The organism is Streptomyces sp. NPDC034111, assembly GCF_055575375.1.
Window position 1 is genome coordinate 57,672 of sequence record NZ_JBVIST010000015.1, and the last position, 115,343, is coordinate 173,014.

Genomic DNA, 115,343 nt, shown 5'->3' on the forward strand with positions numbered 1-115,343 from the left:
CCGTCGTCTACGGCCACACGCCCACCCCGCGTGCCGGCTGGCTCAACAACACCATCTGCCTGGACACCGGCTGTGTCTTCGGCGGTGCGATGACCGCGCTGCGCTGGCCGGAGCGCGAGCTGGTGGACGTACCGGCGGAGCAGGTCTGGTACGAGCCCGCGAAGCCGCTCGCCACGGAAGCGCCCGGCGGGGCGGACGGCCGTCCGCTCGACCTGAACGATGTGGCGGGGCGCAGGGTCGTGGAGACCCGTTACATGGGCCGGCTCGCGGTGCGGGAGGAGAACGCCGCGGCCGCATTGGAGGTGATGAGCCGCTTCGCGATCGACCCCCGGCTGCTGCCGTACCTCCCGCCGACGATGGCGCCCTGCGCGACCTCGACGGCGGAGGTGGCCGGCGGGGCAGCTGGTGAGGGCTACCTGGAGCACCCGGCCGAGGCGTTCGCCGGCTACCGGGCGGACGGGGTGCGGGAAGTGGTGTGCGAGGAGAAGCACATGGGGTCCCGTGCGGTGGTCCTGGTGTGCCGCGATGCGACGGTGGCCGCCGATCGCTTCGGTGTGCCCAAGGGGGTGTCGGGCGCTCTGTACACCCGCACCGGCCGGCCGTTCTTCGACGACCCGGAGACGACCGAGCGGGTCCTGCGGCGGGTCCGGGCCTGCGTTGAGGAGGCCGGACTCTGGGCGGAGCTGGAGACGGACTGGCTGCTGCTGGACGCGGAGTTGATGCCGTGGTCCCTCAAGGCGACGGGTCTGCTGCGCAAGCAGTACGCGGCCGTCGGCGCGGCGTCCGGAGCGGCCTTCCCCGGCGTGCTCGGCGCGCTGGAGGCGGCGGCCGCGCGGGGTGTCGAGGTGGCACCGCTGCTCGGCCGGCAGCGCGACCGGGCCGCGGACGCCGCGGCGTTCACGGCCGCGTACCGGCGCTACTGCTGGCGCGTCGGGGCAGCCGCGGCGGACCTGCCCGGCGGCCTGGGCGAGCTGGACGGTGTCCGGCTCGCGCCGTTCCAGATCCTCGCCGTGCAGGGGCGCAGCCTTGCCGGGCTGGCGCACACCGAGCAGCTGGCGCTGATCGACCGCATCATCGCGGCCGAGGAGGCGGTGGCATCCTGGGACGGTGCGCCGGCCGCCGGAGACGCCCCCGCGGGCGGAGGCACGCCGGGGTCGCCGGGGCTGCTCGCGGCGACCCGTCGGCTCCTCGTGGACACCGAGGACGAGGCCTCGGTGGCGGCCGGGATCCAGTGGTGGCTGGATCTGACCGCGGAGGGCGGCGAGGGCATGGTGGTCAAGCCGGTACAGGCGTTGATACGTCAGCCCGACGGGCGGCTGGTGCAGCCGGGCGTGAAGTGCCGTGGCCGCGAGTACCTGCGGATCATCTACGGCCCGGAGTACACCCGGCCGGAGAATCTGCGGCGGCTGCGCACACGCCATCTGGGCCATAAGCGCTCGCTGGCCCTGCGTGAGTACGCGCTCGGCCTGGAAGCGCTCGACCGGCTGGCGGGCGGCGAACCGCTGTGGCGGGTGCACGAGGCGGTCTTCGCGGTGCTGGCCTTGGAGTCGGAACCGGTGGACCCGCGGCTGTAGGCGCCCGATGCCTGACGGGAGGGAGGCTCACGCCCCCGATCGCCGCCCTCCCGTCAGGCCTTCCCTCCCACCAGCCCCTCCCTGCCGCCAGCCCTTCCCTCCCGCCTGGGCCGCAGCCCGGCCCGTCAGCAGCCGTCCCGGCGGATCGCCGTCCCGGGAGGGCAACGGGTGGCCAACAAGCCCCCGGAATGGACGGCTTGCGGCGAGGCTGGGTGACCGCCGCCGTGGCCGGGCAGCCGCGACGGTCGCGACCCTGACCCTGCACCCCAGGAGCTGCGCCCCAAGAGCCACTGCCCCCGGCCCCGGCCAGACGCTGGCCCTAGGTCCGCGCAGACGCTGCCCCCGGCCCCGCGCAGGCGCAGCCCCCATGCCCGGCCAGGCGCTGACCCCACGTCCGGACAGGCACGCACGCCCTCCTCCGGACAACCCGCTCCCGACCGAGATCGCCCGAGTACCTCCGCCGGGCCCCGGAAGCGGCCAAGATGGGGAGATGGGATTCCATGTCGACTCAGAGGCAGGGCGGCTGCGCCGGGTGATCCTGCATCGCCCCGATCTGGAGCTGAAGCGGCTCACGCCCTCGAACAAGGACACCTTGCTCTTCGACGACGTGCTGTGGGTGCGCCGGGCGCGGGCCGAGCACGACGGTTTTGCGGATGTACTGCGGGACCGGGGCGTGGACGTGCACCTCTTCGGGGATCTGCTGGCCGAGAGCCTGCACCTCCCCGAGGCGCGGGAGCTGGTGCTGGACCGGGTCTTCGACGAGAAGGAGTACGGGCCGCTGGCCACCGACCATCTGCGCGCCGCCTTCGACGAGCTGCCGGTGCCGGAGCTCGTGGAGGCGCTGGTCGGCGGCATGACCAAGCGCGAGTTCCTGGAGCACCATCCGGAGCCGACCTCGGTCCGCTTCCATGTGATGGACCTCGACGACTTCCTGCTGGATCCGCTGCCCAATCACCTCTTCACCCGCGACACCTCCGCCTGGATCTACGACGGGGTGTCGATCAACTCGATGCGCTGGCCGGCCCGGCAGCGCGAGACCGTGCACTACGAGGCGATCTACCGCTACCACCCGCTCTTCCGCGGTGAGGACTTCCACGTCTGGTCGGAGGGCCAGGCCGACTTCCCCTCGACGATCGAGGGCGGCGACCTCCTGGTGCTGGGCAGCGGCGCGGTGCTGATCGGGATGAGCGAGCGGACCACCCCCCAGGCCGTCGAGCTGCTGGCGCGCGGATTGTTCGCGGCGGGGTCCGCGCGCACGATCGTGGCGCTGGACATGCCCAAGCGGCGGGCGTTCATGCATCTGGACACCGTCATGACCATGATCGACGGGGACACCTTCACCCAGTACGAGGGCCTGGGCATGCTCCGCTCGTACACCATCGAGCCGGGCTCGGGCGATCATGACCTCAAGGTCACCGACCACCCGCCGGAGCATATGCACCGCGCCATAGCGGCCTCGCTGGGACTGTCCGACATCCGGGTACTGACCGCGACGCAGGACGTGCACTCCGCGGAGCGCGAGCAGTGGGACGACGGCTGCAATGTGCTGGCGGTCGAGCCGGGGGTGGTGGTGGCGTACGAGCGCAACGTCACCACGAACACCTTTCTGCGCAAGCGTGGCATCGAGGTGATCACGATCCCGGGCAGTGAGCTGGGACGGGGCCGGGGCGGGCCGCGCTGTATGAGCTGTCCGGTGGCGCGGGACGCGGTGCCGGGGGCAGCCTGAGGCGTGATGCCATGGAGCGCCCCGCGCGTGACGTAGCGAGCCGAGAGAGGGCCGGGACGTAGCGGGTGGAGGCGTCAGCGGGCGTAGCCGCGTCGGCTGGATGCGCAGGGATACGGGAGAAGGCGCATCCAGCGTATAGAGATACGGTTGCTCGTATACACTTCCATGGTGTGCGTCCGGGCGAACCCTGTCCTGCGTCCGTACGCACCCCGTCCCGACCGCCGCAAACCAGGAGCCGACCCATGGCGATAGACCTCAGGGGCCGCCACTTCCTCAAGGAGCTGGACTTCAGCGCCGAGGAATTCCGCCGACTGATCGACCTGGCGGCCGAGCTGAAAGCGGCCAAGCGGGCCGGTACCGAGGTCCCCCGCCTCCAGGGCCGGAACATCGCCCTGATCTTCGAGAAGACCTCGACCAGGACCCGCTGCTCCTTCGAGGTCGCGGCCGCCGACCAGGGTGCGTCGACCACCTACCTCGACCCGTCCGGCTCGCAGATCGGGCACAAGGAGTCGGTCAAGGACACCGCCCGGGTGCTCGGCCGGATGTTCGACGGCATCGAGTTCCGCGGCAGCCGGCAGTCCGACGTCGAGGAGCTGGCCGCGTACGCCGGGGTGCCGGTCTTCAACGGGCTCACCGACGACTGGCACCCGACCCAGATGCTCGCCGATGTGCTCACCATGGTCGAGCACGGCCAGGGGCGCTCCCTGGCGGAGACCGCCTTCGCCTACCTCGGCGACGCCCGCAACAACATGGGCAACTCCTATCTCGTCACCGGCGCGCTGCTCGGCATGGACGTACGGATCGTGGCGCCGAAGCAGCTGTGGCCCGAGGAGACGGTCATCGCCGAGGCGCAGCGGCTCGCCAAGGGCAGCGGCGCCCGGATCACGCTCACCGAGGACGTCACCGAGGGCGTGCGCGGTGCGGACTTCGTCGCCACCGACGTATGGGTCTCCATGGGCGAGCCCAAGGAGGTGTGGGACGAGCGGATCGCGCTGCTCGCGCCGTACGCGGTCACCATGGACGTCCTGCGCGCCACCGGCCGGCCGGACGTGAAGTTCCTGCACTGTCTGCCCGCGTACCACGACCTGGGTACGGCGGTCGGCCGGGAGATCCACGCCCGGCACGGGCTGTCGTCGCTGGAGGTCACCGACGAGGTCTTCGAGTCCGCGCACTCCGTCGTCTTCGACGAGGCGGAGAACCGGATGCACACGATCAAGGCGGTGCTGGTCGCGACGCTCGCCCGGTGAGCAGCCGGGGGCGGAGGGTGGCGGCGGCAGGGGCGCCGTAGGCAACATCACACACATTGACTGCATAGCCATCCGCCTCTACGGCCGATCATGCAGGTCAAGCGGCTACCATCGAGCCGTTTGCGGGGTTCGGGCCCACCGGTCCGGACCCCGTTCTGTGCGTGGCCCACCCCCGCCCGCGCATCGCACCACCAGAGAGAGAACCACCTCCATGCGTCCCTCAGGTCCGTCCGGACTGCGCATAAAGTCCCCCGATCTGCTCATCGCCGAATCCGGCGCGGACCTCGAAGGCAACGGCCTCAAGCGCAGCATGGGCCTCTTCCAGCTCGTGTGCTTCGGCGTCGGCGCCATCGTCGGCACCGGCATCTTCGTCGGTCTGTCCGACACCGTCGCCGAGGCCGGCCCTGCCGTCATCGTGTCCTTCGTCCTGGCGGCCGTCACCTGCGTCTTCACCGCCTTCTCCTTCGCGGAGCTGGGCGGCGCGATACCGGTCTCCGGCAGCTCCTACTCCTATGCCTACGCCACCCTCGGCGAGCGCACCGCCTTCCTCGTCGGCTGGTGCCTGCTGCTCGAATACGGCATCTCGATCTCGGCCGTCGCCGTCGGCTGGGGCCAGTACCTCAACGAACTGCTGGGCAGCCTGACCGGCTGGCAACTGCCGGCCGCGCTGTCCAATCCGCCCGGTGACGGCGGCGTCGTCAACATCCCGGCCGTCGTCGTGATGCTGCTCGCCGCCCTGCTCCTGGTCCGCGGTATCCGCGAGAGCGCCCGGGCCACCGCCGCGATGGCGGTGCTCAAGCTCGCGATCCTGGTGCTGTTCTGCGCGATCGGCTTCAGCGCCTTCCGGGCCGGCCATCTCTCGCCGTTCGCCCCCGAGAGCATCGCCGGGATCACCTCGGGCGCCTCGGTCGCCTTCTTCTCGTACATCGGCTTCGACGCGATCACCACGGCCGGTGAAGAGGTGAAGAACCCGCGGCGCAACATCCCCATCGCGATCATGGTCTGCATCGGTGTGGTCACCGTCCTGTACTGCCTGGTCGCCCTCGCCGCCATCGGCGCCCTCTCCTCCGACCAGGTCGCCGGCCAGCCGGCCGCACTGTCGCTGATCGTCAACCGCGTCACCGACTCGACGCTCGGCGGCGGGGTGATCGCCTTCGGCGCGGTCGTCGCCATCGCCTCGGTCGTCCTCGCGGTCATGTACGGCCAGACCCGCATCCTGATGTCGATGGCACGGGACGGCCTGGTCCCGCGGATCTTCGAGCGGATCTCGCCCCGTACGTCCACCCCGGTCGCCAACACCTGGATCGTCGCCGCCGTCTTCGCCGTCCCGGCCGCGGTGGTCCCGTTGGACGTGGTGATGAACCTGACCACCATCGGGACGCTGGCGGTCATGGCGGTGGTCAACCTCAGTGTCCTGGTGCTCCGCCGCACCCGCCCTGACCTGCCGCGCCGCTTCCGCGTACCGCTCTTCCCGGTCAGCCCGCTCCTCGGCATCGGCTTCTGCGGCTACCTGATGTACGGGACCGGCCTGGCGACCTGGCTGCAGTTCGCCGGCTTCCTGGTTGTCGGCGCGCTGGTGTACGCGGGCTACGGCCGGCGGCGCTCGCGCTTGGCTTGACCCCCACGTTGTTGGCTTTCCCGCCGTGTGGGTTTCTCGCCGTTGCGCCTGCGGCGGGCGGGTGGGTGGTGGGTGCGGTGACGGTCCTCCGCGGGTGGGTGTCCGGACTGCTTCGCTTTACGTCCGGACACCCACCCGCTCCGGCCCGTCCCCTCCCGTTGTGGGGATGACGGAAGGCCGGTGGGGGTGCACGTAAGTGATCACGTGCACCCCCATCGGCCTTTCCTTTTCCCTCAACGGGAGGGGACGGGCCGGAGGGGTCTTGTTTGTGGACGTAAAGCGAAGCAATCCACAAACAAGGCCCCGGAGGTCCGTCACCGCACCCAACAACCACCCAGCCCGCCGCAGGCGCAACGGCGAGACACCACCACGGCGGGACAGCCGAAAACGTGGGAAGGAAGCCCAAGCGCAGCGGAGCGGCTCGCCGCAGGCGCAACGGCGAGAAACCACCACGGCGGGACAGCCAAAAACGTACGCCGAAGCGTATAGCGCATGCGTGACGGTGGTCATGAAACGGTGATAACTTCGAAGGGCATCCGGAGAACATCCACCGGCCGACCCGCCAAAGGGGGCAGGCAGCCCGATGAGCCCGTTCACAGGATCCGCCCACCGCACAGACCCCTGGCAGCACATCCGCGTGACCAGGCAGGACGGGATCGCCACCGTCACCCTGGCGCGCCCCGAGAAGCTCAATGCGCTCACCTTCGAGGCCTATGCCGACCTCCGCGATCTGCTCGCCGAGCTGTCCAGGGAGCGCTCCGTGCGCGCCCTGGTGCTGGCCGGGGAGGGACGCGGATTCTGCTCCGGCGGCGATGTCGAGGAGATCATCGGCGCCACCCTGGGCATGGACACCACCCAGCTGCTGGACTTCAACCGGATGACCGGTCAGGTCGTACGGGCGCTGCGGGAGTGCCCCTTCCCGGTGATCGCGGCCGTGCACGGCGTCGCGGCCGGCGCCGGTGCGGTGCTGGCGCTGGCCGCCGACTTCCGGGTCGCCGACCCGTCCGCCAAGTTCGCCTTCCTCTTCACCCGGGTCGGACTCTCCGGCGGTGACATGGGCGCGGCCTATCTGCTGCCCCGCGTCATCGGGCTCGGCCATGCCACCCGGCTGCTGATGCTCGGCGACGCGGTACGCGCGCCGGAGGCCGAACGGCTCGGGCTGATCAGCGAACTGGCCGACGAGGGGCGGGCCGACGAGGCGGCCGCCTCGCTCGCCCGACGGCTCGCCGAGGGCCCCGCGCTGGCCCATGCCCAGACCAAGGCGCTGCTCACCGCCGAGCTCGACATGCCGCTCGCCGCCGCCGTCGAGATGGATGCCGCCACTCAGGCGCTGTTGATGAACAGCGCCGACTACGCGGAGTTCCACGCTGCCTTCACGGAGAAGCGGACCCCCAAGTGGCAGGGGAAGTAGCCATGCGGGTCGCCGTCATCGGCGGGGGGCCGGGCGGGCTCTACGCCGCGGCGCTCCTCAAACGCCTCGACCCCACCCGCGAGATCACCGTCTGGGAGCGCAACGCCCCCGATGACACCTTCGGCTTCGGCGTCGTGCTCTCCGACGAAACCCTGGGCGGCATCGAGCACGCCGACCCGGAGGTCTACCGCGCGCTCCAGCGTGAGTTCGTCCGCTGGGACGACATCGACATCGTGCACCGGGGCCGCACCCTCACCTCCGGCGGACACGGCTTCGCGGCGCTGGGGCGGCGCCGGCTGCTGGGCATACTCCACCAGCGCTGCCGCGACCTGGGCATCGCGCTGCGCTTCCGTACCGAGGCACCGCCCGCCGCCGAACTGGCCCGCTCCTACGACCTGGTGATCGCTGCCGACGGAGTGCACAGCGCCACCCGCACCGCGCACGCCGACGCCTTCGGGCCACGGCTGACCAGCCACCGCTGCCGCTACATCTGGCTCGCAGCCGACTTCGCCTTCGACGCCTTCCGCTTCGAGATCGCCGAGACCGAGCACGGCGTGGCCCAACTGCACGCCTACCCCTTCTCGCCGGACGCCAGCACCGTCATCGTCGAGATGCGCGAGGAGGTCTGGGCAGCCGCCGGCCTCGACCAGGCCGATGAACGCGAATCCGCCGAATGGTGCGCCAAGCACTTCACCGACGCCCTGCGCGGCCGGCCGCTGCGCTCCAACAACTCCAGCTGGACCGCCTTCCGTACCGTCGTCAACGACCGCTGGTCGCACGGCAATACCGTGCTGCTCGGCGATGCCGCGCACACCGCGCACTTCTCCATCGGCTCCGGCACCAAGCTCGCCGTCGAGGACGCCCTGGCGCTCGCCGCCTGCCTCCAGGAACAGCCCGACACCCCCGCCGCGCTGGCCGCGTACGAGGCGGAGCGCCGGCCGGTCGTCGCCTCCACGCAGCGCGCCGCCCGCGCCAGCCTCGTATGGTTCGAGGAGCTGGCGACCTACGTCGACCAGCCGCCCCGCCAGTTCGCCTTCAACCTGCTCACCCGCAGCCGCCGGGTCACCCACGACAATCTGCGGCTGCGCGATCCGGGATTCGTCGCGGCGGTCGAGGGCGAGGCGGGCACCCCCGACGCCACCCCGCCGATGTTCACGCCCTTCCGGCTGCGCGGCCTCACCCTGCGCAATCGCGTGGTCGTCTCACCCATGGACATGTACTCGGCGCGGGACGGCGTGCCCGGCGACTTCCATCTGGTGCATCTGGGCGCCCGGGCCCTGGGTGGGGCGGGACTGGTGATGACCGAGATGGTCTGCGTCAGCGAGCGGGGCCGGATCACACCGGGCTGCGCCGGGCTCTACACCCCCGAGCAGGCCACGGCCTGGCGGCGGATCACCGACTTCGTGCACGCCCAGGCACCCAGCACCGCGATCGGCATCCAGCTGGGCCACGCGGGCCGCAAGGGCTCCACCAAGCTGATGTGGGACGGCATCGACGAACCGCTCGACGCCGGCAACTGGCCGCTCGTCGCCGCATCCCCCCTTCCGTACAAGCCCCACAGTCAGCGCCCCCAGGAGCTGGCCACGGGCGAACTCACCCGGATCCGCGAGCAGTTCACCACCGCCGCCCGGCGCGCCGCCGACTGCGGCTTCGACCTGCTCGAACTGCACTGCGCGCACGGCTATCTGCTGTCCGGATTTCTCTCCCCGCTGACCAATCAACGTACCGACGCCTACGGAGGTTCCCTCGCCCGCCGTCTCCGCTTCCCGCTCGAAGTCTTCGACGCGGTGCGCGAGCAGTGGCCGGACGACCGGCCGATGACCGTCCGGATCTCCGCCACGGACTGGGCCGACGGCGGCACCACCGCCGAGGACGCGGTGGAGATCGCGGCGGCCTTCGCCGCGCACGGCGCCGACGCCATCGATGTCTCCACCGGACAGGTCGTCGCCGACGAGCGCCCCGACTTCGGACGCTCGTACCAGACGCCGTTCGCCGACCGGATCCGCAACACCCTCGGCGTGCCGGTCATCGCGGTCGGTGCCATCTCCTCCTGGGACGACGTCAACTCCCTGGTGCTGGCCGGACGCGCGGATCTGTGTGCGCTGGCCAGGCCGCATCTGTACGACCCGCACTGGACGCTGCACGCCGCGGCGGAGCAGGGGTACGCGGGGCCGGGCGCCCCCTGGCCGCTGCCCTACCAGGCGGGCAGCCGCACCCCGCCCACCGGGCGTACCGACGCACCGAAGCCCCGCCTTACGCTGCGGTGACGGGGAGGCACGGGCAGCGGGGCGGGGCCGTTCGGGGGCGGTGAGCCGCAAGCGGCTCCGCGCGGCACTGTCAGGGTGACGGCACGCTGGTGATCTCCGCGGCGATCACGGGTTTGCCGTGCTGTTCCACGGAGACCTCGACCTGCCGCCGGCCGTCGTCGTCCGGTCCCGTGGCGTGCGGTGCGGTCCGGGCCTGTACCCAGCAGGGGGCGTCCAGTTCGGCGTAGCGCTCGAAGCGGCACTCCATCGCGACCGGCAGCGTCAGGCCGGGCGTCGCGGCCTGCGCGGCCTGGCGGGCGGCCTCGATCATCAGCATGCCGGGGGCGTGGTCCACGGGGTGGTCGAAGAGCACCGGGTGGGAGGTGTCCACCCGCAGCTGCCAGAGGTCGGGCCGGCCGGTGGGGGAGAGCACCACATCGCGTTCGCGGTCCCGGGCGACCAGGCGTGGGGTGACCGGCTCGGGCAGCGGCAGCCGCCGCGCGTTGGCCAGGGTCAGATCGCTGTACTTGCCGCGCAGCCGGCGGTAGACCGCCGGGCTGTGACAGGAGTAGTCGAGCATCGCGGTCGCCAGGTGGGCGCCGTCGCACAGGATGCGGAACTGCTGGCGGGCGCTGGTCAGCCGCTTGCCGCGGCGGACCACGTCATGGTCGGTGATGTGCAGTTCCACATCGGCAGGTTCCGCGGCGGTGTACAGCGCCTGCGGCGAGAGGTCGTAGCGGACCCGCTGCCAGATGATGGGGTGGTCGAGCGGCACGCGGTGGGCGACATGGCTGAGTAATATCCCGGCCTGCCGCATGGTCTCGATCAGCAGCAGCGGGTCGTGCAGCCCGCCCACCGGTCCGTAGAAGCTGTGGGCGCGCGGCCACTGGGCGCTCACCACCCAGCTGTCCGCGCCGCCGCGCCGCCAGTTGGTCAGGAACACCTCGGACACGGCGGTGCGGTGGACGTACTCGCGCGGCACGGTCGTGGTCAAAGTGGACGGTCGGTTTCCGTCCGTGAACCGGCATTCGCCGTCGCGGCGTTGATCGCGTGAGGACGGCATGAGAGTGGCGCTGGCCATGGGTATCCCTTTCTGAAGTGCGGCTCTCAGCGACCTGACGGGCTGAGCCTCGCTACGGCGATCCTGCGGCACCAAGATACGGACCATGTGGTTTGTTTTCTAGTGCTAAGGGATCGTTCCTCCACCGACTGCGAGGGGCCGACGTCAGGCGGAGAGCTGTACCGCCCGGCCGTGCGGGTCGAGATGGCTCATCGCGCCGGGAGAGGCGAGCCCCGGCAGCGTGTGCTTCCACAGCGCCGTGACGCGCTCGGGGAGATCCGCGCGGTTGGTCGCGGCGCGCGAGAACAACTGCACGCCCATATAGGCGGCGACGAAGAATTCGGCCGCCCGGTCCGGAGCCACCCCCGGCAGTAACTCCCCGTTGTCCCGGGCCTCGGTGAACATCTGGGTGATGATGTCCGTCCAGGCCTGGTACGGCACCAACGGTTCCTCGCTGAAGGTCGTCTCGACCGCGATACGGGTGCCGGCCTGCAACAACGGGTCGCTGCGCAGGGCCAGCGCGACCTGGTGGGTGAAGTCGATGGCGTCCTGCAGCCGGGATTCGCTGACTTGCGGAAGGAACGGATCGGTTTGCTCCGTTATGACCGCCCGGGCCAGTGCGTCCTTGGACGTGAAGTGGAAGTACACCGCTCCCTTGGTGACCCCGGCGCGCTGGATGATCTCGGCCATCGTGGCGGCCTGGTATCCGCGGGTGCCGATGACATGGGCCGCGGCCTCCAGCACGGCGCGCCGGGTGCGCACTGCGCGTTCCTGCTTGACCACCGATCATCCTCCGTATGCTCTCTTGGAGTTGTTGCGCTGAGTGCGACCCGCCCGCCGTGGCCGCGCAGTCTATTTGCGCATCATAAAGAAGCCAACCATGCGGTATTGAATCTGCGTACCGCCGTGAGCCACTACGAGTGCCAGGAGCCGCCGCCCGATGTCGCCCACCGCCCCCACCCTGCCCGCCATGCAGCGCGAGGTCCGGCTCGCCGCCCGCGTCGAAGGGGAGCTGACCCCACGGCACTTCACCCTCGCCGAGGTCCCGGTGCCCGAGCCGGGGCCCGGGCAGGTCCTGGTGCGCACCCGGCTCATGGCGGTGACCGCGGCGATGCGGACGCAGATGACCGGCGTACCGCTGCCGATGCCCTCCTTCGTGCCCGGCGAGGCGCTGTGGGGCTCCGCGGTCGGTGAGGTCGTGACGGCGCCCGGCGGCGGCTTCACCCCCGGCGAGCTCGTCCACCACCCCTATGGCTGGCGGGAGTTCGCGGTGGCCGACGAGTCACGGGTACGCCGGCTCGCCCCGGATGCGCTGCCCACGCCCGCCGCCCATCTGTCACAGGGGGCGACCGCCTGGGGCGCGCTCCGCCGGGCGGCCGAAGTCCGGCCGGGGGACACGGTGTTCGTCACCGGAGCGGCGGGCGGGGTGGGAAGTCTGGCCGGGCAGCTCGCACGGCGGCTGGGGGCGGGCCGGGTCGTCGGCAGTACCGGTTCGGAGCGGAAGGCCGCCCGGCTGCGCGCCGAGCTGGGGTACGACGACACGATCGTGCGCGGCGCAGGCCCGATCGAACGGCAGCTGCGCCGGGCCGCCCCGGACGGTATCGATGTGCTGCTGGACACCGTGGGCGGCGAGCAGCTGGCCGCCGCCCTCACGGTGGCCCGTCCCGATGCGCGCTTCGCGCTGGTCGGCGCGCTCTCCAGCCAGCTGGGCGGGGACGGGGGCGCCACCGCCCCGGTCGAGCTGGACGCGGGGCTGGTCATCACGCGGCGGGTGGCGCTGCGCGGCTTCGGGCTCCACGCCCATCCCGATCTGCCGCAGGAGTGGACGAGGGAGTTCGGCCAGGGTCTGCGGGACGGCTCCCTGGTCTTCCCGCATGCCCTGCTGAAGGGGATCGAGCAGGCTCCTCGTGCGCTGTGCGAGCTCGTCCAGGGGTGCCACATCGGGGCTGTGCTGGTCGAGTTGTGAGCCGCACCCGCCCCTTCGGGGGCGTACGGGATTGACGAGCGGGGCGGGTCAGCCGGCCGCCGGCAGCTGCGCGGGCGTCGGCACACCGGCGGCGGGCAGCCGCGGAGGTGCGCCCGGCAGCAGCGACCACAGGCCGACCACCGCCTCCTTGTCCCACCACGTCCCGTCCTCGCCGCCCAGATGCAGCAGGCCCACCACGATCGAGGTCAACAGCTGGGCGGTACGCCGCGGTTCGGCGTCCGGCGCCTGCACGGCAGGGCCGCCGAGCTCGCCGGTCCCGCAGGTCACCGCCTTGTCCAGGAAGAGCGCATACCAGCGCTGCTCCAGGGCGTAGATCCCCAGGCCCGGTGCGGTCTCCGGCCGCAGCCGCAGTCCGGCGCGCAGCACCGCGTCCGACTCCACCCGGCTGAACAGCTCGACGGCGAAGTCCTGGACGGCGATGGTCAGCGGCTGCCGGGAGCGGGTGAAGGCGTCCTCGATCTCCTGGAGGGCGGCGAGCGCGGCGTCCCGCACCGCGAGGGTGAGGTCGTCCTTGGATGTGAAGTGGAAGTAGAGGGCTCCTTTGCTCAGGCGGGCCCGCCGGCTGATCTCGACCATGCCCGCGGCGGGAACCCCCTTCTCCAGGAAGGTCTCTGCGGCCGAGCGGATGAGTGCCTGGCGGCTCTGGATGGCGCGATGCTGGGTGGGCACGGTGTCCGTCCCGTCTCTAGTACGGCTGCGAGCTGATTGCAGTGTACAGAGAAAACCAACCATGCGGTTCGGTATTCTCCAGGGGAATGGCCGGAACTATCGTGCCCTGACGCAAAGCTGACGCTCGACCGCTCGTTCAGGCGTCCGGAGTCCCGATGCGGAGGCCGCTTCCCCAGTCTGACCCGGCGCGACAGCGTTGTCGACCCGTCAGGATGTGACAAAGGCACATTGACAAACAGCGCAGGCGGTTTTTAAATCTCCGAAGGCGGTAAACGGGACGTTCCCTTCCGTTGCAGCCGCCACGACGGTCGCGTACCGCCCTTGGACAGCGGTGCGCCATGGCGAGACCGGCTCTGCCTTCATCAGTCGTCGACCGCAGGCCGCCCCACCAGCCGAGCCAGCAACGTCACCCGAACCCCGCACCCCCATCGGAACCCGGAAAGGTCTCCAGCCATGCGCGTAGCAACGGAAGTCGGCGAACGTCCCGCAAGAGGTGCACGGGGCGCCGGAGGTGAGACGATCAGGGCCGCCGTGTTCGACCTCGACGGCACCCTCGCCAACACCCTCCCGGCGATCAGCAAACTGCTGGTCAAGGTCGCCTCGGAGCAGGGGTGTTCGGTGACCGCGCGGCAGGCGGCCGCCGCCATCGGCAAACCGCCCGGCCCCGCCTTCGGGCGGCTGCTGGGCAAGCCCGAGGACGACAGCCGGGTGCAGGCCGCCATCTCCCGCTACCGCGAGCTGTTCGCCTACGAAGTCCTGTGCCAGGGGCCGCAGCTGCTCTTCCCCGGGGTGACCGCGGGGCTGTCCGCGCTGCGTGCGCACGGTGTCGAGCTGGCCGTCGCCACGTCCAAGACCACCCGCAGCGCCGAGGCGCTGCTCGACGTCATGGGCATCCGTGACCTGGTCGGCCCGGTGATCGGCCAGGACATGGTCCAGCGCGGCAAACCGCATCCGGAGATGGTACTGCGGGCGGCCGGCCGGCTGGGCGTCGCGGCCTGGCAGAGCGCGTATGTGGGCGACACGGTGGGGGACATGAGGATGGCGGTCACCGCCCGCATGGAGCCGGTCGCGGTGACCTACGGCGTCGGGTCGTTCGGCGAGCTCGCCGGAGTCGCCGGCACCCGGATGTGCGGCTCCTTCAAGGACGTGGTCTCGGTGATCGCCGCTGCCAGGCCGCGGGCGGCGGGCGGCGCGTCGCAGCGCCCGGCCGTCACGGTGGGGGCCCAGCGCCGCCGTTGAGGGGGCGCAGGGGCCCTTCACGCCCCGGCCGTCGCCTCGCGCACGTAACGGGCGCCGGCGGCCCGCAGCGTGCCGTGCAGCCGGCCGAACACCTCTGCCGCGCGGCCACCCGGCCAGTCCTCCGGCAGGAGGGGAGAGGGCAGCCCGGGATCGGCGTACGGGAGGCGACGCCAGGCGTCCAGCGCCAGCAGGTAGTCGTGGTAGGCCGCCTCGGGCGGCACTGTGCGCCGGCGCGACCAGCGGCGCAGGACCGGCTCCTGCTCCGCCAGGAACGCGCGGTGCTGTGCGGCGATGGCGTCCAGGTCCCACCAGCGCGTCACCGCGTCCGCGGTCGGCGCGAAACCGGCGTGGGTACCGGTGAACAGATCGACGTACGGCGCGAGTTGGAGGCGCTCCAGGGTGTGCCGGGTCTCCTCGTAGAGCTGGGCGGGGGCGATCCACACACCGGGTGCCGCGGTGCCGAAGCCGAGCCGGGCGAGCCGCGAGCGCAGCAGATGGCGCTTGTGCCGCTCCTCCTCGGGGACGGAGAAGACGGCCAGCACCCAGCCGTCGGACAGCCGCGCGGCCGGCCGGCCGAAGATCCGCCGGTCGCCGTCCTCCAGCAGCTGGCGGGCCGCGTCGGACAGTCCGTACGCAGCCGCCCCGCCGGCCGTGCGCCCGGACACCAGCAGCCCGCGCCGCTTGAGCCGGGAGACCGCGGAGCGCACCGACGGCGGATCCACGCCGAGCGCCCCGAGCAGCCGGATCAGTGCGGCGACCGGAACCGGACCGGCCGCTTCACCCTCGGTGCCGGGTTCGCCGCGCCCGTAGGCGCCGTAGAACGTGACGATCAGGGACCGTGGGGTGCGCTGTGTTTGCTGGTCGGTCACCGGATCACTCTAGATCGGGCGCGCGCAGCCGGAAGCGCTGGAGCTTTCCGGTGGGGGTGCGCGGCAGAGCGGTGTGGAAGACGATCTCGCGAGGGCATTTGTAGGGCGCGATACGGGTCTTGGTGAAGGTGCGCAGCGCGGCGACGGTGTCCTCTCCTCGTGGCACGCCGGCGCGCAGCACGACATGGGCGACGACCACCTGCCCCCGGTCCTCGTCGGCGCGCCCGACCACCGCCGCCTCGACCACGTCGGGGTGCCGCAGCAGCGCGTCCTCCACCTCGGGTCCCGCGATGTTGTAGCCGGCGGAGATGATCATGTCGTCCGCGCGCGCCACATAGCGGAAGTAGCCGTCCACCTCGCGGACATAGGTGTCGCCGGTGATGTTCCAGCCGTCCTGTACGTACTGCGTCTGCCGGGTGTCCGCGAGGTAGCGGCACCCGGTCGGCCCGCGGACGGCGAGCAGGCCGGGCTCGCCGTCCGGCAGCGGCCTGCCGTCCGCGCCCACCACCCGGGCCTGGTAACCCGGCACCGGCAGGCCGGTCGTGCCCGGCCTGACCGCCTCGTCGGCGGCCGCGATGAAGATGTGCAGCAGTTCCGTGGCACCGATGCCGTTGATGATCCGCAGCCCGGTCGCCTCGTACCAGGACCGCCAGGTCGCGGCGGGCAGATTCTCACCGGCCGACACACAGCGACGCAGCGTGGAGACGTCGTACCCGGCGAGCTTGGGCAGCATCGCCCGGTACGCGGTCGGCGCGGTGAACAGCACCGAGATCCGGTGCCGGGCGATATCGCCGAGCAGCCGCTCCGGTCCGCCCCAGTCGGCGAGCAGCGCCGAGGCCCCGGCCCGCAACGGGAAGATGACCAGCCCGCCGAGGCCGAAGGTGAACCCCAGCGGAGGGCTGCCGGCGAACACATCGTCCGGGACCGGCCGCAGTACCTGCGCCGAGAAGGTGTCCGCGATGGCGAGCACATCGCGGTGGAAGTGCAGACAGCCCTTGGGGCGGCCGGTGGTACCCGAGGTGAAGGCGATCAGCGCGACATCGTCGGCGGCGGTCGGCACCGCGGTGTACGGGGCGCCGCCGGGCCGGGCGAGCTGTCGCAGATCGTCCTCGGCGTCCCCGCCGTACGTGGTGATCCGCAGCCCCGGCACCGCCGCCTCGGCGAGGTCCTCGACGGAGCGGACGTCGCACAGCGCGTACCGCACCTGGGCGAGCTCACAGATCGTGGCCAGCTCCTTGGGGCGCTGCGCGGCCAGTACGGTCACCGCGACCGCCCCCGCCTTCATCACGGCCAGCCAGCAGGCGGCGAGCCAGGGCGTGGTGGGGCCGCGCAGCAGGACGCGGTTGCCCGGCAGCACCCCCAGCCGGCCGGTGAGCGCATGGGCGATGGCGTCGACCTGCGCCCGCAGCTGCCCGTACGTCCACACCGGCCCGTCGGCGTCGCGCATCGCGGGCCGGTCCGGGCCCAGCCGCCCGATGGTTCCGTCCAGCAGCTCGGCGCCGCAGTTCAGACGGTCGGGATAGCCCAGGTCGGTGAGGTGCGGCCACTGCTCCGGGGGTGGCAGGCGGTCGCGCGCGAAGGTGTCGGTGTGGGCCGAGGACCGTAGCTCCATGGCGGGTGCGCCCCCTAGGGCGGCCGGGTGGCCGGCTCGGTTGGCTGCTCGTACGGCCGGCCGGGACCGGTCGACGACGGTCGAGGACTGCCGTTCGGATCCGTCGTCAGCGTAACGTGTTCGTGACGGCAGTCAACAGATCGCGATAGAGGAACCGCTACCAGGGAGCCGCCTCGTGACCGTATTCGCGCTGGGACCGGATGAGCGGGAATGGTGCGCCGAGCTGCGCGCCATGACGGCCGAACGGCTGAAGCCGCTGGCAGAGAAGGGCGAGCCGGGCCGGATCAACCGCCCGCTGGTCGCCGCGCTCGGTGAACTGGGCCTGCTGCGGCGCCTGTTCCCCGAGCGGGGCACGCTGCGCGCCCTGGAGCTGTGTCTACTGCGGGAATCGCTCGCCCAGGAGTGCACCGAGGCGGAGACCGCGCTGGCGCTCCAGGGCCTGGGCGCCTACCCGGTCGTCCAGGCGGGGACCGAGGCGCAGCGCGCCCGCTGGCTGCCCGAGGTCGCCGCCGGGCGGGCGGTGGCGGCCTTCGCGCTGAGCGAGCCGGGGGCGGGCTCGGACGCCGCCGCGCTGTCCCTGGCAGCCGAGCCGGACGGCCCGGACGGCTGGCGGCTGACCGGCGAGAAGTGCTGGATCTCCAACGCCCCGGAGGCCGACTTCGTCACCGTCTTCGCCCGCACCGGGGGAGCGGGCGCCCGCGGTGTCACCGCCTTCCTGGTGCCCGCCGGCCGGCCGGGCCTGACCGGTGAGCACCTGGACATGCTCAGTCCGCACCCCATCGGCACGCTGATCTTCGATGGCACGCCCGTGACCAGGGCGGATGTGCTGGGAGAGGTGGACGGCGGGTTCGCTGTGGCGATGACCACCCTGCATCTGTTCCGGCCGAGCGTGGGCGCCTTCGCGGTCGGGATGGCGCAGGCCGCGCTGGACGCGGCGCTGGCGCACGCGGGCGTGCGCACCGCGTTCGGCGGCCCGCTGCGGGAGCTCCAGTCCGTGGGACATCAGCTCGCCGAGATGGCCACCCGGGTCGAGGCCGCCCGCCTCCTGGTCTACGCGGCGGCCTCCGCGTACGACGCCGGCGCCCCGGACATCGCCAGGCGGTCGGCCATGGCCAAGCTGCTGGCGACCGAGACCGCCCAGTACGTCGTCGATACCGCCGTCCAGATCCACGGCGCCCGCGGGCTGCGCTGCGGCCACCTCCTGGAACACCTCTACCGGGAGGTCCGTGCACCGCGTATCTACGAGGGCGCCACGGAGGTGCAGCGCTCGATCATCGCCAAGGAGCTGTACCGCAACTGAACCTCACCGCCGGGGGCCTCGGCTCCGAAACCCCCGGCGCGGTACGGCCGTTGGTCCGCTCAGCTGTTGGCCTTCCAGACCTGGCCCAGCTTGCACCTGCCGGAGGTGGGACCGTCGCCGTTGGGGTACTTGATGAAGGTGCCGGTGATGGTGGCGGGCGAGGTCTGGCCGGCCGCCACCTGGACCGAGGAGATCTGCGCGGTGCCGACGTGGCCGCCGGACGCGTCGGTGAACTCGACGGTGCCGTTGTAGGTCGCGGTGCCCCGGGAGTTGCCGTTGGTCACGCTCAGCGTGGCGCGCAGGGTGCCGGCGGTGTTGTCGACCTGGCAGTCGGTGATGCGGATGTCCGACTCGGGCGGCGTGGTGGACCCGTCGGTCGGCGAACCGGTGGTGCCGCCGCTGCTGGTGGTGCTCCCGGAGCTGCTGTATCCGCCGCTGCTGCTGTAGCCGCCACTGCTGCTGGAGCTGTGGCTGGAACCGCAGCCTCCGCCGTGCGAATGGCGGGCGCCGGTCAGCGCGACGACCACCAGTGTGCACACGGTGACAGCACGGACATGGCGAAGCTTCATGGTGATTTCCCCCGGAATGAAGGGCCGCTCGTACGGCGGCGGCCGACAGCTCTTGACAAGCGCACGTCAGGCTAGCAAGCGGAGCCGCGGACGCCGAATTCCGGCCACCAGGCGGCCGACGGGCGAGTGTCAGTGGTGGATGTCAGGCTGAAATCACGCAGGGTCCGCGAAGGGAATCGCCATGATCACTACTGACTTCGTCCCCGGCTCGCCGTGCTGGCTCGATCTCGGTGCTCCCGACGTCGAGGTCGCGGCGGCCTTCTACCGCGCCGTGTTCGGCTGGCAGGCCGAACCGGAGGGCGACCAGGGCGCGGACGGATACACCCTCTTCCGGCTCGACGGGAAGGCGGTCGGCGCGGTCGGCCCGCTCCCCGAGGACGGCGCCCGCTCCGCCTGGACGATCTACTTCAACACCCCCGACGCGGAAGCCACGGCCAAGACGGTGGAGCAGGCCGGCGGCTCGGTCTGCTCGGCACCGGCCGAGGTCGGCGCGGGCGACGGCCGGTTCGCCCGGCTCGCGGATCCGCAGGGCGCCGAGTTCGCCGTCTGGCAGCCCGGGAGATACCCGGGTCTCGAGGCCGCGGACGGCGCGGGGAGCCTGGGCTGGACGGAGCTCTACACCACCGACGCGGCCGCCGCGCAGACCTTCTACCGGACCGTCTTCGGCTGGAACACCCAGGACATGCCGCTGCCCGGCGGGGGCGGCACCTACACCCTGCTGTGCCCCGCGAACTGCGGCGAGGAGCGGATGCACGGCGGCCTGATGGGTGTGCCCGCCGATCTGCTCGGCCCCGGCGGAAAGCCGTACTGGCACCCGGTGTTCGGCTCCAAGGACTGCGATGCCACGGTCGGCCTGGTGACGGGCAACGGCGGCACGCTGTCGATGGGCCCGGAAACCGCCGAGGGCGTCGGCCGGCTGGCGGTCTGCAACGACTCGTCGGGCGCGGAGTTCGTGGTGCTCACACCGCAGGGGACGCTGTGACCGCGCACCGCGGATGAGGAGGCGCAGCAGGTCGTTCCTTTCCCGGGTCGGCGTGTCCCACCCCCGCTTAGACTGACTGCTCCAAGTCTGAACAGGGGGCGGGATGAACACCGGTGTCAGCAGGTTGACCCTCGGTCTGGCAGGCGCGCCGGACACCGATGCGGAGGAACTGCACGTGCTCGGCGAGCAGTTGCGCCGTGCCCTGCTGGAACTCGACGTCGAGGACGTGCAGTTGGCCCGTCAGGACGCCGCGGTCCCCGAGGGTGCCAAACCCGGCGAGGCCATCGCCGCGGGAGCGCTCGTCGTCACCACCGTCCCGCTGCTCCTCCGCCAGGTGCTCCAGCTGGTCGACACCTGGCTGCGCAACCGCCCGGTCCGCAGCGTCACGGTGGAACTCGACGGTGACACCATCGAGTTGGGGAACGCCTCCCCGGAGGACCAGCGGCGCCTGATCGACGCATTCGTGAATGCGAGGTCCCGGCCGTCCGGAACACCGCAGTCCGGGGAGTGAGCCGGTGACCGGTTTCCACGCCGGCCGCAGGGACGCACTGCTGATCGCCACCGGCAAGTACGAGAGCCCGGCCCTGAAGCCGCTGCGCTCACCGCGCCAGGACTGCGAGGGCCTGGCCGCCGTCCTCAGCGCTCCGGACATCGGAGGCTTCCAGGTCCAGCAGCTCGTGGACGCCAGGTCGTACGAGGCCAAGCGGGCCCTGGAGCAGTTCTTCCGCAACCGCGGCCGGGAGGATCTGCTGCTGCTCCATCTGTCCTGCCACGGCATCAAGGACGACGAGGGCCATCTCTACTTCGCCGCGCAGGACACCGACAAGGACTTACCGGCCTCCACCGCGGTCCCGGCCGCCTTCCTGCACGACCAGATGGCCCGCTGCCGGGCCCGCACCATCGTCGTGCTGCTGGACTGCTGCTACAGCGGGGCGTTCCTGCCCGGCGCGAAGGGCGACGACTACGTCCAGGTGAAGGAGGAGCTGGCCGGCCACGGCCGGGCCATCCTCACCGCCACCAATCGCACGGAGTACGCCTGGGAGGGCGACCATCTGGAGGCCTCGGCGCCGCAGCCCTCCCGCTTCACCGGCGCCCTGATCGAGGGCCTGCGCAGCGGCGACGCGGACACCGACCGGGACGGCCGGATCACGGTCACCGAACTGTACGACTACGTCTACGAGTACCTGCACCGCAGCGGGGCCCGCCAGCGCCCCCGGATCTGGGCCGACCTGGAGTACCGGGTCACCATCGCCCGAGCCCCCGCCGGGACGCCCGCCGAACAGCCCGCCCCCGCTCCGACCGCCACCCCTGCCCCCGCCCCCGAGCCTCCGCCACCGTCGGCGCAGCACGCATCCTGGAACGCCGCCACCGCGGTCCAGGAGCAGACGGCGCCTCCGCAGCAAGGCCTCTTCGCCCGGCTCAAGGACGCCTTCAACGGTGTGGACTCCGGCCCCGGGCTGCCCACCGCCGCGCGCCGGCTCGCCCATCGCGGCCAGGACGCTCTGATCAGGATGGAGTTCCCGCTGGCCGAGACGGCGCTCGGCACGCTCAAGGACATCGAGGTCGATACCGCGGTGGTCTGCGACCAGTGCGAGGGCGGAGGCGCCGCCGTCGGCACACCGGTGTACCGGTGCCTCACCTGCAACGGCACCGCGACGAACGGCAGGGGAGCGGAGGGCGGCGCCGCCGTTCCGTGCACTTCCTGCAACGGGAGCGGGGTGCGCATCCCGTCACCGTGCCCCTCATGCGCGGGCGAGGGCCGGGTGCCCGTCCGCCGCACCCTCACCGTCCGGATTCCGGGAGGTGTCGATCACGGCACCCGCATCCAGTTCGTCGGCGAGAGCGAGGTGGGACCGGGCGGCGGCCCACCCGGGGACCTCTACCTCGAAGTCGTCGAACTCCCGCACCCGGAGCTGGAGCGCCGGGGCGACGACCTGCATCTCACCCGGCGCATCCCGCACTCGCTCGCGCGCAGCGGCGGCACGATCGAGGTGCCCACACTCGACGGCCCCACGTCCGTCCGGATCCCCCCAGGCCTGCTTTCGGGCCAGACGCTGCGCCTCGCCGAGTACGGCACGATGCATTTGCGCGGCGCCGGCCGCGGCGACCTGCTGCTCCGCCTCGAGGTCGCGGGGAACGGCCGATAGCCGGAGCGGGGACGGGAGGTGGTACGCGGGCGGGGTTCGGCACGTTCACTCGTTCGTGTGCACTCGTTCGATGCAGCCCTTGGGGGCTTGGCAGGGGAAGAACACTGCTGCCATGAGCAGCGATCGGCGACCGTCCCTGCCGGAAGCTCTCCGGCGTGAACTCAGGCTCGAGGTCGGCGGCATGTGTCCGTTCAGCCAGTGCCGGATGCCGACCCAGGAGGACTGCCACATCTGGGACCGGGCAAAGGGCGGCCCGGACGTGTTCGGCAACCTGCTGCGTGCCTGCGCCGCGCACCATCACATGCACACGCTGAACCAGATCCCGGACAAGGACCTGCGAGTGATCAAGGCCAGACTCGCTTGGTCCAATGATCGCTACACGGGCTCGGAATACCTGTGGCTGGAGGTCTTCGCCCACCTGGGTGGAACGCACTTCAACTTCCCGGCGGCCAACCGGAATTGCCTCCGTTTCCTGCGTGCGGACGGATACATCGAGCTGCTCTCCACGGAGGCGGGCGTCGACAGGTGGCACTTCACCCGCATCGGGCAGTTCTTCGCGCAGGCTTGGAGCGAGTCCGGAGCGCATCCGATCCGCATCTCGCGAGCTTCTGCGTAGCGGCACAGCCTGCGTCGACGGCCCGGGGCGGGCCCGCGGCGGCCCAGGGACTTCGCGACCCGGCCCGGCGGGCGTTGGGACCGAGCCGGTGCTCAGCGCGGGCATCCTGTGCTTCGCCCTGCTCGGTGTCTACGCGCTCTCGCAGAGCACTTTCGAGGTGGTGCCGGCCATCGCGGTGGCGGTCCTCGGTCTCTTCATGCGCCGCACCGGTTACCTCATCGCACCGCTCATCCTCGGCGCGGTACAAGGGTCCGCCTCCCGGAGCCGGTGTAGGCGGCGTCCGGGCCCGTCTCCCGCGCGGCCCCGGTTCCGCTGTCGTTCGGTCGTGCCTCTGCGAAGCCTCTTCGAGGCCGGGCCAGGCGCGGGTCATGGGGGGCGGGGCCGCTACTCAGCGCCGCCTGAGTAGCCGTACTCATGTGGATCCGGCCGGCCGACCTACGCTGCGAAGAACGAAGAGGCACCGAATCTTCTGGGGAAGACCATGAACGCTGGACGACTGAACGCAATAGCCCGGATGACCTTCGGCAACCCCGTCTCGCAGATCTATCTCGTGGTGGTCGCCGCCGCGACCGTCATCTGGGTGCTCGCCGAGAGCACCGACCCGTTCGGCGGGTTCTGGATGTTCATCGTCACCATGCCGACGATCTTGGTCTTCACGTTGGTCGAAGAGATCTTCCCGGGCCTGGACGACATGCCGTCGTGGTACCTCTACACCTCCGTGGCTGTCTCCGTACTCATCCAGTGCATGTTCATGGGCGCCGTTTTCTCCCTCGCCAGTACGGGCAAGTGGCTCCCGGCACGGCCCCAGGGAAACTGACCGCCTTGCTCCCGCGCCCGCTGTTCGGCGCCGCGCGTCCGGCCTTCGGCAACGCTCTGCCGCTGACGTACTCGGCGCAGGATGCCGCCGCACACACTCCTGACCCGCGTCTTCGCAAGTCAGATGGGGTGCGGCGGCATCGGTTGATCAGATGTCCCGGAAGATCTCGATCTGCGCCCCGATGGAGTTCAGTCGCTCGGCCAGGTCCTCGTAACCGCGGTTGATGACATAGACGTTGCGCAGGACGGACGTGCCCTCGGCGGCCATCATGGCGAGGAGGACGACGACCGCGGGGCGCAGGGCCGGCGGGCACATCATCTCCGCCGAGCGCCAGCGGGTCGTGCCGTCCACCAGGACCCGGTGCGGGTCGAGCAGTTTGACCTGGGCGCCCAGGCGGTTGAGGTCGGTCAGGTAGATGGCGCGGTTGTCGTAGACCCAGTCGTGGATGAGGGTCTGGCCCTGGGCGCTGGCCGCGATGGCCGCGAAGAAGGGGACGTTGTCGATGTTGAGGCCCGGGAAGGGCATGGGGTGGATCTTGTCCAGCGGGGCCTGGAGCTTGGAGGGGCGGACGGTCAGATCGATCAGCCGGGTGCGGCCGTTGTCGGCGGCGTACTCCGTGCTGCGCTCGTGGTCCAGGCCCATCTCCTCCAGGACGGCCAGCTCGATCTCCAGGAATTCCACCGGAACCCGACGGATCGTCAGCTCGGACTCGGTGACAACTGCCGCCGCCAGCAGGCTCATTGCCTCGACCGGGTCCTCGGACGGCGCGAAGTCCACATCGCGCTCGATGTGCGCCGTGCCGTGGACGGTGAGGGTGGTGGTGCCGATGCCGTCGACGCGTACGCCCAGCTCCTCCAGGAAGAAGCAGAGGTCCTGGACCATGTAGTTGGAGGAGGCGTTGCGGATGACGGTGATGCCGTCGTGCCGGGCGGCGGCCAGCAGCGCGTTCTCGGTGACGGTGTCGCCGCGCTCGGTCAGTACGATCGCGCGCTTGGGGGCGACGCTGCGGTCGACCTCGCCGATGTAGGTGCCGTCGGTGGCCGTGATCTCCAGCCCGAAGTGGCGCAGCGCCGTCATATGGGGGGTCACGGTCCGGGTGCCCAGGTCGCAACCGCCCGCGTACGGCAGCTTGAAGTGGTCCATGCGGTGCAGCAGCGGACCGAGGAACATGATGACGCTGCGGGTGCGGCGGGCCGCCTCGGTGTCCATCGCGTCGAGGTCGAGCTCCGCGGGCGGGATGATCTCCAGGTCGTTGCCGTCGTTGATCCAGCGGGTGCGTACGCCGATGCTGCCCAGCACTTCGAGGATGCGGTAGACCTCCTCGATGCGGGCCACCCGGCGCAGTGTGGTGCGCCCGGCGTTCAGCAGCGTGGCGCACAGCAGCGCGACACAGGCGTTCTTGCTCGTCTTCACATCGATGCTGCCCGACAGCCGGCGGCCGCCGACCACCCGCAGATGCATCGGCCCGGCATAGCCGAGCGACACGATTTCGCTGTCGAGTGCCTCGCCGATCCGGGCGATCATCTCAAGACTGATGTTCTGATTCCCGCGTTCGATGCGGTTGACCGCACTCTGGCTGGTGCCCAGTGCCTCGGCAAGTTGCGTCTGTGTCCAGCCACGGTGCTGTCGGGCGTCACGGATGAGTCGGCCGATGCGTACGAGGTAGTCGTCTGCCATGGGGTCGACCGTATCTCAGATATGAGATGGATACGCAATTGCCTGTAACTGGGTTGTTCTACTAATGTGCAAACAACTGAGAGGTGGTCACCAGACTCATGAAGAGTGCTCCGCGTTCCGCCTTAGCCCCAAAGGGCCGTCTGTGGGCGTTTGTTGTCGCCTTCCCCTTCATCGCCGCGACCGTGGCCATAGCCGTCCTCTATGTTTCGGTTTCCGCCCGATTGCCCGATTCGCTTGCCACCCATTTCGGTGCCGACGGCCGGCCCGACGGGTTCACCTCCTCGCACGGCTTCCTGACGGCCGCTCTCCTCGCACTGCTCGTCCTCGGCATCGTCTACGGCCTGCTCATGGGGCTGCGGAAGCCCTCGGCCGGCACGCCCTGGGTGATCGCCGGCGGCTACGCCACCGCCTTCGGACTCGGCTACCCCGTCTGTCTGATCCTGCTGGGCAACGCCGATGTCACCGACACCTCGGCCGTACGGCTGCCGCCGTGGGAGGCCGCCCCGGCGCTCATCGTCGCCCTCCTCGCCGGCGTACTGGGCCGCCTCCTGGCCGGGCCCGCGCCCGGCCCGCACCACCCGGAAACGGGCGAGGCACCCCGGCTCGACCTCCCGGCCGGTACCTCGGCGGGCTGGTCACGGACCATCAGCTCGCTGCCGCTGATGACGGCGGGCGTCCTGATGGCCGGCGCCGGGGGCGTCACCCTCCTCATCGGCGGGGCGACAGCCTTCGCCGTCTTCCTGCTCGCCGGCGGGGCCGCGGTCATCGCCGTCACATCGGTACGGGTGACCGTCGACCGCCGCGGTCTGACGCTCGCGCCCGCCCCGCTCTCCGCCTTCCGGATCCGGTTCCGGCGCATCCCCCTCGGCCGGGTGGCCGAGGCCACCAGCCGCCCGATCGCCGCCTTCGACGAACTCGGCGGCTGGGGCTACCGTGTTCAGGCCGACCGCAGCGGGCTCGTACTGCGCTCGGGCGAGGGCCTCGTGCTACGGCTCACCAGCGGCCGGGAGTTCTTGGTGACGGTCGACGACGCGGCGACCGCCGCCGCACTGCTCAATACGTACCTCGACCGCGAGCGTGCGCGGGAAGGAGGCTGAGATGCTCTTCCGGGTCGACCCCGGCTCGTCCGTCCCGCTCGGCGAGCAGATCGCGGCCTCGGTCCGCGGCGCCATCGCCGAGGGCACGGTCGGCACGGGGGAGCGCCTGCCGGCCGCCCGTGAACTCGCCGCGTCCCTCGGCGTGAACGTCCACACCGTGCTCCGCGGCTACCAGCGCCTCAAGGAGGAGGGGCTGATCGAACTCCGCCGCGGCCGCGGTGCGGTGGTCACCGGCGCGGCTTCGCCGGCCCGCGCCCGGCTGGGCGAGACCGCCGAACGCCTGATCGCGGAGGCCCGGCGCCTGGGGCTCTCGGACGAGGAGATCGTGACGGTCGTCCGGGTGGGCCTGGCCGGCCGCTGAGACGAGCCGCCGGGGGAGGCGCATGCGCCGGCGCGGTGACGGGGCCCGGGCGGGGAGGCGTACCGCGCCCGGGGCTCAACTCCCTGGTGCCCGTAGGCCGGGTACCTGCGGCGAGAGCAGCGCGGCGGCCGTGGCGAGGACGATCAGCGCCGGGCAGCCGGCCGGTGCGCGGCCCACGCCAAGGTGTGCCGCGACCGGTCCGGCGGCCGGCCGGCACGGAGAGGGTGCCGGCGCCGCGACGAGCCGTACGAATCGCCAGTCGCGCCAGAGGGAAAGACGGCGTCCCGGTGCGCAGAACCAGCGGTCAGCTGCGGATGGTTGCCATCCAGGCGACCGGGCCGCAGGTCGCCGTCCGCCTGGGCGAGGTGATCGACGGCTGGTTCCGTACGGACCGGGCCGTGATGCCCAAGGACGCGGTGTTCCCGTCCGGGAAGTCCGGCCAAGAGGTGGCGCGGCACAACACGGCGGACATGAAGTCCTCGCAGCGGGCCGCCACTTCGGCCGCGCTCGGATTCCTCCGGCAGGACCCGGACCGGGTGAAGGTGAGGCTGACGCTCGACGATGTGGGCGGGCCCAGCGCCGGCCTGATGTTCTCGCTCGGCATCGTCGACAAGGTCGCCGGCGACGGCAGCGGCGGTGACCTCACCGGCGGCCGCACCATCGCCGGCACCGGGACGATCGATGCCGACGGGCGGGTCGGCGCGGTCGGCGGGGCGGCGCTGAAGACCCAGGCGGCCAGCCGGGACGGGGCGAGAGTCTTCCTCGTACCGCAGGCGGAGTGCGCACAGGTGCAGCCCGCCCCGGACGGCCTGCGGCTGATCCCCGTCACCACCCTCAAGGGCGCGGTGCGGGCCCTGAGCGCGCCGGCCAAGGGCGGCCCGGTCCCCGGGTGTTGACCGGCCGGCCTCGTCGGCCGACTGTCGGCAACCCGGCTGCCCTGCCCCGGTCAGTCGTCCAGCACCGCCAGGTCCAGCCGCCGCAGCCGGGCGGGATCGGCCAGGATGTCGATCTCGACGATCTTTCCGCGCGCCACGGTGAAGCCCATGACGGCGAGTGCCTGCCCGCCCCGCATGGTGACCAGCCCCGGGGCGCCGTTGACCAGCGCGGGCCGGGCGAACGGGGCGAGCCGGGAGAAGGTCAGCGCCTGCTCCACGACCGCCCGCGCCCCGCGGACCAGCTTCGATACGCCACCGGACGCGGGTCCGGCGTCGGCCCGCAGCAGCACGTCCGGGTCGAGGACCGCCAGCAGCCCTTCGAAGTCGCCTGCGCGCGAGGCGGCCAGGAAGGCGTCGACGACCTCCCGCTGACGCGCCGGATCGGTGTCGGGCGTCGGCGCCGTTCCTTGCACGCGACGCCGCGCCCGGCTGGCGAGCTGCCGGGCGGCGGCCGGCGTACGGTCCACGAGGGGCGCGATCTCGTCGAACGGCATCGCGAACATGTCGTGCAGGACGAACGCCAACCGCTCGGCGGGGGAGAGGGTTTCCAGGACGACGAGCAGCGCCAGCCCGACCGAGTCGGCCAGCACCGCCGCGCCCTCCGGGTCGGCGGAGTCCTGGCGGCCCACGACCGGCTCGGGGACATGCACCTCAAGGGGTTCCTCGCGCCGTGCCTTGCGCCTCCGCAGCTGGTCCAGGCACACCCGCCCGACGACCGTGGTCAGCCAGCCGCCCAGATTCTCCACCTCGCGCGCATCCGACCGGCTCAGCCGCAGCCAGGCCTCCTGGACGGCGTCATCGGCCTCACTGAGCGAGCCGAGCATCCGGTAGGCCACCGACCGCAGATGGTTCCGGTTCTCCTCGAATCGTGCCGCCAGCCACTCGTGCTCGTTCATCGAATCTCATTCCTCGCCCGTCGAGAGTCCGTCATAGCAATGACGCGGGGCGTGGGGCGGATGTGACACGGCAGGGGAAGCCAAGGCCGCCGCACGGCCCGGCCGACGACGGCCCACGATTTCACCGCCGGGACCCGCACGCCCTCACTCCGACGCCCGCCCCGCGATCTGCTTCTCGAACCAGTGGTGGGCGTAAGACTCGTCGTTGAAGGCCGGCACCTCCCGGAAGCCGTAGGAGTGGTACAGGCCGATCGCGGCGCTGAGCGCCTTGTTGGTGTCCAGGCGTAGTACGTCGCAGCCGTGCCGGGCGGCCCGCGCCTCCAGTTCGGTCAGGAAACGACGGGCGAGGCCGAGGCCGCGGGCGTGCGGCGCGACCCACATACGTTTGATCTCGGCGGGGGCGCCGGGCGGCAGCTTCAGGCCGGCGCAGCCAAGGGGTTCGCCGTGCATCCGGGCGACCAGGAACAGACCGTGCGGCGGCCGGAGTTCGCCGGCGTCGGGCAGCAGGCTCCGCGCGGGGTCGAAGCCGGTGTCGAAGCGTTCCTGAAGCTCGGTGGAGTAGGACCGCAGGCAGTGCTGGGCGTCGGGGTGGTCCGGGTCGACGGCGTCCAGTGTGACCGTCGCGGCGGTCAGCAGCCGTTCGACCTCGGCCATGGCGGCGACCAGCCGGGCGCGCTGGGCGGGGTTGAGCGGGTCCAGGAGGGAACCGGCCAGCTCGTCGCTGCGCTCGTCGAGCAGCGTGCGCTCCGCGCGGCCCGCCTCGGTGAGCCGGACGGTGCGCACCCGTCTGTCCTGGGGCTGTGGCTCAACCGTCACCAGGCCGGCGTTCTCCAGGGAGCGCAGCAGACGACTGACGTACCCGGAGTCGAGCCCCAGACGCTCGCGCAGCCGCCGTACGTCCTGGCCCTCCGCGCCGATCTCCCAGAGCAGCCGGGCCTCGCCGATGGGCCGGTCGCGGCCCAGGTAGTGGTCGTGGAGCACGCCCACGCGTTCGGTGACGGTGCGGTTGAACCGCCGCACCTGCTTGATCTCCTCCGCCGCGGCCATTCTCTGACTTTAGTCAGAGAATGGCGGTGCGGCCAGAGGCGCGGGGAGACCAGCAAGGTGGTGGCGGGGGCCGCGGCCGACCTCGTAAGGGCCGCTGCGGGGTGTGGTCACGGGGCGGCCGGTGGTACACACAGCACCCCAGGAAGATCCGTTATCGGGCGTTGCGTATCCCGAGAATGTACGCCGCGGTAAGCGCAACGGCACGGTCTTCGTCATGTGACAGCTCTGCGAGGGCACATGACGCGGTGGTTCCTGGGATGTCCGCGAGCGCCTGTGTCAGCCGGCGGCGTGCAGACGCTTCAACGGTGCCGTGGGTGAGGCGATCAACGAGCCCGGTAGCGATCTGATCCGCCAACGCGGGACGACTCGCCAGCGCGCTCAGTGCATCGGCCGCATCGACGTCATTCGTCTCCTCGACGACCATATCGATGAGCGTCGGGACCGCGTCGGCCACTCCACGTGCCCCGAGCGCCAGAGCTGCATACCTGCGGACCACGATGTCGGGGTTCGCGAGGGCGTCCCGCAGCAGTGCGGTCGCCTCGCCGTTCGGAATCTCGGCGATGGACTGGACGGCACGTTTCCGCACCTCGGCCACTGGTGAGCCGAGGCCCTCCGCCAGCAGAGCCAATCCGCCCTCGCCCCATTGCGCCAAGGCCCATCGAAGGGCTCCGGCGACGTTCGGGTCCGTCTCGCTCAGCGCCGCCTCGACCAGTGCTTCCACCGGCACCGGAACCTCGTCGACCGAGGACAGGGCCGCGCGCTGGCGCGTCCCGGCGCTCTTTGACCCCAACGCCTGGAGGAGTGCAACGGTCTGGAGGACGTGCTCCCAGCCGGCGGGTTCCGCGGCATCGATCCGACGGAGTCGCGTGAGCAGCTCCGTCTCACGTGCAATGCGTTCTTGCGTCTGGCGGATGAGGTCGTCGACGAGCTCTGAGGGCGTGAAGCCGGGATCATCGAGCGCGCGCCCGACGTCACGCAGCGACAGCCCCAATGACCGCAGGCTCTCGATATGGAAGATCCGCCGGATGTCCTCGCTGGAGTACTCCCGGTAGCCCGCGTCGGTACGACCCGTTGGCCGCACCAGGCCGAGCGAGTCGTAATGCCTGAGCATGCGGGCGCTGACGCCGGAGCGTCGTGCCACATCACCGATCAACACTGGCCCTCACCCCTCCTGGCTGGTCCTGCCGAGGGCCACGACGCGCTTCGCCTCCTCGATCGCGAACTCGAATCCGGCATCCGGGTCGCGCAACAGCCGTTCGGTGGCGATCGCGTGCGCGCGCACACGAGGGTCGAGATCCGTCATCGCGGCGCGCAGGGTCGGCATGATCACCTCACCGAGCGCGATCAGCGCCCGGCTGAGGCTCAGCTGCGTCTCACGTTCGCCGCGTCCGAGCTGTGTCGACAATACTGCGGCCAACTCGGGCTCCTCGCCTTCGGGCACGAGCACGACCGCTGCCCGCCAAGCGCTCCGCGCCACCTCATCGTCGGCGTCGGACAGCAGCGCCCGTGTGATCGCCGGCCACGCCTGCCGATCCCCGATCTTGGACAGCGTGTGCAACGCCTGGCTTCGTGCCTGCGCACGCTCCGAGCGGACTTCACTGACAAGCTCCGGGACCGTCATTGATGCTGAGTGGCGGGTGAGTGCCCACGTCAGCATTTCGCGGACGTAGAACTCGGGCTCGCTCGCGCATCGCTCGATGAGCTTGTCGATGAACCGCGGGTCAGGGGTCGTGCCGACCGCCAGCGCCGCCCGCAGCCGCACTGACGAGCGACTGTCCTCCAGCCCCTGGACGGCTCGAAGCACATCCGTGTCCTGTTTCGGCATGGCCATCGGGACCACCTCCTTGGCCGCAGTGAAGACCTTGTCACTGTGTCAAGGTCAAGCGGGGGCACGGCGCGAGGTCACCAGGCGCCCAGGCACACTCTGTCCACCAAGTTCGGCGCCAGGGAGGTCAGATGAGACGTGCGTGACGTTGAGGCACGTTCCCGTTCCTGTTCCCGTTCCTGTTCCCGTTCCCGTTCGCGTTCACGTGTGCGCCGACATCACGCATCGTCAGGAATCGCGAGTGGTGGCGCAGGCACTCAGCGCGGCGCATATCCCCGCAGGAAGGCCCGTACGCCCGACTCGATGATCGCGCCCTCAGCCTCCTCCGACAGCGGCAGCGCTCCGTAGAAGCTCTGCTCGTTGACCTCGGCCGCCGTGAGCAGCAGCAAGTGGCGGGCCGCCCGCGCCGGTTCGTCCGTTGCGAGCAGCCCGTCGGCGGCCAGCTGCTCGAACCGCTCGGCCACCGCATCGGATGCCCGCTGCGGGCCGCTCTGCCGCCAGGCCGTGAGGAACTCCTCCGGGACATGGGCGCTTTCCACCCGCATCTGCCGGATGACCGCGAAGTGATCGGAGAACCGGTGCGACGGGGCGATCCAGGCCCGTACGAACGCGATGAGGTCCTGCTCCAGGTCGTCCGCGGTCACCTTGTGCAGCCGTCGGTCGATCGCGTCGAGGAGCGCCTCGACGACCGACTCCGAACCCTCGACCACCACGGCCCGGAAGAGCTGGCCCTTGCCGCCGGGGAAGTGGTTGTAGATGGTGCGGGTGGAGACCACGGCCTCCTTGGCGATCGAGTCGATGCTCGTCCGCGTATAGCCGTCGCGCCCGAAGACCTTGCGCGCGCCCTGCACGATGGCCGCCCGCTTCTCCGCCATGCCCTGCCTCATGGGTGACTTCCCTTTCTGCCGCTACCGCCCTGGTCAAGGTGCCCGCCCGAAGAAAAAGTACAACGAGCGTTGCAGTCACTGCCATGATCGTTGTACTTTACTCGAAGTGACGAACCGTCGTACGACCACCTCGACCGCCTCGACCACTGTTCCTTCCGCCTCCTTGGGCCGGCCGCTGCGCGCCTCTGTCATCGGGGTTGAGGAACCAGCGGACAGCCGTTGTCGCTGAGAGCGATCTTGATTCGGGTGAGCCTGGAGATCTTCTACGGCTGTTGCCGGCGTGAAGAGGACGCTGATCGGGGTGGAGCCACCTGGTCAGCCTCCCGGTGTCGGCCGGGTTGATCGTCACTACTCCGGTTCATGCCGGTTTGCCCGGTGATCGTAGGTCCTCGCCGGATTGATCTCTGGTTGACCTCAACCCTGACAGGGGCTGTGCACGAGCATCAGCCCAGAAAGGAAGATCTTGCCCACCAAGACTCTCCAGATTCCCACCCCGGACGGCCAGGCCGACGCCTTCGCCGCCTTCCCCGACCGTGGCGAGCGGCACCCGGGGGTGCTGATGTACGCGGACGCCTTCGGCATCCGGCCCGTGCTGCGGGAGATGGCCCGCGAACTGGCCGGGCACGGGTACTACGTGCTCGTCCCCAACTTCTTCTACCGGCACGGCCCGGCACCGCTGCTCGAACTTCCCGAGCACATCGGAGAGGAGGCCCGGCCCGCGGTCATCGCCCAGGTGATGCCCTTGATCGAGGCGCACACCACCGAACGCATCCTGCGCGACGCCGACGCCTACCTCAGCTTCCTCACCACCCAGCCCGAGGTCAGCGCCGGCCCGGTCGCGGTGACCGGCTACTGCATAGGCGGCCTCCTGGCGATGCACACCGCAGCGGCTCACCCCGGCCAGGTGGCCGCCGTCGCCGGATTCCACGGCCCCGTGGGCGCCGACGGGCCCGACAGGGACCGCCTCCTCTCCAAGCTCACCGCCCAGGTCCACCTCGGCCACGCCGAAACCGACATGACGCCCGAGGCCCTCGGCGAGCTCAACCAGGCCCTGGACGCCGCGGGTGTCGGCTACACCTCCGAGATCTACCCCGGCACCGTCCACGGTTTCACCATGTCCGACACCTACGCCTTCAGCCCCTCCGGAATGCAGCGCCACTGGGACCGCCTGCTCCCCCTCCTCGGCCGCACCCTGGCCACCGGCTGAGGCTCCGGCTCGGAAACCGGACCAGAGCGCGTCACGAAAGCGGGCTCGCCACATTCGGGTGGCGAGCCCGGTAGTGCGATCACCCGCACGACGATGAGAGCAGTCAGGAGGCGGTCAGGGCATGACCCCGGCGCGGCGATGTACTAGAGTTATCTCGACATCGAGATATCTGCCGAGAGGCGTACCGCTGCCGCGCCAGTAAGGCGTACCTAACTTAGGCTCACCTTAGCGGATGTGGCGAGAACCTGTGACGGCAGGATTGCGGTGGTACGCGCGAATTCATGCATGAAGGAGACTGTCGTGTCGGCGAACAGCTTCGACGCCCGCAGCACGCTGCAGGTGGGCGACGAGTCGTACGAGATCTTCCGGCTGGACAAGGTGGAGGGCTCGGCCCGCCTCCCGTACAGCCTGAAGGTGCTGCTGGAGAACCTGCTCCGCACCGAGGACGGTGCGAACATCACCGCCGACCACATCCGGGCGCTCGGTGGCTGGGACTCGCAGGCCCAGCCCAGCCAGGAGATCCAGTTCACGCCGGCCCGCGTGATCATGCAGGACTTCACCGGCGTTCCCTGTGTCGTGGACCTCGCGACCATGCGTGAGGCCGTGAAGGAGCTGGGCGGCGACCCGGCGAAGATCAACCCGCTGGCGCCGGCCGAGCTGGTCATCGACCACTCCGTCATCGCCGACAAGTTCGGCACCAACGACGCCTTCAAGCAGAACGTCGAGCTGGAGTACGGCCGCAACAAGGAGCGCTACCAGTTCCTGCGCTGGGGCCAGACCGCCTTCGACGAGTTCAAGGTCGTCCCGCCGGGCACCGGCATCGTCCACCAGGTGAACATCGAGCACCTGGCCCGTACGGTCATGATCCGCAACGGACAGGCCTACCCCGACACCCTCGTCGGCACCGACTCGCACACCACCATGGTCAACGGCCTCGGCGTGCTGGGCTGGGGCGTCGGCGGCATCGAGGCCGAGGCCGCGATGCTCGGCCAGCCGGTCTCCATGCTCATCCCGCGCGTCGTCGGCTTCAAGCTGACCGGTGAGCTCACCCCCGGCACCACCGCCACCGACCTCGTGCTGACCATCACCGAGATGCTGCGCAAGCACGGCGTCGTCGGCAAGTTCGTCGAGTTCTACGGCGAGGGTGTGGCCGCCACCTCGCTGGCCAACCGCGCCACCATCGGCAACATGTCGCCGGAGTTCGGTTCGACGGCGGCGATCTTCCCGATCGACGACGAGACCCTGAACTACCTGAAGCTGACCGGCCGCAGCGAGCAGCAGGTCGCGCTGGTCGAGGCGTACGCCAAGGAGCAGGGCCTCTGGCTCGACCCGGCCGCCGAGCCCGACTTCTCCGAGAAGCTGGAGCTGGACCTGTCGACGGTCGTCCCGTCGATCGCCGGTCCGAAGCGTCCGCAGGACCGGATCGTGCTGGCCAAGGCCGCCGAGCAGTTCGCGCAGGACGTCCGCAACTACGTCGGCGACGCGGACGAGGAGGCGGGCAAGGAGTCCTTCCCGGCCTCGGACGCCCCGGCGGTGGACCACAACGGCGCGCCGACCAAGCCGACCCAGGTGACCACCCCCGACGGCACCGTGTACGAGATCGACCACGGCGCGGTGACCGTCGCCGCGATCACCTCCTGCACCAACACCTCCAACCCGTACGTCATGGTCGCCGCCGCGCTGGTGGCCAAGAAGGCGGTCGAGAAGGGCCTGACCCGCAAGCCGTGGGTCAAGACCACCCTGGCCCCGGGATCCAAGGTCGTCACCGACTACTTCGACAAGGCCGGCCTGACCCCGTACCTGGACAAGCTGGGCTTCAACCTCGTCGGCTACGGCTGCACCACCTGCATCGGCAACTCCGGCCCGCTGGACGAAGAGGTCTCCAAGGCCGTCAACGAGGCCGACCTCGCCGTCACCTCGGTGCTCTCCGGCAACCGTAACTTCGAGGGCCGGATCAACCCCGACGTCAAGATGAACTACCTGGCGTCCCCGCCGCTGGTCGTCGCGTACGCCATCGCCGGCTCCATGAAGGTGAACATCACCGAGGAGGCCATCGGCAACGACACCGAGGGCAACCCGGTGTACCTGAAGGACATCTGGCCGACCGAGGCCGAGGTCAACGAGGTCGTGGCCAACGCCATCGGCGAGGACATGTTCAACAAGTCCTACCAGGACGTCTTCGCGGGTGACGCCCAGTGGCAGGCGCTGCCGATCCCGACCGGCAACACCTTCGAGTGGGACGCCGAGTCCACCTACGTCCGTAAGCCCCCGTACTTCGAGGGCATGACGATGGAGACCACCCCGGTCGAGGACATCGCCGGTGCCCGTGTGCTGGCCAAGCTGGGCGACTCGGTCACCACCGACCACATCTCCCCGGCCGGTGCGATCAAGGCCGACACCCCGGCCGGCAAGTACCTCACCGAGCACGGCGTCGAGCGTCGCGACTTCAACTCCTACGGCTCCCGCCGTGGTAACCACGAGGTCATGATCCGCGGCACCTTCGCCAACATCCGTCTGCGCAACCAGATCGCGCCGGGCACCGAGGGCGGCTTCACCCGCGACTTCACCCAGGACGGCGGTCCGGTGTCGTTCATCTACGACGCCTCGCAGAACTACCAGGCGGCCGGCATCCCGCTGGTCATCCTGGCCGGCAAGGAGTACGGCTCCGGCTCGTCCCGCGACTGGGCCGCCAAGGGCACCGCGCTCCTGGGCGTCAAGGCCGTCATCGCCGAGTCCTACGAGCGCATCCACCGCTCGAACCTGATCGGCATGGGCGTGCTCCCGCTCCAGTTCCCCGAGGGCGCCTCCGCACTGTCCCTGGGCCTGACCGGCGAGGAGACCTTCTCCCTCACCGGCATCACCGCCCTGAACGACGGCGGCATCCCGGAGACCGTCAAGGTCAAGGCCACCGCTCCCTCTGGGGAAGTTGTCGAGTTCGACGCCAAGGTGCGCATCGACACCCCCGGTGAGGCGGACTACTACCGCAACGGCGGCATCATGCAGTACGTGCTGCGGTCGCTCATCCGGAAGTAAACGCAGCCGCAAGCAGGTCCCGGCAGCACGACGACGGGCCGCACTCCCTCGACCGAGGGGGTGCGGCCCGTCCGCGTACCGGCAGTCTTACGGCCCGGTGGTCAGAACATCAGGCGGTAGCTGCCGAAGGAGCCGTGGGCCTTGACGGGCTTGGCGTACGGCGCGGAGGCGTTGCCGGTGCCCTGGTAGATGTACAGCGTGCCGTTGCCGGCCCGGGCCAGCAGATCGGCGATGCCGTCGCGGTTCACATCCCCGCTGGAGTGCAGGTAGTTGTACGCGTTCCAGCCCCCGCCGATCTTCTTGCGGGCCGCGAACGGCGTCTTGGCGTCGCCGGTGCCCTGGTAGAGCCAGAGCACCCCCGCCTTGTCCCTGGCGACCAGGTCGGCCCGGCCGTCGCCGGTGAGGTCGCCCTGGCCGGCGAGCTGGGTGTAGCCGCCCCAGCCGGCGCCGACGCGGATCCGCGGGGTCACCGTGCCGTCGCGGCGCGCCAGGTACAGCCACAGCACGCCGGACCTGTCGACGGCGAGGATGTCCGACTCCTTGGCACCGGCGACGTTGCCGGGGGAGAGGACCTTGGAGTAGATCTGCCAACCGCCGCCGATGGCACGGGTCTTCACCATGCCGTCGGCGCCTGTGTAGGTGAACGACAGCGCGCCGTTGTTCATCCAGTAGTAGGTGGCGTCGCCGTAGCCGTCCTTGTCGTTGTCGACCTGGGCAGCGGCCTTGAGGTACTTGAAGTCCCCGATGTCGTCCCCGTCGAAGATCTTGTCGCGGGGCCCGAAGTTTCCGTTGCGGTCCGGCGCGTACATGAAGAGGCTGCCGTCGCGCTCCACACCGTCCAGGACGAAGAAGAACGGGGTGTTGTACACGGTGCCGGACGCGGCCTGCGCAGGCTCCGGCGTCACCACGGCCTTGAGGCGGGAGGCCTCGGACGGGGTGGGGCTGTCGGCCAGCGCGGTGGCCGCGGTCGAACCCGCCAGTGCGGTGGCGAGCGCCACGGTCGCGAGGCGGGTCAGGGCCCGTCCGCGCCGACGGCCGAAGGGAAGTATCACCTAATGTCTCCCAGTATTCAGACAAGAGACGTGACGCGCCCCATAGGGGACGCGTCACGTGATCAGCTGAATAGTTCCACAAGAGCTCCACAAGTCAACTGGTTATGGGGCTCCCAGCAGTTCGACCTCGGCGAGCGTCGGTGTGCCGTCGGCCACCAGCCGGTAGTGCCGGTAGACCCCCGGCCGGCCGACGGCGAAGACACGGGTCTGGTGGTCCCAGGTGAAGGACTCGCCGGAGCGGCGGTCCAGCTCCTGCCAGTGGCTGCCGTCCGCGGAGCCCTCCAGCCGCCAGCCGGTGGGCGCCGTGCGGTGGTCCGCCGAGGTGAGGGTGTACGACGTGACCCGGGCGGGCCCGGTCAGAACGGCCGGGACGGTGGTGACCGCGGCCGAGGTGTCGGAGGTGTTGTCGAACAGTGGGCCGGCGGCGGGATCGGTCAGATCCGCCGGCGGGGTGGGCACCTGGTCGTCCTTGGCGAGGGCGGTCGGCGCGGCATCCCGGCCGGTTCCCCAGGCCGAGGGCCGCTCGCCCATGGTGAATTCCAGGGTTCCGCCGCGGGCGAGGAGCCGGTGCGGCAGGGCGGTGGAGTGCCAGGGTTTTCCGTTGAACCGGAGGCTCTGGACGTAGACATTGCGGGCGTTGTTGCGCGGCGCCTTGATGGTCAGATCGCGGCCGTTCTCCAGGTGGAGGGTCGCCTTGGTGAACAGCGGTGAGCCCACCGCGTATTCACCCTGCCCCATCACCAGCGGATAGAAGCCGAGCGAGCTGAAGACGTACCACGCGGACATTTCACCGTTGTCCTCGTCGCCCGGATACCCCTGGCCGATCTCACTGCCGAGGTAGAGCCGGGACAGCGCCTCGCGGACCTTCGCCTGGGTTTTCCAGGGCTGCCCCGCCGCGTCGTAGACATAGGCGATGTGGTGCGAGGGCTGGTTGCTGTGTCCGTACATGCCCATACGGGTGTCACGCGCCTCGGTCATCTCGTGGATCACCTCGCCGTAGGATCCGGCGAATTCCTTGGCCGCGGTTTCCGGTGTGGAGAAGTAGGCGTCCAGTTTCTTCGCCAGCCCGGCGCGGCCGCCGTAGAGGTTGGCCAGGCCCCGGGTGTCCTGGGGTGCGGTGAAGGCGAAGGTCCAGGCGTTGGTCTCGGTGTAGTCGTGGCCCCAGACGCGGGGGTCGAACCGGTCCGCGGGAAGGCGCCAGTTGCCCTTGGCGTCCTTGCCCTGGAAGAAGCCGACCCTGGTGTCGAAGAGCTTGACGTAATTCTGGGCGCGGCCCAGGAAATAGGCGGACTCTTCCTTGTAGCGGGATTTTCCCGTCTTCTGGTAGAGCGCCTTGCCCATCCGGGCGATTCCGAAGTCGTTGAGGTAGCCCTCCAGCGCCCAGGACATGCCCTCGCGGGTGGCGGTGCTCGTATAGCCGAGGAAGGGCGCGGTGGTCATGCCCTTACGGCCGACACCGGGGTTCGGCGGGGCGACGGTGGCGTTCTTGACGGCCGCCTCATAAGCGGCCTCGGCGTCGAACCGCACACCCTTGGCATAGGCGTCGGCAAAGGCCACATCGGAACTCGTCCCGGTCATCAGATCCGCGTAACCCGGCGAGGACCAGCGGGAGATCCAGCCGCCGTCCTTGTACTGCTGGACAAAGCCGTCGACCATTTTCCCGGCCCGCTCCGGGGTGAGCAGCGCATAGGCGGGCCAGGTGGTGCGATAGGTGTCCCAGAAGCCGTTGTTGACGTAGACCTCGCCGTCGACGATCTTCGAGCCGGTGTGGGTGGGGGTGTCGGGGCCGGTCTGCGGGGAGAAGGGGCTGGCGTAGCGGCTGCGCGAACCCACCTTCTCGAAGCCGGAGTTGGGGTAGAGGTAGAGGCGGTAGAGGTTGGAGTAGAGGGTGGTGAGCTGATCGCGGCTCGCGCCCTCGACCTCGATCCGGCCGAGGAGACCGTCCCACTGCGACTGCGCCCGCCGCTCGACGGAGGCGAAGGACGTACCGGCCGGGATCTCCCGGTCCAGGTTCGTCCTCGCCTGGTCCAGGCTGACCAGGGAGGTGGCGATCCGCATCGTCACCGTACGGTCGGCGCCGGGCCGGAAGCGGAGGTAGCCGGTGACGTCCTTGCCTCCCCCGCCGGCGAGCCGGCCGCCGCCGGTGACCGGAGCGTCGAACTCGCCGTAGACGAAGAGCCGGGTGGCACCGACCGACAGCCCGCTCCTGACGTCCGAGAAGCCGGTGACGATGCCGCGCTCGGTGTCCAGGCTCAGGCCGCCCTTGTTGTTGACGTTGTCGAAGATCAGGCCGGCCCGGTCGCCGGGGAAGGTGAAGCGCATCAGCGCGGCGTGGTCGGTGGGGGTGATCTCGGTCTTGAGGCCGTTGTCGAAGGTCACGCCGTAGTAGTGCGGCCTCGCGGTCTCGTTGGTGTGGTGGAACGGCAGCGCCCGGCCGGTGCGCGAGGCGTCCGGAGTGCCGGCCGCGACGGACGGCATGACCTGGAACGTCTGCCGGTCGCCCATCCACGGGCTGGGCTCATGGCTGGCGCTGAAGGCCTGGAGGGTGGGGAGGTTGTCGGCGTTGTTCCGCCGCGCGTACTCGTAGAGCCAGTCCGAGGAACCGGCGTTGGTCACCGGTGTCCAGAAGTTGAAACCGTTGGGGACCGCGGTGGCGGGGAAGGTGTTGCCGCGCGAGAAGCTGCCGCTGGAGAGGGTGCCGCGGGTGGTGACGGCGTAGTCGGAGAGGTGCGCGAGGGGTCTGTCCGGGGGCTTGGGCCCGATCGTGAGGTCATCGACCCAGCCGCGGAAGGCCGGTGCGGTGTGCGGGGTCCGGGGCGCGTCGTAGGCCACCAGGATCCGGTCGATGGTCTTGCCGGCGGCGACCGCGCCGATCCGGGACTCGCGGTCGTTCCACTGGTTGACGTAGAGCGTTTTGGAGGCGGCCTGGCCCTGCGGGGTCAGCGGGACGCCGTGCTGGTCGACGGCGGGCAGCTCGCTGAGGTAGGTGCCATCGGTGAACGCCAGATCGACGGCGACATGGGTCGCGGGGTAGGCCAGGTCGGTTCTGGACAGCTCCGGGAAGAGCTTGTACGAGAGCGCCGTGGACGCGGTGACCGGCGTATCGACGTCAAAGATCTTGTTGTACGCGTAGCCGTGGCCGTCGGCGGTGTGGGTGCCGGCGTAGCGCAGGGCGTGGCCACCGGTGAAGCCGGCGTGCGCCTTGGCGGTGGGGGAGTCGGCGGGTCCGGTGTCGGGCCTGGTGGTCATGCCGGCGGCCGCGGGGGTGGCCTCCGGGGTGACGCCCCGGGTCCGGGGTGTGCCGTCGGGGCCGGTCTCGACGGTGTCGGTCCAGTCCGGTTGCGGGTCGCCGGGCTCTAAGGAGGAGCTGAACTCCGCGGCTCCGTGGGGGCTTTGAGGCTTCTGGGGCGGTGCGGCCCGGGCTGCACCGACTGCGCCTGGGGCGGTGATGACGAGCAGAGCGGCCGCCATGAGGGCGGCGGTGCGGGCGATCCCCCGCGGTGAGCTGTGCCGGTGTCCGAGCCGCACGCGAGCCCTCTCTCAAGGAGGTTGACATCGTTGTCAGTTGAGTGACGCCACGCTGAACAGAGATAAGTAAGGTGCGTGGGGACTTTGGTGTCAAGGGTGTCGCTGCGAGCGATGGGCCGGCCGGGTCGCCGGATGATCCGGCGGGGTGACGGCAGCGGACCACCCGCATGCCGGGGAGGTCTCAACTAGGGAAAGACTGCCGTCCAACCCTGCATTCGATCTTGCCCCTTCGGCCGGAAGTGGACTATACCTGTCGCGTCCGACCGGCCGTACGACTCAGGCCGCGCGGAACCGGGGGGAAAGCGGGGAACGGATCATGTCCCCGCATTTCTCTAGCGCGCCCGGTGCACATCCCGTACAACTCAGCTTCATCTGACCCGCGGTGCCGGGGTGGCTCCGGTACACCGCCTGAGTCCTGAAGAAGGCGAGGACTTGAGCATGGGATCCACCTCAGAATTCAACCGTCGTGATCTGGTCAAGCGAGCCGCGGCACTGGGCATCATCGCCGTACCGGCCATGGGAACGCTCTCCGCATGTGCCACCGGAGGCGGCGGCGGGGACGACGACAACGGCACCAAGAACAAGGGCGCGACCTCGGCGAAGAACCCGCTGGGCGTGAAGAAGGGCGTCGCCCTGGAAGCCTTCATCTTCAAGGGCGGACTGGGCGACCAGTACGCAAAGGACGCCGAGGCCGACTACAACAAGACCTATGGCGTGACCGTCAAACACACGGGAACGCAGCAGGTCGGACCGAAGCTCCAGCCGCGATTCGCCGGCGGAAATCCCCCGGACATCATCGACAACTCCGGTGCCGATCACCTGGACATGAACAAGCTGTCCGCACAGGGCCAGTTGCAGGACCTCACACCGCTGCTCGATGCGCCTTCGCTGGACGATCCCAAGAAGAAGATCCGGGACACGCTCTACCCCAGCACACTGGAAAAGGGCAAGCACAAGGACGCATTCGATGTCTTCTACTACGCGTTCACGGTCTATGGCACCTGGTATTCCAGCAAGCTGCTGAAGGACAAGGGCTGGGAGTACCCGGCCTCGTTCGACGACATGATCAAGCTCTGTGGCGAGATCAAAAAGGCGGGCGTGGCGCCCTGGACGTACCCGGGCAAGTACCCGTACTACGTCCACTTCAATCTGTTCGCGCAGATCGCCAAGATCGGTGGCCTCGACAAGTGGATCGCCATCGACAATCTGGAGCCCAAGGCCTGGACCTCGAACGATGCCGTCAAGCAGGTCGTCGAGCACTATGAGGAGCTTGCCGCCAAGGGCTACTTCCTCGCGGGCAGCCAGGGCCTGACACATATCCAGTCGCAGACCGCCTGGACCCGCGGCAAGGCCGTCTTCATCCCCAACGGCTCCTGGGTGGAGAACGAGGCCGCGCCGACCACGCCGAAGGACTTCGACATGTCCGTCGGCGCGCTGTTCAACGGCGGCAGCGGCGACAAGATGCCGCACGGCACCCTGCGGGCCGAGCCCAGCGAGCCGTTCATCGTGGCCAAGGGCGGGAAGAACCCCCTCGGTGGGATGGAGCTGCTGCGCATTCTGCTGTCGAAGAAGCATGCACAGAATTTCGCGACAAAGGTCAAGTCACTCACCGCGGTGCAGGGCGCGACCGACGGAATGCAGCTCTCCCCGGGACTCTCCTCGGCCGCCAAGGCCGTCAAGGAGGGTGGCCAGAACCTGCTGATGATCCAGTTGCAGGAGTGGTACCCGAAGCTGACCGACGAGAAGCTGGGCGGGCTCACCAGTCAGCTGCTGACCGGTGACATGAAGGCCGCGGAGTGGATCAAGAAGGCCCAGCAGTACGCGGACGAATTCGCCAAGGACGATTCCGTCACCAAGTTCCACCGCGAGGCCTGACCGCACACGCCACTTCACGCCACTTGACGAGGGAGGGCCGGGGAGCGCAATGCAACACGGCAAGTACCGATTCATCGTGGGGTTCCTGGCCCTGCCTCTGCTGATCTACGCGATCTTTGTGATCTCGCCGTTCGTCCAGGCATTCCAGATCTCGACCACGGAATGGAGCGGCCTGCGCGGCACTGCGAAGAGCATCGGACTGGACAACTACACCAAACTGCTGCACAGCGACGAGTTCTGGAATGCGCTCAAGCACAACGTCGTCATGCTGGTGCTGGTCCCGATCGCCACGCTGACGCTGGGGCTGTTCTTCGCCTTCATGCTCAATGTCGGCGGCCGCGCCCGCCGCGGCGCGGTCATCACCGGCGTGCGCGGAGCCTCGTTCTACAAATTCGTCTACTTCTTCCCGCAGGTCATCTCGATCACCATCATCTCGGTGATCTGGTTCAACATCTACAATCCGGATCCCCACGACGGCATGCTCAACTCGCTGCTCGGCGCGGTCGGTCTGGATTCGCTCCAGAGCTCCTGGCTCGGTGAACGCAGCATTGCGCTCGCCTGCATCATGGTGGTGATGGTCTGGGCGAACGTCGGCTTCTACGTCGTCCTCTTCTCCGCCGCCATGGCCTCCATCCCGCGGGAGATCTACGAGGCCTCGCTGCTGGACGGCGCCAACCGTATCCACACCTTCTTCCGGATCACCCTTCCGCTGCTGTGGGACACCGTGCAGACCGGCTGGGTCTATATGGGCATCATCGCGATGGACGCCTTCGCGCTGGTGCAGATCATGTCGGTGAACATGGGCGGTCCGGACGGCGCGACCGATGTCGTACCGCTCCGGCTCTACCAAACCGCTTTCCGGGACAGCCAGTTCGGCTATGCCGCGGCGATGGGCGTCGCCATGCTCGTCGTCACGCTGTTGTTCGCCGTCCTCACGATGCGTTTTGCGCGCCGTGAGCGGATCGAGTTCTAGGGGCAGGGCGCATGACGACGGAAACCAATGCGGTGGAGAAGCTGCCGGCGGTGGCTGGGCAGCGGTCCGAGGGCGGAAAGGACGCCCGGAAGTCGCGCGGCGGCGCCGAGGGCGGCGTACTCAATGTCTTCTCGCACGGCATGCTGTTCGTGTGGGCGCTGATGGTGGGCATGCCGCTGCTGTGGGTGCTGTGGAGCTCGTTCAAGAGCAGCGGGGACATCCTCACCACGCCCTGGTCGCTGCCGGACACGCTGCACTTCGAGAACTGGGGCAACGCCTGGGACAAGGCCAACATCGGCAAGATGTTCCTCAACACCCTGATCGTGGTGGGCGGTTCGGTCACGGGCACGATGGTGCTGGGCTCCATGGCGGGCTACGTCCTGGCGCGGTTCACCTTCCCCGGTAACCGCCTCATCTACTACCTGTTCGTGGCCGGGATGTCCTTCCCGGTGTTCATGCTGGTCATCCCGCTGTTCTTCGTGATGCGGGACTTCCCGGGGGTTCCGCTGCTGGCCACGTACCAGGGCCTGATCGCGGTCTACATCGCCTACTCGCTGCCGTTCACCGTCTTCTTCATGACGTCCTTCTTCCGCACCCTGCCGACCTCGGTGGCGGAGGCCGCGATGATCGACGGTGCCTCGCACGCCAGGACGTTCTTCCAGGTGATGCTGCCGATGGCCAAGCCCGGCCTGATCAGCATCGGGATCTTCAACTTCCTGGGTCAGTGGAATCAGTACTTGCTGCCGATGGTCCTCAACCAGGACGAGGACAAGTACGTGTTGACCCAGGGCCTCGCCAACATCGCGTTGCAGCAGGGGTATGAGGGCGACTGGGGCGGGCTGATGGCCGGCATGATGATCGCGATGCTGCCGGTGCTGCTGGTGTACTTCATCTTCCAGCGTCAGGTGCAGGCCGGGCTGACGGCGGGGGCGATCAAGTAGCGGCGGGTCCGGTCAGTTCGTACCGAGGTTTGTTCTGCGCCACTTCGGCGTACGCCTGTGCGCGCCGTCCCGCGCGCACCCCGGGGCGGCTCCGCGACGACGGAGCCGCCCTCGGGGCTTTTCCCTCCGGGGCCGGTTCTGATCATGCCGGGCTCAACGCCTTGACGAGACTTCCCGGCGGGCGTTCTGCTTAGAGTTCACATGTTGAATCGAGGGCCGCCCCCCGAAGGTGTGGGTGCGGCCGGCGGGCGGTCGCCGTGCCTCCCCAGCCTTCGCTGGGAGGTACCCCCGGCCCGAGACAGGAGTGGATGAGTCGATGGAGACTCCGGGGTCGCAGTCCTCGCTGCACCGGGCCAATCTGGAGCGGGTCGTGCGCGCGGTGCGTATGGCGGGCTCACTCACACAGGCGGAGATCGCCCGGAGCACGGGGCTGTCCGCGGCCACCGTTTCCAACATCGTTCGCGAGTTGAAGGACGGCGGAACCGTCGAGGTGACCCCCACCTCGTCGGGCGGGCGGCGGGCGCGCAGCGTCTCGCTCTCCGGCGATGCGGGGATCGTCGTGGGCGTCGATTTCGGCCACTCCCACCTGCGCGTGGCGGTCGGCAACCTGGCCCACCACGTGCTCGCCGAGGAGGCCGAGCCGATCGATGTGGACGCCTCCGCCGCGGAGGGCTTCGACCGGGCGGAACACCTGGTCAACCGGCTGATCGAGGCGACCGGGATCGGCCCGGGCAAGGTCATCGGCGTCGGCCTGGGCGTACCGGGCCCGATCGATGTGGAATCCGGGACCCTCGGCTCGACCGCGATCCTGCCGGGCTGGTCGGGCACGAACCCCAGCCAGGAGCTGTCCGGGCGCCTCGGGGTGCCGGTCTACGTCGACAACGACGCCAACCTCGGCGCGCTGGGCGAGCTGGTGTGGGGCGGCGGCCGCGGGGCCTCCGACCTGGCGTACATCAAGGTCGCCAGCGGTGTCGGCGCGGGCCTGGTGATCAGCGGGCAGATCTACCGCGGGCCGGGCGGCACCGCGGGCGAGATCGGGCACATCACGCTGGACGAGGCGGGCCCGGTCTGCCGCTGCGGCAACCGCGGCTGCCTGGAGACCTTCACCGCGGCCCGCTACGTCCTGCCGCTGCTCCAGCCGAGCCACGGCCTGGATCTGACCATGGCGCGGGTGGTCCAGCTGGCGCGCGAGGGGGATCCGGGGTGCCGGCGGGTGATTGCGGACGTAGGCCGCCATATCGGCAGTGGTGTGGCGAATCTGTGCAATCTGCTCAATCCCAGCCGAGTGGTACTCGGTGGCGATCTTGCCGAGGCGGGTGAGCTGGTGCTCGCGCCGATCCGGGAGTCGGTGTCGCGGTACGCGATCCCCAGCGCCGCACGGCAGTTGGGCATCGTCACCGGCACGCTCGGCGGCCGGGCCGAGGTGCTGGGCGCGCTGGCCCTGGTGCTGAGCGAGATGGGCGATTCGACCCTTCTTGACGGTGCGCAGGGCACCGAAGCGCCCGCCCATAGCGTGCGCGCGCTGAGTTCACACAGCTAACGCATGGCACCGTTGCCATCTCGTTAAGGATTTACTTCTTGACGGTCGGCTGACGGCCGAGTTGACTTCCAGCCACCTCGGCCGCAACGACGCGGCCTCGTCAGGGAGGCAACCCCAATGAACGTTTGGACGCGTCGCGTCGTCATAGGAACCGCCGCCGTCTCGATGGCGCTCTCCGTAGCTGCCTGCGGCAAGGCCGGTGACGGCGCCAAGGGTGGCGGTGGCGACACCAAGACCATCGGCCTGCTGCTGCCGGAGAACAAGACCACGCGTTACGAGACCTTCGACCGTCCGCTGATGGAGGCGAAGATCAAGGAGCTGTGCAGCGACTGCACGGTGAAGTACAACAACGCGGCGCAGGAGACCGAGACCCAGAAGAAGCAGTTCGACGCGCTGATCACGCAGGGCGTCAAGGTGATCATTCTGGACGCGGTCGACTACAAGGCCACCAAGTCGTGGGTGAACCAGGCCGCCAAGAAGGGCGTCAAGGTCATCGCGTATGACCGTCTGGCCGAGGGCAATATTTCGGCCTATGTCTCCTACGACAACGAGAAGATCGGCCGCCTCCAGGGCCAGGCTCTGGTCAAGGCGCTCGGCGACAAGGCCAAGGACAGCAAGGTCGTCATGGTCAACGGCTCGCCGACCGACCCGAACATGCCGTTCTTCAAGAAGGGCGCGCACAGCGTCCTCGACAAGCAGGTCAAGAAGATCGCGTACGAGCAGGACATCCCGGACTGGTCGCCGGACGAGGCCAACAAGAAGATGGGCGCCGCCCTCGACTCGCTCGGCAAGGACGGCTTCCAGGGCGTCTACTCCGGCAACGACGGCATGGCCGGCGGCATCATCACCGCCCTCAAGCAGAAGGGCGTGAAGGTCCCGGTCGGCGGCCAGGACGCCGAGCTCGCCGGTCTCCAGCGGATCCTCAAGGGCGAGCAGGCGTTCACCATCTACAAGCAGATCAAGCCGCAGGCCGACTCCACGGCCGAGATCGCGGTCAAGCTGCTCAAGGGCGAGAAGATCGACTCCCTGACGTCCGACAAGGTCGACAGCCTCAGCGGTGAGGTCAAGGGCATCCCCGCGAAGCTCTACGACGCGAAGATCGTGACCAAGGACAACATCGCCTCCACGATCCTCAAGGACAAGGTCTACAAGGCGAGCCAGATCTGCACCGGCGACGTCAAGAAGGCCTGCGAGGCGGCCGGCATCAAGTAAGGCCACCGGCCCCGGCCACCCGGCCACGGCCCCGGCCCCCGGCCCTCCGGCCGCCGGCCCGGGCCACCGGCCAGGCACCGGCCCCGGCCCGCGCCGACCCGTTCCGGGCGCGGGCGGGGCCGTCCCCCGCACCACCTCCACCTCGCAGAGCCCCCCGCTCTTCGCACCACCATCCCCGCCGTTGTGACGGCGGCGAAGGAGATGATTCACGTGTCCGCTACGCCTGTGCTGGCGTTGCGCGGAGTCTCCAAGCGGTTCGGCGCCGTCCAAGCACTCACGGACGTCACCCTGGAGATCCACCCCGGTGAAGTGGTCGCCCTCGTGGGCGACAACGGCGCCGGCAAGTCCACGCTCGTCAAGACCATCTCGGGCGTCCACCCGGTCGACGACGGCAGCATCGAGTGGGAGGGCGAGGCGGTACGCATCAACAAGCCGCACGACGCCCAGGACCTCGGCGTCGCCACCGTCTACCAGGACCTCGCGCTCTGCGACAACCTCGACGTCGTGGCCAACCTCTTCCTCGGCAACGAGACCCGCACCGTCGGCGTCCTCGACGAGATCGCCATGGAGAAGCGAGCCAAGGAGCTGCTGGACACCCTGTCCATCCGCATCCCCAGCGTCCGCATCCCGGTCGCCGCGCTCTCCGGTGGTCAGCGGCAGGTCGTCGCGATCGCCCGTGCGCTGATCGGCGACCCGAAGATCGTCATCCTCGACGAGCCCACCGCCGCCCTCGGTGTCGAGCAGACCGCCCAGGTCCTCGACCTCGTCGAGCGGCTGCGGGAGCGCGGTCTGGGCGTCATCCTCATCAGCCACAACATGGCCGATGTCAAGGCCGTCGCGGACCGGGTCGCGGTGCTGCGGCTGGGCCGCAACAACGGTGTCTTCGACGTCGAAGGCACCTCCCACGAAGAGATCATCGCCGCGATCACCGGCGCCTCGGACAACGCCGTGACCCGCCGCAAGGCGCGTACGGACCAGGTGAAGAAGGAGGCCGGGGCATGAGCGACCTCACCAAGGAGCCCGCTGCGGACGAGGTGACGGAGACCACTGAGGCCGCCGTCGACACCCCCCAGCCGGCCGCCGTCGACCCCCGTCTGCTCGTCCGCGAGCAGGGTTTCGCCGGCTACCTCAATGACTTCAAGCGCCGGGTGCGCGGCGGTGAGCTGGGCTCGCTGCCGGTCATCATCGGCCTGATCGTCATCGCGGTCATCTTCCAGGTGAAGAACAGCAGCTTCCTGTCCGCGGACAGCCTCGCGAACATCGGTGTCTACACCTCGGGCCTCGGCATCATGGCCGTCGGCATCGTCTTCGTGCTGCTGCTCGGCGAGATCGACCTCTCGGTCGGCTCGGTCGCGGGTGTCGGCGCGGCCGTCTGGGCCGTGCTCAGCGTCACCCATGGCGTCAACGACTGGCTCGCGGTCCTGATCGCCATCGTGGCCGGTGTGGCCATCGGCACCTTGCATGGTTTCTTTTTCGCCAAGATCGGTGTGCCGGCCTTCGTCGTCACCCTGGCCGGATTCCTCGGCTGGAGCGGTCTCCAGATCTGGATGATGGGCAAGGAAGGCTCCATCAACACGCCCAGCGGCAGCGTGGTGGAGAGCCTCACCGGCTACTACTTCGAGGACAAGGGCGCCGCCTACGGTCTCGCGGTGGTCGCGGTCCTGGCGTACGCCGGATCGCTGCTGCTGGACAGCAAGCGGCGCAAGGCCGCCGCGCTGCCGGCCCGCCCGCTCAGCGAGATCCTGCTGCGCACCGGTGTGGTCGCGGTGCTCGCCCTCGCGGTCGCGTACGTGCTGAACGAGCCCGCCGGTGCCCGCGGTCTGCCGCTGGCGCTGGTCCTCTTCCTCGCGGTGCTGCTCATCGCCGACTTCGTGGTGCGGCGCACCACCTACGGCCGGCAGATCTTCGCGGTCGGCGGCAACGCCGAGGCGGCCCGCCGGGCCGGTATCAACGTGAACAAGATCCGGATCAGCGTCTTCGCGATCTCCGGCATGCTCGCCGCCTTCGGCGGACTGTTCATCGCCAGCCTCTCCGGTGGCGCCACCAAGAACCTCGGTTCCGGCAACACCCTGATGAACGTCATCGCGGCGGCCGTCATCGGCGGTACCAGCCTCTTCGGCGGCCGCGGCAAGATCTGGTCCGCACTGCTGGGCATGCTGGTCATCCAGTCGATCCAGCAGGGCCTGAACCTACTCGGCATGGCCAGTGAGATCCAGTACATGATTACGGGCGCGGTGCTGCTCGCCGCCGTCGTGATCGACTCGGTCTCGCGGCGTACGCAAAAGACCGCCGGGCGCACTTGATCAACCGGTGTGTTGCCCGGCTGCGGCAGCGCCGCCGGGCGCACTTGATCAATCGGTGTGTTGCCCGGCTGCGGCAGCGCCGCCGGGCGCACTTGATCAACCGGTGTGTCGCACGGCTGCGACAGCGCCGTCCGGCACACCTGACGTTCCGGCTCGACGCTCCGGGCGCGCCTGACCCGCGCCCGTTGCCGTCCGACGGCACGGCCCCCACCGGGCACCTTCCGGTGGGGGCCGTGCCGCGTGCGGAGGACCGTGCCGCAGAACGGCCTGAATCCGTTGCCTGTCACCCGAGTGACATACATCGCGAGGCCCGGGCGTCGCCGCAGCGGACGCAACATTAGACTCATCTGATCGGCAAGCTCGATCACAGCAGCAAGCTCGACGATCACAGCAGCAAGGAGGCAGGGGTGGCGTTGCTTTCCCGTATCAGGGGACCGCGCGATCTGGACCGTCTGGGCCCGGAGCAGCTCGAGCAGCTGGCGGGGGAGATCCGTTCCTTCCTTGTCGACGCGGTCTCCAAGACCGGTGGGCACCTCGGCCCGAACCTCGGCGTGGTCGAGCTGACCATCGCCCTGCACCGCGTCTTCGACTCGCCGAAGGACAAGGTCCTCTTCGACACCGGGCACCAGTCCTACGTCCACAAGCTGCTCACGGGCCGTCAGGACTTCTCCAAGCTCAAGGCCAAGGGCGGCCTGTCCGGCTACCCCTCCCGCGCGGAGTCCGAGCACGACATCATCGAGAACAGCCACGCCTCCACGGTGCTGGGCTGGGCCGAGGGCATCGCCAAGGCCAACGAGGTGCGCGGCACGGACGACCATGTGGTGGCCGTCATCGGTGACGGCGCGCTGACCGGCGGAATGGCCTGGGAGGCGCTGAACAACATCGCCGCGGCCAAGGACCGCCCGCTGGTCATCGTCGTCAACGACAACGAGCGCTCCTACGCGCCGACCATCGGCGGACTGGCCAACCACCTGGCGACCCTGCGCACCACCGACGGCTACGAGCGTTTCCTGGCCCGCGGCAAGGACATCCTGGAGCGGACCCCGGTCGTCGGCAAGCCGCTCTACGAGACCCTGCACGGCGCCAAGAAGGGCCTGAAGGACTTCATCGCGCCGCAGGGCATGTTCGAGGACCTGGGCCTGAAGTACGTCGGCCCGATCGACGGCCACGACCTGGAGGCGCTGGAGTCCGCCCTCACGCGCGCCAAGCGCTTCGGCGGCCCGGTCATCGTCCACTGCCTCACCGAAAAGGGCCGCGGCTACCAGCCGGCCCTCCAGGACGAGGCGGACCGCTTCCACGCCGTCGGCAAGATCCACCCCGACACCGGCCTGCCCATCTCCTCCGGCGGCAAGGACTGGACCTCCGTCTTCGGCGACGAGATGGTCGAGCTCGGCAAGGAGCGCAAGGACATCGTCGCCATCACGGCGGCCATGCTCCAGCCGGTCGGCCTGGACAAGTTCGCCAAGGCGTTCCCGGACCGCGTCTACGACGTCGGCATCGCCGAGCAGCACGCGGCGGTCTCCGCGGCGGGCATGGCCACCGGCGGTCTGCACCCGGTCTTCGCGGTCTACGCCACCTTCCTCAACCGCGCCTTCGACCAGGTCCTGATGGACGTCGCGCTGCACAAGTGCGGCGTGACCTTCGTCCTGGACCGGGCCGGCGTCACCGGCACCGACGGCGCCTCGCACAACGGCATGTGGGACATGTCGATCCTCCAGGTCGTGCCCGGCCTGCGGATCGCCGCACCGCGCGACGCCGACCAGGTACGCGCCCAGCTGCGGGAAGCCGTCGAGGTCGATGACGCGCCGACCGTGGTGCGTTACTCCAAGGGCGCCGTCGGCCCGGCCGTCGAGGCGGTCGGACGGATCGGCGGCATGGACGTGCTCCGGGAGCCCGCGGCCTCCGTCGAGCGGCCCGACGTCCTGCTCGTCTCGGTCGGCGCGCTGGCCCCGATGTGCCTGGAGATCGCCGATCTGCTCGACAAGCAGGGCATCTCCACCACCGTCGTCGACCCGCGCTGGGTCAAGCCGGTCGATGAGGCGCTGCCGGGCCTCGCCGCCAAGCACCGTGTGGTCGTCACCGTCGAGGACAACATCCGTACCGGCGGCGTCGGTTCGGCCGTCGCCCAGGCGCTGCGGGACGCCGGTGTGGACCTCCCGCTGCGCGACTTCGGCATCCCCGAGCGGTTCCTCGACCACGCCTCCCGCAAGGAGGTCATGGCGGAGATCGGGCTCACCGCGCCGGACATCGCGCGCCAGGTGACCGGCCTGGTCGCCAAGATCGACAACCGCTCCGACGACTCCGCGGACACTCCGCAGACCGCCGGCGCCAAGGGCGCGGCGGCGCCCGCCGAGGTCGCCCGCGACTAAGGGACACACGGCACCGATGGGCCGGGCCAGTCATCCGTACGGATGTGCTGCCCGGCCCATCTGCATACCCGCCGCCGCACCCCATCGGGTGAATCCCCGCCTCCTGGAGGCCCGCCGAAGCTGACTGTTTCCCGACATTGCGGAGACTCGGTCAGTTCAGGAGAGTTGCGAGGGTCGTCCAGGCGGAGGTTCGCCCATGAGCACACAGCACGGCACACCACACAATGCGCGCCGCGATCGCGGCCTGTTCCGGACAAAGACTGTGGAGCAGTCGATTCTGGACACCGAGGAGCCGGAGCATACGCTCAAAAAATCCCTGTCGGCGCTCGATCTCACCGTCTTCGGTGTCGGTGTCATCATCGGCACCGGCATCTTCGTCCTCACCGGAAAAATCGCCAAGGAGCAGGCCGGGCCCTCGGTCGCGCTCTCCTTCGTCGCCGCGGGCGTGGTCTGCGCGCTGGCGGCGCTGTGCTACGCGGAGTTCGCCTCCACCGTGCCGGTCGCCGGATCGGCCTACACCTTCTCGTACGCCTCACTGGGAGAACTACCGGCCTGGATCATCGGCTGGGACCTGATCCTGGAACTCGCGCTGGGCTGTGCGGTGGTCGCCGTCGGCTGGTCCGGCTATGTGCGCTCACTGATGGACACCGCCGGGCTGCATCTGCCGGCCGGTCTGGCCGGCACCCACGAAGGGCGCTTCGGCTTCGATCTGCTCGCCTGCGTCCTCGTGCTGGTGCTGACCGGCATCCTGGTGCTCGGCATGAAGCTGTCCTCCCGGGTGACGGCGGTGGTCGTCGCGGTCAAGGTCACCGTCGTTCTGCTGGTCATCATCGCCGGCGCCTTCCTGATCACCGGCGCCAACTACGAGCCGTTCATCCCGCCCAGCGAGCCCAGCAAGGCCGGCGGCGGACTGGCCGCACCGCTGTCCCAGCTGATGTTCGGCTTCGCCCCGTCCAACTTCGGCACCATGGGCATCTTCGCGGCGGCGGCGGTGGTCTTCTTCGCCTTCATCGGCTTCGACGTGGTGGCCACGGCCGCGGAGGAGACCCGCAACCCGCAGCGCGATGTGCCGCGCGGCATCCTCGGCTCGCTGGCCATCTGCACCGTGCTCTACGTCGCGGTGTCGGTCGTCGTCACCGGCATGGAGAAGTACAGCAAGCTCTCCACCGACGCCCCGCTCGCCGATGCCTTCAAGGACATGGACAAGCCGTTCTTCGCGGGCGTGATCAGCTTCGGCGCAGCCGTCGGCCTCACCTCGGTCTGCCTGATCCTGCTGCTCGGCCAGAGCCGGGTGTTCTTCGCGATGAGCCGCGACGGGCTGCTGCCGCGGGTCTTCTCGCGGGCCCACCCGCGCTACGGCACCCCCTACCGGTCGACCATCGCGCTGGGCATCGTCGTCGCCGTCGCGGCCGGTTTCACCTCGATCGACGTCCTCGCCGAACTGGTCAACATCGGCACGCTGTTCGCGTTCGTCGTGGTCGCCATCGGCGTCATCCTGCTCCGCCGCTCCCGGCCCGATCTGCACCGCGCCTTCCGCACCCCGTGGGTGCCCGTGGTGCCTGTGCTGTCCGTACTGGCGTCGGTGTGGCTGATGCTCAATCTGCCCGCGGAGACCTGGCTGCGGTTCGCGGTCTGGATGGTGGCCGGCTTCGGCATCTACTTCGTCTACGGGCGGTCGCACAGCCGGCTCGGCATCCGCAACAGAGAGGCGGCGGGCAAGGGCTGAACGCCTGACCGTCCCGCCCTTCGAGGCCCCGTACCCGGCGCCCACCGCGCCGTACGGGGCCTTTGCGTGCCGCGGCGAGCGTGCGTGCCAGGCCCCGCGAGCCCGGCCCGATCGGGAAGACACCCCCTACGCTCCGCCGCGCCCCCACACCGCCCGCGGTCCCGTCACCCGGGCGCCCAGCGCCTGGACGCGCTCGCGCAGCCCGCGGTCCGCGGTGACCACCAGGCAGTCCCGCCCGGCGGCCTCGTCCGCCACCAGTTCCACGATCCGGTCGTCGCCGCTGCCCGCCGCCGGCACCACCCGTACGCCCTCGACCGACGCCACTCCGCGCGCCGCGCCCTCCACCACCAGCACCATCTCCAGGGGCGGTGCGACCAGCCCCGGCAGTCCGTCCGCGACGTACCCGGGCAGCGCATCGCGCAGCCGCTCGGCGGCGCCGTGCCGGTCGCGCCACCAGCCGTCGGGCACCGAGCCGACGACATTCGCGGCATCGACGATGACCAAGGAATCCATGCGCCCACCCTCCCACGCCCGCACGCACGAGAGCGCGGGCCGGCTCCGCCGAGCCGGCCCGCGCACTGTGCGATCAGCTGTGCACCCTTATGCGGGCACGCTCGCGATGCCCGGGGCCAGGAACTTCTTGCCGGTCACCCGCTCGGAGACACCCGCGCGGTCCAGGTACGGCGTGATGCCGCCCAGGTGGAAGGGCCAGCCGGCGCCGGTGATCAGGCACAGGTCGATGTCCTGCGCCTCGGCGACCACGCCCTCGTCGAGCATCAGCCCGATCTCCTGCGCCACGGCGTCCAGCACCCGGTCGCGCACCTGCGCCTCGGTCAGGACGACATCGCCCTGCTTGAGGAGCGCGGCGACCTCCGGGTCGAGCTCCGGCTTCCCGCTGTCGTAGACGTAGAAGCCGCGCTTGCCGGCCTCGACGACGGCCTTGAGGTTCGGGGAGACCTTGAAGCGCTCCGGGAAGGCACGGTTCAGGGTCTCCGAGACGTGCAGGCCGATCGCCGGTCCGACCAGCTCCAGCAGCACCAGCGGCGACATCGGCAGACCCAGCGGCTCGATGGCCTTCTCCGCGACCTCGACCGGGGTGCCCTCGTCGATGACGTTCTGGATCTCACCCATGAAGCGGGTCAGGATGCGGTTGACGACGAACGCCGGGGCGTCCTTGACCAGCACCGCGGTCTTCTTCAGCTTCTTGGCGACACCGAAGGCGGTGGCCAGCGAGGCATCGTCGGTCTTCTCACCGCGGACGATCTCCAGCAGCGGGAGGATCGCGACCGGGTTGAAGAAGTGGAAGCCGACGACCCGCTCGGGGTGCTTGAGCTTCGACGCCATCTCGCTGACCGACAGCGAGGAGGTGTTGGTGGCGAGGATCGCGTGCTCGGGAGCCACGGCCTCGACCTCGGCGAACACCTGCTGCTTGACGCCGATCTCCTCGAAGACGGCCTCGATGATGAAGTCCGCGTCGGAGAAGCCCTCGGCCTTGTCCAGCACACCGCTGACCAGGGCCTTGAGGCGGTTGGCCTTGTCCTGGTTGATCCGGCCCTTGCCGAGCAGCTTGTCGATCTCGGCGTGGACGTAACCCACACCCTTGTCGACGCGCTCCTGGTCGATGTCGGTCAGCACGACCGGCACCTCCAGGCGGCGCAGGAAGAGCAGCGCGAGCTGAGAGGCCATCAGACCGGCGCCCACGACACCGACCTTGCTGACCGGGCGCGCCAGGTTCTTGTCCGGCGCACCGGCCGGCCGCTTGGCGCGCTTCTGCACCAGGTTGAACGCGTAGATACCGGCGCGCAGTTCGCCGCCCATGATCAGGTCCGCGAGGGCCTGGTCCTCGGCGTCGTAACCCTGCTGGAGGTCGCCGTTCTTCGCCGCGGCGATGATGTCCAGCGCGCGGTACGCGGCCGGGGCGGCGCCGTGCACCTTGCCGTCGGCGATGAACGTGCCGCGGGCGACGGCCTGGTCCCAGGCCTCGCCGCGGTCGATCACCGGGCGCTCGACCTCGATGTCGCCCTTCAGGACGTTCGCCGTCCAGATCAGCGACTGCTCCAGGAAGTCCGCGCCCTCGAAGATCGCGTCGGCGATGCCGAGGTCGAAGACCTGCTGGCCCTTGAGCTGCTTGTTCTGGTTGAGCGAGTTCTCGATGATGACCGAGACGGCCTTGTCCGCGCCGATCAGGTTCGGCAGCAGGGTGCAGCCGCCCCAGCCCGGTACCAGGCCCAGGAAGACCTCGGGGAGCGAGAAGGCCGGCAGGGCCTTGGACACCGTGCGGTACGAGCAGTGCAGACCGGCCTCGACGCCACCGCCCATGGCGGCACCGTTGTAGTAGGCGAAGGTCGGCACGGCGAGCCCGGACAGCCGCTTGAAGACCTCGTGGCCGCCCTTGCCGATGGCCAGCGCGTCCTCGTGCTTCTTCAGCAGCTCGACGCCCTTGAGGTCGGCGCCGACGGCGAAGATGAACGGCTTGCCGGTGAGGCCGACGCCGACGATGTCGCCGTCCGCGGCCTCCTTCTCGACCTGGTCGAGCGCGGCGTTGAGGTTCGCCAGCGAGGCCGGGCCGAAGGTGGTCGGCTTGGTGTGGTCGAAGCCGTTGTCCAGCGTGATCAGCGCGAACTTGCCCGCGCCGTACGGCAGATCGAGGTGGCGGACGTGCGCCTGGGTGACGACCTCGTCGGGGAACAGCTCGGCCGCGCCCTTCAGGAGTTCGGCGGTGGTGGTGCTCACTTGTTGCCTCCGTCGAAGTTCGGGTTCTCCCAGATGACCGTCGCGCCCATGCCGAAGCCGACGCACATGGTGGTCAGGCCGTAGCGGACCTGCGGCTGCTCCTCGAACTGGCGGGCCAGCTGGGTCATCAGCCGGACGCCGGAGGAGGCCAGCGGGTGGCCGAAGGCGATGGCGCCGCCGTACTGGTTGACCCGCGGGTCGTCGTCGGCGATGCCGTAGTGGTCGAGGAAGGCCAGGACCTGAACGGCGAACGCCTCGTTGATCTCGAAGAGGCCGATGTCACCGATGCCCAGGCCCGCCTTGGCGAGCGCCTTCTCGGTCGACGGGATCGGGCCGTAGCCCATGACCTCCGGCTCGACGCCCGCGAAGGCGTACGAGACCAGGCGCATCTTGACCGGGAGGTTGTTCTCCCGGGCGAAGTCCTCGGAGGCGATGATCGAGGCGGTGGCGCCGTCGTTGAGACCGGCCGCGTTGCCGGCCGTGACCCGGCCGTGCGTGCGGAACGGGGTCTTGAGGCCCGCCAGGTTCTCCAGGGTGGTGCCCGGGCGCATCGGCTCGTCGGCGGTGACCAGGCCCCAACCGGTCTCGCCGACCTCGGAGTTGGTGTTGCGCACCGAGATCGGGACCAGGTCCTGCTGGATCTTCCCGTTGGCGTACGCCTTCGCCGCCTTCTCCTGCGAGCGCACGGCGTACTCGTCGGCGCGCTGCTTGGTGATCTGCGGGTAGCGGTCGTGGAGGTTCTCCGCGGTCATGCCCATGAACAGGGCCGACTCGTCGACCAGCTTCTCGGAGACGAACCGCGGGTTCGGGTCGACGCCCTCGCCCATGGGGTGACGGCCCATGTGCTCGACACCGCCGGCGATGACGGCGTCGTACGCGCCGAAGGCGATGGAGCCCGCGGTGGCCGTGACGGCGGTCAGCGCGCCGGCACACATGCGGTCGATGGAGTAGCCGGGCACGGACTGCGGGAGGCCCGCGAGGATGCCGGCGGTACGGCCCAGGGTCAGGCCCTGGTCACCGATCTGCGTGGTCGCGGCGATGGCGACTTCGTCGATCTTCGCGGGGTCCAGGTCCGGGTTGCGGCGCAGCAGCTCCCGGATGGCCTTCACGACGAGGTCGTCGGCGCGGGTCTCGTGGTAGATGCCCTTCGGGCCCGCCTTGCCGAACGGGGTGCGGACGCCGTCGACGAAGACGACGTCCCTAGCGGTACGAGGCACGTTGGCTCTCCTCCAGGTGCGGGATGGCACTGCTGCGGAAGGCGCCCGGGGGACGCTTCACACCCACATGCTACTTACGGGTAACCAAGCTGCACACCCCCATCGGCCGGAGCGGTGAAGGTCACACCGGATGGACGTGTGGGGGCGCTCCGGGCCGTCGCCGCGAACGATCGAAAACGACCGATTGTCGTCGGGTCATGGCGTAAATCGCTCTATCGCGCACTTAAAGTGCCGATATGGATACGAAGAGGAGTGGAGGGGTGGCGGGCCCCCGGCCGGCCCCCTGTGCCATCGGTGTGGTCTGCGCCGTCGCCGCCGCGGGCGCGCTGCTGGCCGGCTGCGGAAGCGAGCACGCGGACAGCACAGGACGTTCGACCCCCGCGCGCGAGGTGCCCGCCTCGGCCCGCGCCTACCCGACCAGCTCGCTCACCCCTGACCAGGCCAGACGCAAGGCACTGATCCCGGCGGCCAAGGTGGACTACTGGAAGGCGCTGCGCGCGGCGGTGGCCGCGGTCCCGTCCTCGGAGCCGATCGCCGCCGAACTCAGGGGCACGTCGGCCAAGCCGTACTGGGAGACCGCGGTGGCGACCTCCGACGGAACGGTGAACCAGGTCCGCGTCGACGCGATCACCGGCAAGGCGGACCAGCCGCACACCGAGTCCGACGACCCCGACGACAAACAGCGGCTGGCCAGCCGGCTGAACCAGGCCACCGTCACGGCCCAGCAGGCGGCGGAGACCGCCACCGAGAAGACGAAGGGCACCGTCAGCGACATCGAACTCAGCGACGCCGACAACGGCAGCGACACGGTCGCCTGGACCGTGGACGTCGTGACCAAGGACTGGAACCAGACGACCTACGAGATCGACGCGACGAACCGCAAGGTCCTGCGCATGGAGGTCGAACAGGACTAGGGCCTGTCTCCCCAGGGTCAGGGGGTGTCTTCCCGATCGGGAAGACACCCCCTGACCCTGACGGGCATGCGTCGCACGGTGGGGCGGGACGCCTCAGCCGGCGTCCGGGTCCGTCAGCAGCGCCTCGGTGAGGAGCGGTGCCACCTGGTCGATCTGCCAGGGGCGGGCGCCGTGGTGGGTGAGGACCGTGGCGACCGACTCCTGGGTCGGGTCGGCCGGCGGCTCCCAGCACAGCCGGCGCACCGTGTCCGGAGTGATCAGGTTCTCCTGCGGGAGGTTCAGCTGCTCGGCGAGCGCGCTGACCGCCGCGCGGGCGGCCGACAGCCGGGCCGCCGCGGCCGGGTCCTTGTCGGCCCAGGAGCGGGGCGGCGGCGGGCCGTTGAGCGGCTGGCCGGGCTGGGGGAGCTCGCTCTCGGGCAGCGCCCGGGCGCGGTCGACGGCGGCCTGCCACTGCTCCAGCTGCCGGCGGCCCATGCGGTGCCCGAAGCCGGGCAGCGCCGCCAGCGCGTGGCTGTTCGCCGGCAGATGCAGCGCCGCCTCCACGATCGCGGCGTCGCCGAGCACCTTGCCGGGCGAGACGTCGCGCCGCTGGGCGACCTGGTCACGGGCCGTCCACAGCTCCCGTACGACCGCCATCTGACGGCGCCGGCGGACCTTGTGCATACCGGACGTCCGGCGCCAGGGGTCCTTGCGGGGCGGTGGCGGGGGCGCGGCGGCGATCGCCGCGAACTCCTGCCGGGCCCACTCCAGCTTCCCCTGCCGCGTCAGCTCCTCCTCCAGCGCATCGCGCAGATCCACCAGCAGCTCGACATCGAGCGCGGCGTAGCGCAGCCAGGGCTCGGGGAGCGGGCGGGTGGACCAGTCGACGGCGGAGTGGCCCTTCTCCAGGGCGTAGCCGAGGACGTTCTCGACCATCGCGCCCAGGCCGACCCGGGCGAAGCCGGCCAGCCGTCCGGCCAGCTCGGTGTCGAACAGCCGGCTGGGGACCATCCCTATGTCACGCAGGCACGGAAGGTCCTGGGTGGCGGCGTGCAGCACCCACTCGGTGTCGCCGATCGCCTCGCCCAGTGCCGACAGGTCGGGGCAGCCGACCGGGTCGATCAGTACGCTGCCGGCGCCCTCTCGGCGCAGCTGGACGAGGTAGGCGCGCTGGCCGTAGCGGTAGCCCGAGGCCCGCTCGGCGTCGACGGCCACCGGGCCCGTACCGGCCGCGAACGCGGCCACGACCTCGGCGAGCGCCTCTTCCGTGGCGGTCACCGGGGGGATGCCCTCGCGGGGCTCCAGGAGAGGGACCGGCGCCGGTCGGGAATCCGGAGGCGAGTCTCCGGGTGCTCGCAGTGTCGTGTCTGCTGCGGTCTTTTGGGCGTCGGTCACCAGTCAAGGGTATCTGTGTATGCACGTCGCCCGTCGAGGGAACGTTCCCTCGACGGGCGAGCCGGTCGTGTGCAGGGTCAGTGGATGATGCCGGTGCGCAGGGCGACCGCCACCATGCCGGCGCGGTCACCGGTGCCGAGCTTGCGGGCGATCCGGGCGAGGTGGCTCTTGACGGTCAGTGCCGAGAGCCCCATCGAGACGCCGATGGCCTTGTTGGACTGGCCCTCCGCCACCAGCCGCAAAACCTCGACCTCACGGCCCGACAGCTCCCGGTAGCCACCGGGGTGTCCGGGGGCACCCGGCGGGCGGCGCTGCATCCGGGCCGCGTTGGCGCCGATCGGTGAGGCACCTGGGCGGCCCGGAATGCCCAGGTTGGTACGGGTTCCGGTGACGACATAGCCCTTGACGCCGCCGGCCAGGGCGTTGCGTACCGCACCGATGTCGTCGGCCGCGGAGAGCGCGAGACCGTTGGGCCAGCCGGCCGCCCGGGTCTCGGACAGCAGCGTGAGGCCGGAGCCGTCGGGAAGGTGGACGTCGGCAACGCAGATGTCGCGCGGGTTGCCGACGCGGGGACGGGCCTCCGCGATGGACGACGCCTCGATCACGTCGCGCACTCCGAGTGCCCACAGGTGGCGGGTGACGGTGGAGCGGACGCGAGGGTCGGCCACGACGACCATGGCCGTCGGCTTGTTCGGGCGGTAGGCGACCAGGCTCGAAGGTTGCTCGAGGAGAACAGACACCGGGCCTCCTGGGGGGAGTGGCGGGGACGGAAGCCGGCTTGGGGGAGCCGGATTGATCCGTGTTTGAAGGGTCACTGACCTCTTCGGCAGCAATCCGGCCGGACTTTAGACTTTGATCACGATTTAGTTAGGGGCAATTCGGGCAAATCGGATGGGTGATCGATCAGGTGTGGGCACGGAGTGCATACCGAGATGATCAGAGCCGTACGCGAAGGTGATCATTGCGGGCGTGGGGTAACGCCGGGGAAGACAGATCAGCGCGACTGGGCGCCGCGGCGCTGCGGCAGCGGCACCACCCCGCCGCGCGGCGCCGGATCGAGGGTGGCCGGCGGCAGCCCCGCGACCTGGCACAGCAGATCGCACCACGCCGACAGATGCGCCGCCACATCCGGCACCCCGCCGGGCCCTTCGGCCGGCGTCCAGGAGGCCCGGATCTCGATCTGGGTCGCCGGCTCGCGCTCAGCCAGCCCGCCGAAGTAGTACGACCCGGCCCGGGTCACCGTGCCGCTCGGCGCGGCGTACCGCACCCCGCGGGCATCCAGCGCACCCGTCAGCCACGACCAGCACACCTCCGGCAGCAGCGGATCGGCGCCCATCTCCGGCTCCAGCTCCGCCCGCGCCAGCGTCACCACACGGAACGTGCCGTGCCAGGCCTCGTCCCCGGCCGGGTTGTGCAGCAGCACCATCCGTCCGTCCGCCAGATCCCGGTCCTCGCCGCCGGGCCCCGAGCCGCGGTCGACGACCGCCGCCTCCAGCGCGTACGCGTACGGGGCGAGCCGCTTCGGCGCGGGTGTCGGGTCGATCTCGATCTCCGGCCGCAGTCGTGCCGTGCGGAGCGCATCGACCGCCTGACGGAAAGGGATCGGGGCCTCGTCCGCGCTGTCCGCGAGGTGTTCGTGAGCCGCAGCCATGCCCGGAAGATTAGGCGGAAGACGACCCGCATACGGGGAGGACACCCGGTGCGCGCGTCGCCCATTCGGAGGCCCCCCGGGGCGCATGCGAAGATTTGGGGCGTGAGCGCCAACGACCTTCCCCAGGCTCCCCACTTCGATCGAGCAGGGGAGACCCCGATGACGGGCCAGCAGCAGACCGCCACCTACGACTCGGCTTTCCTCAAGGCCTGCCGGCGAGAGCCGGTGCCGCACACGCCGGTGTGGTTCATGCGGCAGGCGGGGCGCTCGCTGCCGGAGTACCGCAAGGTCCGCGAGGGCATCGCGATGCTCGACTCCTGCATGCGGCCCGAGCTGGTCACCGAGATCACGCTTCAGCCGGTGCGGCGCCACGGCGTCGACGCCGCCATCTACTTCAGCGATATCGTCGTCCCCCTCAAGGCCATCGGCATCGACCTCGACATCAAGCCCGGCATCGGCCCGGTCGTCGAGAACCCGATCCGCACCCGCGCCGACCTGGCGCAGCTGCGCGATCTCACCCCCGAGGACGTCTCCTACGTCACCGAGGCGATCGGCCTGCTCACGCGCGAGCTGGGCGGCACCCCGCTGATCGGCTTCGCCGGCGCGCCGTTCACGCTCGCCAGCTACCTCGTCGAGGGCGGCCCGTCGCGGACGTACGAGAATGCCAAGGCGATGATGTACGGCGACCCCGAGCTCTGGGCCGACCTGCTCGACCGTCTCGCGGAGATCACGGCCGCGTTCCTGAAGGTGCAGATCGAGGCGGGCGCCTCGGCCGTCCAGCTCTTCGACTCCTGGGCCGGCGCCCTCGCCCCGTCCGACTACCGCCGCTCGGTGCTGCCCGCCTCCGCCAAGGTCTTCGAGGCCGTGGCCGGGTACGGCGTCCCGCGCATCCACTTCGGCGTCGGCACCGGTGAGCTGCTGCGGCTGATGGGCGAGGCCGGCGCGGACGTAGTGGGCGTCGACTGGCGTGTCCCGCTCGACGAGGCCGCCCGCCGGGTCGGCCCGGGCAAGGCGCTCCAGGGCAACCTCGACCCGACCGTCCTGTTCGCCTCCACGGAGGCCGTCGAGGCCAAGACCCGCGAGGTCCTCGACTCGGCCGCAGGCCTCGAGGGCCACGTCTTCAACCTCGGCCACGGCGTCATGCCGTCCACCGACCCGGACGCGCTCACCCGCCTCGTCGAGTACGTCCACACGCAGACGGCGCGCTGAGCGGAACTGCGCCGCCGCCCCCGGGCGTCGTGGAGGGCATGAACGCGACCCCCGACGTCCCCGCGGCGGAGCTCGCCGCCGCCTGGGAAGAGATACGCGCCGAGTACTACGCGGACCACGACACGGACCTCGTCCTGTCGTGCGCCCGCGCACTCGCTGCCGACCCCGGCGGCGCCCGCGCCTGGCTGTGGACCTTCGGGCTGCTGATGACGGCCGACTACCTCAGCTTGCAAGGCGCCTCCGACACCGCCGTGTCGGCCGTACTCGACGCGCTGCGCGCCACCGACCGGGAACTGCGCGAGCGCCCCTGCGGGCACGGCCGGCACCCCTACGAGGGCGACCTGGACGACGAGCTGGAACGCCTCGCCACCCTCCTCCCGCTGCTGGACGGCGACGGATCCGCGGCCGGTGCGGCCACGGATCCGGACGACGGGGACGCGCCGGAGCTGTGGCGCTGCCCGCGCAACATCGCCGGCTACGCCCGGGTGGCGATCGACATCCTCGCCCCGGGCACCACCGACGGCATCCCGGCCCGGCTGTCCACCGCCGACCAGGACGAGGTCCGGGACCTCGCCTCGCTCGTGCAGGGCTACCCGGCCCCGGGGGTCAGCGTGTCCTGGTCGCTGTCCCACTACGGCAAGGCCCTTGCCGCCGCGACCGGGGACGCCGAGCGCGCCGGACTCGTCGTCCTCGTCGGTGCGCTGTCCTGGTATGCCGCCGCCGGCCCGGTTCCGTCTCCGGGACCGCTCGACGATCTGATCGCCGGGCTGGCCTCCGTACCGGGGGTGAGGAGCGAACTCCACTGCAAACATGGCGAGTTGGGGCACCCCGCCCTCCCCAAGGCCGCGGAGGACGTCATCGGGACCGGGATGTGCCTGAAGAGCCCGCACGCCCGGAAGCTGATCGAGGAGCCGGGCGGGCCGGCCGGTGCCGGAATGCCGCTGGAGGCCTGGCTCTGCCCGGCCTTCCTCGCCGCGCTGGCCCGCGAGTCGCTGGCGCGGATCCGCGCGGCCCGCGAGAAGCAGTTCGGCCCCCGCCGCTAGGGATGCTCAGTCGCCGGCGGCCCGTACCGCCCCCGTCGCCTTGCGGGCGGCGACCAGCACCGGGTCCCAGACCGGTGAGAACGGCGGGGCGTAGCCCAGGTCGAGGGCGGTCATCTGCTCCACCGTCATCCCGGCCGTGAGCGCGACCGCCGCGATGTCCACCCGTTTCCCGGCGCCCTCGCGGCCGACGATCTGCACCCCGAGCAGCCGGCCCGTACGGCGCTCGGCGAGCATCTTGACGTGCATCGGGCGGGCGCCCGGGTAGTAGCCGGCCCGGCTGGTGGACTCCACGGTCACCGTGACGAAGCGCAGACCGGCGGCGTGCGCATGCCGCTCCAGCAGCCCCGTCCGCGCGATCTCCAGATCGCAGACCTTGCTGACGGCCGTGCCGACCACCCCGGGGAAGGTCGCGTAACCGCCGCCGGCATTGGTGCCGATGACCTGACCGTGCTTGTTGGCGTGAGTGCCCAGCGCGATATGCCGGGTGTGGCCCGAGACCAGGTCGAAGACCTCGACGCAGTCGCCGCCCGCCCAGATGTGGTCCTGGCCGCGCACCCGCATCGCGAGGTCGGTGAGCAGCCCGCCGGACTCGCCCAGCGGCAGCCCGGCCGCGGCGGCCAGCGTGGTCTCCGGGCGTACGCCCATGCCCAGCACCACCACGTCCGCCGGGTACTCGGCGTCCTCGGTGGTCACCGCGCGGGCCCGTCCCGCGTCCGTCAGCACACCGGTGACGGTCGCCCCGCACACCGTCTCGATGCCCATTCCGCACATCGCCTCATGGACCAGTGCGCCCATGTCCGGGTCGAGGGTGGACATCGGCTGTGCGCTCTGCTCCAGAACGGTGACCTGGTAGCCGCGCAGGATCAGCGCCTCCGCCATCTCCACGCCGATGTACCCGGCGCCGACCACCACCGCCCGCCGGCCCGCGGACTTCTCCAAGGTGTCCAGCAGCGCCCGGCCGTCGTCGAGGTTCTGGACCCCGTGCACCCCCGGCGCGTCGATCCCCGGCAGGTCCGGCCGCCGCGGCCGCGCACCGGTCGCCAGCACCAGCTTGTCGAAGCCGGTCCACGACTCCCGGCCGCCGTCGTCCAGCTCCCGGGTCCGCACCCGGCCCCGGTCCAGGTCGAGTTCGGTGACCTCGGTCCGCATCCGCAAATCGATCTCCCGGCTGCGGTGCTCCTCGGCCGTACGGGCGATCAGCGCGTCCGGCCCCTCGACGACACCGCCCACCCAGTACGGAATCCCGCACGCGGAGTACGACGTGAAATGGCCGCGCTCGAATGCCGTGATCGCCAGCTCGCCGGGCTCCTTCAGCCGCCGTGCCTGTGAGGCGGCCGCCATCCCCGCCGCGTCACCGCCCACGATCACCAACCGCTCCGCCGCCATGCGCCTACGGTACGGCCTCCCACGTTGTCGGCTGTGGCGCCGTGCGTGTTCTCGCCGTTGCGCCGTTCCGCTGCGCTTGGCTTTTCTCCCCGCGTTGTTGGCTTTCTCGCCGTGCGTGTTCTCGCCGTTGCGCCTGCGGCGGGCGTGGGTTTGGCGGGTGCGGTGACGGTCCTCCGGGGCAGGGTTTCCGGACTGCTTCGCTTTACGTCCGGAAACCCTGCCCCTCCGGCCCGTCCCCTCCCGTTGAGGGGTGGGGAGGAGACCGGTGGGGGTACCCGTAAGTGGGCGGGTGCGCGTTCGTGGATCCAGTCACAGCAACTGGGGATGAACGGCCCGCCCCCACTCAGGTTTTCCCACCCACTCACGGGAGGGGCCGCGCCGCAGGACGAAGTCCGGAGGAGCGGCACCGCACCCGACAACCCACGCCCGCCGCGTGGGGGTACCTCCCACGCCCTTCAGGCAGTGGGGGAGCAACGGCGAGACGACCCACGGCGCCGCAGCTGACAACGTGGGAGGCCCCGCGAAGGGCGCAACGGCGAGCAACACCCACGGCGGGAAAGCCGAAAACGTGGGAGGGCCGACAAAGCGCAGCGGTTAGCGGTCGAGTACGAGGGCCAAGCCCTGGCCCACGCCGATGCAGAGGGCGGCGAGGCCGGTGCCCGAGCCCAGGGCGGCGAGCTGGTGGGCTACCGAACCGGCGAGGCGGGCGCCGGAGGCGCCGAGTGGGTGGCCGATGGCGATGGCGCCGCCGCGGGGGTTCACCACCGCGGGGTCCAGTTCCGGCCACTGGCCGATGCAGCCCAGGGCTTGGGCCGCGAAGGCCTCGTTGAGCTCGAAGGTCGTGACCTCGGCGAAACCGCGGCCGGCGCGGTCCAGGGCCCGCCGGACCGCCTCCACCGGGCCCAGACCGAAGAGCTGCGGTTCGATGCCGGTCACGGCGCTCGCGCGGATACGGGCCAGCGGCTCGCGCCCGGTGGCCCGCAGGCCCTCCTCGTCGACCAGCAGCAGGGCCGCGGCACCGTCGTTGAGCGGTGAGGAGTTGCCGGCCGTGACCGTTCCTCCGGCCGTACGGAAGACCGGCTTCAGCTTGGACAGGGCCTCCAGTGAGGAGCCCTCGCGGACGGTCTCGTCGCGGGCCAGCTCCACGCCGGGGACCGGCACCACTTCGGCGTCGTAGCCGCCCTCACGCCAGGCGCGGACCGCCTTCTGGTGGCTGGCCAGTGCGAAGACGTCCTGCTGTTCGCGGGTGATGCCGTGCTGGTCGGCGATCAGCTCGGCGCCCTCGCCCAGTGCGACCGTCCACTCGGGGCGCATCCGCGGGTTGACCATCCGCCAGCCCAGCGTCGAGGAGAACATCTCCTGATGGCCCGCGGGGAAGGCCCGTTCGGGCTTGCGCAGCACATACGGCGCGCGGCTCATCGACTCCACCCCGCCCGCGACGGCGATATGCGCATCGCCGTGCGCGATGGCGCGGGCCGCCTGGATGACCGCCTCCAGTCCGGAGCCGCACAGCCGGTTCACGGTCACGCCGGGGACGGTCACCGGCAGCCCGGCCAGCAGCACCGCCATCCGCGCCACGTTCCGGTTGTCCTCGCCGGCGCCGTTCGCATCGCCGAAGCAGACGTCGTCGATCCGCGCCGGATCCAGCTCCGGGGTGCGGTCCACCAGGGCCTTGAGGACATGGGCGGCGAGATCGTCGGGCCGGACCCCGGCCAGGGCGCCGCCGTACTTGCCGACCGGCGTCCGTACCGCATCGACGATGTACACATCCCGCAGACGTGTGTCGGTCATCAGGCGCTGTCCTCGCTGTCCCGGTTAGACGGTCGGCGGGCGGTACGAAGATCGCTGCCCACCGACCCGAGTCTTTGCCCGCCGCTGTCCGCTGTCAACGGGGTCCCCGGTCATCCTCTGCGGCCACCTCGGCGCGGCCGGCGTCCATGCGGACGCCGGTCGTGGCTCTGTCGCCCGTCGTACCCCAGGTCGACATCCGGCCATGGACCCGGCGTGCGCTCTGAGAGAGTGGGGGCATGAGCGCAGCGCACACCAGTACGGGCCGGGGGCCCGGCCGCACCGGTCATGTCGTGGTTGTCGGAGGGGGCATCTCCGGTCTGGCGGCCGCGCACCATCTGCTCGACGGCGGTGCCCGGGTGACCGTCCTGGAGGCCTCGGACCGGCTCGGCGGCAAGCTGCGTACGGGTGAGGTCGCGGGTGTGCAGGTCGACCTCGGCGCCGAATCGATGCTGGCCAGGCGGCCGGAGGCGGTGGACCTGGCGCGCGCCGTGGGGCTCGGTGAGCGGTTGCAGCCGCCCACCACCGCCAGTGCGTCGCTGTGGACCCGCGAGGCGCTGCGCCCGATGCCCAAGGGCCACCTCATGGGCGTCCCCGGGGACCTCGCCCCGCTCGCCGCGTCCGGGGTGCTCTCCCCGGAGGGGCTCGCCCGGATCGAGGAGGACACCCGGCTGCCGCGCACCGAGGTCGGCGCGGACGTGGCGGTCGGCGAGTTCGTCGCCCGGCGCATGGGCCGTGAGGTCGTCGACCGGCTCGTCGAGCCCCTGCTCGGCGGGGTCTACGCGGGCGATGCGTACAAGATCTCGCTGCGCGCCGCCGTGCCGCAGCTGTTCGAGGCCGCGCGGACGCACCGCTCGCTGCTCGAAGGCGTACGGGAGATCCAGGCGCGGGCCGCCGCCGCGGTCCACCAGAGCGGCCCCACCGCGACCGGGCCCGTCTTCATGGGCATCGACGGCGGCATCGGTACCCTGCCGGGCGCGGTCGCCGAGGCCGTACGGGCCAAGGGCGGCGAGATCCGTACCGGTACGCCGGTCGTCGACGTCCGGCGGACCGCCGACGGCTGGCACCTCGGCCTCGACGGCGACCGGCTCGCCGCGGACGCCGTCGTCCTCGCCACCCCCGCACCCGACACGGCCCGCCTCCTCACGGACGTCTGCCGGCCCGCCGTCACCGAGCTGACCGCCGTCGAGTACGCCTCGATGGCCCTGGTCACCCTCGCCTTCCGCCGCGCCGACCTGGACCGGCGGCCCACCGGCAGCGGCTTCCTCGTGCCGCCCGTCGACGGCCGCAAGATCAAGGCCGCCACCTTCTCCAGCAACAAATGGGGCTGGACCGACGGCGCCGATCCGGACCTCTTCGTGCTGCGCACCTCCCTCGGCCGCTACGGCGACGAGGCGGACCTGGCGCGCGAGGACGCCGAGCTGGTCGCCCTCTCGCGCGTCGATCTGCGCGACGCGGTCGGCCTGACCGCCTCGCCGGTCGCCTCCCGGGTCACCCGCTGGGAGGGCGGACTGCCCCAGTACCCCGTCGGACACCTGGAGCGGGTGGCCCGTATCCGGGACGCCGTCGGGCAGCTGCCGGGCCTGCGGGTGTGCGGTGCGCTCTACGAGGGCGTCGGCATCCCGGCCTGCATCGCCTCGGGCCGCAGGGCCGCCGACGACATCCTCCGCACCCTGTCGCCGGACGCCGCCGCCGGCGAGTGAGAATGGATGACATGACAGACGCTTCCACCCCCGCTTCCGCGCCGCAGACCCCCGCGGCGCCCGAGAAGGCTCCCAACGCCGGCAAGAAGGCCAAGGACCTCAACGAGGTCATCCGCTACACCCTCTGGTCGGTGTTCAAGCTGCGCGACGTCCTCCCCGAGGACCGCAGCGGCTACGCAGACGAGGTCGAGGAGCTGTTCGCGCAGCTCGCCGCCAAGGACGTGGTGGTCCGCGGCACGTACGACGTGTCCGGTCTGCGCGCCGACGCCGACCTCATGATCTGGTGGCACTCGGAGAGCTCGGACGCCCTCCAGGAGGCGTACAACCTCTTCCGCCGCACCCGGCTCGGCCGCGCGCTGGAGCCGGTGTGGTCGAACATGGCGCTGCACCGCCCCGCCGAGTTCAACAAGTCGCACATCCCGGCCTTCCTGGCCGACGAGCAGCCGCGCGCCTACGTGAGCGTCTACCCCTTCGTGCGCTCCTACGAGTGGTACCTCCTCCCCGACGAGGACCGCCGCCGGATGCTCGCCGACCACGGCAAGATGGCCCGCGGCTTCCCGGACGTGCGCGCCAACACCGTGCCGTCGTTCTCGCTCGGTGACTACGAGTGGGTGCTCGCCTTCGAGGCCGACGAGCTCTACCGCATCGTCGACCTGATGCGTCATCTGCGCGGCTCCGAGGCGCGGATGCACGTCCGCGAGGAGATCCCGTTCTACACCGGCCGGCGCAAGCCGGTGGCCGAGCTGGTCGCGGGCCTGGCCTGATCTGCCCGCACGGAAACGGGCCGTCCCCTCAGGGACGGCCCGTTCCGCATGTCTGCGGGGCTGCGCTACTTCCCCGGCCGCGCGTGCGGCGCCCGGGTCGTCGCCTGGCCCGGCACCGGCTCCGCGCGCGGTGCGCAGTACGCCCGGTGCGCCGGGACCTTCCCGTGCAGCAGATACGCCTCGGCGTACTTGTTCACACAGGCGTTGTCGTTGAAGGCGACGCCATGGGTGCCCGCGCCGTTCTCGGTGACCAGCGAGGAGCCGGGCAGCCGCCGCTGGAGCTCCACCGCGCCCTTGTACGGCGTTGCCGCGTCCCGCTCGGCCGCCAGCAGCAGCACCGGCGGCAGCGCACCGGGCTCCGTGTGGACGTCGAGCGGGGTGCGCCGCCCGTGCAGCGCACCGTCGAGCGCGGTCGCCGCGGCGTGATCGGTGGCGTCCGCCAGCTCCCGCCCCGCGCCGTGTTCCGCCCGGCGGGCGGCCGCCTCGACCCCGGCCTGGGCCGACTCCGAGTGGCTGGGCCAGAAGGCACACGGCAGGTTCATCCAGGCGTTGTCCCAGGTCTCGAACGGCGCGATCCGCGCGACCTCGGTGTTGTCCCGGTCCCAGGTCCGCCAGGAGCGCGGCCAGTGCGCGTCATTGCACTCCACGGCGGTGTAGACGGCGTTGGCGTTCTCCTCGTCCCTGGCGCCGGAGGGCCGCGGCAGGGCCTGGGCGATCAGCGGCTTGGGATCGCCGTGCAGATACCCCGACAGCGCCTGGGCGCGCAGCGGCCAGTAGGCGTCGTTGTAGCCGGTCTTGAGGAACGCCGACTGAAGCTGGCCGGGGCCGATCTTGCCGTTGAGGGGCTGCTGGCGCAGCTTCTTCGTGGCGGTGTCGTACGCCCCCTGCACCGCCCCCTTGGTCTTGCCGAGGTGGTAGTGGTCGTCGTGCTTGGCGACCCAGCGCAGCCAGTCGCCCCAGCGGCGCTCGAAGGCGATGTTCTGGTCGAGGTTGTTGCGGTACCAGATCTTCCGGGGCGCGGGGTTGACCACGCTGTCGAAGATCATCCGGCGGACGTGCCCGGGGAAGAGCGTCGCATAGACCGCACCGAAGTACGTCCCGTACGAGGCGCCCATGAACGTCAGCTTCTTCTCGCCGAGCGCGGCCCGCAGCATGTCCAGGTCGCGGGCGTTGTTGACCGAGTTGTAGAACGGCAGGTCCGCCCCGGCCCGGCGGGCACAGCCCCGCGCGTACGCCTTCGCCTCGGCCACCTTCTTGCGCTTGAAGGCCGCGTCCGGGTGCATCCGGCTGTCGGTGGGCGCCTTGGCGAACTCGCCGGGGTCCTGGCACGACAGCGGCGCCGAGCGGCCGACGCCGCGCGGGGCATAGCCGACGAAGTCATAGGCGCGGGCCACCCTGCGCCACTTGGGAAGCGCGCCGTAGAGCGGGAACTCCAGGCTGGACGCGCCGGGGCCGCCGGGGTTGAAGACCAGGGAGCCCTGCCGTTCGCCGCGCGCGGTGGCGCGGATCCTGCTGACGGTGAGGTCGATCTTCTTGCCGTCGGGGCGCGCGTAGTCCAGGGGGACGGTGAGTTTGCCGCACTCGACGGTCGACGGCAGATGCTCCACCGGCGCACAGCGGCCGAAGTCGATGCGGTGCGCCACCGGCGCCGGCGGCGCGCCGGCCGCTTCCGTGGCGCCGCCTGCCGGGGGCGTGGCAAGGGCGGTCATGATCAGCGACCCGATGGTGCCGTACAACGCAAGTGCTCTCACTGGCCGTCCCTTCGTGTGTGCATACAAAAGGGATAGTTGGGTCGGTGATTGTCGTTGTAAAGCACCTGATGCCGGTGTCGGACGCTATGCCCCGGAAGAGTGGAGCGCGGCGCGCAGGGCGGGATCGGTGAGGGCAATGGGGCCGTGGAGGGCAAGGGTGGTGAGGGAGACAGCAGTGGCGGGGGAGGAGGGACGGTCCGTGGCACCGGGCCTGACGGGCAACCGCTTTTCGCCCACGTCGGTGGCCCAGTCGCTGTACGGGTGGAGCTCGAAGCGGGCCACGGCCAGGGTGCCGAGGGTGAGGATCAACGGCAGCGCGAACCAGGCCAGAATCAGCCCGTCGGTCTCGCCGGCCGGGGCCGTCCAGTAGCTCGCCGCGGCGGCCAGCAGCACCAGCAGGGCCGCGCCCTGCACCTGACGGACCGCATTGCGCATGCCACGGGCGGCGGCGGGCAGCGCGAGCCCGGCGGCCACCAGCCGGTCGCCGACCGCCCGCACCGCGTCGTCGGCCATCAGGGCCTCGCGTATCTCGGGTATCTGGCGCTGCCCCTCGGGCCCTATGGCGCTGAGGGTGGCCTGCTCGACGGCGTCCTTCCCGACCGGATCGACCACGGTGGCCCAGCCGGTGTGGGCCAGCAGCAGCCGTCGCTGCTGCGCCATGAGCACCAGGACCACATCGGCGAGCCGGTGCGGTCCGCCGGAGAGATAGGCCATCTCGTACAGGGTCAGCCCTGACGCGGGGCCGTCCGCCGTGGCCGGGTCCGGGGCGGGCGCCGGCTGCCGGGCCGGTCCGGTGGCGCGGGCGACGGCGACCGCGGCACGGCAGATCTGCGCACAGGACAGCACCGCCGCCGCCGAGGCGACGAGGAGGAAGAGGAGCGACATGACAGATTTCTTACGGGATGGAGTATGACAACGCCACGAATTTTCCACCCCGGGCGCACCCCGCCGCACAACGGGCGGCGCTGCCCCGCACGCGGGGCAGCTGCCGGCCGTCCGCAGGCCGGCCTCCGCTCCGCCCCGGGCCGTCTGCCGGCCCGGCCGCCGGTCAGCTCCCGCCGCAGCCGCCCCCGCCCCCGCAGCTCGATCCACCGCCGCACGACGAGCCGCCACCGCAGGACGAACCGCCGCCGCACGAGGACGCCGCGCCACACGACGAACCGCCGCACCCCGACCCGGACCCGCCGTCGGACGCACCGCACCAGACGGTGTCGTCACCGCCCGACCCGCCACCGGAGTCACCGGACCACGAGCTGCCGGACGACGGGGTCCCGCCGCTCGAAGCGGTGGCCGCGGCGGCCCGGTGCGCCTCCTCGAACTGCTCACGCAGCAGCTCGTCCGCGAGCAGCGCGGTACCGCCGAGCGCCACCATGAGCCCGGCGGACTGCCCGGCCGCGACCGCGGCCGTCCGGGGGTTCGCCGCGTTCGCCGAGCGCAGCGCGGACGAGCCCGCCTTGGTGATGCGGCGGGTGAGCGCCTTGCGGCACAGCGCCCCCACGATCAGACCAGGGATCAGCGCCGGCCCGAGGGTGAAGACGAACGGCGGGCCGGATATGTCGTCGCCGACCCCGATGAGGGAGACCACCACGACGACGAAGAACAGCACCCCGCACGTCGTCTGCTGCGCCCTCGCGTACCGGCGCCAGCCCCGGCCCAGCCGCGGATGGCGCATCAGCCCGCGCGCCGCCAGCCGGTCGCCGATGCCCTGGACCGCCGGGCTGCGCATCGCCTCGGCCCGCACCGTGGCCAGCGCCCCGCCGGGCGTCCGGGCCACCGCGTCCAGGACGGCCGCCTCGACCGCGTCCCGGTGGCCGGCCTGACGTACGGTCACCACGCCCGGGCCGCCCACCGCCAGCCTGCCGTCCTCATGCATCGCGGCGAGCGCGGCATCCACCACCCGCGCCGGGCCGCCGGCGAGAAACGCCACCTCCCAGACGCTGTGCGTCAGCGCGTCCGACCTCCGGGCGGACGGTGTCCGACGCCGCACCACGAGCGTGCCGAGGACGAGCACCAGCGACGAGATCCCGACCGCCGCGTACCCCCACTGGTTGAAGGACACCCCGGTCACCTCCCTTCCAGCACGGCGCGCAGGGCGCGCGTCAGACGGGCCGCGGGCCGGGCGGACGGCGGCCTGGGGCCCGCGCGATCGCGCCACCAGCGCGTCAACTGCCGCCGCGCGGCCGGGTCCTCGGGACGGTCCTGGGCCAGCAGATGCGCCGCGAAGTCCAGGGCGTCCTGGCGGTAGCCGCCGCCCATGGGGCGGTGCCGGGCGTAGCCGAGGAACGCCGCCCGGTAGTCCGCGCCGAGGATCTCCGGCAGCTCGGGGGCGACCTTGGCGACCACCGAGGCGCGCTTGACGGTCAGCGCCCGGCTCTGCACCTGGAGCCGGGTCCGGTCGAAACCCTCGGGCGGCGGTGTCCCGGCGACCAGCGCGGACAGCAGCGCGGTCTGTGCCAGCGCCAGCCGCTGCCGCGCCGCGTCGGTACCGGTGCCCGGCCGGGCACCGTCCTGCACGGGCGGCTCGGTTATGGGCGTGTCCATTACGGGCGGCTCGGTCACGGGCGTCTCCCGTACGGCCTCAAGCAGCCTGCGTCGCATGACGGGCCTCCTTCAGTACCGTGCGGATCGCGTCCAGCTCCCCGGCCAGCTCCCCGCCCTCCGGAAAGTCGTCATCCCGTTCCAGCAGCACACCGGGCGGGGTGATCCGGGCACACAGCTCGGCGAGCACATCCAGCACCGGCCGGGTCACCGGATGGGCATGGCTGTCGTGCCACACCCCGTCCCGTTCCACCCCGCCCGCGACATGGACGTACGCGATGGCCTCGACCGGCAGCTCGTCCAGGGCCACCGCCGGGTCCTCACCCCGGTTGATGTGGTTGGTGTGGAGGTTGGCGACGTCGATGAGCAGCCGCACCCCGGTCCGCTCGACCAGCTCGGAGAGGAACTGCCCCTCGGTCAGCTCCTCACCGGGCCAGTTGATCAGGGCGGCGATGTTCTCCAGGGCCAGTGGCACCGGCAGCGCGTCCTGGGCGATCCGCACGTTCTCGCAGAGCACGTCCAGCGCGTCACGGGTGCGGGGGACGGGCAGCAGATGCCCGGCCTCCATCACCGGCGAGGCGGTCAGCGGCCCGCCGGCCCGGACGAACGCGATGTGCTCGGTGACCAGCGGTGCGCCCAGCGCCTCGGCGCGCTCGGCGAGGGCGGTCAGCCGGGCGGCATCGGGGCGGTCCGCGCCGCCGAGACCGAGCGAGACCCCGTGCGGGACGACGGTCGTGCCGCGCTCGCGCAACTGCCGCAGGGCGGCGGGCAGATGGCCCGGGCAGATGTTCTCCGCCACGACCTCCACCCAGTCCACCCCGGGCAGCTCCGCGATCTCCGCGGCGATTTCCGGCCGCCAGCCGATTCCGGTACCCAGGCGCTCCATGGCTCCCCCTCTCGCTCTGTGGTCGGGGTACTCATGGCCGCGTCAAGACCGGCCGAACCCTGAACCCGTCGAGTTCAGAGGTTGATTTGAGCTTCCCCGTGCGGTCCGCGCCGCCTCCGGCCGCTCAGCGGGCGCTGTCGAACCCCACCCCGGCGCCCAGCGCCGGCAGCACTCCACCGGTGGCCTGAACCAGCCGCCGCCGTCCGCGCGGACGACGAAAGACGGCCCACGCGGCCTCCCGGCGACCCCGCGGCTCCTCAGCCACTCCGCGCGGTCTCTCGGCGACCCCGCGGCTCTCAACCACCCCCCGCGGCCTCTCCATCATCGGGCGGCTCCTCAACCACCCTGCGGCAGCGCCTTCCGCAGCGCGGGATGGTCCGCGACGACCGTGCAGGACCCCGGTGCGATCTCGGTGAACCCCGCATCCTGGACCACCGGCAGCCCGCTGCGGGTCAGCGCCTCCCACTCCGAGGGCTCCGCCTGCCGTACGGCCAGCGCGAAGCCCGACGCGTACCAGGCGGCCCGCTCCTCCTCGGGCAGCTCCCACCATGCCAGTTGCGCACCATGGCCGGCCTGCGCCATCTCCTTGCCCGCCGACATCTCCAGCTCCGGGTTGAGCCACAGCACCGGAAGGCCGTCGGCGGGCGGCCCGGGCGGCTGGGGATCGTCCAGCTCCGTGCCCGAAACCTGGAGCCGGGCCAGGTCCTTCGGCCAGCCGTCCAGCGGTACCGGGGGATAGACCCGCACCTCGGCGCCGCGCCCACGGACCGTGATGCCCGGCAGCGCCTCGGCCCGCCGCCACTCCGCGCCGCGCGCCCGCCGCACCACCTTCCGGATCCGGGCGTCCTGCCAGTCCCGCACCGCCTGCGCCCAGGGGCCGTCCCCGGCCGACCGTTCGTCCGCCAGCAGCATCAGCACCGCCCGCGCGGCGGTCTCCAGGGCGTCCGTACGCGCCGGCGGCTCGGCCCGCTCTATCCGCGCGACGAGCGGCAGCACGAACTGGGGCGCCGCGTCCCGGTCGGTCTCTTCGTGGCGGAACGGGCTGCCGGAGCTGTTGCCGGGCTGCCCGGCGGTCTCACTGCTGGTCACGCTCCCAAGTCTGCCAGCCACCACTGACAACGCCGCCGCTCAGGTCGCCGCCCCGGCTCCGCCCTCATGACGGGCCCCACCCCGCCGGCCGCCGCCCGGGCGAACTGCCGCCGCCCGGAGCGCGGTTGTCGCGAACGTCGTGCCGTGCGCGCCCCGGCGACCACGCGCCGGCCGCTCCGGTTACCGTCAGGACGGCGGAGCGGCGGGGGACCGCCGGCGACGCCGGAGCCCGGGGCACGCCCGGGACGGGGCGCGGCGGGGGACGCCGTGAGGCAGTGGAGGTGCCGGAACGCATGAGGCTGGACGGGGTGGGGCGGCGCTACGGGGTGCGTGGCCCCTGGGTGCTGCGGGAGGTGCAACTGGACGTGCCCGCAGGCACGTTGCTGCGCGTCGAAGGGGCCAACGGCAGCGGCAAGTCCACCCTGCTGCGCCTGCTCGCCGGCATCGACCACCCCACCACCGGACGCATCACCGGCCGCCCGCGCAGCGCATACGTGCCCGAACGCTTCCCGGCCGCACTGCCCTTCACCGCCATCGGCTACCTCACCCACCTCGGCCGCATCCACGGTCTGCGCGGCCCCGAAGCCGTCCGTCGCGCGGGCGAGTGGCTCGAACGCTTCGGAGCGGCCGGACACGCCCGTACGCGGCTGGGCGAGCTCTCCAAGGGCACCAGCCAGAAGGTCGCCGTCGCGCAGGCCCTGCTCGCCGAGCCCGGACTCCTCGTCCTGGACGAGGCCTGGACCGGCCTGGACCGCGGCGCCCGCGAGGTGCTGGACCGGGCGGTCGCCGAACGGACCGCGGACGGCGGCACCGTCGTCTTCGTCGACCACGATCCGCAGCGGCTGGCCGGTGTGGCCGACGCCCGCTATCGGGTCGTCGACGGGCGGCTGCTCGCCCAGGAGGAGAGCGGCCCGGGAGCCGCGGGCACGATGACCACGGCCGGGCCACATGTGATCATCGAGGCGGAGGGCCCACCGGGCGGCGAATCGCGTACCACCGCCGGAGCGGCGCGGCTGCCCGGCGGCCCGGAGATCACACCGAGCCCGCACGGTACGACCCGGCTGACGGTCCCGGCCGTCCACTCCGACGCGCTGCTGCGCGCCCTGCTCGCTGCCCGTCCGCCCTGGCACATCCGCTCGGTCACCCCCGCTCCAGGCTTTCCTCCCGACGCCGTTCCCGGCTCTGCTCCCGACTCCGACGAGGCCCCCCTCCCGTGACCGCTCTTCTCTACTATCAGGCGGCGCTGCTCATCGGCTCGCACCGCTGGCTGCCGCCGGTCATCCTCTACGCGGCCTACTGGGCCATCGGCATCCGGAGCGGCGGCCCGATCCTCGATGCGCTGGGCTGGGCCGTGGCCGGCCTGCTCCCGGCCGCCGTATGGCTCACCAGGGTCTGTGTCACCAACGAGCCGCCGGCCGCCCGTAATTGCGCCGCGGCCGCCGCCGGGCCCGGCCGGGTACACCTCGCCTGCGTGCTGACCGCGGCCGGCGCCGGGCTGCTGCTCGCGCTCCCCGGTACGGCACTGGCCGTGCTGCGCTCCGATCCGCACTCCGCCGACCACCAAGTGGCGGTCCCGGTCCTGCCCGCGGCCGGTGCGGGGCTGCTCGCCGCGCTGGCCTGTGTGCTGCTGGGCTGTGCGATCGGCGCCCTGTGCAACTGGCCGGTCCTGCGCAGTCCCGCGTGGAGCATCCCCACCGGGCTGACCGCCGCCCTGCTGCTGCTCGTCCTCGGCGCCTCACCGGCCAACGCCGCCGTCTCGGGCCTGGTCACCGGCTCCGCCCACGGCACGATCAGCACCCCCTGGCTCCCGCTCGCCGGCACTGTCGCGATCGCAGCCGCCGCCACGGCCGTGGCCTGCGCCCTCACCTCCCGCCGCAGCTGACCGACGACAACCGCGGGCACGTCCCCACCACGTCCCACCACGTCCGACGGTCTCCCGGCACGTCCGACGGTCTCCCGGCACGTCCGACGGTCTCCCGCCACGTCCGACGGTCTCCCGCCACGTCCGACGGTCTCCCGCCACGTCCGACCGTCTCCCACCACGTCCACCACGTCCGCTATGCGTCCAGCACGTCCAACGCGGCCCCTGGGGAGCGGCGCTGCATCCGGCGCTCCCCCCGCCCCCTCCCCCTCCTCCCCCTTCGGGGGAGGGGGCGGGGGTGGGTTCGGGGGTGGGGGGAGGCCGCGGCGTACGCTCGCACCATGCCCGGCACCGACGACCACACCCCGCCCAGCGCCGCCCCGGCCACCGGCCCCGGCACCCGCGACGCCACTCCGCGGGCCGCCTCCGCACGCGACGCCGCGCCGCAGGACGCTGCCGCCCGCGCTGCCTCCGCCCTCGCCGACTGTCTCGACTGCGGGCGTCCCACCGAGTACCCGGTCGACCGGCCCGGCATCGTGCTCTGCCCCGTCTGCGAATGGCAGGAGGCCCAGCGCTCCGCCTGCTCCGGCTGACCGCGTTCCCAAGGATCCCGGCCGAAAGGGCACGTCCTGGCGAAAGGCACTCCCGGTCGAAAGCACGCCCGGTCGCAGGGTCCCCGGTCGCAGGGCCACCCGGTGGCCGGGCCACGCCCGGCCAACGGATCACACCGGGCCCAGGCTCACAGCTCACACCCGGTCAGTGGTGCCAAGGCCCCGTCACCGCGAACGTCGTCCCCGGCGTATAGCAGTTGACGTACATCGTGCGGTGGCCGGGCGAGAAGGTCACGCCGGCGAACTCGCCGTACTCGACCTTGCCGGGGGTGCCGCCCGGTGCCGTGGCGGCCGCGGGGACGGCCTGCCGGTTGCGCGCCATCGGGTAGACCGCGCCGCGCCGGGTGAGCCCGAAGACATGCTGCGCGCCGTCGCCGTCCTCGCAGACCATCAGGCCACCGCTGGGCGCGAGGCAGATGTTGTCGGGGGACTCGCCGGGCAGTTCGAGGTCGGTGTCCGGGCCGAAGACCACGACCTGGGTGAGCCGGCGTCGCCTCGGGTCGTACTTCCAGACCTGGCCGTAGTGGTCGGCCGCCGACCCGGCCGCGCGGTGCGCGAAGCTGGAGACGAAGTACACGCAGGTGCCGCCCCAGTAGCAGCCCTCCAGCTTCTGGGCGTGGGTGATGCCCTGCGGGCCGAAGTCCTGGAAGCGGATGGGGGTCCGGCGGGCGAGCGGATCGGGCACGTCCACCCAGGTGACGTGGTCGAAGGTGATGCCGGGCTCCTGGATGGTGGAGAGGTCGGGGACCCCCGGGACGCGCAGCGCCTGGAGGCGGCCGCCGGCCCGCAGCGAACCCCGGCCGCCCAGCGGCTTGTCCGGCAGGAAGCGGTAGAACAGCCCGAAGGGCTTCTCGAAGGCGTCCTCGGTCTCGTAGACCGTGCCGGTTCCGGGGTCGACGGCAACCGCCTCGTGCTGGAAGCGGCCCATCGCGGTGAGCGGGACCGCGCCGGTGCGCCGCGGGTCGTGGGGATCGACCTCGAAGATGAAGCCATGGTCCTTGGTGTAGTTCTCCTCACCGGCCCGTAGCTCGGTCTCCTCGCAGGTCAGCCAGGTGTTCCAAGGGGTGGGGCCGCCCGCGCAGTTGGTGGAGGTGCCGGCGATGGCGACCCGTTCGGAGCGCACGGTGTTGTCCCGGCCGAGTTCCAGGGCGGTACAGCCGCCCTCTCCACCGGGGTCGTACGTCAGATCGCTGACCCGGGGGACGGGTGAGCGGGAGCCCGTACGGTTCTCGTGGTTACGGACGAGGTAGGTGCCGCCGCGGCGGCCGGGAGCGGCGAAGGCCCCCATACCGTCGCAGTTGCTCGGCACCTTGCCCTCCCCCGAGAGCAGCGGGTCGCCCTCCCGGGAGAGGACCTGGTAGCGGAAGCCCTTGGGGAGGTCGAGCAGGCCTTCCGGGTCGGGGACCAGTGGGCCGTAGCCGCTCCGTCCCATGCTCCGGGCGGTCGCGGTCCCCGCGAAGAGCTCCGTGAGGCTCCCGGAGAAGGCGAGCGACGCTCCCAACGCGCCCGTTCTTGCCAGGATCTGACGTCGTGTCGCAGACATGGGTAACTCCCTGTTGGCGGACAGGTGACGTGACCCGCCTGTGTGTACCACGCACCCGGCCCGCCGGGAACCATCCGGCGCGCACGGCCTGGGCAGTGCTCCGCCCGCGTCGGCCCGCGCGGTCCACCGCAGTCGGGCGTCGCCCGGCCACCGAGTCAGCGCCTCCGCCGCCCGCGGTCAGCGCTCCCCGTCCACCGGACCGCCCGCCCCGCCCCCGTAATGCGCGACCAACGGCAGGAAGAGCTCGTCGACCACGGCCGTGACGGCGGCCTTCGAGGGCGCGCGATGGGTGAGCAGCACCTCCCCGGCCACGAGGGCGACCGGCAGGGCGCTGACCCGTGCGGGGATGCGGGACGGATCGAGCTCACCGCGCCGGGCCGCACGCTCCAGCAGCTCCGCCATCACGTCCCCGCCGGGCGCGCGGCCGCGTTCGGCCAGGAAGTCGTCCAGGTCGGTGCCGCGCGAACGGCTGTCGGTGAGGACCTGGAGGACGGGCGTGATCGCCGTCAGACGGGTGGTGACCTGGTCCAGCAGGGCGAGGACGTCGGTGCGCAGCGCCCCGGTGTCCGGCACCGGCGGTGGCAGCGGCGGCGTCCGGTGGCGCAGCGCGGCGAGGACCAGGTCGCGGCGCTGTGGCCAGCGCCGGTAGAGCACCGTCCGGCTGGTGTGGGCGCGGGCCGCGACGCCCTCGTACGTCAGGTCGTGGTAGCCGACGGCGAGCAGCTCCTCCCAGGTGGCCTGGAGGAGGGCCGCTTCCAGTTCCGCACCTCTGCGGCGGCGGCCCGAGGGCTGTGCGCCCCCCTTCACTTCGTTAGACACGGCCTGTATCTTACGACCCGGATAAGATACGGAGTGAACCTTAAGGAGTGCGATGCGCGGCAAGGGCGTGCAGTACGACACCGGAACGTTTCCGAACGGCGAGACCACCAACCCCGCGTTCACCCCCGCTCTCGCGGCACGCGATATGCGGATCATCGCCGAGGACCTGCATTGCAATGCCGTGCGTGTCACCGGTGGCGACCCCGCGCGGATCAGCGCGGCGGCCGAGGCCGCGGCGGAGTGCGGGCTCACGGTCTGGTACTCGCCGTTCCCCTGCGAGATGACGGAGGATCAGCTCCTGCCGTACTTCGTCGAGTGCGCGGACCGCGCCGAGGAGCTACGGCGCGCCGGGGCCGATACCGTGCTGGCCACCGGCTGCGAGATCAGCATCTTCAACCGCGGCTGGCTGCCCGGCGAGACGTTCAACGACCGCATGGAGACGCTGCGGGCGGCGCCGGAGGTGCGCGAGAAGGCGCTCGCCGCGATCCCGGGGCGGATCAACCCCTTCCTCGCCGAGGTCGCCGCGTCCGTCCGGCCGCGCTTCGGCGGTCCGCTCAGTTACGCGTCGATCCCCATCGAGCACATCGACTGGACGCCCTTCGACATCGTCGGGGTCGACGCGTACCGCAACCGCCACAACGCCGCCACCTATCGCGAGGACCTGCGGGAGAACTTCGCCCACGGCAAGCCGGTCGTGGTCACCGAGGCCGGCTGCTGTGCCTACCGCGGCGCCGGGGACATGGGCGCGGCCGGCTGGCTCGTCGTCGAGGCGGACGGCACGGTCACCCCCGGGACCGTACGGGACGAGGGCGAACAGGTCCGCTACATGGACGACTTGCTGCCCGTCTTCGAGGAGGAGGGGGTCGACACGGCCTTCTGGTTCAGCTTCGCGTGCTACGCCCTGCCGCACCGGAAGGATCCGCTCAGGGACGTGGACCTGGGCTCGTACGGCATCGTCAAGGTGCTCGACGGCACGCCGTCACGGACGTACCCCGGTATGCCCTGGGAGCCGAAGGAGGCGTTCCATGCGCTGGCCCGGCACTACGGGCGCAGCGCCGGGAAGCCGGAGTCCTAGAGTCCGCCGCCCTCGACCAGCGGTTTGGCGTCGCGGGCCAGCGCCGTCAGCCGGGAGATCGCCCGGAAGTACTTCTTGCGGTAGCCGCCGCGCAGCATCTCCTCGCTGAACAGCTCGTCGAAGGCCTTGCCGGAGGTCAGCACCGGCACCTCGCGGTCGTAGAGCCGGTCCGCGAGGACCACCAGCCGCAGCGCGGTGGACTGGTCGGGCACCGCCTGGACGTCGGTGAGGCAGACCGCCTCGATGCCGTCGCACATCGCGCCGTAACGGCTGGGGTGCACCTTTGACAGATGCTCCAGGAGGGAGGGGAAGTCGTCGAGCGAGGCACCGGGGGTGCGGTAGGCGGTGCGGGTGACGGTCTCGTCGTCGTACGGCGCGGGCGCCTCGGGCAGACCGCGGTGGCGGTAGTCCTCACCGTCGATGCGCAGCGGGCGGAAGTGCGCGCTCAGGCCCTGGATCTCCCGCAGGAAGTCGGCGGCGGCGAACCGGCCCTCGCCGAGCTTGCCGGGCAGTGTGTTGGAGGTGGCGGCCAGCGCCACTCCGGCGTCCACCAGCTTGCCGAGGAGGGTGGAGACCAGCACCGTGTCGCCGGGGTCGTCCAGCTCGAACTCGTCGATGCACAGCAGCTTGTGTTCGCTGAGCGTACGGACGGTCTGCTGGAAGCCGAGCGCGCCGACGAGGTTCGTCAGCTCGACGAAGGTGCCGAAGGCCTTCCGCTCTGCCGGGGCCGGGGCGGCGTGCCACAAGGAGGCGAGCAGATGGGTCTTGCCGACGCCGTAGCCACCGTCCAGATAGACGCCGCGCGGGCCCTTGGGGGCGGCTGCCTTCTTGGGGTTCCTGGCGAACCAGCGCCGCTTGGCGGTGCCCGCTCCCGTCCCGGCGTCGATGCTGTCCGCGAAGTCGCTCAGCACCTGGACGGCCTCGGCCTGGCTGGGCTGCTTGGCGTCCGGGATGTAGGTGTCGAAGCGGGCGCCCTGGAAACGCGGCGGCGGCACCATCTCGGCGACCAGACGGTCGGCAGGGACGTGCGGGGCGCGGGCGGTGAGCGCGGCGGGCGCCACGTCCTCCCCGTCGGCCGGCGGTCCGGCTATCGGGTCGGGCTGCGGGGAAGAGGGCTGGGAAGGCGACACAGCCGTCCAGCCTATCTCCTCCGACGTCCCGCCCGGTCCGCCGGGCGAGGCATGTCACACTGCCGCCATGCGACGCCTGTTCCCCCTACCGGCCCAGCCCGCGCCCGCCCCCGACGGCCAGGACTCCTTGGTCGCGTCGGCCGCCGCACTCATCGACCGGCAGTGGTCGCTGGACGAGCTGGCCGACGCCTACGCCTATCCGGCGGCGGACGACCCGGCGCGCGCGGGGCGCACCGGATGGCTGCGCGCCAACATGGTGTCCTCCATGGACGGTGCGGCCCATCACGAGGGCCGCTCCCAGCCGCTGTCCAGCGATGCCGATATGCGGATCTTCGGGGTGCTGCGCGGGCTCGCGGACGCCGTGGTCGTGGGCGCCGAGACGGTCCGCAAGGAGGGCTACCGGCCGGCCCGCGCCCGGGAGGCCTTCGCCGCACGCCGGGCCGCCGCGGGGCAGGCCCCGGCCCCCGCCATCGTGGTGGTCACCGCCGGTCTGGGGCTGGACTTCACGCTGCCGCTGTTCACCGAGCCGCTGGTCCCCACCCTCGTACTGACCGGCGCGGGGGCGCCGGCGGACCGGGTGACCAGGGCCCGGGCGGCGGGTGTCGAGGTGCTGTTCGCCGGCGAGGGCCTGGGTGTCGACCCGGCGCGGGTGGCCGGGGTGCTGGCCGGACGGGGACACTCCCGGCTGCTCACGGAGGGCGGGCCGATGCTGCTGGGGCAGTTCGCGGCGGCCGGTGCGGTGGACGAGATGTGTCTGACGCTGGCTCCGGTGGTGGCGGTCGGCGATGCGCCGAGGATCATGAACGGACCTACGGTCCCGGTTCCCGCGCGGTTCGCGTTGGCGTCCGTATTGGAGGAGGCCGGGTTCCTGTTCACTCGGTACCGTCGGTCCTGAAATCGGCGGAATTATCTGTTCCGCTTAGCTTCCTTTGGGCACACTAAAAGCCAACAGTCCCGTGTGGCGACGGGGCAGGATGTTTTCTGTCGGGCGCAATGCGGCGCCCTGAAGAGAAGAAGGGCGTGCGTCGTGTTCACGAGCGTATTGATGATCGAGAAACCTCTGACGCCCGCCGACGTGGAGTTCGTGACGACCCTGCACGGCGACGACCGGACCTCCTTCGTCGTCCTCATGCAGCCCCGCGGCAAGCAGGACGTCCTGCTGCGGGCCATCGACGACGTCGCCCTCGGCGAGTTCGACGACGCCGTACGGGAGACCGAGGAAGTGGGCGGCCCGCAGGCTGACACCCCCGCCGAAGCCGCCCTGGCGCACACCCTCCAGGCGCTGCGCGACGCGGGCGCGGAGGCCATCGGCCAGGTCGTCGAGCACCATCCGCTCGACCTGCTGCGCTCCGTCGTCGACGAGACCGGTGCGGACGAGGTGATCGTGCTGACCACCCCGCACTTCGTCGAGGAGTTCTTCCACCGCGACTGGGCCTCCCGCGCCCGCCACAAGGTCGGCGTCCCGGTCCTCAAACTCTTCTCGCACGCGGCGGACGACCGGCCCCAGGGACCGGCCGAGGACTGAGCGCCGGTCAACGCAGAGGAGCCCCGTCACCCGAAAGGCGTACGGGTGGCTCATTGCCGGTCCACCGGGGCGCCCGCCGCGGTCGTCAGAGCCGGGCCGCCGGGCGCGGAACCAGCCGCCCGTCCCGCACCTGAGTGATCTCGTCCACCGCGTCCAGATGCGTACGGTCGTGGGTGACCAGCACCGTGGCCGTGCCGCGCTGGTGGGTCAGTGCGCGCAGCAGGTCGAGGACCGCCGCGCCGCGCTCGTGGTCCAGCGCGCTGGTCGGCTCGTCCACGAGCAGCACCGCGGGCTCGTTCATCAGCGCCCGGGCGATATTGATCCGCTGCCGCTGACCGCCCGAGAGCTGATGCGGCCGCCGGTCGGCCTGCCGCTCCAGGCCGACCGCCGCCAGCAGCTCCCGCGCACGGGCCCGCGCCTTACGGGGTGAGCGGCCGTCCAGATGGGCCATCACCTGAAGCTGCTCCGCGGCCGTCAGGGAGGGCAGCAGATTCGGCTGCTGGAAGACGATGCCGATGGTCGTACGGCGCAGCGCCGTCAGCTCGCCGCGGCCGAGGCCCGTGGTGTCCGTACCGTCGACCACCACACGCCCGCGGTCCGGACGGATCAGCGTCGCGGCGACCGCGAGCAGACTGGACTTCCCGGACCCGGACGGCCCGATCAGCGCGGTCAGACACCCGGCGGGCACGGCCAACGAGACCGCGTCCAGCGCGGTCAGCCTGGAATCGCCGTCGGGGTAGGTCAGGGTGACATCGGTCAGTTCGAGGCTCATCGGGCACTTCCCAGGGCGGTCAGCGGGTCGACGGACGTGATGCGGCGGAGGGCGAGCGCGGCGCCGACGGCCCCCAGCGCGATCATGATCAGGGCCGGGAGGAGCACCGTGGACGGGTCGAGCACGAACGGCACCGTGCCGCCGACCGCGCCGCCCACCCCCGCCGCCACGGCGGTGCCCAGGCCGGTACCGAGCACCAACAGGACGACGGCCTGGCCGAGCGCATCGCGCAGCAGCCAGCGGGTGGAGGCGCCCAGCGCCTTCAGCACCGCGACATCACCGCTGCGCTGGATCGTCCACACGGTGAAGAACGCGCCGATGACCAGCGCGGAGATGGCGAACAGAAAGCCGCGCATCAGCTCCAGCGAGCCGTGCTCGGCGGCGTACGAGCCGATGGCCTCCAGGGCGTCGTCGGCGGCGACGGTCCTGGTGCCGAGCTTCTTGTCGGCGGCCGCCAGATCGGCCGCCCCGGTGGTGGAGAGGGCGAGCACGGTGGCACCCACGGAGGAGGCGGAATCGCCGCCCCTCCCGGGGGTGCCCGCAAGCTCCTTCCAGTCCCCGGACGACGTCCAGACCACCGGCGTATGGCTGTACATCGCCGCGCCCGATACCGCCGCGACGCGGAACGTACGGCCGCCCAGCGTCAGCGAGGCCCCGGCCCGCACCCCGAGCGAGGCGGCGGCCTTCGCGGACAGCACCACCGCACCGTCCGCGACCCCTTCCGCCGGCCCCAGCGGCGACCCGGGCCGCACCCCGAACGCCGACACCGCGGCCGTCCGCCCGGCCGCCTCGGCCTTCGTCGTGGCGATCCCCAGCGGCTCGGCGCGCCGTACGCCCGGCACCCGCGCCCAGTCCCGTACGGTCCGCTCCGCCAGCCGCGAATCGGCGAAGGCGACGCGGCCGTCCCCGGCGGGGGCCGAGAAGACCAGGTGGTCGGCGGGCAGCCCGGTGATCGCCGAGGTGTTCTCCCGGCCCAGGCCCGCCGTCAGGCCCGACAGCAGGCCCACCAGCACCGTGATCAGCACGATGACGGTGCCCATCAGGGCGAACCGCCCCTTGGCGAATCTCAGGTCTCTCCAGGCGACGAACACAGGCTTTGCCATCCTCGGATCCGGGCGGCCGGACCCACTGCCCGGCGGCTGGACCCACCGTCGCCTTCCGTAAGGGGCCCGGGCATCGCGCCGCGGAGCGGTCCGCCGGCATCGAAGGGTGCGCCCCGGGATCAACCCTTTGATTGATGCCGCGGGTGAGGCGGGCCCTTAGCCTGAGGGGGCCGTGACCGAAGAAGCCGTGACCGCCCCCTCCCTCACCCCCGTCCTGCGGGTCCTGCGCAGCTGCCTGCACCTGATGGTGGCCGCGCTGCTCGCGCTGGCCTCGGTGCGCGCGGTCGCCGATCACGCCCCCGAGGCCCCGGCCGTGCTCCCCACCGCCGTCGCGCTGTTCGCCGTCTACGCCCTCGGCCCCCGGCTTCCCCGCGTCCGGACCTCCACCGGCGCCGCCGCCGTCTGGCTCGGCGCCGTGGCCCTGATCTGGCTGGTGCTGCTCGCCCTCACCCCGGACGGCGTCTGGCTCGCCTTCCCGCTCTTCTTCGTCCAGGTCCACCTGCTGCCGCTGCGCTGGGCACTGCCCGCCGTCGCAGCCACCACCCTCGCCGCCATCGCCGGATTCGGGTGGCACACCCACACCCTCAGCGTCGGCACGGTGCTCGGACCCGCCCTGGGAGCCGCCGTCGCGGTCGCCGTCGTCCTCGGTTACGAAGCCCTCTACCGGGAGAGCGAACAGCGCCGCCGCCTCATCGAGGAGCTGACCGCGGCCCGCAGCGAACTGGCCGCCGCGGAACGCGCCGCCGGGGTGCTCGCCGAACGCGAGCGGCTGGCCCGCGAGATCCACGACACCCTCGCCCAGGGCCTGTCCAGCATCCAGCTGCTGCTGCGGGCCGCCGAACGCGCCATACCGGAGCGGCCCGAAACCGCCCTCGGCCATGTCCGGCAGGCCCGTACGGCCGCCGTCGACAACCTCGCCGAGGCGCGCCGGTTCGTCCGCGCGCTGAGCCCGCCCGATCTGGAGGCGGGGTCGCTGCCCGCCGCCCTGGAGCGGCTGTGCGCCACCACCGCCCGCACCTCCGGTCTGACCGTGCACTGCCAGGTCTCCGGCACGCCCACCACCCTGCCCACCCCGCACGAGGTCGCCCTGCTGCGCATCGCCCAGTCCGCGCTCGCCAACACCGTCCGGCACGCCGCCGCCGGCCGCGTCGAGCTGACCCTCAGCTACATGGACACCGAGGTCGCCCTGGACGTGGTCGACGACGGCGCCGGGTTCGTCCCCGCCGAGGTGCCGGCACCGGGTTCAGCGGCGGCCGACGGCACCGGCTTCGGCCTGGCCGCGATGCGTGCCAGGGCCCGCGCCCTCCAGGGCACCCTCGCCGTCGAGTCCGCCCCCGGGGAGGGCACCGCCCTCGCCGTCACCCTGCCCTGCACCCCCGCAGCGCCCCGCACCCCGGAGGCCGCCTCGTGACCGGCACGTCCCCCAAGCTCTCGGCTTCGCTCGAGCAGGGAGGTGCCCCCGTCACCCGGCTGCTGCTCGCCGACGACCACCCCGTCGTACGGGCGGGACTGCGGGCCGTCCTGGAGACCGAACCGGGCTTCGAGGTGGTCGCCGACGTCCCCACCGCCGAGCAGGCCGTCGACCTCGCCGCGGAGCGCGACCTCGACGTGGTCCTCATGGACCTCCAGTTCGGCGGCCGGATGCTGGGCTCCCAGGCCACCGCCGCGATCACCGCCCGCCCCGGTGCCCCCCGCGTCCTCGTCCTGACCACGTACGACACCGACGCCGACATCCTCGCCGCCATCGAGGCCGGCGCGACCGGCTACCTCCTCAAGGACGCTCCGCCCGAGGAGCTGGCCGCCGCCGTACGCACCGCCGCCGCCGGCAAGTCCGCCCTTGCGCCCACCGTCGCACTGCGCCTGATGGACCGGATGCGCACGCCCGCCACCGCGCTCTCCCGCCGGGAGACCGAGGTCCTCCAGCTGGTCGCCGACGGCCTCTCCAACGCCGCGGTCAGCAAACGGCTCTTCCTCAGCCAGGCGACCGTCAAGTCCCACCTTGTCCACATCTACGCCAAGCTGGGGGTGGACTCCCGTACGTCCGCGGTCGCCGCGGCCACCGCGCAGGGCCTGATCCGCCGCTGAACCCCCCGGACACCCGCTGGATACCCGCCCGCGCCCCGGCCGGCGTCCCCGGCAGCGGGCCGCGGACCGGCGCTGTCGGTGCCGGGTGCGAGAATCATCGACAGCACGACAGGCGCATCAGCACGCCAGCACCACCGCTCGCGATGATCGACGATCAGGGAGACGCACCATGGCACCCGCCATCCCAGCCTCGATGGACCGGCCGCACTTCATCGGCATCGGCGGAGCCGGCATGTCGGGCATCGCCAAGATCCTCGCCCAGCGCGGCGCCCAGGTGGCGGGCAGCGACGCCAAGGACTCCGCCACCGCCCGGGCCCTGCGCGACCTCGGCGCCACGGTCCACATCGGCCATGCCGCCCAGCACCTCGCCGCCGACGCCACCAGCGTCGTGGTCTCCTCCGCGATCCGCCCCGACAACCCCGAGCTGGCCGCCGCCCACGAGCGCGGCATCCCGGTCGTGCACCGCTCCGACGCCCTCGCCTCCCTCATGGAGGGCCTGCGCCCCATCGCGGTGGCGGGCACCCACGGCAAGACGACGACCACCTCCATGCTCGCCGTCTCCCTCGGCGCCCTCGGCCTCAAGCCGTCCTACGCCATCGGCGGCGACCTCGACGCCCCGGGCTCCAACGCCGAGCACGGCGCCGGCGAGATCTTCGTCGCCGAGGCCGACGAAAGCGACCGCAGCTTCCACAAGTACGCCCCCGAAGTCGCCATCATCCTCAACGTCGAGCTGGACCACCACGCCAACTACGCCTCGATGGACGAGATCTACGAGTCCTTCGAGACCTTCGTCGGCCGGATCCGCCCCGGCGGCACCCTGGTCATCGCCGCCGACCAGCCCGGCGCCCGCGAGCTGACCGACAGGATCTCCGGCCGCTTCGACATCGAGGTCGTCACCTACGGCGAGTCCGAGGACGCCGACGTCCGCGTCCTCAAGGTCAACCCCCGCGGTCTGACCAGCGATGTCACGGTCGCCCTCACCAGCGGCAAGATCCTCACCTTCACCGTCTCCGTGCCCGGCCGGCACTACGCCCACAACGCCGTCGCCGCCCTGGCCGCCGGCGTCGCCCTGGGCCTGCCGCCGCACAACCTCGCCTCCGCGCTCGGCAAGTACACCGGCGTCAAGCGCCGCCTCCAGCTCAAGGGCGAGGCGGCCGGCGTCCAGGTCATCGACTCCTACGCCCACCACCCCACGGAGATGACCGCCGACCTGGAGGCCATCCGCGGCGCCGCGGAGAACTCCCGTGTGCTGGTCGTCTTCCAGCCGCACCTCTTCTCCCGCACCCAGGAACTGGGCGTGGAGATGGGCCAGGCGCTCGCCCTGGCCGACGCCTCCGTCGTCCTGGACATCTACCCGGCCCGTGAGGACCCGATCCCGGGCATCACCAGCGCCCTGATCATCGACGCCGCACGGGCCGCCGGCGCCGAGGTCACCCCCGAGAGCGACCAGGCCGCCGTCCCGGACGTGATCGCCGGAATGGTGCAGCCCGGTGACCTTGTTCTCACCATGGGCGCGGGCGATGTGACCGACCTCGGCCCCGCCATCCTGACCCGCCTGGGCCGCTGAGCTGAGGAGGCACCGCAGATGCCGTACGAGATCGACAAGCCCGACGACCAGTGGCGCACCGAGCTGACCCCCGCCGAGTACCACGTACTCCGCGAGGCCGGCACCGAGCCCGCCTTCGTCGGCGCATACACCGACACCAAGACCGCCGGCGTCTACTCCTGCCGCGCCTGCGGTGCCGAACTCTTCCGCTCCGACACCAAATTCGAGAGCCACTGCGGCTGGCCGAGCTTCTACGACCCCAAGGACGCAGAAGCGGTCGAACTCATCCAGGACCGCTCGCACGGCATGGTCCGCACCGAAGTCCGCTGCGCGAAGTGCGGCTCGCACCTCGGCCATGTCTTCGAGGGCGAGGGCTATCCGACGCCGACGGACCAGCGGTACTGCATCAACTCGATCTCGTTGCGGCTGGTCCCCGACGAGGGCTGAGAGCTGTGTGGGCGGAGGCTCAGTTGCAGGTGATGAGGGGGCCGGCCCAGTCGGCGTGGTCGGAGTTGTCTCCGTTGCCGCCGTCGGTGACCACGAGCCGCAGCTCGGTGCCGCCGGTGAGGTCTGCGGTGAGGTGCTTCGCCGGCTGGTCGACCGTCATCAGCCCGCTGTCGGCGACCTTGGTGCCGTCCCGGTAGATCTGGAAGACCACGGAGCCGTTGGCGCCCACCTCGTCATCGACGCCCACGTCCACGCCGAGGGCAGAGCAGGTGCCGCCGAGGTGGTAGGTGATCTCGCTGGAGGCGTGGGCCCCCAGCCCTTCGGGGTAGCTGACGCCCTGGATGGTGAGGGGACGTCCGTCGATGCTGCGATTCAGCCCCACCTGTGCCCAGCCGTTCCTGCTGGAGGTCCACGGCCGGGCGCTCAATGCGGTGGTGCGGGCGGTCGACGGCTTGTCCTCGGAGCCCGGGCGCGCGGAGGGCGACGGCGTCGCCGACGACGAGGGCCGGGAGCTCGGATGCTTCGATGCCTTGGTGCGGGTGGGGTCCGGGGAGCCCGACGCGGAGCTGGAGGCGGTCGCTGAGCTCCTGGGCGAAGCCGTCGACGGCCGGTCCGGAGTGGCCGATGAAGCGAGACCGGACCGTGCGGGGCTGCCGGCCGAGGCATCGTGGTGCGCCGGGCGGAGCAGGAGGCCGACGGATATGGCAACGCCGGCCAGGACGGTCACGGCAACGGCGAGCATGACGATGCGCGCCGGTGAGAGCCGGGATACCCGGGCCCTGCGCGGTTCGGCGGACGGCTTCGGCCCCACGGGGCTTACGGCGACGGCGTGTTGGCCGTCGGCGGGGAGCTTCTGCTCGCTGTCGGAGGGATCGGGGCCGTCCCCCGACTGGCCGGCCAGCCAGGACGCGAAGTCGTCGCGCAGCTCGTTGTTCCGGGAATTCTGGTGCCAGGCGGCGGCGGTGTGGCGTACCGCCGCCAGCAGGCTGTCCCGCCATGCCGCATCAGAACCGTCGCCCGGGCCGGGGGAGTGCAGGACGCCGTCGATGGCTTCCTTCGTCAGATCCGCTGCGGCCTGGGAGGATCTACAGCAGTCGCGGGCGTAGGCCAGTACGGCGGCGTAGTGCCGACGGTGGAACTCGTTGAGGGCTTCCTCGCCTGCCTCGGCTGCGCCGTCCGGAGCGGGCGCGCCCTGCGGATCAGCGGCCGTCCGGCCGCCGGTCCGGGCCGCCGCACGGATGCGCTGGACCAGCTCGGTGTCGGATGGTGCGGTCCCACCGAGGGTGTCGGATTGCTCTTGCATGAGTGGGCTACTGACCCTTCAACGTCCTGACGGTAAAAGTACCGCAGGGTGATCTTCCCTTTCGTCGGGGGTCGTTGATGCCGTGTCCGATGAGCCGCATCTGATCGTGGACGCCACAGCACGCGGGGGCCACTGCACAAGTGGCCCCCGCGACGGTCCCGGGCTCGGCGATGACGGCGGCCGTTATTTGACGGCTCCCATGGACAGGCCCTGGACCAGCTTGTCCTGTGCGGCGAATCCGGCAAGGAGCACCGGCAGTGAGACGGCGACGGCTGCCGCGCAGACCTTGGCCAGGAACAGCCCCTGGCTGGTGACGAAGCTGGTGAGAAAGACCGGTGCGGTCGTGGAGCGGACCCCGGTGAGCACGCGGGCGAACAGCATCTCGTTCCAGCTGAAGATGAAGCAGATGAGGGAGGTTGCGGCGATGCCGGGGGCGGCCATCGGAATGATGATCCGGCGGAAGACGGTGAGCAGTCCGGCACCGTCGATGGCCGCGGCTTCCAGGATCGCCCCCGGGATCTCCGCGAGGAACGAGCGCATCATCCACACGGCGATCGGCAGATTCATGCTGGTGTAGAGGACGACCATCAGCCCGACGTTGTCCAGTATCCCGGAGTACTTGGCGAGCAGATAGACCGGCAGCAGGCCGGCGACTGCCGGAAGCATCTTGGTGGACAGGAAGAAGAACATCGCGTCGGACCACTTCCGCACCGGTCTGATCGACAGCGCGTACGCCGCGGGGATCGCCAGTACCAGGACGAGCACGGTGGAAGTGACGCCCGCCATCGTGGAGTTGATCAGGGCCGGCCAAGGGCTGGTCCCGGTGGAGGCACCGAAGAACTCGCGATACCCCTCAAGCGTGAGGGGCGCGGAGAGGGACGGGGGGTTGGTGGCGGCATCCGGCTCGCTGTGGAGGGAGGTGAGGGCCATCCAGGCGACCGGCAGGACGAAGAACAGCCCCGCGGCCCAGGCGGCGAGCCCCCAGAAGGCGCCGCTACGTTGTCTGCGGGTGCGGCCGGTGACCCTGCGGTGCGACGGCGGTGCCATGGCGGTGGTGCTCATGAGGTCTCCTCCCGCAGGAGTGTCGACACCAGGCGCAGGGCGAGCGTGGCCACAACGATGGTGCCCAGGACGACGATGACACCGGCTGCGGAGGCCTGGCCGTAGTCATGCGCCTGGTAGAAGCTCTGATAGATGGTGTACGGGAGGTTCGCTGTGCCAAGACCGCCCGAGGTGAGGGTGAAGACCGCGTCGAAGTTCTGCACGATGTAGATCGAGCCGAGCAGCGCCGCGAGTTCGAGGTATCTGCGCAGGTGCGGCAGGGTCAGGTGGCGGAATATCTGCCAGGCGTTCGCCCCGTCCACGCGGGCGGCCTCGATGGCCTCGAGGGACCGGCTCTGAAGACCGGCGAGCAGGATCAGCATCATGAATGGTGTCCACTGCCAGATCAGGGAGGCCGCGACGGCGGGCAAGGGCGTCGAGGTGATCCAGTCCGGCTGCGGTGGGCTGTCCGAACCGAAGAGGGACCAGATCCAGGTCAACGCCCCGTTGAGCAGCCCGTATTCGGGGTTGTAGAGGGCGTGTTTCCACAGCAGCGCTGCCGCGACAGGGACGATGAGGAACGGGGTGATGAGCATCGTCCGCACCAGTGCGCGGCCACGGAATTTACGGTCGAGCAGCAGAGCCAGACCGAGACCCAGCACGAGACTGAGCAGCACCACACCGGCCGTGAGCCAGACAGTGGTGAGCACGGAGGATCGCAGGTCCGGGTTGCTGAAGAGGTCGCTGTAGTTGGCGAAGCCGGTGAACCCGCGCTCGTTGGGCCGCAGGGCGTTCCAGTCCATGAAGGAGATCACCAGCGTGGCCACGAAGGGCAGTTGGGTGACGATCACCATGAACACCAGCGCCGGCAACAGCGGGGCGCGCCGGGCCCAGGCCACCGCTCGGTCCGAGCGCCGTCGAGGCGCCGGGACGGCTACGGACGCGGCCGGAGGTCTTGTCTTGTGCATCTGGGTAGTACTCACGTGTCTCTCTGCTCTCCCCCAGCTCTGCCCGCCCCTTCCCCAGGGGCGGACAGAGCTGGGAAAAGGGGTGGGTCAGTTCTTCCGGTACTTGGCAGCGACCTGCTCGGCGAGTTCCTGGCCCTTTTGCAGTGCCGCGGGCACCGAGGTCCGGCCGGCGAGGGCCGAGGCGATCAGCTGGGAGACCTTGGTCCCCAGGTCCGGGAACTCCGGGATGTCCACGAACTGGATGCCCACCGTCGGGCGGGGCTGCAGACCCGGGTTGCGCGGGTCGGCGCCCTTGATGGCGTCCTCGGTGGCCTTGTAGAACGAGGCCGCCGTCTTCTGGTAGGTGGGGTTGGCGTAGGTCGACGCCCGCTTACCGGCCGGGACCCGGGCCCATCCGAGCTTGTCCCCGACGAGCTGCTCGTACTTCTTGCTCGAAGCCCAGGCGATGAACTTCTCTGCGGCCTCCTGATGGCGGCTCGCCTTCTGGATGCCCCAGGACCATGAGTACAGCCAGCCGGAGTTCTTGGTCTTGTTCACCGGCGCCGGGACATAGCCGATCTTGCCGGAGACCGGCGAGTCCTTGCTCTCCAGCAGTCCGGCGGCCGAGGTGGCGTCGTACCACATGGCGGTCTTGCTCTGCTGGAAACCGTTGAGGCACTCGGCGAATCCGGCCTGTGCGGCGCCGGGTTCACCGTGCTTGCGAATGAGGTCCACATAGAACTTCGCGGCCTCGGTGAAGCCTGCGCCGTTCACCTGGGCCTTCCAGTCCTTGGTGAACCAGGTGCCGCCGTATGTGTTGACCACTGTGGTCAGCGGGGCCATGCCCTCGCCCCATCCGGGCAGGCCGCGCAGACAGATGCCCTTCATGCCCTTGCGTGCGCCGTCGGCCTTGGCCGCCAGCTCCGCGACCTGCTGCCATGTCGGATGGGGCGGCATGGTCAGACCCTTGGCCTTGAACACGTCCTTGCGGTACATCAAGAAGGAGGACTCGCCGTAAAAGGGCTCCGCGTACAGTTTGCCGTCGTCTCCTGTGAGCCCCTCCTGAACCGGCGGCAGGATGTCGGACTGGTCGAAGGAGTGGTCCTTGGCGATGGTGCCGTCGAGCGGCATCAGCCAGCCGTTCTTTCCGTAGATCGGCGCCTCGTAGTTACTGATCGACGCCACGTCGTAGGTGCCGGCCTGGCTCGAGAACTCCTGGCTGATCTTGTCCCGGACATCATTTTCCGGCAGAACCGTGTAATTGACCTTGATGCCGGTCTGCTTGGTGAAATTGTCCTTGGTCAGTTTCTGAAGGTCGAGCATCTGCGGGTTGTTCACCATGAGGACGTTCACCGTCTTCTGTCCTCCGTCGTCGCCGGTGCCCCCCGCACCGGCGCAGCCAGTGATCAATAGCGCGGTACAGGTACCAAGGGCGGTGAGTCCGGCGGCCGTTCGTCTTGCTCTGGCGGATCGGTCGTGCATCGGAATTCCTCTTTCGGGGGGATCGACAGTGCGGAAGGAAAGGGGTGCGGAAGGAAAGGGGTGCGGAAGGAAGGGGTGAGAGAGGAAGGGGAGAGGAAGGGCTGGAGTATGTGGGGGAGTCCGGGGTCAGCAGTCGCAGACCAAACGAGGCGACTGGGCAAAGGAGTTCAGACCCGGAGGACGTTGGGCCCGAGTCGGGAGTACCGGTGGGCTTCGGTAACCGACAGTCCGGTGTCGGTCACGATGGTTTCGAAGTCGCCGATTTCGGCGAACCGGCAGAAACTCTTCGTCCCGAACTTGGTGTGGATTCCCACCAGGACGCGGCGCCGGGAGGAGCGCAGGGCCTGGGCCTTGATATCGGCCACCACCGGGTCGGGGGTGGTCAGGCCGAAGTCACGGGAGATGCCGTTGGCACCCAGAATCGCCAGGTCTATGACGAAGCTCGCAAGCATCTGGGTCGTCCAGGATCCGACGGTGGCCAGGGTGCGGCCGCGGACCCTCCCGCCGAGCAGCAGCACGGTGGCTTCGGATGTCTCCGCGATCGCCGCGGCAATGGGCAGCGACGCGGTCACCACGGTCAGGCGACGGTCGGTGGGGAGCAAGGAGGCGATCAGCCGGAGGGTGTTTCCCTCGTCGATGAATACCGTCCCTGCGTCGCCGAGCAGTTTCACGACGGCGGCGGCGAGGCGGCTCTTGCTCTCTCCATGGAGCGTTTCCCGCTGCGTCAGCGTCGTCTCGAATCCGCCGCTCTCCACGGGGTAGGCACCACCATGTGTACGGCGGACAAGGCCGCGCCTTTCGAGTTCGCTCAGATCCCTGCGGATGGTCTCCGGCGCCACATGGAAATCGGCCGCGGTGGCAGAGACATCCATGCTCCCCCTCTGCCGTACGAGAGCCAGGATGCGGTGCTGTCGCTCTCTTGCCTTCATGAGTCCACCACCTCGCCTCTTCCGTTCGGGCGACGACTGACCGTTTCTGCCCACGTCGGCTTTATATAGCGAGTCCTCGGCGCGGAAAGCCCCCGTTTTCATACGGAAGCTTTCCGCTTTTCTCCGAGAGGTGTATGGCATTCCCGCAGGTCACCGGGGGGTGAGACGCACATCCGAGGTCCCGCGATCACCGAACGGGGCTTTCACGGTGCCCGTATAACGACTTCGGGCAGGCCGATGCCCGGGGCGGGCCTCCGGGCAGAGGGGTGCGGGGCTCCGGTATCCGTCGGCGGGCTTTTTACGGAAGGACCGAAAGGTCAGGGCTTGCCCGGCCAGAGCTGGAGCAGCTGGTTCTCTCCACGGTCTCCGGTGCCGTATGCGTGGTCGTCCGCGCGCCCGTACAGCCGTACCTGGAACCGGTGCGGCCTGGCGGCGCCCTCGGGAGTGAGGGCGAGAGGCGGCTCGTCGTGGGGCCACCGCTCGCCGAGGTCGCCTTGGCAGGGGACGGCGAGCGTGAGGTGGTCGTCCTCGGCGCGGAGCACGACGTCTTCGGGGCCGTAGTGCCAGGCGCGGCTGGTGTCGGTTTCCGGGGCGCTGTCGTGGAGCTCGATGCGGAGGTGGAGGTCGCCGGTGTCGGTGACGCAGTTCACCTGGGCCGTGGATGCGCCGTTGGTCTGGATATTGCGGTCGTCGTCCCACGGGCCGGGGTAGTCGTACTCCTCCCCGAGGGCGAGGACATAGCCTTCGCCGAGCGGCCGGAGAGTCATGTCGATATGACGAAGCAACATGGTCCACAACGTAGTTCAACCTGGTGAGGGTGGTGCCCCGGCGCGGGAATCCGGCACCGGGGCGCCACCTCATGGGAGCGATGCGTGTGATCGTTGCGTGATCAGGAGCCCATGTTGATGTAGTACGGGTCCCCGTCGAGGATGCGGTTGGGACCGTAGAAGCTGTTCAGGGCACGCCCCTGGGCGTCGTTGCTGCCCTTGGGCACCCACTTCAGCTTCTGATCGGCCGGGTACTTGTTGCCGCCCTCCTTGCTGGAGGCGAAGGGGTACTCGTCGCACGACGGCGTGGTGGCGTTGGTCTTGCCCGGCGGGGCGGGGATGACGACCCAGCCGTACTGGCCGTTCGACGGCTTGGGGAACCTCCCGCAGGCCGCCTTGCGGTTGGCGTCGATCGCCGCCTCATTGGTGAGCCGGTGCAGCGGAGTGCCCCCGGGCTTGCCGAGGTGCCGCGGCCCCGCCTGTCCCTGCTTCATGTTGGTGTTGACGAACGGTATCGAGGCCATGGAGGAGACCCCGTTGAGACCGTCGATCGGCGCGTGCGCGGGGAAGACGCAGCCGGCGCGGCGCCCACCCATCATGTTGTCGCAACGAGCCTTCTCGAACTTCCACGGCAGCCGGGCCGGGCTGTATCCGGCCTTCGTGCCGGTGAGAGTGTGGCTGGGGACGACGTTCTTCTGCTTCCCCTTGGCGATGGCTCCGGCGTTGTAGGTGACGGTGCCGGAGTACGTCGCTCCCTGGCGGAGGGCAAAGGGGCGGGCGAGGGCACCGCTGGCGCTCTCCGAGGCGCCGCTCGCGGAATGGCGGGGCGTGATCGTGATGCCGCCGGCGTTGTTCACCAGGCGGACCTTGGAGACGGTCAGGTGCTCCTGCCACGTGGTCTGCCGGATGTTGAGCCGCATCTCATCCTGGATCTGGAAGAGCGCGCTGCCTTCGTAGTGCGGCACCCCATTGACGATCTTGAGGACGTCGATTCTCGCGTTCAGTGTTTCGCACTTGAAGGTGCGTATGAACTCGTTGGTCCGGACGACCGGCACCCCGCACACGAGCTGCCCGGCCGTCGGCGCGGCCCCGTTGGTCGTGAGGGTCTTGGCCGTGACGGTGCTGAAGCTGGTCTTCAGCTCGTACTTCACAGTGCGTGCCGGATCGGCCGTCGCCGCCGCCGTACAGGTTCCGAGCAGCGCGAACGCCGCGAGCCCCGCGGCCGCGGCGCGTTTGGTGTGACGCATCAACTTGTTGATCCCCCTTGTCCCGGGCTCCTCCCGACCGGTGAATTCCGGCCGGTGCGGCACCAGGACGCCCCGACCCTAGGAGGCGGTATCGGGCGTGGGCCACCGGTTTACGAGGTTTGGCGTGAACCTGCCGGTTCGGGTAAAAGGTGGGACCAATGGGGTAGTTGGTGCTGTCCTGGCGTCAGCTTCCGGGGAGGGACGCGGGGCGCCCCAGGCCCCGCATCCGTCCCGTCAGGCCGGCATGGCGATCGCCGTCACCACCAGCCCCGCCTCGACCAGCCACCCGCCGCTGAACTCCGTGAGCTCGCTGCCCTTGACGACGGGGCCGGGGACGAGGAGGCGGGCGGTGAAGGTGGCGTCGGTGGGGTCGAGGGTGAGCAGCGCGTCCTCGAAGCCCAGCCAGCGGTGGGTGAGCGGGTACCACGCCTTGTAGACGGATTCCTTGGCGCTGAAGATCAGCCGGTCCCAGCTGACCTCGGGCTGAAGGGTGGTCAGCGTGCGGAGCTGGGCGCGTTCCTCGGGGAGGGTGACGAGGTCGATGACACCGGGGTCGTTCACCGGCTCGTTGGGCTCCGCGTCCAGGCCGATGGTCAGCACGTCCCGCCGGGGGGCCACGGCGGCGGCGCGGTAGCCGGTGCAGTGCGTCATCGCGCCGACGATGCCGTCCGGCCACTGCGGCGCCCGGTCGCGGCCGGGGAGCAGGGGCGCGGGGGCGATGCCCAGCCGGGACAGCGCGCTGCGGGCGCAGCCGCGTACGGTGCCGAATTCCTGTTGGCGTTTGGGGACGGAGTCCGCGACCAGTGCGCGTTCCTCGGGGAACATCTCCGACAGCGGGGCGTCCTCGAAGGCCTCGGCGGTCACGACCGGGGCCGGCAGCAGCTTGTCGATCATGCGTGGGTCTCCGAGGTGCCGGAGGCGACGGCGGCCGGGGCGGGGAGGACGCGGACCGGGCGGCCGGGCGCGGAGGAGCGGCGCTGCCACTCCCGCGGGTAGCCGAGCGACACCTCCTGATGGGGCACGCCGTCGCACATCAGCAGCCGGGGGATGTGCAGATGGCCGTAGACCACCGTGGCGGCACGGAACCGGTGCGGCCAGTCCGCCGTCGCCTCCGTACCGCACCACAGCGCGAACTCCGGGTACCACAGCGGCCGGGTGGGCTCCCGTACGAGGGGCCAGTGGTTGATGAGGACGGTCGGCAGCTCCTGCGGAACGGCGGCGAGCCGGGCCTCGGTGGCCTCCACCCGGGCCCGGCACCAGGCCTCCCGCGTCGGATAGGGGTCCGGGTGCAGATGGAACTCGTCGGTGCAGACCACGCCGGCCTTCTCGGCGTGCGCAAGTGCCGCCTCCTTGGAGGCCAGTCCCGGCTGCCGGAAGGTGTAGTCGTAGAGGAGGAACAGGGGAGCGAGGACCGCAGGGCCGCCGGTGCCTTCCCAGACCGGGTAGGGGTCCTCGGGGGTGACGACGCCCAACTCCCGGCAGATCGCCACCAGATGCTCGTAGCGCGCCACTCCGCGCAGCTGCACCGGGTCGTCGGCGGGCGTCCACAGCTCGTGATTGCCCGGCACCCACACCACCTTGGCGAACCGTCTGCTGAGCAGTTCGAGCGCCCAGCGGATGTCGGCGACGTACTCGCCGACATCGCCGGCCACCAGCAGCCAGTCGTCGTCGGACTCCGGCTTGAGGCGTTCGACGATCTCGCGGTTCTCCTTGTAACGGACGTGCAGATCGCTGACGGCCACCAGGGTGCCGCGCCCGCCGCCGGCTGCCGGGCCGGTCGCGGAAGGGACGGCGGGGGCGGGGCCGGCGGCGCCGGTCGCGAGGGTGCGGATCTCGTAGGTCACCATCGAAGTAAAGACGGTGCGGCGGTCAGAATGAAGGGCGGACCGCGCGGTGAGGGACGTCCGTCACCGGGCTGGTCCTGCCGGCGGGGGCGGGGGAGCCGGCCGGCCGCCCGAGGTGCCGGACGGTGCGCCGCCGCGGCGGATACGGGTCGCCAGCCACAGATCGAACCGGTCGTCAGGATCGTCGAGGCGGCGGCCGGTGAGCTCCATGGCCTTGTCCAGGCGGTTGCGTACGGTGTGCCGGTGGACGCCGAGCCGCCGGCTGGTGGCGTCCCAGGCACCGCCGGTCTCCAGCCAGGCCGCCAGGGTGGCGATCAGCTCCTCACCGTGGTCCGCGAGGTCGAGCGGGCCGAGCACACTGTCGGCGTAGCCGTGCAGCGTACGGGGGTCGCCGAGGTCGAGCAGCAGCCGGCTGGCCTGGCTCTGCCGGGCCTCGGCCGGCTCACCGGCCGCCCGGCTGACGGCGAGCAGACCGGCCGCCTGACGCAGTGATGCACGTACCGCTTCGGGGGCGGTCGCCGGACCGATGCCTGCCGGGCAGCCCGGGGCGAAGCGGCCGAGGACCTCGCGGACGTCCACGTCCTCGCCGACCACCGCCTCGATGAGCCCGCCCGGTGCGCCGCCCGGGACCGCGGCCGTGACCCGTACGAGGCCGCCGGGCACCGCCAGCGCCAGATCGGCGGCCGTCTCCTGCGCGGCGGCCTCCACGGCAGCGCCGTCCGCGGCCCCGCCCCCGGGCCCGGCCACCGGCTCCACCACGACACCCCGCACCCGCTCCGCCGTCAGCCCCACCGAGTGCAGCATGTCCCGGGCCCGTTCCGCGGCCGGATCCTCCTCGGCCAGCAGCTCCGAAAGCAGCGCCGACCTGCGACGGCGCTCCGGCTCATCGCGCAGGTGCCGGCGCTCCAGCTCCAGGGAGAGCAGCGAGACCAGTCCGGGTACCACCGAACGGGCGGCCTCGTCCGGGCGGCCGGTGAGCAGCAGCAGCCCGCGCAGCCGACGGGCGCCCAGTGGCTGCACCTCCAACTGCCGCCCGCCGACCGTGCTGGACGCGCTGCCGCGCAGCCCCCGTGCCGCGACCCGTTCGATCAGGTCCCGCGCCTCGGCCAGCGGGGCCGGCTGCTCCCGTTCGTCCGCCGCCAGCAGCCGCCCCAGCGGGTCGAGCACCGCGGCACCCACGCCGGTGGCGGCCGTCCACTCCGCCAGCATCGGCCGCAGCCCGTCCCCGGCCGCCGCGGCGGTCAGCCGCCGCTGGGTGGCGAAGGCCCGGTGCAGCGCCGCACGCTGCTCATCGGCCCGCGCGTCGAAGACCGCCTTGGTCACGGCGATGAACGGCACTTCGTCCGGCACCGTCAGCAGCGGCAGCCCCGCCTCCTCGGCCGCCCGCACCAGCGGCTCCGGCGCCTCCTGGTACGGCAGCCCCTGGCCCAGCCCGAGCGCCAGACACGCCGCCCCGCCCTCGGCCACGTCCCGCACATACGCCCGGCAGGCGGCCGGCTCGCCCGGCAGCAACAGGCCGATGGTCATCAGCAGTTCCCCGCCCTGGAGCCATTTGCCCGGCGCCGGCAGATCCGACACCGTCGCCGCCTCGATCGTGCGGGCCAGCAGCCGTGGCGGCACGTCGTAGGTGACCGACAGATTGAGGTCGGACCGGGCCAGCAGGTCGGAGATATGCAGGGGCATGGTTCAGAGTGTCCATCACCTTTCCGCGCAAGCGACGCTCAGGCGAGCGGGCCCGGCACGGCGCGGCACCGCGAGGCTGCCACCAGGGGCCCTACGGCCCCAGCACCACCACCGACTCCGGCGGCAGTCGCAGGACGCCGTCCGCGCCGGGGAGCCGGGCCTCCGGCCAGCCCGCCAGCGCCTGGAGGTGGGGGCTGGTGCCGACCGGAACGGCGGCCGTCGACTCCCGGCCGACATTGACCGCCACCCGTACCGGCCCGCGCCGCAGCAGCAGCCAGCGGGCGTCCTCGTCGAAGGTCACGTCCATGTGGCGGGGGTCAGGGTCGGTCAGGACCGGCAGTTCGTGGCGGAGCGTCAGCAGCGTGCGGTGCCAGGCCAGCAGGGAGGCGTGCGGTTCGAGGACCGGTTCGCTCCAGTCCAGGACGCAGCGGTCGCGGGTGGCCGGGTCCTGCGGGTCGGGCCAGTCGCCGCTGTCGCCCGCCCACTCGTGTGCGGCGAATTCGCGCCGCCGGCCGGCCCGGACCGCCTCCGCCAGTTCCGGATCCGTGTGATCGGTGAAGTACTGCCAGGGGGTGGTCGCCGCCCACTCCTCGCCCATGAAGAGCATCGGGGTGAACGGCGAGCACAGCACCAGCGCCGCGCCACAGGCGAGCAACCCCGCGGACAGGCCCTCGGCGAGCCGGTCGCCGAGCGCGCGGTTGCCGATCTGGTCGTGGCTCTGGGCGTACGCCAGCAGCCGGTACGCGGGCGTGGTCCGCAGGTCGAGCGGCGCGCCGTGCACCCGGCCACGGAAGCTGGAGTACGTACCGTCGTGGAAGAAGCCGCCGGTCAGGGTCTTGGCGAGGGCGGCCAGCGGAGCCCGCGCGAAGTCGGCGTAGTAGCCCTGGGATTCGCCGGTGAGCGCGGTGTGCAGGGCGTGGTGGAAGTCGTCGTTCCACTGGGCGTGCAGCCCTTGGCCGCCGCTCTCCCGCGGCGCGAGGGTGCGCGGATCGTTGAGGTCGGACTCGGCGATCAGGAACAGCGGACGCCCCAGCCGGGCGGCCAGCCCGTCCACCGCGGCGGACAGCTTGGCGAGGAAGTGCGGCGTGCGGTCGTCGTACAGCGTGTGCACGGCGTCCAGCCGCAGCCCGTCCAGCCGGTAGTCGCGCAGCCAGGACAGCGCGCTGCCGATGAGGTAGCCGCGGACCTCGTCGGAGCCGGGGGCGTCGAGGTTGACCGCCGCGCCCCACGGCGTGTGGTGGGTGTCGGTGAAGTACGGCCCGAAGTCCGGGAGATGGTTGCCGGACGGGCCGAGATGGTTGTGCACCACGTCGAGGACGACGCCGAGGCCGAGGCCGTGCGCCGCGTCCACGAACCGCTTGAGCCCGTCGGGCCCGCCGTACGGCTCGTGCACCGCCCAGGGCGCGACCCCGTCGTAGCCCCACCCGTGGGTGCCGGGGAACGGGCAGACGGGCATGAGGGAGACATGGGTGATGCCCAGGTCGGCGAGGTGACGCAGCCGCCCGGCCGCGGCGTCGAAGGTGCCCTCCGGCGTGTACGTCCCGATGTGCAGCTCATAGAGGACCGCGCCGGGCAGCCCGCGGCCGGGCCACGGATGCCGCCAGTCGAACCGGTCGTGCTCGACGACCGCGGCGGGGCCGCCGGGGCCCTCCGGCAGCCGGGCCGCGCGCGGATCGGGCAGCGGGGGCCCGTCGTCGAGCCGGAAGGCATAGCGGTCGCCCGCACCGGCCGGCGCCTCGGCGTGCCACCAGCCCGCACGGTCGGCGTCGCGCTCCATCGGGACCGGTGGTTCGCCGGCCCGGTCACCCGCCCCCTGGAGAGCGACCCGTCCGGCGCGCGGCGCCCACACCTCGAACAGCATGGCCGTCCTCCTTCGTCGGCTCCCGGTCCAGATGACCAAAGCACGTCGGTGCGTCGCCCGACAGCCCGACGTGGCGACACGGGCCGACATCGCGCCATCGAGCCACCGGACTGGGCCGTTCCGGCGAGCCGCCCCGGCCACGGGCACGGCCCCCGGACCTGCATCGCCTGGACAGCGGCTCGCGGTGGCCGGAGAATCACGACATGACTTCGCTCGAGTTCCCTGCGCGCCCGGCGCGTCCGTCGGACGCCGACCGGGAGCGCGCCCTCGATCTGCTGCGCGACGGCGCGGCGCAGGGACGGCTGTCCCAGGACACCTTTCTGCGGCGCCTGGAACTCGTTCTCACCGCCCAGCACCACTCCGAACTCGACCTGGCCACCGCCGACTTGGAGAGCCGGGGCAAGGTCCAGGGCCTGCTGCTGCGGATGGTCGGCCGGGTGTCGGCGTTCCACATCCGGGTGCGCAGGGCCTGGCGCATGGAACGGCTGCCCAAGCTTCTGCTGCCGGAGCCGGGGCCCCTCCCGCTGCTGATAGGGCGCGCCCCCGGCGTGGGCCTCCGCCTCAACCACGAGACCGTCTCCCGCGCCCACGCCGAACTGCGCAGCGCCGGCAAGGGCTGGCTGCTGCGCGACCTCGGCTCCACCAACGGCACCTGCGTCAACGGCCGCCGGGTGGTCGGCGAGGTCCCGGTCGGCCCCGGCGACCACATCACCTTCGGCCGGGTGGACTACGTCCTGACGGAGCGCTGAGGCTTCGCGCCCCGGCAGGAGCCGCGCACCGGACGGTCGCCCGACGGATACGACAGCCACACCCCTTCGCCGTGCGTCAGGCCCGGCAACATTCCCTCGGCATCCGGCACATGACGGGCCGCCAGAGCACCGCTGACCAGCCAGGACTGCCGGCCGCCGGAGGGCTCGGCGAGCTCCGCGCCCAGTGCGGCGAGCCGGGCGGTCACCGGCGCGAGCGCGTCGAGCGGGACCTCCGCCTCGAAGGCGTGGTACGGCTCGTACATCTGCGTCCCGGCCCGGTCGAGGGCCTGCCGCAGCACGGCGCGGGTGACCGTACGGAAGTGGCCGGCCGTGCTGACCGGGCCGATGAAGCCCGAACGGGTCAGCACCACCCGGCAGTCCGTCACCGCCAGGCCCCGTGGGCCCTGCCGGAGGCCCGCAAGGACGGTCTCCTCGATGGCCTGGTGGAAGCCGTGCGGCAGCGCCCCCAGCTCGGTCTCGTAGGTGAAGACCGGGCCGGAGCCACGGGCGCCCGGCTCGACCCGCAGTCCGACCGTGGCCCACTCACCGGTGTGCCGCCGCTTGGCGATCTCGTGACAGGCCTCACCGGTTCCGCACGGCCGCTCGACGCAGACCACCCGGCTCGGCGCGAACTCGGCCTCGATGCCGTACTCCTCGTGCAGGGTGTCCGCGATGATCTCCTTCTGCACCTCGCCGTGCAGCAGTACCGAGGTCGCGCCGTCGGCCGCGGGGCGGACCTGGAGCAGCGGGTCCTGGTCGGCGAGCGCCAGCAGCGCGGCGCGCAACGCGGCGGCACGCGCCGGTTGGCGCGCCTGGACCAGGGTCTCCAGGGTGGGGGAGGCGAAGAGGGCGGGGCCGTCCGGACCGTCGGCGGGCGGGCCGATCCGGTCGCCGGTCCGGACGCCGGGCAGCCCGCGCAGCACCGCGATATTGCCCGGGGTGAGCGGCCCGTCGTCGCCGCGCGGCCGGCCGATGACGTCGAGTGAGGTGATCCGGCCGCTCAGCGCGGCGTGCGCGTCGTCCGCGGCACCGGGCCGGTGCAGCTCGATCCGCTGCCGGGGCCGCAACTCGCCCTCGTAGAGCCGGACATGGGCGGTGCGCTCGCCGTTCGGCGGCTGATGGACGGCGAAGACCGTGCCACGCGGCGCCCCACCCGGGACGGCCGGGGCCGGCGGGATCAGCCGCACCATGCCGTCGATGAGCGCGCCGACGCCCTGGCCGCCGAGCGCCGAACCGAAGTACACCGGGTACAGCGAACCGTCGGCCGTACGGGCGGCCAGCGCGGCACGGACCCGGTCCGCGCCCGGCGGCGGGCCGGCCACCAGCTGGGCGAGGACGGACTCGTCCACCTCGGCCACCGCTTCGGCGATCCGCTCGCGGGCCCGCGGATCCTCCAGGGAGTACGGGGCCGAGCGGGCCTGCGCGGTGCCGAGGCCGGACACGGACGTCATCGGGACGGCCGCCGGGGCCAGCAGCCGCCGGATGTCCGCGAGCAGCGCCTCGCCCCGGGCGCCGGCCCGGTCGATCTTGTTGACGAAGAGCAGGGTGGGCAGCCGCAGCCGCCGCAGGGTCTTCATCAGCACCCGGGTCCTGGCCTGGACGCCTTCCACCGCGGACAGCAGCAGTACGGCGCCGTCGAGCACGCCGAGCGCGCGCTCGACCTCGGCGATGAAGTCGGAGTGGCCTGGGGTGTCGATGAGATTGACCTGGACCTCGCCGACGGTGAAGGAGGCGACGGCTGAGCGGATCGTGATACCGCGCCGGCGCTCCAGCTCGCCGGTGTCCGTGCAGGTGTCACCGGCGTCGACGCTGCCGAGCCGGCCGATGGCACCGGTGTCGTACAGCAGTCGCTCGGTGAGGCTGGTCTTACCAGCGTCGACGTGGGCGAGAATGCCGATGTTCAGGGTGTGACGGATGCGCATGGGTGAGTGAGTCCTCGAAAGCCGACGTCCGGTGGGGGCGCTGAGCAGTTCCGAGGAATCCGCGCATTCCGTACTCCTGAGTGAGGCGTGTGCGTACCGCGCCATGCTCGCAGACCCGCCGAGGACCGCAACCGAATTAACCGGGTGCCCCCGCCTCGGCCGGACGTCCGCCGGCGGGGCGTCACTCGGACACGAACAGCGCCACCGGCACATCCGTCAGCAGTTCGTTCAGCCCCACCAGCGCGCCACCGGTCAGCTCACGCCCGGTCAGCAGCTCGCGCCAGGTCTCGCCCGACGGCAGCCGCAGCCCGGTGTCCCACCAGCCGCCGGTCTCCACCAGGCGCAGCGACAGCCGGGTCACCACGGTCAGCACCCGCCCACTGCGGCAGAACGCCACACAGTGCTCGGCCGCCGGCCCCTCCGCGTACACCGGCTCGTACGAAGCGGCCGCGCCGAACCACTGCGGGTGGGCGCGCCGCAGCCGCAGCGCCGTGGCCGTCAGCCGCAGCTTCTCGCCGGACAGATCGCGCGGCGCGGCCCCGCCGTCCAGCTCGGCCAGCAGCTCAGGGCGGAGGCGGGCGGGCCCGCGGTTGTCCGGGTCGACCAGCGCCGTGTGGAGCTGTTCGCTGCCCTGGTAGAGGTCGGGGACGCCGGGCATGGTCAGATGCAGCAGCGCGGCGCCCAGCACGTTCGCGCGGATGAACGGGGCGAGTTCGGCGTCCAGCGCGGCCAGCGGGGCGGCCAGGGGACCGCACGGCCCGCCGCGGAGGAACTCCGCCACCGCCTCCTCGTAGTCCGCGTGCGGCTCCGTCCACGAGGTGCGCAACCCGGCCTCCCGGGCGGCCTTGAGGACGGCGGGCGTCACCCGCTCCGCCGTGCACCCGTCGGTGGCCGCGCCCAGGCCGAACACGGTCTGCCAGGCCAGCCAGGACACCATCGGATCCGCCGGACCCGCCCCGTCCACCCCTCTGGTACCGGCCCCGCACACCGCCGCGTCGGCCATCCCGCCCAGCACATCGCGCCACCGGTCCGGGCACTCCGACAGCACCGCGATCCGGGCCCGTACATCGGCGCTGCGCTTGGTGTCGTGGGTGGAGAGCACCGTGCCGCTCGTCGGCCAGTCCCGCTGAATCCGGGCGCAGTACGCATGGAACGCGTCCGGGCCGACCGCCGGCTCCCCGGGATCGCCGCCGACCTCGCAGGCCGACAGCAGCATCGGATAGCGGTAGAAGGCCGTGTCCTCCACGGATTTGGCGTGCAGCGCGGAGGCGGTCTGGGCGAAGCGCGCGGCGAAGTCGGCGAAGTCCGGCACGTCGCCTTCCGGCACGTCGCCTTCCGGCACGTCACCTTCCGGCACGTCGCCTTCCGGGGTGTCCACCGGCCGGCCGAGCGCCAGATCGTGGATCAGATCCACCGCCCGCGCCTCCTCCGGCACCCGGAACGCCGCGCGCGCCCGCACCGCGGCCCGGCCCAGCATCGCCGCATCCGTCCCCGCCCGGCCAGGATCGGCGGCGTACGGCCGGTAGACCGGCAACCGCACCAGCAGCTCACGGATCGCCTGCCGCAGCGCCCAGGGAGCGTGGTCGCCCGGCCGGGGAGCGCGCTCGCTGAGCCGCACCGCGGTCCGCACCAGCCGCTCGACCTCCGCGGCCAGATCGTGCGTGACGACCTCGTACGCGGCCCGGCGCACCGTCTCCTCCCAGTCGCCGCCCTCGTCCGCCAGCGGGGTGACGAAGTCCCGGTAGTGCGAGAAGAGCCGCCCGGAGCCCTGGGGGCAGACGAACAGCCCGTCGATGTGCCGCAGCGCGTCATAGCCGGTGGTGCCCGCGCACGCCCAGCTCTTGGGCAGCCGTTCGTCGCCGGTCAGGATCTTCTCGACGACGGTCCACCGGCCGCCGGTGCGCCGGTGCAGGCGGGCCAGATAGCGGCCGGGGTCCACCAGACCGTCCGGGTGGTCGATGCGCAGCCCGTCGACGATGCCCTCGCGGACCAGGCGCAGCACCGTGCCGTGCGTCGCCTCGAAGACCTCGGGGTCCTCGACGCGCACCGCCATCAGCTCCGAAATGGTGAAGAACCGGCGGTAGTTCAGCTCGCTGCGGGCCAGCCGCCACCAGGCGAGGCGGTACCACTGCGACTCCAGTAGGCGCGGCAGCGGCAGCCCCTCGGTACCGGGGCGCAGCGGGAAGACCTGCTCGTGATAGCGCAGTACCCCGTCCTCGGCCTCCACGAGGAGGTGCGGCATCTCCTCGCCGAGCCGTCCGCGGAGCACCGGCAGCAGCAGCCGGCCGCCGTGGCCGCCGTCCCAGTCGATGTCGAACCACCGCGCGTACGGGGACGCCGGGCCTTCGCGCAGGACCTCCCACAGCGGCCCGTTCAGCGCCATCGGCGCCGGGACCGCCATATGGTTCGGCACGATGTCGACGATCAGCCCGAGGCCGTGCGCCCGGGCCGTCGCCGCCAGCGCCCGCAGCCCGGGCTCACCGCCCAGCTCGGCCCGTACCGCCGTGTGGTCCACCACGTCGTAGCCGTGCGTGGACCCCGGCACCGACTCCAGCACCGGCGAGAGGTGCAGATGGGAGACGCCCAGCGCGGCCAGATCGGGGACCGCCCGCTCGGCGGCGGCGAACGGGAAGTCCGGCTGGAGCTGCAGCCGGTAGGTGGCGGTCGGAGACGGACTCTTTGGCTGCGTCATGGGAACACCCGTACCCCGCCGAGGACCGGATGTGTCATCTGCTTGCGGCATTGGCGTCAGAGCCCGCGTCCATCGGACCGGAAGCGGGCGGGAACGCCTTCAGGGGCCGGACTGCATCGGGTTGCCCCCATCTCTGGCGCAAGGAGTAGGGTCGTCACGGCCTCGGGGGAGCCTCAACACAGTGCGTTTCGCCTGCATTGCCCCCTGCGGTCCGTAAGGCCCAGCAACGGGGAATCGGAGATTTCATGGCATCGCGCTTCACGAAATGCATCATGGCGTCGGCAGCGGCGGCAACGCTGGCCGTCGTCCCCCTCAGCGGCACCGCCGCCGCGGGAGACCGGACGCTCGACATCCACAACAACGGTTATGGAAGTGCGTACTTCATCAAGGCGGGTGACACGGTCCAGGTCTGTGACCAAGCGGCCGACGGCTATCAGGTGAAGGTCAGCGTCCAGAAGTGGTACGAGCAGACGCACTCGTGGCAGGCGGTCGGCGTCGCCAAGGCGCCCAGCTTCAATGACCCGTACGGCAACTGCAACAGGAAGGTGATCGACGTGGAGCCGGAAAGCTCACTGATCCGCCTCCACCTGTGGGCGGAGAACTCCCGGGGCAAGAGCGTCCGGGGCAGCCACGCCTACAGCGACTCGGGACACGCCTCCGGCTGACCTCACCCGTTCGACGCGGCGGCCGGCTGCCGGGCGACACCGGGGCCGTACCCCGTCCGGCAGCCGCGGCTACGCGGGCCGTTGCAGCACCAGCAGGCTGCGGTCGGTCAGCGTCAGCCGGTCGCCGGCCTTGACCTTGGCGCCGCCGCCGTCGGCCACCGTATGCGGCCGGTCGGTGTCCACCACGATCTGCCACTGCCGGCCCAGGTGCTCGGGGACGATGAACTCCTTCTCCTGGTCGTGGGCGTTGAACATCAGCAGGAACGAGTCGTCGGTGACCGGCTCCCCGCGCGGCCCCGGCTCGGGGATCGAGCTGCCGTTGAGGAAGACCGTCAGCGACTTGGCGTGCACCGACTGCCAGTCGCGCGGTCCCATCTCCCCGCCGTCGGCCGTGAACCAGGCGATGTCGGAGAGCTCGTCATGGGTGCCCTCCATCGGGTGGCCCTGGAAGAACCGCCGGCGCCGGAAGACCGGATGGTCACGCCGCAGCCACACCATCTGCCGGGCGAACTCCAGCAGCTCCAGCTGCTCCTCGTCCGTCCACAGCGCCTGCGGCCCGTCCTCGGCAGCGTCCCCGTCCTGTACATCGGCCACCTGGGCCGCGTGCTCGCCGTCCGGGTTCTCCGGCCCGTACGACGCGCCGCCCGCCCCCCGGCCGGGCTCCGGCCAGCGCACCCAGGACAACGCGTTGTCCTGGCAGTACGCGTTGTTGTTGCCGCCCTGGCTGCGCCCGAACTCGTCCCCGTGGCTGAGCATCGGCACGCCCTGCGACAGCATCAGGGTGGCGACGAAGTTCCGCATCTGCCGGGACCGCAGCCGCCGGACCGCCGGATCGTCGGTCGGCCCCTCGGCGCCGCAGTTCCACGACCGGTTGTAGCGCTCCCCGTCGCGGTTGTCCTCGCCGTTGGCCTCGTTGTGCTTGTCGTTGTACGAGACGAGGTCGTGCAGGGTGAAGCCGTCGTGGCAGGTCACGAAGTTCACCGACGCCAGCGGCCGCCGCCCGTCCTCCTGGTAGAGGTCCGACGAGCCGGTCAGCCGGGAGGCGAAGTCCGCCAGGGTGCGCGGCTCGCCCCGCCACAGATCCCGCACGGTGTCCCGGTACTTGCCGTTCCACTCGGTCCACAGCGGCGGGAAGTTGCCCACCTGATAGCCGCCCTCCCCGACGTCCCACGGCTCGGCGATCAGCTTCACCTGGCTGACCACCGGGTCCTGATGGACCAGGTCGAAGAACGAGGACAGCCGGTCCACCTCGTGGAACTGCCGGGCCAGCGTCGCCGCCAGATCGAAGCGGAAGCCGTCCACATGCATCTCCTGCACCCAGTAGCGCAGGGAGTCCATCACCAGCTGGAGCACATGCGGGCTGCGCATCAGCAGTGAATTGCCGGTGCCGGTGGTGTCCATGTAGTACTGCCGGTCCTCCGACAGCCGGTAGTACGAGGCGTTGTCCAGCCCCCGGAACGACAGCGTCGGGCCCAGGTGGCTGCCCTCCGCCGTGTGGTTGTAGACCACGTCGAGGATCACCTCGATACCGGCCTGGTGCAGCGCCCGTACCGCCGTCTTGAACTCCAGCACCTGCTGACCGCGGTCGCCCCAGGACGCGTAGGCGTTGTGCGGGGCGAAGAAGCCGATGGTGTTGTAGCCCCAGTAGTTCGTCAGTCCCGCGTCGACCAGCCGGTGGTCCTGGACGAACTGGTGCACGGGCATCAGCTCCAGTGCGGTGACCCCCAGCTTCGTCAGATGGTCGATGATCGCCGGATGCGCCAGCGCCGCATAGGTGCCGCGCAGCTCCTCGGGGAGCTCCGGATGGCGCATGGTCAGGCCCTTCACATGGGCCTCGTAGAGCACCGTCTCGTGGTACGCGGTGCGCGGCGGACGGTCGTCGCCCCAGTCGAAGTACGGATTGACCACCACGGAGGCCATGGTGTGCGGCGCCGAGTCCAGGTCGTTGCGCACCTCCGGCCGCCCGAAGTGGTAGCCGTAGACCGCCTCGTTCCAGTCGATCACCCCGCTCATCGCCCGGGCGTACGGGTCGAGCAGCAGCTTCGCGGAGTTGCAGCGGTGCCCCTGCTGCGGTTCGTAGGGGCCGTGCACCCGGAAGCCGTAACGCTGCCCCGGCATCACTCCCGGAAGGTAGGCGTGCCGCACAAAGGCGTCACTCTCGCGCAGCTCGACGGCGGTCTCCGAACCGTCGTCGTGCAGCAGACACAGTTCGATGCGCTTCGCGGCTTCGGAGAACACCGCGAAGTTGGTGCCCGCCCCGTCATAGGTGGCACCCAGCGGATACATCTGTCCCGGCCAGACCTGCATGCGTAGACTCTTCCACTTTCTCGTCGGGCGCTGCGGCGACTCCACGACAGACGTCCGCGGACCGAAGAAAAATCCTTCCCCAACGTGTCGCAACTTGTCGCACACAGCGGGCTTTTCGCGAGATCTCCGCTGAATGGTGGCAACCTGTCGCGATGTCGGATCGTCCTACTGGTCGTCCCATCGGGGGACGGACGGGGGAACCGAGATCCGTGTCACGCACAGTGACAGCAGGGGGGAACCGTGCACCGTCTGATGCACCGACACCTCGGCAAGGTCGTCGTGGGCGCCGCCCTCGCCCTGACCGGCACCGCCGTCATGGCCGCAGTCACCTTGCCGGCGGACGCCGGCGCTGCCGACGGGTCCGGCCCGCGACCCGCCGAAGCCGGTGTCACCGCACCGGGGCGTGACCCCGGGCAGCCGCCGCCCGGCGTCGTGGAGCCGGCACGGGCCGAGGGGGCGCGCGGGCAGGGCCGCGATCCGCTCACCGACGACGAGGTGCGCCGTGCCCGGGACCTGGCGCTGCCGCGCACCGTGCGGGGCGCCGCGCGGGATGTCACCGGCGAGCCGGGGCCCGAGCCGCTCACCACCGATCTGGCCGAACCCACCCCGTCGGAGGCCGCGCTGGCCGACCCGCCGCGCCGGGCCACCGTCTCCTTCTACGACTACGACAGCGACAGCTACCTCACCAAGACGGTCAACCTCACCACCTCGAAGGTGGAGTCCTCCGACACCCAGCACGGCGTCCAGCCCCCGCCCAGCCACGCCGAGGCCGTCGAGGCGGCCCGGCTGCTGATCGCCGCACCGCTCGGCTCCGGACTGCGGCAGGACTACCGGAACGCCACCGGCCGCGACCTCGCCGGGCCCGGTCAGCTCACCGTCTCCGGCTTCGTCTACCGGGGCCGTGCGGAGGGCGAGGCGCCGGGCGCCCTCGCCGCCTGTGGAGAGCACCGCTGTATCCGGCTCTTCACCAAGGTCACCGACGGGCAGTGGATCGACACCCGCCGCTTCGTCATCGACCTCAGCGCCCGCACCGTCGCCCAACTGGGCTGAACCGCGCCCGCACACCCCGGCGGGCCGCGCCCGCCCTCGACCGCCCTCCTTCGCCCAGGGAGCCCCCACCATGCCCGCACGACGCACCACCGGCACCCGGACCCGCCGCTTCCGGCGCGCCGCCGCCCTCGCCGCCGCCCCCCTGCTGCTCGCCGCCACCGCCCTGCTCACCGGCCCGGCCGCGCACGCCGCCCCCGACGCCCCCGCCCCCACACCCCGGTGCAGCGCCGCCTACCGCATCACCCAGACCCTCGACGGCGGCACCGTCTGGCGGATGTGCTGGCACTACGAGGGCCATGCCGGCCTCGTCCTGGACGACGTCTCGTACCAGCCCAAGGGCGAACGCACCCCGGTCAAGGTGCTCACCACCGCCAAGCTCGCCCAGATCCACGTCCCCTACGACGACGGCAAGAACGAGTACGACGACCTCACGGGGCAGGGCTTCGCCCAGGGCCTGCAACGGCTCGACCCCGCCGAATGCCCCGGCGGCACGATCAGGACCGTCAAGGTGCCCGGCTCCTGGGACCCCGCGCACCCCTCCGTCGCCGGTCTGTGCGCCACCACCCGCGCCCGCGGCCACGCCTACCGGAGGGGCCCCTACCCCGGGGAGGCGGCCAGGACCTACCAGCTCCAGGGCAAGGACCTGCTGCTCTACACCGTCAACAAGGTCGGCTGGTACGAGTACATCACCGAGTGGCGGTTCTCCGGCGACGGCACCATGACCCTTCAGGTCGGCGCCACCGGCACGGTCTCGCCCAACGACTACGACGCCGGCGACGGCCGCGGTGCGCCGATCGGGAAGGGCGCCAAGGACTACGCGACCAGTCACACCCACAACGTCTTCTGGCGGCTGAACTTCGGCCTGGACGGCTCGTCCGCCAACAAGGTCGAGCAGTTCGACTCCGCGCTCACCACGCGCCCCGGCGGCCGCACCCCCACCATCCGCACCACCCGCACTCCCGTCACCAAGGAGCTGGCCGGGGACGCCGGGCCGCTGCGCTGGTGGCGGGTGGTGAGCGCCACCGGCAGGAACAAGGACGGCCATCCGCGCTCGTACGAGATCGTGCCGGGCCACACCAGCAAGTACACCGGCCGCAGCTTCACCCGGCACGACGTCTACTTCACCGATTACCGCAGCTGCGAGCAGTTCGCCAGCCACAACTTGGCCAACTGTGGTGCCCACACCGGGCGGAGCGTCGACAGCTGGGTCAACGGCCAGCCGCTGCAACACCCCATCGCGTGGGTCAACATCGGGTTCCACCACATCGCCAGGGACGAGGACCAGGAGCCGATGCCCGTGCACTGGCAGGGTTTCCAGCTGGTGCCGCGCGACGTCACGGCTATGAATCCGCTCACTCCGCCCGCGCTCGCCGATCACAACGGGCACTATGAATAAGGGGAGTTGGTAGACGACTCGACCCATCCTGGTGCACCGCCTCCCGCACCGCAGTAGTCTGCCTTGATCGTTGGCACGGGGTCGGGAAGGCGGTGGCAGGTGAGCGGCGGGCTGGAGTTGCCCCCTGGTGACGAGAGTCATGAGGGCCAGGAAGGCGGCTCCGTCGGCGCACCGCCCGGTGCGGTATCCCTGGCACGGCCGCTGGAGATCGGGGCGGAACTGGACTGGGGCGCCGACGCCTGGAGCGAGGTGCGCACACGGGCCCGCCGGGCCGGGCGCGCCTACATCTGGCTGAATCTCGTCGAGCAACGGCTGCGAGCGGTCGTCGCGGCCGTCCTGCGGCCCATCTACGAGCCGGTGCACGGCGACGAATGGGTCGTCGCCGCGGCCGGCCCCGCCGGGCAGGAGTGGGTGCAGCGCGCGGTCGCCGTACGGGAGGTCAGCCGCCGCAAGGGCTACCTCCTCGACCCCGCCGACGACAACATCGTCAGCTTCCTGACGCTGCCGCAACTTCGCGAACTGATGGTCCAGCACTGGCCCTGCTTCGAGCCGTACTTCGACGACCGCCGCGAGGTCGAGCTGGCCCTCGACGAACTGGAGGTCGCCCGCAACATCGTCTCCCGTAACCGCGCGCTGTCCGAGACCGTCCTCGCCCAGGCCGAACGCGCCTCCGCCCACCTCCTGGACATCCTCGGCTCCGGCATCGGCACCCGGATCTCCGG

Annotated in this window: 94 protein-coding genes and 1 pseudogene (2 of these 95 cut by a window edge); 49 read left to right on the forward strand and 46 right to left on the reverse strand. The window is 71.2% G+C overall.

Annotated features, from left to right (window positions below):
- The 6 genes from ACZ55A_RS27280 to ACZ55A_RS27305 form a co-directional block, all read left to right on the forward strand.
- On the forward strand, window positions 1-1,574 hold the 3' portion of the coding sequence (locus tag ACZ55A_RS27280) for a polynucleotide kinase-phosphatase (protein WP_468845467.1). It extends 1,093 nt beyond the left edge of the window; the window shows 1,574 of its 2,667 coding nt (coding positions 1,094-2,667); its start codon lies off the left edge, out of view; it ends in the stop codon at window positions 1,572-1,574.
- A 490-nt stretch (window positions 1,575-2,064) separates the two neighbouring features.
- A complete protein-coding gene (locus ACZ55A_RS27285; RefSeq protein ID WP_468845206.1) occupies window positions 2,065-3,300 on the forward strand; it encodes an arginine deiminase in 1,236 nt (411 codons plus the stop codon).
- 242 nt (window positions 3,301-3,542) lie between these two features.
- Window positions 3,543-4,547 (forward strand): ornithine carbamoyltransferase, encoded by a 1,005-nt coding sequence (argF, locus tag ACZ55A_RS27290; RefSeq protein WP_468845208.1) that lies wholly within the window; start codon window positions 3,543-3,545, stop codon window positions 4,545-4,547.
- A gap of 211 nt (window positions 4,548-4,758) precedes the next feature.
- On the forward strand, window positions 4,759-6,165 hold the full coding sequence (locus ACZ55A_RS27295; protein ID WP_468845211.1) for an amino acid permease: 1,407 nt from the start codon (window positions 4,759-4,761) through the stop codon (window positions 6,163-6,165).
- 583 nt (window positions 6,166-6,748) lie between these two features.
- Window positions 6,749-7,576 (forward strand): enoyl-CoA hydratase family protein, encoded by an 828-nt coding sequence (locus ACZ55A_RS27300; protein WP_468845214.1) that lies wholly within the window; start codon window positions 6,749-6,751, stop codon window positions 7,574-7,576.
- Between the two features lie 2 nt (window positions 7,577-7,578).
- Complete coding sequence (locus tag ACZ55A_RS27305) at window positions 7,579-9,843, forward strand: bifunctional salicylyl-CoA 5-hydroxylase/oxidoreductase (RefSeq protein ID WP_468845470.1); 2,265 nt, start codon at window positions 7,579-7,581, stop codon at window positions 9,841-9,843.
- Window positions 9,844-9,913: 70 nt separating this feature from the next.
- On the opposite strand, the gene ACZ55A_RS27310 is transcribed toward ACZ55A_RS27305, so the two are convergent.
- Window positions 9,914-10,816, reverse strand: a complete 903-nt coding sequence (locus ACZ55A_RS27310) for a ScbA/BarX family gamma-butyrolactone biosynthesis protein (protein WP_468845217.1) — start codon at window positions 10,814-10,816, stop codon at window positions 9,914-9,916.
- A 231-nt stretch (window positions 10,817-11,047) separates the two neighbouring features.
- Window positions 11,048-11,665 (reverse strand): ScbR family autoregulator-binding transcription factor, encoded by a 618-nt coding sequence (locus tag ACZ55A_RS27315; protein WP_468845220.1) that lies wholly within the window; start codon window positions 11,663-11,665, stop codon window positions 11,048-11,050.
- Between the two features lie 157 nt (window positions 11,666-11,822).
- On the opposite strand from ACZ55A_RS27315, the gene ACZ55A_RS27320 reads away from it, so the two are divergent.
- Complete coding sequence (locus ACZ55A_RS27320; protein ID WP_468845223.1) at window positions 11,823-12,848, forward strand: MDR family NADP-dependent oxidoreductase; 1,026 nt, start codon at window positions 11,823-11,825, stop codon at window positions 12,846-12,848.
- A gap of 48 nt (window positions 12,849-12,896) precedes the next feature.
- Here ACZ55A_RS27320 and ACZ55A_RS27325 read toward each other — a convergent pair whose 3' ends face one another.
- Window positions 12,897-13,538, reverse strand: coding sequence for a TetR family transcriptional regulator (locus ACZ55A_RS27325; RefSeq protein WP_468845226.1), 642 nt, complete (start codon window positions 13,536-13,538; stop codon window positions 12,897-12,899).
- A 531-nt stretch (window positions 13,539-14,069) separates the two neighbouring features.
- Between ACZ55A_RS27325 and ACZ55A_RS27330 the strand changes: the two genes are divergently transcribed.
- Entirely contained in the window at window positions 14,070-14,777 is a 708-nt protein-coding gene (locus ACZ55A_RS27330) for an HAD family hydrolase (protein ID WP_468845229.1), read from the forward strand.
- Window positions 14,778-14,794: 17 nt separating this feature from the next.
- Here ACZ55A_RS27330 and ACZ55A_RS27335 read toward each other — a convergent pair whose 3' ends face one another.
- Both ACZ55A_RS27335 and ACZ55A_RS27340 read right to left on the reverse strand, forming a co-directional pair.
- Window positions 14,795-15,646, reverse strand: a complete 852-nt coding sequence (locus tag ACZ55A_RS27335; protein ID WP_468845232.1) for a PaaX family transcriptional regulator — start codon at window positions 15,644-15,646, stop codon at window positions 14,795-14,797.
- A gap of 4 nt (window positions 15,647-15,650) precedes the next feature.
- Entirely contained in the window at window positions 15,651-17,258 is a 1,608-nt protein-coding gene (locus tag ACZ55A_RS27340) for an AMP-binding protein (RefSeq protein ID WP_468845235.1), read from the reverse strand.
- 175 nt (window positions 17,259-17,433) lie between these two features.
- Between ACZ55A_RS27340 and ACZ55A_RS27345 the strand changes: the two genes are divergently transcribed.
- The gene (locus ACZ55A_RS27345; protein ID WP_468845238.1) at window positions 17,434-18,558 is read left to right on the forward strand and encodes an acyl-CoA dehydrogenase family protein; all 1,125 of its coding nucleotides are present in this window, start codon (window positions 17,434-17,436) and stop codon (window positions 18,556-18,558) included.
- 59 nt (window positions 18,559-18,617) lie between these two features.
- Here the strand turns inward: ACZ55A_RS27345 and ACZ55A_RS27350 are convergent, their stop codons facing one another.
- Window positions 18,618-19,127 carry a peptidase associated/transthyretin-like domain-containing protein gene (locus tag ACZ55A_RS27350; protein WP_468845241.1) on the reverse strand — a complete coding sequence of 170 codons (510 nt, stop codon included), beginning with the start codon at window positions 19,125-19,127 and terminating at the stop codon, window positions 18,618-18,620.
- Window positions 19,128-19,308: 181 nt separating this feature from the next.
- Between ACZ55A_RS27350 and ACZ55A_RS27355 the strand changes: the two genes are divergently transcribed.
- The 6 genes from ACZ55A_RS27355 (at window position 19,309) to ACZ55A_RS27380 (ending at window position 23,689) form a co-directional block, all read left to right on the forward strand.
- The gene (locus ACZ55A_RS27355) at window positions 19,309-20,109 is read left to right on the forward strand and encodes a VOC family protein (RefSeq protein WP_468845244.1); all 801 of its coding nucleotides are present in this window, start codon (window positions 19,309-19,311) and stop codon (window positions 20,107-20,109) included.
- A 103-nt stretch (window positions 20,110-20,212) separates the two neighbouring features.
- Window positions 20,213-20,620 (forward strand): hypothetical protein, encoded by a 408-nt coding sequence (locus ACZ55A_RS27360; protein ID WP_468845247.1) that lies wholly within the window; start codon window positions 20,213-20,215, stop codon window positions 20,618-20,620.
- 4 nt (window positions 20,621-20,624) lie between these two features.
- Window positions 20,625-22,256 (forward strand): caspase, EACC1-associated type, encoded by a 1,632-nt coding sequence (locus ACZ55A_RS27365; RefSeq protein WP_468845250.1) that lies wholly within the window; start codon window positions 20,625-20,627, stop codon window positions 22,254-22,256.
- Between the two features lie 112 nt (window positions 22,257-22,368).
- Window positions 22,369-22,872 carry a hypothetical protein gene (locus ACZ55A_RS27370; RefSeq protein ID WP_468845253.1) on the forward strand — a complete coding sequence of 168 codons (504 nt, stop codon included), beginning with the start codon at window positions 22,369-22,371 and terminating at the stop codon, window positions 22,870-22,872.
- 88 nt (window positions 22,873-22,960) lie between these two features.
- Window positions 22,961-23,278: a tripartite tricarboxylate transporter permease gene (locus ACZ55A_RS27375; RefSeq protein WP_468845256.1), complete on the forward strand. Its 318-nt coding sequence runs from the start codon at window positions 22,961-22,963 to the stop codon at window positions 23,276-23,278.
- Window positions 23,279-23,353: 75 nt separating this feature from the next.
- Complete coding sequence (locus tag ACZ55A_RS27380) at window positions 23,354-23,689, forward strand: SCO4225 family membrane protein (RefSeq protein ID WP_468845259.1); 336 nt, start codon at window positions 23,354-23,356, stop codon at window positions 23,687-23,689.
- A gap of 147 nt (window positions 23,690-23,836) precedes the next feature.
- On the opposite strand, the gene ACZ55A_RS27385 is transcribed toward ACZ55A_RS27380, so the two are convergent.
- Entirely contained in the window at window positions 23,837-25,366 is a 1,530-nt protein-coding gene (locus tag ACZ55A_RS27385) for a helix-turn-helix domain-containing protein (protein WP_468845262.1), read from the reverse strand.
- A 98-nt stretch (window positions 25,367-25,464) separates the two neighbouring features.
- On the opposite strand from ACZ55A_RS27385, the gene ACZ55A_RS27390 reads away from it, so the two are divergent.
- The 3 genes from ACZ55A_RS27390 (at window position 25,465) to ACZ55A_RS27400 (ending at window position 27,720) form a co-directional block, all read left to right on the forward strand.
- Complete coding sequence (locus ACZ55A_RS27390; protein ID WP_468845265.1) at window positions 25,465-26,463, forward strand: DUF1648 domain-containing protein; 999 nt, start codon at window positions 25,465-25,467, stop codon at window positions 26,461-26,463.
- Between the two features lies 1 nt (window position 26,464).
- Window positions 26,465-26,824 (forward strand): GntR family transcriptional regulator, encoded by a 360-nt coding sequence (locus ACZ55A_RS27395; protein WP_468845268.1) that lies wholly within the window; start codon window positions 26,465-26,467, stop codon window positions 26,822-26,824.
- Window positions 26,825-27,048: 224 nt separating this feature from the next.
- Window positions 27,049-27,720 carry a S16 family serine protease gene (locus ACZ55A_RS27400; RefSeq protein ID WP_468845270.1) on the forward strand — a complete coding sequence of 224 codons (672 nt, stop codon included), beginning with the start codon at window positions 27,049-27,051 and terminating at the stop codon, window positions 27,718-27,720.
- Between the two features lie 50 nt (window positions 27,721-27,770).
- On the opposite strand, the gene sigJ is transcribed toward ACZ55A_RS27400, so the two are convergent.
- The 5 genes from sigJ to ACZ55A_RS27425 form a co-directional block, all read right to left on the reverse strand.
- Window positions 27,771-28,655, reverse strand: coding sequence for an RNA polymerase sigma factor SigJ (sigJ, locus tag ACZ55A_RS27405; RefSeq protein WP_468845273.1), 885 nt, complete (start codon window positions 28,653-28,655; stop codon window positions 27,771-27,773).
- A gap of 144 nt (window positions 28,656-28,799) precedes the next feature.
- A complete protein-coding gene (locus tag ACZ55A_RS27410; protein WP_468845276.1) occupies window positions 28,800-29,702 on the reverse strand; it encodes a bifunctional helix-turn-helix transcriptional regulator/GNAT family N-acetyltransferase in 903 nt (300 codons plus the stop codon).
- Between the two features lie 151 nt (window positions 29,703-29,853).
- Window positions 29,854-30,858 carry a HEAT repeat domain-containing protein gene (locus ACZ55A_RS27415; protein ID WP_468845279.1) on the reverse strand — a complete coding sequence of 335 codons (1,005 nt, stop codon included), beginning with the start codon at window positions 30,856-30,858 and terminating at the stop codon, window positions 29,854-29,856.
- Between the two features lie 6 nt (window positions 30,859-30,864).
- Window positions 30,865-31,533, reverse strand: a complete 669-nt coding sequence (locus ACZ55A_RS27420) for a HEAT repeat domain-containing protein (RefSeq protein ID WP_468845282.1) — start codon at window positions 31,531-31,533, stop codon at window positions 30,865-30,867.
- A 251-nt stretch (window positions 31,534-31,784) separates the two neighbouring features.
- On the reverse strand, window positions 31,785-32,414 hold the full coding sequence (locus ACZ55A_RS27425) for a TetR/AcrR family transcriptional regulator (protein ID WP_468845284.1): 630 nt from the start codon (window positions 32,412-32,414) through the stop codon (window positions 31,785-31,787).
- A 463-nt stretch (window positions 32,415-32,877) separates the two neighbouring features.
- On the opposite strand from ACZ55A_RS27425, the gene ACZ55A_RS27430 reads away from it, so the two are divergent.
- On the forward strand, window positions 32,878-33,621 hold the full coding sequence (locus ACZ55A_RS27430) for a dienelactone hydrolase family protein (protein WP_468845286.1): 744 nt from the start codon (window positions 32,878-32,880) through the stop codon (window positions 33,619-33,621).
- A gap of 300 nt (window positions 33,622-33,921) precedes the next feature.
- Entirely contained in the window at window positions 33,922-36,654 is a 2,733-nt protein-coding gene (gene acnA / locus ACZ55A_RS27435) for an aconitate hydratase AcnA (protein WP_468845289.1), read from the forward strand.
- Between the two features lie 101 nt (window positions 36,655-36,755).
- Here the strand turns inward: acnA and ACZ55A_RS27440 are convergent, their stop codons facing one another.
- Together ACZ55A_RS27440 and ACZ55A_RS27445 are read right to left on the reverse strand one after the other, a co-directional pair.
- Window positions 36,756-37,706 (reverse strand): FG-GAP repeat domain-containing protein, encoded by a 951-nt coding sequence (locus ACZ55A_RS27440; protein ID WP_468845291.1) that lies wholly within the window; start codon window positions 37,704-37,706, stop codon window positions 36,756-36,758.
- 102 nt (window positions 37,707-37,808) lie between these two features.
- Entirely contained in the window at window positions 37,809-41,234 is a 3,426-nt protein-coding gene (locus ACZ55A_RS27445; protein ID WP_468845294.1) for a GH92 family glycosyl hydrolase, read from the reverse strand.
- A gap of 438 nt (window positions 41,235-41,672) precedes the next feature.
- On the opposite strand from ACZ55A_RS27445, the gene ngcE reads away from it, so the two are divergent.
- The 9 genes from ngcE (at window position 41,673) to ACZ55A_RS27490 (ending at window position 54,173) form a co-directional block, all read left to right on the forward strand.
- Window positions 41,673-43,109, forward strand: coding sequence for an N-acetylglucosamine/diacetylchitobiose ABC transporter substrate-binding protein (ngcE, locus tag ACZ55A_RS27450; RefSeq protein ID WP_468845297.1), 1,437 nt, complete (start codon window positions 41,673-41,675; stop codon window positions 43,107-43,109).
- A gap of 49 nt (window positions 43,110-43,158) precedes the next feature.
- Window positions 43,159-44,082 carry a carbohydrate ABC transporter permease gene (locus tag ACZ55A_RS27455; RefSeq protein WP_468845299.1) on the forward strand — a complete coding sequence of 308 codons (924 nt, stop codon included), beginning with the start codon at window positions 43,159-43,161 and terminating at the stop codon, window positions 44,080-44,082.
- A gap of 11 nt (window positions 44,083-44,093) precedes the next feature.
- Window positions 44,094-45,023, forward strand: coding sequence for a carbohydrate ABC transporter permease (locus ACZ55A_RS27460; protein ID WP_468845302.1), 930 nt, complete (start codon window positions 44,094-44,096; stop codon window positions 45,021-45,023).
- A 316-nt stretch (window positions 45,024-45,339) separates the two neighbouring features.
- Window positions 45,340-46,563 carry an ROK family transcriptional regulator gene (locus ACZ55A_RS27465; RefSeq protein ID WP_468845305.1) on the forward strand — a complete coding sequence of 408 codons (1,224 nt, stop codon included), beginning with the start codon at window positions 45,340-45,342 and terminating at the stop codon, window positions 46,561-46,563.
- A 117-nt stretch (window positions 46,564-46,680) separates the two neighbouring features.
- Window positions 46,681-47,775 carry a substrate-binding domain-containing protein gene (locus ACZ55A_RS27470; protein ID WP_468845308.1) on the forward strand — a complete coding sequence of 365 codons (1,095 nt, stop codon included), beginning with the start codon at window positions 46,681-46,683 and terminating at the stop codon, window positions 47,773-47,775.
- 201 nt (window positions 47,776-47,976) lie between these two features.
- Complete coding sequence (locus ACZ55A_RS27475; protein ID WP_468845311.1) at window positions 47,977-48,777, forward strand: ATP-binding cassette domain-containing protein; 801 nt, start codon at window positions 47,977-47,979, stop codon at window positions 48,775-48,777.
- Window positions 48,774-50,078, forward strand: coding sequence for a sugar ABC transporter permease (locus ACZ55A_RS27480; RefSeq protein WP_468845314.1), 1,305 nt, complete (start codon window positions 48,774-48,776; stop codon window positions 50,076-50,078). The genes ACZ55A_RS27475 and ACZ55A_RS27480 overlap by 4 nt, the downstream gene beginning before the upstream one ends.
- Before the next feature lie 407 nt (window positions 50,079-50,485).
- Window positions 50,486-52,447, forward strand: coding sequence for a 1-deoxy-D-xylulose-5-phosphate synthase (gene dxs / locus ACZ55A_RS27485; RefSeq protein WP_468845317.1), 1,962 nt, complete (start codon window positions 50,486-50,488; stop codon window positions 52,445-52,447).
- 196 nt (window positions 52,448-52,643) lie between these two features.
- A complete protein-coding gene (locus ACZ55A_RS27490) occupies window positions 52,644-54,173 on the forward strand; it encodes an amino acid permease (RefSeq protein WP_468845320.1) in 1,530 nt (509 codons plus the stop codon).
- Window positions 54,174-54,299: 126 nt separating this feature from the next.
- On the opposite strand, the gene ACZ55A_RS27495 is transcribed toward ACZ55A_RS27490, so the two are convergent.
- From ACZ55A_RS27495 to ACZ55A_RS27505, 3 genes are all read right to left on the reverse strand, one after another.
- Window positions 54,300-54,686: a PIN domain-containing protein gene (locus tag ACZ55A_RS27495; protein WP_468845323.1), complete on the reverse strand. Its 387-nt coding sequence runs from the start codon at window positions 54,684-54,686 to the stop codon at window positions 54,300-54,302.
- Window positions 54,687-54,773: 87 nt separating this feature from the next.
- Complete coding sequence (locus ACZ55A_RS27500; protein WP_468845325.1) at window positions 54,774-56,906, reverse strand: 3-hydroxyacyl-CoA dehydrogenase NAD-binding domain-containing protein; 2,133 nt, start codon at window positions 56,904-56,906, stop codon at window positions 54,774-54,776.
- Window positions 56,903-58,123 (reverse strand): thiolase family protein, encoded by a 1,221-nt coding sequence (locus ACZ55A_RS27505; RefSeq protein WP_468845327.1) that lies wholly within the window; start codon window positions 58,121-58,123, stop codon window positions 56,903-56,905. Before ACZ55A_RS27505 ends, ACZ55A_RS27500 begins: the two co-directional genes overlap by 4 nt.
- Window positions 58,124-58,359: 236 nt before the next feature.
- Between ACZ55A_RS27505 and ACZ55A_RS27510 the strand changes: the two genes are divergently transcribed.
- On the forward strand, window positions 58,360-59,037 hold the full coding sequence (locus ACZ55A_RS27510) for a PepSY domain-containing protein (RefSeq protein ID WP_468845331.1): 678 nt from the start codon (window positions 58,360-58,362) through the stop codon (window positions 59,035-59,037).
- A gap of 93 nt (window positions 59,038-59,130) precedes the next feature.
- Here the strand turns inward: ACZ55A_RS27510 and ACZ55A_RS27515 are convergent, their stop codons facing one another.
- The 3 genes from ACZ55A_RS27515 to ACZ55A_RS27525 form a co-directional block, all read right to left on the reverse strand.
- Window positions 59,131-60,411: an HRDC domain-containing protein gene (locus tag ACZ55A_RS27515; protein ID WP_468845334.1), complete on the reverse strand. Its 1,281-nt coding sequence runs from the start codon at window positions 60,409-60,411 to the stop codon at window positions 59,131-59,133.
- 77 nt (window positions 60,412-60,488) lie between these two features.
- Window positions 60,489-61,151 (reverse strand): response regulator transcription factor, encoded by a 663-nt coding sequence (locus tag ACZ55A_RS27520; protein WP_084774702.1) that lies wholly within the window; start codon window positions 61,149-61,151, stop codon window positions 60,489-60,491.
- 254 nt (window positions 61,152-61,405) lie between these two features.
- On the reverse strand, window positions 61,406-62,062 hold the full coding sequence (locus ACZ55A_RS27525; RefSeq protein ID WP_468845336.1) for a DUF3000 domain-containing protein: 657 nt from the start codon (window positions 62,060-62,062) through the stop codon (window positions 61,406-61,408).
- Window positions 62,063-62,164: 102 nt separating this feature from the next.
- Between ACZ55A_RS27525 and hemE the strand changes: the two genes are divergently transcribed.
- Together hemE and ACZ55A_RS27535 are read left to right on the forward strand one after the other, a co-directional pair.
- Window positions 62,165-63,271, forward strand: coding sequence for a uroporphyrinogen decarboxylase (gene hemE / locus ACZ55A_RS27530; RefSeq protein ID WP_468845338.1), 1,107 nt, complete (start codon window positions 62,165-62,167; stop codon window positions 63,269-63,271).
- A 38-nt stretch (window positions 63,272-63,309) separates the two neighbouring features.
- Entirely contained in the window at window positions 63,310-64,314 is a 1,005-nt protein-coding gene (locus ACZ55A_RS27535) for a hypothetical protein (protein WP_468845341.1), read from the forward strand.
- A 6-nt stretch (window positions 64,315-64,320) separates the two neighbouring features.
- On the opposite strand, the gene ACZ55A_RS27540 is transcribed toward ACZ55A_RS27535, so the two are convergent.
- Together ACZ55A_RS27540 and ACZ55A_RS27545 are read right to left on the reverse strand one after the other, a co-directional pair.
- Window positions 64,321-65,700, reverse strand: coding sequence for an FAD-dependent oxidoreductase (locus ACZ55A_RS27540; RefSeq protein WP_468845343.1), 1,380 nt, complete (start codon window positions 65,698-65,700; stop codon window positions 64,321-64,323).
- A 594-nt stretch (window positions 65,701-66,294) separates the two neighbouring features.
- Window positions 66,295-67,491 carry a thiolase family protein gene (locus ACZ55A_RS27545; protein WP_468845346.1) on the reverse strand — a complete coding sequence of 399 codons (1,197 nt, stop codon included), beginning with the start codon at window positions 67,489-67,491 and terminating at the stop codon, window positions 66,295-66,297.
- Window positions 67,492-67,727: 236 nt separating this feature from the next.
- On the opposite strand from ACZ55A_RS27545, the gene hemG reads away from it, so the two are divergent.
- The gene (gene hemG / locus ACZ55A_RS27550; protein ID WP_468845349.1) at window positions 67,728-69,191 is read left to right on the forward strand and encodes a protoporphyrinogen oxidase; all 1,464 of its coding nucleotides are present in this window, start codon (window positions 67,728-67,730) and stop codon (window positions 69,189-69,191) included.
- A gap of 2 nt (window positions 69,192-69,193) precedes the next feature.
- The gene (gene hemQ / locus ACZ55A_RS27555) at window positions 69,194-69,955 is read left to right on the forward strand and encodes a hydrogen peroxide-dependent heme synthase (protein WP_468845352.1); all 762 of its coding nucleotides are present in this window, start codon (window positions 69,194-69,196) and stop codon (window positions 69,953-69,955) included.
- 65 nt (window positions 69,956-70,020) lie between these two features.
- Here hemQ and ACZ55A_RS27560 read toward each other — a convergent pair whose 3' ends face one another.
- From ACZ55A_RS27560 to ACZ55A_RS27580, 5 genes and pseudogenes are all read right to left on the reverse strand, one after another.
- On the reverse strand, window positions 70,021-71,706 hold the full coding sequence (locus ACZ55A_RS27560; RefSeq protein WP_468845355.1) for an alpha/beta fold hydrolase: 1,686 nt from the start codon (window positions 71,704-71,706) through the stop codon (window positions 70,021-70,023).
- An 84-nt stretch (window positions 71,707-71,790) separates the two neighbouring features.
- Window positions 71,791-72,591, reverse strand: a complete 801-nt coding sequence (locus ACZ55A_RS27565; RefSeq protein ID WP_468845357.1) for a TIGR04222 domain-containing membrane protein — start codon at window positions 72,589-72,591, stop codon at window positions 71,791-71,793.
- Window positions 72,592-72,754: 163 nt separating this feature from the next.
- Complete coding sequence (locus ACZ55A_RS27570) at window positions 72,755-73,765, reverse strand: TIGR04222 domain-containing membrane protein (protein ID WP_468845360.1); 1,011 nt, start codon at window positions 73,763-73,765, stop codon at window positions 72,755-72,757.
- A gap of 5 nt (window positions 73,766-73,770) precedes the next feature.
- Window positions 73,771-75,130: pseudogene (locus ACZ55A_RS27575) on the reverse strand (MbnB/TglH/ChrH family RiPP precursor modification enzyme).
- 336 nt (window positions 75,131-75,466) lie between these two features.
- Window positions 75,467-76,219 carry an aminoacyl-tRNA hydrolase gene (locus ACZ55A_RS27580; protein ID WP_468845363.1) on the reverse strand — a complete coding sequence of 251 codons (753 nt, stop codon included), beginning with the start codon at window positions 76,217-76,219 and terminating at the stop codon, window positions 75,467-75,469.
- Window positions 76,220-76,512: 293 nt separating this feature from the next.
- Here ACZ55A_RS27580 and ACZ55A_RS27585 point away from each other — a divergent pair, with 293 nt between their 5' ends.
- From ACZ55A_RS27585 to ACZ55A_RS27595, 3 genes are all read left to right on the forward strand, one after another.
- On the forward strand, window positions 76,513-77,436 hold the full coding sequence (locus tag ACZ55A_RS27585; RefSeq protein ID WP_468845365.1) for an ATP-binding cassette domain-containing protein: 924 nt from the start codon (window positions 76,513-76,515) through the stop codon (window positions 77,434-77,436).
- Window positions 77,433-78,101, forward strand: coding sequence for an ABC transporter (locus tag ACZ55A_RS27590; protein ID WP_468845368.1), 669 nt, complete (start codon window positions 77,433-77,435; stop codon window positions 78,099-78,101). The genes ACZ55A_RS27585 and ACZ55A_RS27590 overlap by 4 nt, the downstream gene beginning before the upstream one ends.
- Window positions 78,102-78,421: 320 nt before the next feature.
- Complete coding sequence (locus tag ACZ55A_RS27595; protein ID WP_468845370.1) at window positions 78,422-78,673, forward strand: hypothetical protein; 252 nt, start codon at window positions 78,422-78,424, stop codon at window positions 78,671-78,673.
- Between the two features lie 163 nt (window positions 78,674-78,836).
- On the opposite strand, the gene ACZ55A_RS27600 is transcribed toward ACZ55A_RS27595, so the two are convergent.
- Both ACZ55A_RS27600 and ACZ55A_RS27605 read right to left on the reverse strand, forming a co-directional pair.
- Window positions 78,837-80,234 carry an alkaline phosphatase PhoX gene (locus ACZ55A_RS27600; RefSeq protein ID WP_468845373.1) on the reverse strand — a complete coding sequence of 466 codons (1,398 nt, stop codon included), beginning with the start codon at window positions 80,232-80,234 and terminating at the stop codon, window positions 78,837-78,839.
- Between the two features lie 177 nt (window positions 80,235-80,411).
- Entirely contained in the window at window positions 80,412-81,053 is a 642-nt protein-coding gene (locus ACZ55A_RS27605; RefSeq protein WP_468845376.1) for a TetR/AcrR family transcriptional regulator, read from the reverse strand.
- 52 nt (window positions 81,054-81,105) lie between these two features.
- Here ACZ55A_RS27605 and ACZ55A_RS27610 point away from each other — a divergent pair, with 52 nt between their 5' ends.
- Window positions 81,106-82,128, forward strand: a complete 1,023-nt coding sequence (locus tag ACZ55A_RS27610; RefSeq protein ID WP_468845379.1) for a hypothetical protein — start codon at window positions 81,106-81,108, stop codon at window positions 82,126-82,128.
- Here the strand turns inward: ACZ55A_RS27610 and zapE are convergent.
- Window positions 82,125-83,258: a cell division protein ZapE gene (gene zapE / locus ACZ55A_RS27615; RefSeq protein WP_468845382.1), complete on the reverse strand. Its 1,134-nt coding sequence runs from the start codon at window positions 83,256-83,258 to the stop codon at window positions 82,125-82,127. The two genes, ACZ55A_RS27610 and zapE, sit on opposite strands and share 4 nt — an antisense overlap.
- Before the next feature lie 67 nt (window positions 83,259-83,325).
- Here zapE and ACZ55A_RS27620 point away from each other — a divergent pair, with 67 nt between their 5' ends.
- Together ACZ55A_RS27620 and ACZ55A_RS27625 are read left to right on the forward strand one after the other, a co-directional pair.
- Window positions 83,326-84,153 carry a dihydrofolate reductase family protein gene (locus ACZ55A_RS27620; RefSeq protein WP_468845384.1) on the forward strand — a complete coding sequence of 276 codons (828 nt, stop codon included), beginning with the start codon at window positions 83,326-83,328 and terminating at the stop codon, window positions 84,151-84,153.
- Between the two features lie 150 nt (window positions 84,154-84,303).
- Entirely contained in the window at window positions 84,304-84,783 is a 480-nt protein-coding gene (locus tag ACZ55A_RS27625; protein WP_468845386.1) for an indole-3-glycerol phosphate synthase, read from the forward strand.
- An 85-nt stretch (window positions 84,784-84,868) separates the two neighbouring features.
- Here the strand turns inward: ACZ55A_RS27625 and ACZ55A_RS27630 are convergent, their stop codons facing one another.
- Both ACZ55A_RS27630 and ACZ55A_RS27635 read right to left on the reverse strand, forming a co-directional pair.
- Window positions 84,869-85,555: an ABC transporter ATP-binding protein gene (locus tag ACZ55A_RS27630; RefSeq protein ID WP_468845388.1), complete on the reverse strand. Its 687-nt coding sequence runs from the start codon at window positions 85,553-85,555 to the stop codon at window positions 84,869-84,871.
- Window positions 85,552-86,646 carry an ABC transporter permease gene (locus ACZ55A_RS27635; RefSeq protein WP_468845473.1) on the reverse strand — a complete coding sequence of 365 codons (1,095 nt, stop codon included), beginning with the start codon at window positions 86,644-86,646 and terminating at the stop codon, window positions 85,552-85,554. Before ACZ55A_RS27635 ends, ACZ55A_RS27630 begins: the two co-directional genes overlap by 4 nt.
- Window positions 86,647-86,830: 184 nt before the next feature.
- Between ACZ55A_RS27635 and ACZ55A_RS27640 the strand changes: the two genes are divergently transcribed.
- The 4 genes from ACZ55A_RS27640 (at window position 86,831) to msrB (ending at window position 90,736) form a co-directional block, all read left to right on the forward strand.
- On the forward strand, window positions 86,831-88,069 hold the full coding sequence (locus ACZ55A_RS27640; protein ID WP_468845390.1) for a sensor histidine kinase: 1,239 nt from the start codon (window positions 86,831-86,833) through the stop codon (window positions 88,067-88,069).
- Window positions 88,066-88,743, forward strand: a complete 678-nt coding sequence (locus ACZ55A_RS27645; protein ID WP_468845392.1) for a response regulator — start codon at window positions 88,066-88,068, stop codon at window positions 88,741-88,743. Before ACZ55A_RS27640 ends, ACZ55A_RS27645 begins: the two co-directional genes overlap by 4 nt.
- Before the next feature lie 169 nt (window positions 88,744-88,912).
- Entirely contained in the window at window positions 88,913-90,310 is a 1,398-nt protein-coding gene (gene murC / locus ACZ55A_RS27650; RefSeq protein ID WP_468845394.1) for a UDP-N-acetylmuramate--L-alanine ligase, read from the forward strand.
- A gap of 18 nt (window positions 90,311-90,328) precedes the next feature.
- Window positions 90,329-90,736 carry a peptide-methionine (R)-S-oxide reductase MsrB gene (gene msrB, locus ACZ55A_RS27655; protein WP_468845397.1) on the forward strand — a complete coding sequence of 136 codons (408 nt, stop codon included), beginning with the start codon at window positions 90,329-90,331 and terminating at the stop codon, window positions 90,734-90,736.
- A gap of 19 nt (window positions 90,737-90,755) precedes the next feature.
- Here the strand turns inward: msrB and ACZ55A_RS27660 are convergent, their stop codons facing one another.
- The 11 genes from ACZ55A_RS27660 to treZ all read right to left on the reverse strand — a co-directional run bounded on the left by ACZ55A_RS27660 (window position 90,756) and on the right by treZ (window position 103,840).
- Window positions 90,756-92,039: an NPCBM/NEW2 domain-containing protein gene (locus ACZ55A_RS27660; RefSeq protein WP_468845399.1), complete on the reverse strand. Its 1,284-nt coding sequence runs from the start codon at window positions 92,037-92,039 to the stop codon at window positions 90,756-90,758.
- Window positions 92,040-92,222: 183 nt separating this feature from the next.
- Entirely contained in the window at window positions 92,223-93,101 is an 879-nt protein-coding gene (locus tag ACZ55A_RS27665; RefSeq protein WP_468845401.1) for a carbohydrate ABC transporter permease, read from the reverse strand.
- Complete coding sequence (locus ACZ55A_RS27670) at window positions 93,098-94,048, reverse strand: carbohydrate ABC transporter permease (protein ID WP_468845476.1); 951 nt, start codon at window positions 94,046-94,048, stop codon at window positions 93,098-93,100. Before ACZ55A_RS27670 ends, ACZ55A_RS27665 begins: the two co-directional genes overlap by 4 nt.
- Window positions 94,049-94,135: 87 nt before the next feature.
- Window positions 94,136-95,509, reverse strand: a complete 1,374-nt coding sequence (locus tag ACZ55A_RS27675) for an ABC transporter substrate-binding protein (protein ID WP_468845404.1) — start codon at window positions 95,507-95,509, stop codon at window positions 94,136-94,138.
- Window positions 95,510-95,676: 167 nt separating this feature from the next.
- Entirely contained in the window at window positions 95,677-96,438 is a 762-nt protein-coding gene (locus ACZ55A_RS27680) for a DeoR/GlpR family DNA-binding transcription regulator (RefSeq protein WP_468845407.1), read from the reverse strand.
- Window positions 96,439-96,755: 317 nt separating this feature from the next.
- Window positions 96,756-97,226, reverse strand: a complete 471-nt coding sequence (locus ACZ55A_RS27685) for a hypothetical protein (RefSeq protein WP_468845410.1) — start codon at window positions 97,224-97,226, stop codon at window positions 96,756-96,758.
- Window positions 97,227-97,327: 101 nt separating this feature from the next.
- Window positions 97,328-98,452 carry a NucA/NucB deoxyribonuclease domain-containing protein gene (locus ACZ55A_RS27690; protein ID WP_468845412.1) on the reverse strand — a complete coding sequence of 375 codons (1,125 nt, stop codon included), beginning with the start codon at window positions 98,450-98,452 and terminating at the stop codon, window positions 97,328-97,330.
- A gap of 234 nt (window positions 98,453-98,686) precedes the next feature.
- Window positions 98,687-99,346: a 4'-phosphopantetheinyl transferase family protein gene (locus ACZ55A_RS27695; RefSeq protein WP_468845414.1), complete on the reverse strand. Its 660-nt coding sequence runs from the start codon at window positions 99,344-99,346 to the stop codon at window positions 98,687-98,689.
- Complete coding sequence (locus ACZ55A_RS27700; protein WP_468845478.1) at window positions 99,343-100,296, reverse strand: metallophosphoesterase family protein; 954 nt, start codon at window positions 100,294-100,296, stop codon at window positions 99,343-99,345. Before ACZ55A_RS27700 ends, ACZ55A_RS27695 begins: the two co-directional genes overlap by 4 nt.
- 63 nt (window positions 100,297-100,359) lie before the next feature.
- On the reverse strand, window positions 100,360-101,979 hold the full coding sequence (locus ACZ55A_RS27705) for a PucR family transcriptional regulator (RefSeq protein WP_468845417.1): 1,620 nt from the start codon (window positions 101,977-101,979) through the stop codon (window positions 100,360-100,362).
- A 91-nt stretch (window positions 101,980-102,070) separates the two neighbouring features.
- Window positions 102,071-103,840, reverse strand: a complete 1,770-nt coding sequence (gene treZ, locus ACZ55A_RS27710; RefSeq protein ID WP_468845419.1) for a malto-oligosyltrehalose trehalohydrolase — start codon at window positions 103,838-103,840, stop codon at window positions 102,071-102,073.
- Window positions 103,841-104,043: 203 nt separating this feature from the next.
- Here treZ and ACZ55A_RS27715 point away from each other — a divergent pair, with 203 nt between their 5' ends.
- Window positions 104,044-104,589 (forward strand): FHA domain-containing protein, encoded by a 546-nt coding sequence (locus tag ACZ55A_RS27715; protein WP_468845422.1) that lies wholly within the window; start codon window positions 104,044-104,046, stop codon window positions 104,587-104,589.
- Here the strand turns inward: ACZ55A_RS27715 and otr(A) are convergent.
- On the reverse strand, window positions 104,568-106,511 hold the full coding sequence (otr(A), locus tag ACZ55A_RS27720) for a tetracycline resistance ribosomal protection protein Otr(A) (protein WP_468845425.1): 1,944 nt from the start codon (window positions 106,509-106,511) through the stop codon (window positions 104,568-104,570). The two genes, ACZ55A_RS27715 and otr(A), sit on opposite strands and share 22 nt — an antisense overlap.
- A gap of 181 nt (window positions 106,512-106,692) precedes the next feature.
- On the reverse strand, window positions 106,693-109,203 hold the full coding sequence (gene treY, locus ACZ55A_RS27725; RefSeq protein ID WP_468845427.1) for a malto-oligosyltrehalose synthase: 2,511 nt from the start codon (window positions 109,201-109,203) through the stop codon (window positions 106,693-106,695).
- 272 nt (window positions 109,204-109,475) lie between these two features.
- On the opposite strand from treY, the gene ACZ55A_RS27730 reads away from it, so the two are divergent.
- Complete coding sequence (locus ACZ55A_RS27730; protein WP_468845429.1) at window positions 109,476-109,868, forward strand: hypothetical protein; 393 nt, start codon at window positions 109,476-109,478, stop codon at window positions 109,866-109,868.
- Between the two features lie 69 nt (window positions 109,869-109,937).
- Here ACZ55A_RS27730 and glgX read toward each other — a convergent pair whose 3' ends face one another.
- A complete protein-coding gene (gene glgX, locus ACZ55A_RS27735; RefSeq protein ID WP_468845431.1) occupies window positions 109,938-112,175 on the reverse strand; it encodes a glycogen debranching protein GlgX in 2,238 nt (745 codons plus the stop codon).
- 240 nt (window positions 112,176-112,415) lie between these two features.
- Here glgX and ACZ55A_RS27740 point away from each other — a divergent pair, with 240 nt between their 5' ends.
- From ACZ55A_RS27740 to ACZ55A_RS27750, 3 genes are all read left to right on the forward strand, one after another.
- Window positions 112,416-113,225: a Tat pathway signal sequence domain protein gene (locus tag ACZ55A_RS27740; RefSeq protein ID WP_468845433.1), complete on the forward strand. Its 810-nt coding sequence runs from the start codon at window positions 112,416-112,418 to the stop codon at window positions 113,223-113,225.
- 70 nt (window positions 113,226-113,295) lie between these two features.
- The gene (locus tag ACZ55A_RS27745) at window positions 113,296-114,621 is read left to right on the forward strand and encodes a copper amine oxidase (RefSeq protein WP_468845435.1); all 1,326 of its coding nucleotides are present in this window, start codon (window positions 113,296-113,298) and stop codon (window positions 114,619-114,621) included.
- A gap of 99 nt (window positions 114,622-114,720) precedes the next feature.
- Window positions 114,721-115,343: the beginning of an SAV2148 family HEPN domain-containing protein gene (locus ACZ55A_RS27750; RefSeq protein ID WP_468845437.1), read on the forward strand. The gene runs 628 nt beyond the window's last position; 623 of the gene's 1,251 nt are visible here — the first part of the coding sequence; it begins with the start codon at window positions 114,721-114,723; the stop codon falls past the right edge of the window.

Excerpts from the sequence above, each read along its gene's own strand:
- ACZ55A_RS27465 (WP_468845305.1), top strand. The coding sequence starts at position 45,340 with ATGGAGACTCCGGGGTCGCAGTCCTCGCTGCACCGGGCCAATCTGGAG.
- ACZ55A_RS27610 (WP_468845379.1), top strand. The coding sequence starts at position 81,106 with ATGCGCGGCAAGGGCGTGCAGTACGACACCGGAACGTTTCCGAACGGC.
- ACZ55A_RS27630 (WP_468845388.1), bottom strand. The coding sequence starts at position 85,555 with ATGAGCCTCGAACTGACCGATGTCACCCTGACCTACCCCGACGGCGAT.
- ACZ55A_RS27525 (WP_468845336.1), bottom strand. The coding sequence starts at position 62,062 with ATGGCTGCGGCTCACGAACACCTCGCGGACAGCGCGGACGAGGCCCCG.
- ACZ55A_RS27675 (WP_468845404.1), bottom strand. The coding sequence starts at position 95,509 with ATGCACGACCGATCCGCCAGAGCAAGACGAACGGCCGCCGGACTCACC.
- ngcE (WP_468845297.1), top strand. The coding sequence starts at position 41,673 with ATGGGATCCACCTCAGAATTCAACCGTCGTGATCTGGTCAAGCGAGCC.
- ACZ55A_RS27685 (WP_468845410.1), bottom strand. The coding sequence starts at position 97,226 with ATGTTGCTTCGTCATATCGACATGACTCTCCGGCCGCTCGGCGAAGGC.
- hemG (WP_468845349.1), top strand. The coding sequence starts at position 67,728 with ATGAGCGCAGCGCACACCAGTACGGGCCGGGGGCCCGGCCGCACCGGT.
- ACZ55A_RS27620 (WP_468845384.1), top strand. The coding sequence starts at position 83,326 with ATGCGACGCCTGTTCCCCCTACCGGCCCAGCCCGCGCCCGCCCCCGAC.
- ACZ55A_RS27680 (WP_468845407.1), bottom strand. The coding sequence starts at position 96,438 with ATGAAGGCAAGAGAGCGACAGCACCGCATCCTGGCTCTCGTACGGCAG.
- ACZ55A_RS27730 (WP_468845429.1), top strand. The coding sequence starts at position 109,476 with ATGGCGTCGGCAGCGGCGGCAACGCTGGCCGTCGTCCCCCTCAGCGGC.
- ACZ55A_RS27390 (WP_468845265.1), top strand. The coding sequence starts at position 25,465 with ATGAAGAGTGCTCCGCGTTCCGCCTTAGCCCCAAAGGGCCGTCTGTGG.
- ACZ55A_RS27340 (WP_468845235.1), bottom strand. The coding sequence starts at position 17,258 with ATGGAGCTACGGTCCTCGGCCCACACCGACACCTTCGCGCGCGACCGC.
- ACZ55A_RS27470 (WP_468845308.1), top strand. The coding sequence starts at position 46,681 with ATGAACGTTTGGACGCGTCGCGTCGTCATAGGAACCGCCGCCGTCTCG.
- ACZ55A_RS27300 (WP_468845214.1), top strand. The coding sequence starts at position 6,749 with ATGAGCCCGTTCACAGGATCCGCCCACCGCACAGACCCCTGGCAGCAC.
- ACZ55A_RS27285 (WP_468845206.1), top strand. The coding sequence starts at position 2,065 with ATGGGATTCCATGTCGACTCAGAGGCAGGGCGGCTGCGCCGGGTGATC.
- glgX (WP_468845431.1), bottom strand. The coding sequence starts at position 112,175 with ATGCAGGTCTGGCCGGGACAGATGTATCCGCTGGGTGCCACCTATGAC.
- treZ (WP_468845419.1), bottom strand. The coding sequence starts at position 103,840 with ATGCTGTTCGAGGTGTGGGCGCCGCGCGCCGGACGGGTCGCTCTCCAG.
- ACZ55A_RS27480 (WP_468845314.1), top strand. The coding sequence starts at position 48,774 with ATGAGCGACCTCACCAAGGAGCCCGCTGCGGACGAGGTGACGGAGACC.
- ACZ55A_RS27600 (WP_468845373.1), bottom strand. The coding sequence starts at position 80,234 with ATGTCTGCGACACGACGTCAGATCCTGGCAAGAACGGGCGCGTTGGGA.
- ACZ55A_RS27745 (WP_468845435.1), top strand. The coding sequence starts at position 113,296 with ATGCCCGCACGACGCACCACCGGCACCCGGACCCGCCGCTTCCGGCGC.
- ACZ55A_RS27625 (WP_468845386.1), top strand. The coding sequence starts at position 84,304 with ATGATCGAGAAACCTCTGACGCCCGCCGACGTGGAGTTCGTGACGACC.
- ACZ55A_RS27495 (WP_468845323.1), bottom strand. The coding sequence starts at position 54,686 with ATGGATTCCTTGGTCATCGTCGATGCCGCGAATGTCGTCGGCTCGGTG.
- ACZ55A_RS27705 (WP_468845417.1), bottom strand. The coding sequence starts at position 101,979 with ATGCCCCTGCATATCTCCGACCTGCTGGCCCGGTCCGACCTCAATCTG.
- ACZ55A_RS27540 (WP_468845343.1), bottom strand. The coding sequence starts at position 65,700 with ATGGCGGCGGAGCGGTTGGTGATCGTGGGCGGTGACGCGGCGGGGATG.
- ACZ55A_RS27565 (WP_468845357.1), bottom strand. The coding sequence starts at position 72,591 with ATGTCGCTCCTCTTCCTCCTCGTCGCCTCGGCGGCGGCGGTGCTGTCC.
- ACZ55A_RS27295 (WP_468845211.1), top strand. The coding sequence starts at position 4,759 with ATGCGTCCCTCAGGTCCGTCCGGACTGCGCATAAAGTCCCCCGATCTG.
- ACZ55A_RS27695 (WP_468845414.1), bottom strand. The coding sequence starts at position 99,346 with ATGATCGACAAGCTGCTGCCGGCCCCGGTCGTGACCGCCGAGGCCTTC.
- ACZ55A_RS27490 (WP_468845320.1), top strand. The coding sequence starts at position 52,644 with ATGAGCACACAGCACGGCACACCACACAATGCGCGCCGCGATCGCGGC.
- ACZ55A_RS27370 (WP_468845253.1), top strand. The coding sequence starts at position 22,369 with ATGAGCAGCGATCGGCGACCGTCCCTGCCGGAAGCTCTCCGGCGTGAA.
- ACZ55A_RS27420 (WP_468845282.1), bottom strand. The coding sequence starts at position 31,533 with ATGGCCATGCCGAAACAGGACACGGATGTGCTTCGAGCCGTCCAGGGG.
- ACZ55A_RS27395 (WP_468845268.1), top strand. The coding sequence starts at position 26,465 with ATGCTCTTCCGGGTCGACCCCGGCTCGTCCGTCCCGCTCGGCGAGCAG.
- ACZ55A_RS27670 (WP_468845476.1), bottom strand. The coding sequence starts at position 94,048 with ATGCACAAGACAAGACCTCCGGCCGCGTCCGTAGCCGTCCCGGCGCCT.
- ACZ55A_RS27690 (WP_468845412.1), bottom strand. The coding sequence starts at position 98,452 with ATGCGTCACACCAAACGCGCCGCGGCCGCGGGGCTCGCGGCGTTCGCG.
- ACZ55A_RS27385 (WP_468845262.1), bottom strand. The coding sequence starts at position 25,366 with ATGGCAGACGACTACCTCGTACGCATCGGCCGACTCATCCGTGACGCC.
- ACZ55A_RS27380 (WP_468845259.1), top strand. The coding sequence starts at position 23,354 with ATGAACGCTGGACGACTGAACGCAATAGCCCGGATGACCTTCGGCAAC.
- ACZ55A_RS27305 (WP_468845470.1), top strand. The coding sequence starts at position 7,579 with ATGCGGGTCGCCGTCATCGGCGGGGGGCCGGGCGGGCTCTACGCCGCG.
- ACZ55A_RS27665 (WP_468845401.1), bottom strand. The coding sequence starts at position 93,101 with ATGAGCACCACCGCCATGGCACCGCCGTCGCACCGCAGGGTCACCGGC.
- murC (WP_468845394.1), top strand. The coding sequence starts at position 88,913 with ATGGCACCCGCCATCCCAGCCTCGATGGACCGGCCGCACTTCATCGGC.
- ACZ55A_RS27595 (WP_468845370.1), top strand. The coding sequence starts at position 78,422 with ATGCCCGGCACCGACGACCACACCCCGCCCAGCGCCGCCCCGGCCACC.
- ACZ55A_RS27320 (WP_468845223.1), top strand. The coding sequence starts at position 11,823 with ATGTCGCCCACCGCCCCCACCCTGCCCGCCATGCAGCGCGAGGTCCGG.
- ACZ55A_RS27535 (WP_468845341.1), top strand. The coding sequence starts at position 63,310 with ATGAACGCGACCCCCGACGTCCCCGCGGCGGAGCTCGCCGCCGCCTGG.
- msrB (WP_468845397.1), top strand. The coding sequence starts at position 90,329 with ATGCCGTACGAGATCGACAAGCCCGACGACCAGTGGCGCACCGAGCTG.
- ACZ55A_RS27460 (WP_468845302.1), top strand. The coding sequence starts at position 44,094 with ATGACGACGGAAACCAATGCGGTGGAGAAGCTGCCGGCGGTGGCTGGG.
- ACZ55A_RS27350 (WP_468845241.1), bottom strand. The coding sequence starts at position 19,127 with ATGAAGCTTCGCCATGTCCGTGCTGTCACCGTGTGCACACTGGTGGTC.
- ACZ55A_RS27360 (WP_468845247.1), top strand. The coding sequence starts at position 20,213 with ATGAACACCGGTGTCAGCAGGTTGACCCTCGGTCTGGCAGGCGCGCCG.
- ACZ55A_RS27410 (WP_468845276.1), bottom strand. The coding sequence starts at position 29,702 with ATGGCCGCGGCGGAGGAGATCAAGCAGGTGCGGCGGTTCAACCGCACC.
- ACZ55A_RS27715 (WP_468845422.1), top strand. The coding sequence starts at position 104,044 with ATGACTTCGCTCGAGTTCCCTGCGCGCCCGGCGCGTCCGTCGGACGCC.
- ACZ55A_RS27425 (WP_468845284.1), bottom strand. The coding sequence starts at position 32,414 with ATGAGGCAGGGCATGGCGGAGAAGCGGGCGGCCATCGTGCAGGGCGCG.
- argF (WP_468845208.1), top strand. The coding sequence starts at position 3,543 with ATGGCGATAGACCTCAGGGGCCGCCACTTCCTCAAGGAGCTGGACTTC.
- ACZ55A_RS27660 (WP_468845399.1), bottom strand. The coding sequence starts at position 92,039 with ATGCAAGAGCAATCCGACACCCTCGGTGGGACCGCACCATCCGACACC.
- ACZ55A_RS27475 (WP_468845311.1), top strand. The coding sequence starts at position 47,977 with ATGATTCACGTGTCCGCTACGCCTGTGCTGGCGTTGCGCGGAGTCTCC.
- hemQ (WP_468845352.1), top strand. The coding sequence starts at position 69,194 with ATGGATGACATGACAGACGCTTCCACCCCCGCTTCCGCGCCGCAGACC.
- ACZ55A_RS27355 (WP_468845244.1), top strand. The coding sequence starts at position 19,309 with ATGATCACTACTGACTTCGTCCCCGGCTCGCCGTGCTGGCTCGATCTC.
- ACZ55A_RS27510 (WP_468845331.1), top strand. The coding sequence starts at position 58,360 with ATGGATACGAAGAGGAGTGGAGGGGTGGCGGGCCCCCGGCCGGCCCCC.
- ACZ55A_RS27585 (WP_468845365.1), top strand. The coding sequence starts at position 76,513 with ATGAGGCTGGACGGGGTGGGGCGGCGCTACGGGGTGCGTGGCCCCTGG.
- ACZ55A_RS27455 (WP_468845299.1), top strand. The coding sequence starts at position 43,159 with ATGCAACACGGCAAGTACCGATTCATCGTGGGGTTCCTGGCCCTGCCT.
- treY (WP_468845427.1), bottom strand. The coding sequence starts at position 109,203 with ATGACGCAGCCAAAGAGTCCGTCTCCGACCGCCACCTACCGGCTGCAG.
- sigJ (WP_468845273.1), bottom strand. The coding sequence starts at position 28,655 with ATGAACGAGCACGAGTGGCTGGCGGCACGATTCGAGGAGAACCGGAAC.
- ACZ55A_RS27545 (WP_468845346.1), bottom strand. The coding sequence starts at position 67,491 with ATGACCGACACACGTCTGCGGGATGTGTACATCGTCGATGCGGTACGG.